The following is a 108,886-nucleotide window of genomic DNA, read 5'->3' as shown; positions in this document are numbered from 1 at the left end:
GCGGCAGAACTCGGAGAAGAACCACATGTGTTCGTTCTCCTCACCGATGAAGTGGTGGAAGAAGTCCGAGGGCACCTCGAAGCCCGGCATGTGGATGCGGCCGACGACCTCGATGAGGAGCTCGCGGATGCCGTGCACGTTGAGGCTGTAGAAGTTGATGGACTCCCACTTCGACAAGCGCTGAAGCGTTTCCTCGTCGAGGGCGTCGTAGTGCCGGGTGCCGTAGACGGTGAGCAGCTCCGGGGTCATCCAGAAGCGGTTCTCCTCCAGCGTCTCGGGCCACTGGAAGGTCTGGTACGGGTTGTAGTAGTCCTCGACGGAGCGCTCGCTGAGCCGCTCCAGGACCTCCATGAAGCGGTCGGTGACGGGCAGGGGGGCGGTGGCGCCCATGGTGGTTCCTCCAGGCTTCGGGTGTTCAGGGCCGGACTTCGTAGACCGCGTTCACCGGGGTCTCGGTGGCACGCCGCCAGCGGGTGAAGCCGGCCTCCTCCGCGATGGCCCGGAAGGCCTTCTCGCCGGAGTGGTTGCCGAGCGCGTGCGGGCCGCGCTGGGCGACCGCGACGGGCAGGCACATGACGGCGGACAGGGCCATGAACATGCGGGCGGCGGGCGTCTGCACGTCGATGTCCTGCGGGGAGACGTTCGACTCGACGAGCATCCATGTGCCGTCCGCGTCCAGGGACTTGTGGACGTGCTGGGCGGCGGCGACGGGGTCGCCCATGTCGTGCAGGGCGTTGAAGAAGCAGACCAGGTCGTAGCCGGAGCCCGGGTAGTCGTCGGCCGAGGCGACCTCGAAGACGACCCGCTCGGAGAGACCGGCCTCCTCGGCGAGCTCCCGGGCGATCGAGATGGCCTCCTCCGAGTAGTCGAAGCCGTGCACGGTGGCGTTCGGGAACGCCTTCGCGATGAGCAGCGTGGTGTGGCCGACGCCGCAGCCCACGTCGGCGACGGTGCCGCCGGCGGCGAGCTTGTCGGTGACCTGGTGGAGGGCGGGCAGCCAGTCGGCGACGAGCTTGTGCTCGTACGTCGGCTGGAAGAAGGAGCCCATGCCGGTGTCGAGGGCCGCGTCGTGCTCGGCCCAGCCGACCCCGTCGCCGGTGCGGTACGCCTCCACGAGCAGGTCCTCGGTGGCGTACAGCGCCTTGAGGGCGGTGAAGAAGCCGGCGGCGTACGTGACGGCCTTCGGGTCCGCGAGCACCTCGACGTGGTCGGCGGGGAGCGTGTACGTGAGGGAGCTGGGGTGCCGCTCGACGTATCCGGCGGAGAGCTGGGCGTGCAGCCACTCCTCGATGTACCGCTCGTTCGTGCCGGTCGCCTCCGCGAGCGCGGCGGCGGTGAGCGGGCCCCGCTCGGCGAGCGCGCGGTAGAGGCCGAGGCGCCGGCCGAGGGAGACGGTCAGGCCGCGGACGGCCGCCCCGGCGTCGGTGATGACCCTCTGGTGGAAGTCGTGGGCGCTCACGCGGCCACCCCCTCGTAGCCGTTCGCGCCCGGCAGGTCGCAGGTGAACAGGAAGGAGCGGGGCACCCGCGGGACCGAGCGGGCCGGCACCGGGTAGGGCCAGCGGCCGAAGTCGGCGCCGTCCTCACCGGGCTGCCTGACCTCGCGTACGGTCCAGCCGCAGTCGGCGAGCAGCGTCTCGGGCTCCTCGGTGCCGAAGAGCCACGGGTTGCCGTCCTCCTCCAGGGCCTTCATGAAGCCGCGGGCGAGCGGGTTCTCCAGGGCGGCCTGGGAGATGACGTCGCCGAGCAGCACGGAGCCGGGGGCGGCGTGCGCGGAGAGCGTCGACATGAGGGTCCGTACGGCCTGCTCGGGCAGGAAGAACAGCAGTCCCTCCACCACCCACAGGACGGGCTCCTCGCTCTTCCAGCCCGCCTCCTTGAGGGGGCCGGTCCAGTCCTGGGTGAGGTCGACGGGGACGGTGATCCGGTCGCGGCCGGCCGGCTTCGGCTCCTTCGCCAGCATCTCGGCCTTGGCCTCCAGGAGGGCCGGGCGGTCGAGCTCGTAGACGGTGACGCCGTCGGGCCAGGGCAGCCGGAAGAAGCGGGTGTCCATGCCGGCGGCGAGGAGGACGACCTGGCGGATGCCCCGCTCCTCCACCGCCCGGACGATGGCGCGGTCGAGGTAGGTGGTGCGGATGGCGAGGAACGGCACGGTGCCGCCGCCCGCGTAGCGCTCGAGCAGTTCGAAGCCGATCTGGTCGGCGACGGTGCGCGCGTAGGGATCGGCGAACAGCCGGTCCTCGCGCTCGGTCTCCAGGGCGCGCGCGGCGGCGGTCCACTGGGCGGTGCGGGATACGGCCTCCACAGGAGGTCCCCCTTCACTTCGGTGGATGTACGGGCATACGGACGGCCGTGTTCAGGGGCCCGACGAAGGACGGTTCGTCAGGCGCTCAGGACCGGGACACAGGTCTTGGCCGGTCGCGCGCAGGCGACGGGGTCCTCGGCCGCGGGCATCGACGACAGATGGTCGGCCTCGGAGTCGGCGGGGCGCCGGCGGAAGATGCTGTGCAGGATCATGCTGAACACGGCCGTCCCGTCGGAGGCCACCAGGGTGCACCGCGGTCTGACGGTGCCGGTGGCGGGATTGAACGGCGACGGGGTGGAGCCGAGGATCTCGACGCGCGCGGTGAGGACGTCGCCCGGGCGGACGGGCCGCAGGTAGCGGACCTCGTCGATGCCGGGCGAGCCCATACAGGCGCTGTAGGCGAGCAGTCCGTCGACGTAGCGGCGCATGAACATCGCCTGGGTGTGGAATCCGCTCGCGATCAGTCCCCGGAACGGCGACTGCTCCGCGCGCGCGGGGTCCGTGTGGAAGGGCTGCGGGTCGAAGCGCCTGCCGAACTCCAGCACCTCCTCCGCCGTGACGGTGACGGCGCCCAGCTCATGGACGTCGCCGGGCCGGAAGTCCTCGAAGTAGCGCATCGTGCGCCCCCCTTGACCTAGGAGTGGTCTTTCCCTGGCACACACCAATCTACGAATCAGTCATTTATTTTGTCAACCCAAAAGAGGTACCCAAGGGGCGCTACCCGAGGGCCTGTTCGACGTCGGACCACAGGTCTTCGACGTCCTCGATGCCGACCGACATCCGTACGAGCCCCGGGGCTATCCCGGCGGCCTCCAGGGCGGCCCCGTCGAGCTCCCGGTGGGACGTGGACGCCGGATGGGTCACGAGGGTCTCCACGCCGCCGAGGGAGAGCGCCAGCCGGGCCAGCCGTACGCGCTCGATGAAGGCCCGGCCGGCCTCCCGGCCCCCCGCGAGCTCGAACGACAGCAGCCCGCCGCCGCCGTCGAGCACCTCGCGGGCGCGCTCGTACGAGGGGTGGCCGGGGAGGCCGGGGTAGTGCACGGCGGAGACGCCGGGGTGGGCGGCGAGCCGCTCGGCGAGGGCGGCGGCGTTGGCACAGTGCGCGCGCATCCGCAGCGGCAGGGTGGGCGTCCCGCGCAGGGTCAGCCAGGCGGCGAACGGGTCGGCGCAGGCGCCGAGTTCGACCGTGCGGGGCCAGATCCGGCGGCGCAGCTCGTCGTCGGCGAAGACGGCGGCGCCGCCGAGGACGTCCGAGTGCCCGGAGAGGTACTTGGTGGTGGAGTGGACGACGATGTCGGCGCCGTGCTCCAGGGGCCGGCACAGGACGGGCGAGGCGAGGGAGTTGTCGACGAGGCCGACGACCCCGAGGGCGCGGGCGGCGGCGAGCAGTCCCGGCAGGTCGGGTACCTGGCCGGTGGGGTTGGCGATGGTCTCCAGGAGGAGCAGCCGGGTGGCGGGGTGCGTGGCGGCGGCCTCGAACTCCGCCGGATCGTCGCCGGATATCCGTACGACCTCGATCCCGTAGCGCTCGGCCAGGTCGGCGAGGACGGCATGGGTCCCGCCGTACAGGCAGCGCTGGGCCACCACGCGGTCGCCGGGCCGCAGGAGGGCGAGCAGGACGCCGCTGACGGCGCCCATCCCGGAGGCGAAGGCGATGGCCCCGGCGCCGCCCTCAAGACCGGCGAGGGTCTGCTCAAGCGCCCGTACGGTCGGGTTGCCGCGGCGGCTGTAGACGTACGCCCCGTCGGGTCCCGCCATGGCGTCGGCGAGCTCGGCGGCGGACTCGAAGGCGAAGGCGGAGGACTGCACGAGGGGCACGGAGAGCGGCCGGCTGCCGGGCGGGAGCGGCTCGTTGACGACGTGGACGGCGCGGGTGCTGAGTTCCACGGGAGGTCCTTTCCGGATGCTGTACGGGATGCGGGCACGGGAGACGAAAAGGGGCCGCCCGACGTCCGGGGGCGGACATCGGGCGGCCCCTGCGGGGCGGGGGTCAGGCGGAGACCTTCTCGCCCTGCGGCGCGGGGGCGGCGGCCTCGGCCGCGACCGCCTTGTCGCTCTTCATGACGAGGAGGGTGATCACACCGCCGACGGCGGCGATGATCGCGGCGCCGATGAAGGCGGACGAGAAGCCGTCCGTCAGCTTCGGCAGGTTGCCGAGCCGGTCGGCGCCCTGGGACATGGCGACGGCGGTCAGCGCGGCGAGACCGAGCGCGGAGCCGACGTTGTAGGTGGTGTTGACGATGCCGGAGGCGAGACCGGCCTGCTCCTGCGGGGCGCCGGACATGGCGGTCATCATCGTCGGGATGTAGGCGAGGGACATGCCGAGCGCGGCGACCAGCGAGGCCGGCAGGACGTCGACGAGGAAGGAGCCGGTGGGCGGGACGGCGGCGAGCCAGACCAGGCCGGCGGCGAGGACCAGCAGACCGCCGGCGATGAGCGGCTTGGCGCCGACCTTCATCATGAGCCGGGCCGTGATGGCGGTCATGAAGATCATGAGGAGCACGGTCATCGGGAGCAGGGCGGCACCGGACTCGAAGGCGCCGAAGCCCAGGACCTGCTGGAGGTACAGGTTGAGGAAGTACCACATCGGGATCCAGGCGGCGCCGAGCAGCGTCATGGCCAGGTTGGCCGAGCCGAGGCGCGGGACGCGCCAGACGCTGAGCGGCATGAGCGGCTCGCTGATGCTCTTCTGGATCACGAAGAAGAGGATCAGGAGGGCGGCGGCGCCGATCAGCTGGAGGATCGTGCCGGTGGAGCCCCAGCCGACCTCGGGGGCGCGGACCACGGCGAAGACGGCGAGCGCGAGACCCGCGGTGACGGCGACGGCGCCGAGGATGTCGACGGAGCCGCGGCGGGACTCGACGTCCGGCAGGAGCTTGGTGGCGGCGAGGGTCGCGAGGCCGATCGGGATGTAGATGATGAAGACCCACTGCCAGCTCATCCACTCGGTGAAGACACCGCCGAGGAAGACGCCCGCGGTGCCGCCGGCCGGGGCGGCGGCACCGTAGAGCGCCATCGCCTTGCCGAGCTCCTTCGGGTCGTGCATGAAGAGGATCATCAGCAGGGTCATGGCGGAGGGCGCGATGAGCGCACCGCCGACGCCCTGGACGGCGCGGCCGGCGATCTCGACCCAGGCGGTCTGCGCGGCGGCGGCCAGGACCGACCCGGCGATCATGACGGCCCAGCCGGCGACGAAGATCTTGCGGGCTCCGACGAGGTCGGAGAGGCGTCCGCCGAGGAGCAGGAGGCCGCCGAAGACGATCACATAGGCGTTGAAGATCCACTGGAGCTCGCTCTGCGAGAAGCCCAGGTCCTTCTGCATCTCCGGGAGCGCGACCCCGATGATCGACGTGTCCATGATGACCATGAACTGCGCGGCGGCGAGCACGACAAGTGCCCACCAGCGCCGGGGATTGACGGTTGACATTGCCCTGACCCTTCACTCGCTGCGGCCCCCGAGCGGTCCGATCGGAACTCGGGGCATACCCCTAGGGGGTACCTGTGCGGTGCACCGTAGCATACCCGTGGGGGGTATGTAAGGGTGAGCGGAAAGCGCTGCCGAGAACGCGGGGGAAGCGAGCCTTCCGGCCCGCGCGCCAGGCAGAATGCCCCCATGACCGCCGAGGAACACCCCGAGCTGCTCCAGCGCTGGAACTCCACCCTGCACGCCGCCCGCGCCGGCCGGGAGGGCCCCGACCCCACCCCGTACGGCCGCAACCTGCTGGCCCGCTGGGCCGAGCCGCAGCGCCGCTACCACACGGTCGACCACCTCCGGGCGGTCCTCGCCCGCATCGACGAACTCACCGACCAGGGCGGGGAGGGCGGGGAGTTGGAGCTCGTACGGCTCGCCGCCTGGTTCCACGACGCGGTCTACCGCCCCGACCGCTCCGAGAACGAGGAACGCTCGGCGGTCCTCGCCGAGAAGGCGCTCACCGAGGCCGGACTCACCCCGCACGAGGTCGCGGAGGTCGCCCGCCTGGTCCGCCTGACGGTCACTCACGACCCGGCCCCGGGCGACCTGAACGGCGAGACCCTCTGCGACGCGGACCTCGCGATCCTGGCGACCGGTCCCGATACGTACAGGGGGTATACGGCGGCGGTCCGCGAGGAGTACGGCTTCGTCCCCGACGACGCCTTCCGCGCAGGCCGCGCGGCGGTCCTCCGCCAACTCCTCGGCCTGCCCCGCCTTTTCCGTACGCCTTACGGGGCGGCGGTCTGGGAGGAGAAGGCGCGGGAGAATCTGGAACGCGAGCTCGCTGAATTGACGGACACGTCCGGTACCGGATGAGGCCGGTGGCCTCGCCCTGTCCCATATGCCGAGATCTCCGGCGATCGAGGAATGACAGGAACGAACGACCGGTTGACCCATGTCATGCCGTCTCCCTCCGCCGAGCCCCCGCAGCCCGCCGCCGCCCGCCCCACGAGCGGCACCGAGCCGACCACGACCGCCACCCGCATGCCGCCGGCCGTCTACATCCTCGGCCTGTCCGTCTTCGCCCTCGGCACGAGCGAGTTCATGCTGTCGGGACTCCTCCCGTCCATCGCGGAGGACATGAACGTCTCCATCCCCCGCGCCGGACTCCTCATATCGGCCTTCGCGATCGGCATGGTCGTCGGCGCCCCCCTCCTCGCGGTGGCCACCCTCCGCCTCCCCCGCAAGACCACCCTCATCGCCCTCATCACCGTCTTCGGCCTCGGCCAGATCGCCGGCGCCCTCGCGCCCAACTACGCGGTCCTGTTCACCTCCCGCGTCGTCAGCGCCCTCGCCTGCGCCGGATTCTGGGCGGTCGGCGCGGCGGTGGCCATCGCGATGGTCCCGGTCGGCTCGCGCGCCCGCGCCATGGCGGTCATGATCGGCGGCCTCTCCATCGCCAACGTCCTCGGCGTCCCGGCCGGCGCGTTCCTCGGCGAGCACCTCGGCTGGCGCTCCGCCTTCTGGGCCGTCGGCCTCGCGTCCGCGATCGCCCTCGTCGGCGTGGTGACCCGCATCCCCCGCATCCCCCTGCCCGAGACGAAGCCCCGCCTCACGAGCGAGGTCGCCATCTACCGCGACCGCCAGGTCCTCCTCTCGGTCGTCGTCACCGCCCTCGCGGCGGGCGGCGTCTTCTGCGCCTTCTCCTACCTGGCCCCGCTGCTCACCGACGTGTCCGGCCTCGACAAGGGCTGGGTCTCGGGCGTCCTCGGGCTCTTCGGCATCGGCGCCGTGATCGGTACGACGATCGGCGGCCGGGTCGCCGACGCCCGCCTGTTCGGCGTGATGCTCACCGGCATCGCCGCCTCCACCGTCTTCCTGGTCGCCCTGGCCCTCTTCGCCTCCAGCCCGGTCGCCACGATCGTCCTGACCTTCCTCCTCGGCGTCTCCGCCTTCTACACGGCCCCCGCCCTCAACGCCCGCATGTTCAACGTCGCCGGCGCCGCCCCCACCCTCGCGGGCGCCACCACCACCGCCGCCTTCAACCTCGGCAACACGGGCGGCCCCTGGCTCGGCGGCACGGTCATCGACGCGGACCTCGGCTTCGCCTCGACGGCCTGGGCGGGCGCGGCGATGACCGCCGTCGGCCTGCTGACCGCCGCACTGGCCCTGAAACTCCACAGGTCCCCGTCCCGCGTGGTGACCTCCGGCACCCCGCAGGCCGAGAAGGCCGTGACGACCGCGTCCCGCTGACGCCCCCGGCGTCGGCCGAAATCCTTTCCGTACGGCGCCCCCACCGCCGTACGGTGGCGCGGTGACCACACGGATGATCATTCTCAACGGCGGTTCCAGTGCGGGGAAGTCCGGCATCGTACGGTGCCTCCAGGCCGTACTCCCCGACCCCTGGCTCGCGCTCGGCGTCGACTCGCTCATCGACGCGATGCCCCTCAGGATGCAGAGCTCCGACGGCGGCATCGCGTTCGACGCCGACGGCGGAGTGGACATCGGCGCCGACTTCCGCGCCCTCGAAGGCGCCTGGGCCCAGGGTGTCGTCACCATGGCCCGCGCCGGCGCCCGCGTCATCATCGACGACGTCTTCCTCGGCGGGGCGGCCGCGCAGGACCGCTGGCGGACCTTCGTCGGCGACCTCGACGTGCTCTGGGTCGGCGTCCGGTGCGACAGCACCGTCGCCGAGGGCCGCGAGACCGCACGCGGCGACCGCGTCGCCGGAATGGCCGCGAAGCAGGCGGACATCGTGCACCGGGGCGTCGTCTACGACGTCGAGGTCGACACCACTCACACCGAGTCGCTGCAGTGCGCCCGGGCCATCGCGGCCCACGTGGTCTGACCCGCGCCGCGGCCCCCCGCCGCCCGGCCCGTACGCCTCACGCCGAGGTCAGATCCTGCACCAGGCGGGTCATCAGCGGCGACGGCTCGACCTCCAACTCCCGCCGCAGCAGCAGCTGGTACTCCTTGTAGCGCTTCACCGCGCACGCCGTATTGCCCTCGGCGATGTGGATCTCGATGAGGATGCGGTGCGCCGTCTCCCGGATCGGGTCGATCTGGGTGGCGGTCAGCGCCGTCTGGAGCGCCGCCAGATACTCGCCGTCCCGCCGCAGCCGCTGCGCCAGACTCTCCAGCGCGTGCAGCCGCACCTGGTCCCAGCGCTCCCGCTCCAGGAGCAGCCACTCGTCCGGGAAGGACGGCAGCAGCTCCTCGCCGAGCTTCGCCACCAGCGGCTCCGGGTCGTCGGGCGGCGGGGCGTCCGCCACCGCGCCCTGCGCCAGGCCCCGTATGGTGTGCAGATCGACCTCGACCACCGGGGCCAGCCGCAGCCGGTGGTCCACACACTCCACCGTGGTCACGGAACCCGCGCGCCGGCCGTGGCACAGCGCGGTCCTGAGGTTCGCCGAAGCTCTGCTGGGGCTGCAGTCGGGCCAGAGTCGCTCGGCTGCCGCACCCCGGTGGACACCTCCCGCCGTGTTCAGGGCGAGAAGCGCCAACAGGCGCTGCGCACCTGCTGGGAGGGGGATGCGGCATCCGGCGTATGAGAGCTCGAAAGTGCCGAGCAGTTCGAGGTATACGCCGTTCGATGACACATCCCTCACTGTGCAACCGGCCGGTGGATCACGCATCCGCGCGTCCGGCTGCGCCGGCCCCCGTCGTACGGGTCCACCGCGCCGTCCCGGCCGTCCGGACGGCGGAAAGGAGCACGGCGGGGACCGCCGCGCCCCCGGCCTGACCGGCGGACAAACGGCCCGCGGGACGCTCCGGCAACGGCCCGGAAACGCTCCGGCGACGCCGCTTGCACATTCCGGGTGACGAACCGCCCACGACGGCACCCCACGGTCGGATCGACAAGCCTTTCCGCACGCGGTGCCCACGGGCACGGAAAGCAGGTCCGAGATGAAGCCTCGGGCAGTCCTGGGAGAGCTCCGTGCTCGGCCCGACGAGCCGTTCGGCGACCCTCGGGTGTGCGTGGCCGTGCTCGACGGCCCCGTGGACCTGTCCCACCCCTGCTTGGCCGGCGCGGATCTTACGCGTCTGGACACCCTGGTGCAGGAGCCCGCGGGCACCGGCCCGATGTCCCTGCACGGCACCCACGTCACCAGCCTGATCTTCGGCACGCCCGGCAGCCCCGTCACCGGGCTCGCCCCGCGCTGCCGCGGCCTGATCCTTCCCGTCTTCCGGGACGGCGGCGACGGCCGGGTGCCCCAGATGGACCTGGCCCGCGCCATCGAGCGCGCGGTCGAGGAAGGTGCGCACGTCATCAACATCAGCGGCGGCGAACGGACCGAGGCCGACCAGGCCGACGCCCTTCTCGCCCGGGCCCTGCGGCTCTGCGAGGACCGGGGAGTCCTGGTCGTCTCCGCCGTCGGCAACGACGGCGCCGACACCCACCAGGTCCCGGCCGCCGTCCCCTCCGTGCTGGCCGTCGGCGCCGCCGCGGCCGACGGCCGGCCGCTCGACATCAGCAACTGGGGCGCCGACTACCGCGGCCACGGCGTCCTCGCCCCCGGCCAGGACATCGAGGGGGCCGCGCCCGGCGGCGGGCTCGCCGCCCTCACCGGGAGCAGCTTCGCCACCCCGCTCGTCGCCGGCACCGCGGCGCTCCTCGTCGCGGCCCAGCTGGCCGCGGGCGGACCGGCGGACCCGGCCGCCGCGGGCCAGGCGGTGCTCACGACCGCCACGGCCCCCGACTGTGCCGACCCGGACGCCCCGGCCTGCCGCCGAGGGCTCGGCGGCAGCCTGGACGCCGTCCGGGCGCACGCCCTCATCACCAGGAACGACAGGACCCACTGGAACGACAGGAACGAGGAGGAAGCCGTGACCACTCCCGCAGCCGCTCCCACGCCGTCCGAGGCCCCGGCGCCGCAGGTCGCCCCGGCCGCGTACGAGACTCCCGCGCCCTACGGGACACCAGCGGCCCCCGCACCCGCACAGCCCATGGCTCCCGCGCCGGCGGCCCCACCCGTAGCGGCCGGCATCACCGCGGACGGCGGGGCGCCGCCCCCGACCCCGCCGGCCCCGCCGACACCGCCCCCGGTCCAGGCCGCCCCTGTCCAGGCCGCCGCCCCTGTCCAGGCCCCTCCGGTCCAGGCCCCTCCGGTCCAGGCCGCCCCTGTCCAGGCCGCCGCCCCTGTCCAGGCCGCTCCGGTCCAGGCCGTCTCGATGCAGGCCGCCACTCCGGTCCAGGCCGCCGCCCCGGTCTCCTCACAGAGTGCTACTGCGCCCCCTGTTCACGCCCCCTCCGTCTCAACAGGTGCCGGAGTGCGCCCCTCGTGCGGCTGCGGCGGCGATCCCGCCGCGTGCAGCTGCGGCGGCAGCGGCGGCTCGTCCCCGCGTCCGTTGATCTACGTCATCGGCACCATCGGCTTCGACTACCCGACCGAGGCCCGCCGGGACAGCTTCCGGCAGCAGATGCCGTTCTTCGTGACAGAGGTCGACGGCAAGCCGGTCGAGCAGTCGCCGGACCCCTACAGCCCCCGCCAGCTCCGCGACTACCTCGCGACCGCCCCCTGGGTCTCCGACAAGCTCACCTGGACCCTCACCATGGACGGCGCCACGGTGTACGCGCTGGAGGCCGAGCCTTCCGCGGGCGTGGACTGGAGCGAGGCGCTCGTCCCTCCGGTGCAGGTCGCGAAGGAGCGGAAGTCGCCGATCCGGATCGCCACCGAGCAGGGCAGGACGGACGCCGATCTGTTCCGCCTGTTCGCCAATCCGCCCGTGTCGACGGTCTACCGGGTGTTCCGCGACGCCATCGCGGGCCAGGCCCTCAACCCGGAGGACGCCGAGGAACGCGACGGGTACATCTCGCGCGTCTCCGTGCCGGGCGTCCTCACCAACCGCACCACGCGCCTCTACTCCGGCCAGATCGTGCCGGTGGTCGAGGTCAAGAGCCGAGGCCTGTACACGTGGAACGAAGCCGCGCTCGTCGACTCCGTCTTCACCGAGGTCACGAAGGACGCCGAGGTCCAGACACCCGAGGACAAGAAGAAGCAGGGCAAGGTACAGGTCCGCGACGAGGCCGAGTTGAAGCTGACCATCCGGGCGTTCCTCGACAAGATCTACTACCAGTTCCGCAACCTCGGCCAGACCTCCGCCGACCGCGCGCTCAACTACATGGGCACCAACGCCTTCCTGTTCGGCGACAAGATCGCGGAAGGCCTGCTGTCCGCGAGCAGGGTGCCCGGCTCCACCAAGAACCTGTACGCGCTCGACACCATCACCGTCACCAAGAGTCCGTACTGCAGGGTCGGTTCGGACTGCCAGGACGTGACCGTGACCTTCTACGACCCGGAGGACGAACGCAGGTCCCGGCTCTCGTACCTGTTCACCATCGACGTGAGCGACGAGCTGCCGGTCACCCTCGCCCCGGTCCACACGTTCCTCGGCTCCTTCTGAAGCCCCCACGGCCCGAGGTCCCGCCGACCATCGAGAGGAGAAACCGTCATGGACACCCGGCGCACTCCACACCACCGGCACACCCCGCGCAACCGCCCAGGAGCCATGCCGCTCCAAGTACGCCCCGTCCACCGCGACGCCCCCGGGAGCGAGGCCCCGGGTACCGGTTCCGGCGTCGAGGCCGCCCTGTCCTCCTGCGCCACCCTGACGGGCCCTGCCCGGCAGATGTGCTACGCGGGCGGCGGCGTCTACGTCTGATCCACGCGGATCCGCGACCGGATCCACGACACCGAGGAGAGGAAACCACCATGTTCGACGAGACCCTCGCTCCGGACACGGACACCGGCGCCCCCCGCCGGTCCGCTCCCGGACAGCTCCGACTGCAGCTGCCCCACCAGTCCGCACCCGTCCACCGCGAACGCCACGTCGAGGGATCCGGTGCCGGCGACGGCGGCGCCGCCGCCAGCGGACTGTTCAACATCATCGGCAACCTCGCCGACGGCATCCTGCCGTTCTGACCCGCACAAGCCTCTGCGGGCACAAGGCCCGCAGACAGAAGAAGCAGGGAAAGGAGTACGTGATGTTCGACGAGACCCACGAGACGAACACCGACACCGGCACCTCCCGCCGGTCCGCTCCCGGACAGCTCCGACTGCAGCTGCCCCACCAGTCCGCACCGGTCCGGCGCGGACGGCACGTCGAGGGATCCGGTGCCACCGAGGGCGGCGCCGCCGCCAGCGGGCTCCTGAGCATGCTGGGCCAGGGCATCGACGACCTGTTCCCGTTCTGACGTACTCGGCCGGGCCGTCGCCGGGCATCCGCCCGGTGCCGGCCCGGCCCCCGATCTGAGGAAACGCCATGCGACTCGATCTGCCGATCCAGGCACCGGCGGTGAACCGGCGGGAGCACTACCAGCCGTACCGCATCGTCGTTCTCTTCCTGGACAAGAAGACCGGGAAATCGGAACCGGTGCACAAGCAGCCGAGAGGCAACTACGGGGCTCTGCCCGCGGACCCCGCGGCACTCGTCCACGGCTACGGCCGCGGCTGGAGCTGCGCTCCCACGGGCTGCCGGTGGACCGGTGTCCTGTGACAAGCGTCCTGTGAGGGAAAGGGAAGGGACGGGTCCTGCTCGGCGGCCCGTCCCCGCAGGAAGGAGCCGAGACCACCATGGCCACACTGAGGTCGGCCGTCTCCTGGCCGAACGACAAGACATACCTCTTCTTCGACGACGACACGTACGACCGGTACGACGCGGTCACCGGTCTCCGCGAGGACTCCGGGCTGCCCGTCTCCAACTGGCCCGGCCTCCCCCGCTCGCCGGACGCCTTCGTCTGGTGGGGCGCGGGCAAGGCGTACGCGTTCCTGGGCAGCACCTACGTCCGCTACGACAACCCGACCGACGAGAGCGCGGACGGCGTGGAGGCCGAGTACCTGCCACCCCACTTCACCCTCGAAGAGGGATGGCCCGGTCTGCCCACCGGAGCCGACGGCGGCCCCGACTGGCGTACCGGCATCGACGCGGCCGTGAACTGGGGAAACGGCAAGCTGTACCTCTTCAAGGGCGACTCCTACGTCCGGTACGACATGACCGCGGACCGGGTCGACCCCGACTACCCCCGCCCCATCGCGGGCAACTGGACGGGCCTCACCCCCGACGGCGTGGACGCCGCCGTGAACCCCGGCGGCCGCTTCGCCTACTTCTTCCGCGGCGGGCAGTTCCAGCGCTTCGACGTGGATGCCGACCGGGTGGACGCGAGCGGTCCTCTGGACGCCTCCTTCCGTCTCGCGCCCACCCCGTCCGGAGCCGTGGCCCCCGCCCGCGTACTGACTCCGGACCAGGCGAACAAGCTCATGGCCGACCTGATCCGGCGGGGCCTCGTGACCCTGAAGAGCCCGGCGTTCGTCGACGGACCGTCCGGGATCGTGGCACCGACGCCCGCCCAGCGGGTCGTGGTGAGCCCGCCGACGTTCGGCGGCGTCCGCTACACGAACCAGATCGCGCCGGCGTCCGCGGTCATCGACAACCTCGACCAGCGGATGCTGATCGCGCTGTACCGCCTGACCCGCTGGATCAACTCCTCGGCGCCGGACGTCGCCGAACTCCTCCACCTCGGCATCGGCCACGGCGGGCCGAACCTGAAGGACTGTCACAACCAGGGCCGCGCGCTCGATCTCTCGGGCATCACGGGGCAGTCGGACGGGACCGCGTTCACCCGGTCGGTGAAGAAGGACTGGGGCAACCTGCCACGCCCGCCCGGCGTCAAGGTCCGCATCGACCCCGCCGTGGACCCGCTCGGGCACGGGCTCTTCACGACCGTCTTCCGGTTCGCCACCTTCGAGTGCGAGGCGACGGCGATCGGCCGGGCCAACAAGTGGCCCATGCCGGAACTCGGCGGCACCGGTTTCGTGATCTACCCGGACTACGCCCCGGACGCCGCCCCCGGCACCGACAACGCCAAGCTCCGCGCCGCCCACCAGGACCACTTCCACATCCAGATCGGTGTCACCCGGCTGCCCTGAGCACCGCCGGGCGCCCTGAAGTCCGTCCGCCGCGCTGAACGTCGCCGCGCTGAAGACCGTCCGCCGCCCTGAACGTCATCGCGCTGGACCGCACACCGTCAGGCGGATGCCGGCCGGCCCTTCGGCCGTCGGAGCCCCGCCGCCGTGAGGCGCCGCAGCAGCTCCTTCGACCCGACCTCGACCGCACCGCCGGCCACGGCGTCCGCGTACCGGTCGGAGGGGATGTCGTAGTGGTCCCGCTCGAAGGCGCGCGGCGGAGCGCCTATCGAGGCGGCGAAGGTGTGCAGCTCCTCGAAGGAGACGTCGCTGACCAGGTGGGACCACATGCGGCCGTGGCCCGGCCAGGTGGGCGGGTCGATGTAGAGGGTCACGCGGTGTCCCCGTTCGTGTCGGCCCCGCCGGTGTTCACTTCAGACCGCCCACCGGCGCGACCACGACACCCTGCTTCCCGCAGACCCAGTGCGGGTCGGGCCCCAGCTCGGGCTCCACGTCCAGGGCGTGCGGGTCGCCGGTGGAGCAGACCGGGCAGAGCGGCCAGCGGCCGTACCGTTCGAGCAGGGCGTCCTGGACGTCCTGGGCGACGAGACCGGCGACGTACGTCAGACCCTCGGGCCACTGCTCGACCCACCAGCGCCGGTGGGTCACCGAATCCTCCACCATCGACACCACCTCGGCGGCGGCGACCTCGCGGGCCACCAGGTCGGCCAGTACCAGGGCGCGAGCGGCGTGCAGCGCCTGCTCCACGGGGTCGATGTCGTCCATGCACCCATTGTCACCCCGGTCGAGCGCACCCAGGGAACGGGCCGAAGGTCCCTCCCCGATCCGGGACCGACGGGGTCTTGTCGCACCACCCCTCCGAAAGTATCTTTCAGACGTGACCAATGAAGTGAAGGAAAGTTTCACGGGCGACGCACCCCCCGCCCCCGCCGCGCTCGCGGCCAAGGTGCGGACCCTCGCGCCGTCCATGACCCGCTCGATGCAGCGGGTCGCCGAAGCCGTCGCCGGAGACCCCGCCGGCTGCGCCGCGCTCACGGTCACCGGCCTCGCCGAGCTCACCGGCACCAGTGAGGCGACCGTCGTCCGCACCGCCCGCCTCCTCGGCTACCCCGGCTACCGCGACCTCCGGCTCGCCCTCGCCGGGCTCGCCGCCCAGCAGCAGTCCGGCCGCGCCCCAGCCGTCACCGCCGACATCGCCGTCGACGACCCGATCGCCGACGTCGTCGCCAAGCTCGCCTACGACGAGCAGCAGACCCTCGCCGACACCGCCGCCGGACTCGACACCGTCCAGCTCGGCGCCGCCGTCGCCGCCCTGGCCACCGCCCGCCGCATCGACATCTACGGCATCGGCGCCTCCGGCCTCGTCGCCCAGGACCTCGGCCAGAAACTCCTCCGCATCGGCCTCATCGCCCACGCCCACAGCGACCCGCACCTCGCCGTCACCAACGCCGTGCAGCTCCGCTCCGGCGACGTCGCCATCGCCATCACCCACTCCGGCTCGACCGGCGACGTCATAGAACCGCTCCGGGTCGCCTTCGACCACGGGGCCACGACGGTAGCGATCACCGGCCGCCCGGACGGGCCGGTCACCCAGTACGCCGACCACGTCCTCACCACCTCCACCGCCCGCGAGAGCGAGCTGCGCCCCGCGGCCATGTCGTCCCGGACCAGCCAACTCCTGGTCGTGGACTGCCTGTTCACCTGTGTCACACAGCGTACGTACGAGACGGCGGCCCCTGCCCTCGCCGCCTCGTACGAAGCCCTGGCCCACCGCCACTCACCCCGCACCCGCTGACGACCACAGCACCGAAAGAGCCGCACGTGTCTGCTACGTACTCCGAACTCCGCGCCCAGCTGGCCACCCTCACCACCGAGGCGTTCCGCCCGGAACTGGCCGAGATCGACCAGCTCCCCACCGCCGAGATCGCCGCGCTCATGAACGGCGAGGACGCCACCGTCCCCACCGCCGTCGCCCGGCAGCTGCCCGCCATCGCCGCCGCCATCGACGCCACCGCCGAGCGCATGGCCCGTGGCGGCCGCCTCATCTACATGGGCGCCGGCACCGCGGGCCGCCTCGGCGTCCTCGACGCCAGCGAGTGCCCGCCCACCTTCAACACCGACCCGAGCGAGGTCGTCGGCCTCATCGCGGGCGGCCCCTCCGCCATGGTCAAGGCCGTCGAAGGCGCCGAGGACTCCAAGGAACTCGCCGCCGAGGACCTCACCGCGCTCGGCGTCACGGAGGACGACACCGTCGTCGGCGTCTCCGCCTCCGGCCGCACCCCGTACGCCATCGGCGCCGTCGAGCACGCCCGCGCACGCGGCGCGCTCACCATCGGCCTCTCCTGCAACGAGGACAGCGCGCTCGCCGCCGCCGCCGAGCACGGCATCGAGGTCGTCCCCGGCCCGGAGCTGCTCACCGGCTCGACCCGGCTCAAGGCGGGCACCGCCCAGAAGCTCGTCCTCAACATGATCTCGACCATCACGATGATCCGGCTCGGCAAGACGTACGGAAACCTGATGGTCGACGTCCGCGCCTCCAACGAGAAGCTCCAGGCCCGCTCGCGGCGGATCGTCGCCCTGGCCACCGGAGCACCGGACGAGCAGATCGAGACCGCCCTCGCCGCCGCCGACGGGGAGGTGAAGAACGCGATCCTCATGATCCTCGCCGACATCGACGCCCCCACGGCCGCCGAGCGGCTGAAGGTCTCCCGGGGCCACCTGCGCGCGGCGCTGCACGCGACCGGACCCACGCCGTAACCCCCAGGGGGCACCATCCGTCGGCCCCCTCCCCCCAGAGGCACCCCTCACAGCAAGGCACCACCGCACCATGAGCACAGACGACAAGAACCGCGCCATCGCCGCCGCGATCCTCCCCCTCGTCGGCGGCGCCGGGAACATCAGCTCCGTGGCCCACTGCATGACCCGCCTCCGGCTGGGTCTGCGGGACCGCTCGCTCGTCCAGGACGAGGCCCTCAAGGCACTGCCCGCCGTGATGGGCGTGGTGGAGGACGACACGTACCAGATCGTCCTCGGCCCGGGCACCGTCGCCCGCGTGACCCCGGAGATCGAGGCCCTGGTGGCCGCCGCCCCGCAGCCGGCGCACTCGGCGGAGGACCTCGCGGCGCAGGGCGCGGCCCTGAAGGCGGCGCGGAAGGCGAAGAACGCCACCCCGTTCAAGCTCTTCCTCCGCCGGATCGCGAACATCTTCGTCCCGCTGATCCCCGCGCTCATCGGCTGCGGCATCATCGCCGGCCTCAACGGCCTGCTGATCAACCTCGGCTGGCTGCCCGGCGTCACCCCGGCGCTCGCGGCGATGGCGAGCGGCTTCATGGCCCTCATCGCGGTCTTCGTCGGATACAACACGGCGAAGGAGTTCGGCGGTACGGCGATCCTCGGCGGCGCGGTCGCGGCGATCATCGTCTTCCCGGGCGTCGCCAAGATCGACGCCTTCGGCCAGACGCTCTCCCCCGGCCAGGGCGGTGTGCTCGGCGCGCTCGGCGCGGCGATCCTCGCGGTGTACGTGGAGAAGTGGTGCCGCCGCTGGGTGCCGGAGTCCCTCGACGTCCTGGTCACCCCGACCCTGACGGTCCTGATCTCGGGCCTGGTCACGATCTTCGGCCTGATGTTCGTCGCCGGTGAGATCTCCACCGCCATCGGCGAGTTCGCCGACTGGCTCCTCGCCCACGCGGGCGCCGGAGCGGGCTTCCTCCTCGGCGGCCTGTTCCTGCCGCTGGTGATGCTGGGCCTGCACCAGGCCCTCATCCCCATCCACACCACGCTCATCGAGCAGCAGGGCTACACGGTCCTCCTGCCCATCCTGGCGATGGCGGGCGCGGGCCAGGTCGGCGCGGCGATGGCCGTCTACCTGAAGCTCCCGCGCAACGGCTCGATCCGCCGCACGATCAGGTCCGCGCTCCCGGCCGGCTTCCTGGGCGTCGGCGAGCCGCTCATCTACGGCGTCTCGCTGCCCCTCGGCCGCCCCTTCGTCACGGCCTGCGTCGGCGGAGCGTTCGGCGGCGGCTTCGTCGGGCTGTTCAGCATGCTGGGCGACACGGTCGGCTCGACGGCGATCGGCCCCTCGGGCTGGGCCCTCTTCCCGCTCCTCGACGGCAACAAGGGCCTGGGCGAGACGATCGCGATCTACGCGGGCGGCCTGATCGTCGGCTACCTGGCGGGCTTCGTGGCGACGTACTTCTGGGGCTTCAGCAAGGAACTCCTGGAGGAGTTCGACGTGGACACGGAGACGGAACAGGCGGAGGCGACCGTGGCGAAGGGCGGCCCGACGCCGGAACGCGAGCCGGAGCCGGCGAAGGTCTGAGCGACGGCGGAAAGGAGCCCGGGCGGAAGGATTCCGACCGGGCTCCCGCGTCTCCGTGGCGTACGGGAGTTGCCTACCGGCAGAGAACGTCACCGTCCGGCCGGACGCCCTCGGTGAGGAACCGGGTCACCGCCCGGTCCCCGCAGGCGTTCCCGTTCCCGAGATAGACCCCGTGGCCGCCGTGGTCGACGGAGACGAGCCGCGCCCGGTCGCCGAGTGCGCGCCGCATCCCCATCCCCTTGGAGTGCGGGGTGGCCGGATCCCGCAGGTTCTGGATCATCAGGATGTTGGACGGCCCCCGGTCGGTGACGCGGACGGGTTTCTCCGCCGCGCCGCCCTTCCAGAAGGAGCAGGGGGTGATGTTCGCCGGCATCCCCGCCGTCAGCGGGAACCGCTCGCGGTCCTTCGCCACGGCCCGTTCGTGCGCGGACACGGACGCGGGCCAGTTCACGTCGTTGCAGATCACACCCACGGTGATGGCCGCGGCGTCGTCCGGCATCGCGCCCGCCAGCTCGCGCGGCAGCACCGGCCGGCCCTCCGGGTCGAGCGCCTCCGTCACCAGCTGCGCGAAGGACGGGAAGAAGCCGTCGGAGTAGAGCGCGAGCTGGAGCGACTGGAGCAGCATCGAGCCCGTGAGCGGAGGGCCCGGCTTCGCGGGCTCGCCCGGCGCACCCGGCAGCACGGAGGCGTGCGGCTCCCGGTCGAGCCGGCCCACCAGTTCCATGACGACCGCCCGTACGTCCTCGGGCCGCTCCGCGAGTCGCACCCCCTCGACCGCCCGGTCCGGATGCGCCGCGTAGGCCGCGAAGTCCGGGAACCGGTCCTCGGCGCCCTGCGCCATGCCCTCCAGCCAGCCCCGGGCGACCCGCTTCGGGTCGGGGTCGTTGCTGCTGTCGAGCACCCAGCGATCGGTCCGTCCGGGGAACTGCTCGGCGTAGGCGGCCGCCACGTACGTCCCGTACGACACGCCCCACGCCGACAGCTTCCGCTCGCCGAGCGCCTTCCTCAGCTGTTCCAGGTCCCGCACCTGGTTGGCGGTGGTCAGCCCGCGCAGCATGGCACCCCCGTTCCGGGCACAGGCCTGGGCGATCCGCTTCGACCGGGCGACGTTCTCGTCGATGCCGCCGTCCGCGTCCGGCCACGACCGCAGCGTCATCATCCACCGGTCGCCCTCGTCGAGCCCGCACCGCGCCTTGGCCGAGCCGCCGATCCCGCGCGGGTCGAACGCCACGAGGTCGTACGCCCCGTCCATCTCCTTCGCCAGCGCGGCACCCTTCTGCGCCAGCCGCTGCACCCCGGAGCTGCCGGGCCCACCGGGAATCACCATGAGCACCCCGCGCCGCGCCTCGGGCCGCGCGCCGGGCAGCCGGGAGACGGCGAGCTGGATCTGCTCCCCGTCGGGACGGGCGTAGTCGAGGGGTACGGAGAGCTTGGCGCACTGCTGCCCGGGAAGCGGCTTGACGGCGGGGTCGCACACCCCCCAGTCGAGCCCGGCGGCGGAGGCGGGCGCGACGCCGCCGGCGGCGAGGCCGAGCCCGGCGACGATGGCGACGGAGAGACCGAGAAGAGAAGCGCTACGTCCTGGATTCGCTGTCATGCCCACAGCCTGTCGAAGCCGGTCCTCCCGCCCCATCCGGCAGGCACGCGGCCCGGAGGTAGGGCCAACCCCCGGAGGTACGGCGGGTGTTCGGGCGGCCGCGAGGAGAGACCCGGAGGACCACCCGACACCCCCGACCCCCGGCCTCGGAACGCGACCGCCGCCGACGCTTCCTAGACTCCACCCCCATGACGCACACGCCGAGCCCCGCCCCCTCCTCCGCCCTGGCCGCCGACCTCGCCCCCACCGGCACCCTCCGGGCCTCCATCAACCTCGGGAACCCGGTGCTCGCCCAGGGCACCCCCGAGGCGCCGTCCGGGATCACCGTCGATCTGGCGCGGGAGATCGGGGCGCGGCTCGGGCTTCCCGTCGAGCTGCTCTGCTTCGACGCGGCACGGAAGTCCTTCGAGGCGATGGCCGACGGCCGGGCCGACCTCTGCTTCCTCGCCGTGGATCCGGCGCGGGAGACGGAGGTCGCGTTCACCGCCCCGTACGCCGTCATCGAGGGCGTGTACGCCGTCCCGCGCGACTCCGGCCTCACCACCGTCGAGGACGTCGACGCGCCCGGCGTCCGGATCGGCGTCAAGCAGGGCTCCGCGTACGACCTCTTCCTCTCCCGGTCCCTCGCGCACGCGACGGTCGTCCGCGGGGCGGAGGGCGTCGACACGTTCCGGGAGGAGGGCCTGGAGGCGGGCGCCGGCATCCGTCAGCCGATGACCTCGTACGTGGCGGAACACCCCGAAGTCCGGCTGATCGAGGGCCGGTTCATGGAGATCCGGCAGGCGGTCGGCACGACGGCCGGCCGCGCGCCCGAGACGGTCGCCTTCCTCCGCTCCACCGTCGAGGAGCTGAAGGCGAACGGCTTCGTGGCGGACTCGCTCCGTCGCGCCGGGCAGGACACGGGGCTGCTCGCCCCGCCCGCCTGACGGATCCGGGGGGCGGGGGTTCAGCCGCCCGTCATGTCCGCGGGCGTCAGCGGCTCCCCCGGGATCAGGATCCGGTCCCGGGGGCCGTACGCGGTCAGCTCGTCCCACCACCTCGCCGCCGGGTCGAAGCGGGCGTACGCCACGGCGCCGGCCAGGGCCGGATCGCGGACCCGGAGCGCGCGGAGGGCGAAGGCCGGGCCCTGCCCGAGCCGAACGACGCCGTCCACGGCGAGCGTGCCCAGCTCCGTGGACATCACCGGGCCGCCGACAGCGGGCGCGAGCCCCCGCGCCCACTGCCGTACCGCCTCCGCGTGAACGTCCACGACCTCGGCGAGCGGCAGACCGAAGCAGCGGCGCCCGCCCGCGCCGCGCTCGACGAGCATGCGGTACGGGACGAGGCCGAGCGCGGTCTGTTCGCGCCACATGCGCGCCCAGACCCCGGCGTCGTCGTTGACGTGCCGGAGGACGGGGGCCTGGGTACGGACCGCCGCTCCCGTCGCGAGGACGCGGGCGACGGCCCGGCGGGTCGGTGCCGGGTCGAGCTCCCGGGGGTGGGTGAGGTGGAGGAGCAGCGAGAGGTGGCGGCCTGCCGCGACGACCCGTTCGAGGACGCGGAGGAGGTCATCGGCGTCGGCGGCGTCGCCGGTCGCGGCGAGGAAGCGCTCCGGGGTGTGGAGCACGGCCCTCGTCCGGATGCGGATCGTCCGCACCTGGGGAGTGGCGAGGAGTGGTGAGAGGTACGCGTCGAGCTCCGCCGCCCGCATGGCGAGCGGGTCCTCGCCGTCGAGGACGACGTCCGTGATCTCCGGGTGCCGGGCCAGGCGGGCCGTCATCGCCTCGGGCCCGCCCCGTGCCCCTCCGAGCGCCGGGTCGCCGGGGTCCGGGGGCCGGCGGAAGCAGGACACGCAGGGGATGGGGCAGGTGCGGCGCCGGTCGGGGAGGACGAGCAGGGTGCCGGGGTAGAGGTCCCGGACGGCCTCGGTGTCCCGGCCGGCCGGGTGCGGGTCGAGCCGTTCGCGCAGACCGTCGACGACGAGCCGCAATCGGTCCCGGTCGCCGTCCCGCAGGGTCTGCTCGACGGCGGCGAAGTCCGCGGGGGCGAGCAGGTCGCGGTGGGGCACGAGGAGCCGGTAGAGGGGGTCGTCGGGGGCGCGCGACCAGTCGATGAGCGCGTCGGCGGCGTGGGAGCCGACCCTGAACGGCAGCACGCGGCCGACGACGTCGGCGTCGTGCGCGAGGGCGGGCTGCCCGGTGCGCTCGGCGATGAGCCGGGCGAGGCGGTGACCGGTGAAGACGGTCACCCGTTCCCCACCGCCGGGACGTCGGTCGTCTGCACGGTCGTCGCCTCCCCGAAGGCCTCACCGATGGCTGGTGCGGCGCACCCCGGACGATGATGGGGAGTGGGTGCCCCGGCCGCCAATGGCCCTAGCGGTGGCCCGGTTCGGGGGCAACGGAGGAGTCCGGCCAATCGTGCGCGGCACGTACCGGACAGCACCCCGCGCCACGAAGGTCCGTTCCATACCGTTACGACCGGGTTCGCACCCGAGGGCTTTCGGCCTGGGGCACGCCCCGGTCATCTGCCAGATTGGCGCCTTTCCTCCGGAAGGCGCGGGCCGGATGAGCGCGGGTGAACCGGGCTGGAATCCCGTACGGAAACCGGTCCGGGCGACGCCCCGGAAGGCCCCTTCCCGAGCCTGGGCGGGCACGTGGGGCCCGCGGGAGGCGGCGCGGCACCCGGCGGGCCGGACCTCGGCCCCGAGCGCCGCACGACCCCCTCCAGGGCATCCACACACCCCCTCTGACCTGGGCTTTTAATCCTTCACCCCCTACCCTGGAGATCGACTCGGAGGGGGATCCCGATGGACTTGGACAACCGTGACATCCGCACGGTCGAGGACGTACTGCGCCTGCTCGACGGACTCTTCGCACCCGGTGCCGACCGGTGGACCGACGGCGGCGCCGACTGGTGGGACGGGTTCTACGCCGACCGGGACAGGCCCGTGCCGTTCTTCGTCGCCAAGCCCGACGAGAACCTCGTCTCGTACGTCGAGCGCGGGCTGCTCCCGGCCGGTGGCGGGCGGGCCCTCGACCTCGGGTGCGGGCCCGGGCGGAACACCCTGTACCTCGCGTCGCTCGGGTACGAGGTGGACGCCGTCGACCTCTCCGCGACCGCGATCCGCTGGGCGGAGGAACGCGCCGCGGAGGCCGGTGCGCAGGGCGTGCGGTTCATGTGCGGCGACGCCTTCGCCGCCCCTCTGGAAGGCCCGTACGACCTCGTCTACGACTCCGGCTGCTTCCACCACCTGCCACCGCACCGTCGCATCAGCCACCTCGCGCTCCTGGACCGCGTCCTCGCGCCCGGCGGGCACTTCGCGCTCACCGCGTTCGCCGCCGGAGAAGGCGGCATGGGCTCCGAACTGCCCGACGCCGACTTCTACCGGAAGGGCGCGCTGGACGGCGGACTCGCCTATACGGACGCCTCGTTGCGCGGCATCTTCGCCGGCCTGACCGACATCGAGGTCCGCCGCATGCGCGACGAGGCCACCGACTCCCCCGCCTTCGGAGAGGCCTTCCTCTGGACGGCGCTCTTCCGACGCCCGTAGCACGGCCGAGGGCGACCGGCCCTCACATCGACCTCAGGTGCTCCGCGAGGCGGTCGTACTGCTCCCGCACCCCCGCCTCCATGCCCGCCGCCAGCGCCTGGTCCCTGACCTCGTTCGACGGCCAGAACGACGTGCTGGTCAGGGCCGTGCCGCCGTCCGGGGTCGCGTCGAAGGTGAGCGTGACCCGGACCGCGTCGGCGTCCGGCATCTGCTCGAAGACCTCCGTGTAGTCGAGCCGCTCGACCGGGACGACGTCCTCGTACGTGCCGGAGAAGACGATCTCCTGGCCGTCCGGGGCGGTCTGGCCCCAGCGCCACGCACCGCCCACCCGCAGATCGATGTCGACGACCGTCGTGGTCAGCGCGGCCGCCCCGTACCACTCCCGGACGTGCCCGGGGACCGTCCACGCCTCCCAGACCCGGGCCGGCGGGGCGTCGAAGGTGCGGGTGATGACCAGCTCACGATCGGCCGGGGTCGTCAGGAGGGTGACCATGGTCCGTTCCCTTCATGAAGGGGCACTTCCAGGATCGCCCCGCCGTCCCCGCCCAGCACGTCCGGCACCACGGACCCGCTGACCGCTCCGCCGGCTGATCCGCCGCCGGGAAACGCCCGAGGGCGGCACCCCCACCAGGGGGGTGCCGCCCTCGTTCGCGTTCAGCGATGAACTGCCGATCCCGGAGGATCAGAAGTCCATGTCACCGCCCGGCATGCCGCCGCCGGCCGGCGCGGACGCCTTCTCCGGCTTGTCGGCGATGACGGCCTCGGTGGTGAGGAACAGCGCGGCGATCGACGCGGCGTTCTGCAGCGCGGAGCGCGTGACCTTCGCCGGGTCGATGATGCCCTCGGCGATGAGGTCGACGTACTCGTTGGTCGCGGCGTTGAGGCCGTGGCCGACGGGCAGGTTGCGGACCTTCTCCGCCACGACGCCGCCCTCGAGACCGGCGTTGACCGCGATCTGCTTCAGCGGGGCCTCAAGGGCCAGCTTCACGATGTTCGCGCCCGTGGCCTCGTCACCCGTGAGGTCGGCCTCGAGCTTCTCGAAGACCGAGGAAGCCTGGAGCAGGGCCACGCCACCGCCGGCGACGATGCCCTCCTCGACGGCCGCCTTCGCGTTGCGAACGGCGTCCTCGATGCGGTGCTTGCGCTCCTTGAGCTCGACCTCGGTCGCGGCACCGGCCTTGATGACCGCGACACCGCCGGCGAGCTTCGCCAGGCGCTCCTGCAGCTTCTCGCGGTCGTAGTCCGAGTCGCTGTTCTCGATCTCGGCGCGGATCTGGTTCACGCGACCGGCGACCTGCTCGCTGTCACCGGCACCGTCGACGATGGTGGTCTCGTCCTTGGTGATGACGACCTTGCGGGCGCGGCCCAGCAGGTCGAGGCCCGCGTTCTCCAGCTTCAGGCCGACCTCCTCGGAGATGACCGTGCCGCCGGTGAGGATGGCGATGTCGTTCAGCATGGCCTTGCGACGGTCGCCGAAGCCCGGGGCCTTGACCGCGACGGACTTGAAGGTGCCGCGGATCTTGTTGACGACCAGGGTCGACAGGGCCTCGCCCTCGACGTCCTCGGCGATGATCAGCAGCGGCTTGCCCGACTGCATGACCTTCTCCAGGAGCGGGAGCAGGTCCTTCACGGAGGAGATCTTGGAGTTGACGATCAGGAGGTACGGGTCGTCGAGCGACGCCTCCATACGCTCCATGTCGGTGGCGAAGTACGCCGAGATGTAGCCCTTGTCGAAGCGCATGCCCTCGGTGAGCTCCAGCTCCAGACCGAAGGTCTGGGACTCCTCGACGGTGATGACGCCTTCCTTGCCGACCTTGTCCATCGCCTCGGCGATGAGCTCGCCGATCTGGGTGTCGGCGGCGGAGATGGAGGCCGTGGAAGCGATCTGCTCCTTGGTCTCGACATCCTTCGCCTGCTCGAGCAGGGCGCCGGAGACGGCCTCGACGGCCTTCTCGATACCGCGCTTGAGGGCCATCGGGTTGGCACCGGCGGCCACGTTGCGCAGGCCCTCGCGGACGAGCGCCTGGGCGAGAACGGTGGCGGTGGTCGTACCGTCGCCGGCGACGTCGTCCGTCTTCTTGGCGACTTCCTTGACCAGCTCGGCGCCGATCTTCTCGTACGGGTCCTCGAGCTCGATCTCCTTGGCGATGGAGACACCATCGTTGGTGATCGTGGGGGCGCCCCACTTCTTCTCGAGGACGACGTTGCGACCCTTGGGGCCGAGGGTGACCTTGACGGCGTCAGCGAGCTGGTTCATGCCGCGCTCGAGACCGCGCCGGGCCTCCTCGTCGAACGCGATGATCTTGGCCATGTGAAGTGGTCCTCCCGGACATGGGGTGGATAACGCTCCAGGACCGCGCCGACGCCCGCGACGGACGGCCTCCGCAGCTCCGCGTGGTTCCTTGCCCCACCCGGCCGGCGGCCTCGTCTGCCCGATCCTCGTAGCACTCTCACCTTCCGAGTGCTAACGCCAATGATTAGCACTCGCCCTATGAGAGTGCAAGCGACTCTCGATGATCGGGATGCGGGGCGGGGGGTCACGGGAGGGGCGCGAGAGGGGCGCGGAACGGGCTCGGGACGCGCATGGAACGGGCGCGGAACCCGCTCGGAAGGCGGCCGGGAACGCGTGAGGGGTCCGCATCCCCTCAGGGATGCGGACCCCTCGACGGCGTTGCGTCGGTGGCCGATCGCGCCGCGCTCAGACGGCGAGCTTGACCATGTCCGCCTGCGGACCCTTCTGGCCCTGCGAGATCTCGAACTCGACTCGCTGTCCCTCTTCGAGGCTGCGGTAGCCATCCATCTGGATCGCGCTGTAGTGGACGAAAACATCCGCACCACCGTCGACCGCGATGAAGCCGTAGCCCTTCTCCGCGTTGAACCACTTGACGGTGCCCTGAGCCATGCCTAACTCCCCTATTACTGGCCCTTGCGCGGGACCCGCACTTCGCGGAACCCGGGTCAGACCCTGCGCCGGAACGCGTCGACCGCGGCTGAATGTATCTGCCCAACTGCCCTCTGCAACAGGTCAATCGACTGAGAATTCTGGGCGCCACGGAAAGGCGAATTGGGGAGATTCCCTTGATTTACCGGGCAATTCGGGCCCGGCAAAGCGTGCAGAAGGTACACAACGCGCACGCACTTTGGCTGCTTCTTGTCGTGCGGGGACGCATTCTCATATGCGCCCGGCATGAGCAGCGGAGGGGACTTCCCCAACTCTACCGCGCCCAACCATGCAGAATTGCCCCTTCCGCTTTATGGCGCGGAAGGGGCAATTCAAGAAAGACGGGACAAGCGGCGAGCCGTGAGGGGCTCAGCAGCCTCCGGCGACGGCCGGGATGATCGAGACGCCGGCGCCGGCCGGGGTGGCCGTCTCCAGGCCCTGCTCGAAGCGCACGTCGTCGTCGTTCACGTAGACGTTGACGAAGCGGCGCAGCTTGCCCTGGTCGTCCAGGACCCGGGCGGCGATGCCCGTGTGGTTCTTCTCCAGGTCCGCAATGACCTCGGCGAGGGTCGCGCCCTCGGCCTGGACCTCGGACTGCCCGCCCGTGTAGGTGCGGAGGATGGTGGGGATGCGGACGTTCACGGCCATGTCTTCGAAACCTTTCAGAGGGCCAGGCCGGCGTCGCGGAACGCGTCCAGGCTCGGGCGGATGGTGACGGTCGCCTGAGAGGTGTCGGCCACCGCGTCCAGGGTCTTGAGTCCGTCGCCGGTGTTGAGGACGACGGTGGTGAGGTTCGGGTCGATCAGCCCGTTCTCGACGAGCTTCCTCGTGACGCCGACGGTCACGCCGCCCGCGGTCTCGGCGAAGATGCCCTCGGTCTGCGCGAGGAGCTTGATCGCGTCCACGACCTGCTCGTCGTTCACGTCCTCCACGGCGCCGCCGGTGCGGCGGGCGATGTCGAGGACGTACGGGCCGTCGGCCGGGTTGCCGATCGCGAGCGACTTGGCGATCGTGTTCGGCTTCTGGGGCCGTACGACGTCGTGGCCGGCCTTGAAGGCCACCGACACCGGGGAGCAGCCCTCGGCCTGGGCGCCGAAGATCTTGTACGGCTTGTCCTCGACGAGGCCGAGCTTGATGAGCTCCTGGAGACCCTTGTCGATCTTCGTGAGCTGGGAGCCGGAGGCGATCGGGATGACGAGCTGGTCGGGGATGACCCAGCCGAGCTGCTCGCAGATCTCGTACGCCAGCGTCTTGGAGCCCTCGCCGTAGTACGGGCGGAGGTTGACGTTGACGAAGCCCCAGCCCTCGCCCAGCGGGTCGCCGATGAGCTCGGAGCAGAAGCGGTTGACGTCGTCGTAGTTGCCCTCGATGGCGACGAGGTCACCGCCGTAGACACCGGCCATGACGACCTTGCCCTGCTCCAGGTCGTGCGGGATGAACACGCAGGAGCGGAAGCCGGCGCGGGCGGCGGCGGCACCGACGGCGCCGGCCAGGTTGCCCGTGGAGGAGCAGGAGAGGGTGGTGAAGCCGAAGGCGCGGGCGGCCTCGATGGCCTGGGCGACGACCCGGTCCTTGAAGGAGTGGGTCGGGTTGCCGGAGTCGTCCTTGACGAAGAGCCTGCCGGGGGCGACGCCGATCTCGCGGGCGAGGTTGTCGGCCTGGACGAGCTTGGTCCAGCCCGGGTTCAGGTTGGGCTTGTCGGCGACGTCGGCGGGGACGGGCAGCAGCGGGGCGTAGCGCCAGATGTTGGCGGGGCCGGCCTCGATCTGCTTGCGCAGCGCCTCGGGGTCACCGGTGGGGAGGTCGTACGCGACTTCGAGCGGTCCGAAACAGAGTTCGCAGGCGAAGATCGGGCCGAGCGGGAAGACTTCACCGCATTCGCGACAGGAGAGTCCGGACGCGGGACCGAGGTCGACCGAAGTGGCGGGGGTAGCAGTCTGTACAGCCATGGAGGCGAGGCCCTTTCTCCTCATCTTTCCCATGACGAATTTTTCGCCATGAGACGGATTTGGCACCTTCCCTAGCCGGGGGCCTCGCTGGAGGACGAGACAAACCGACTGGAGGGTTGCCGGGGCTTCAACGGGCCGTTTCCCTCTGCCCCTCTGGATGAGCGGTATTCGATTGTGAAGCGCGGTGAACTTTCGTTCCTGCGCTCCGGCGCGGGCGGCACCCCGACGTGCATCGGGCATCCGCGTTGTTCAAGACTGTAACCGAAGGCCCGGACGCTTGGACCGGCCGTCCGAACCGCGAGATGGAGATCACGTGCTGGAAGAGGTGGAGCGCTGGCTGGACCGGGGGTCCTGGTCCGTGGCGGACCGGCCGCTGGAGCGGATCCTCGCCGCGAAGCGGAACACGAAGGTCAGCGTCGTCCTGCCGGCGCTGAACGAGGAAGCGACGGTGGGTGACATCGTCGCCGTGATCCGGCGTGAGCTCATGTCGGAGGCGGTGCCGCTCGTCGACGAGCTGGTGGTGATCGACTCGGGCTCCTCGGACCGTACGGCGGAGGTGGCGGCGGCGGCCGGGGCGCGGGTGGTGGCGCGGGACGCGATACTCCCCCGGATACCGGCCGTGCCGGGCAAGGGCGAGGTCCTGTGGCGGTCGCTGATGGTGACCACCGGGGACGTCGTGTGCTTCATCGACGCGGACCTGCGGGACTTCTCGGCGGACTTCGTGTCGGGGATCGTGGGCCCTCTCCTCACCGACCCGGACGTGGACTTCGTGAAGGCGATGTACGACCGCCCGTTCGGAGACACCCCTGGTCAGGGGGGTCGGGTGACGGAGCTCGTGGCCCGTCCTCTGCTCAATCTGCACTGGCCGCGGCTGGCCGGTTTCGTGCAGCCGCTGGGCGGCGAGTACGCGGCGCGCCGGTCCCTCCTCGAACGGCTGCCCTTCCCTGTCGGTTACGGAGTGGAGCTCGGCCTGCTGGTGGACGCCCTGCACACGGTGGGCCTGGACGCGCTCGCGCAGGTGGACGTGGGGGTGCGCAAGCACCGGCACCAGGACGGGCAGGCGCTGGGCCGGATGGCGGCGGCGATCTACCGGACGGCGCAGCTGCGGCTCTCGCGGGGCCATCTGGTGCGCCCCCGGCTGACGCAGTTCGAGCGGGGCGAGGAGGGCTTCGAGCCGCGGACGTACGACGTGGACACGGAGGAGCGGCCACCGATGGCCGAAATCACCGAGTATGCGCACCGCCGCGTGGCGTAACGCCGGATGATGATCCGTTTTGCCTACATTGCCCTTTTATGGGCTTCAGACAACATCACCTGGGCAGGGGGCTCGCGGCCGCCGTGGCCGTCGGACTGACGGCGGGCTCGCTGGCGTTCACGGCGGCGGGGCCGGCCGCGGCGGACGTGGTCGAGCCGTTCGGCAAGCGGTACGACGCGTCGCTGTACGGCGACTTCACGACCGTCGGCAACACGGTCATGGGCTGTCCGGACGCCCCCGCCGACCTGGCCGCCCGTTGTGCGCTCGCGGCGAGCGGCCAGGGCTCGGACAACAACAACACCTTCGCGATGCGGCGGATCGACGCCGGCGCCCTCGGGAGCGAGTACGGCTCCAGCACCGGCCGTGTACGGATCCCGGCGGGCGCGGAGGTGGCGTACGCCCGGCTCTTCTGGGGTGGCAACGACGGCACGTACACGGGGCCGAGCGGGGCGCGGCTGAAGCGCTGCGACATCTCCGGCGCCGATGTCGAGCGCTCGCCCGGCGACCCCACGACGACCGCCCCGGTGATCAAGGTCGGGGCGGGCGCCCTGACCCCGGTCTCGATCGACAGCATGGTCGCCGACCCGGCCGACACCAACGGCCCGCACTACTACACCGGCGAGTCGGACGTGACGGCCGCGTTCGCGGGCACCTCCGGTACGGACGCGCAGGTGACCGTCGGCAACATCTGGGCGCCCGACGGCAAGGGCTGCGTGGCGGGCTGGTCGCTGACCGTCGTCCACAGGTTCCCGGGTCCCGACCCGGTCCGCGCGCCCGAGCGGCGGAACGTGTACGTGTACGGCGGGCACGTCCTCCAGCGCTCGTCCTCCCCCGCGACCACGATCAGCGTGGACGGCTTCCATCGGAGCGGCGGCAAGGCGCGGGCGAGCGTCACCGCGTACGAGGGCGACTGGAACACCCCGGGTGACACCTTCCTCGTCGACGGCAGGAACGTCACCGAGGCCCACACGGGCAACACCAGCAACTTCTTCATCAGCGGGGACGACGGTGCCGTCGCCCCCGACCTGGTCAACAACCTGAGCATCGACGCGAAGGCCTTCGACATCCCCGACGGCGCCGTCCCGCAGGGCGCCACCTCGGCCGATCTGACCTTCACGACGCGCGGCGACACCTACGTGCCCTCCGCGCTGGCCTTCTCCGTTCCGGTCCCCGACCTGGAGATCACCAAGACGGCGAGCCCGCGCACGGTGAAGCCGGGCGACACGCTCACGTACACGATCACCGCGAAGAACGTCAGCGCGCACGACTACCCGAACGCCAGGTTCAGCGACGACCTGAGCGGGAACCTCGACGACGCCGAGTACCGGGGCGACGTGCGGACGGACCTGGGCACGGTGACCTACAAGGCGTCCAGGATCGGATTCGCGGGGACCATCCCGGCCGGGCGGACGGCGACCGTCACCTACTCGGTGAAGATCAAGAGCCCGCCGACCGGAGACGGGAGGCTCCGCAACAGCGTGAAGGTCGAGACCCCCCGCTCCAACTGCGGAGACGGCAGCGAGGACCCCGCCTGCGGAGCGACCCCGGAGCTCAGGAAGCCGAAGCCGACCCCCACGCCGACGCCGGCCCCGGTGGATCCGACCCCGACGCCGGTGGACCCCACGCCCACCCCCACGGACCCGACACCGGCCCCGGTCGAGCCCACGCCCACCCCGACCCCCGCCGATTCCACCCCCGCACCCCCGGCCCCCGGACCGCACGGGATCGGCGGCGGCGGCTCGATGGCCGACACCGGCGCCGACGGCGAGCGGCTGTGGCTGCTGGGCGCCCTGGGCCTGGCCCTCGCCGCCACCGGCCTGGTCGCGAAGGCCGCGATGCGCGGCCGGCGCGAGAACTGACGGCCCTCCGGAGGTCCGGCCACCCTCCGTGGCCGGATCCCCTCGTCTCGTATACGTACGTTTGAGCGTTTACGGGACGGGCTAGGTTCGCCACATGGCATCCGTACTCGTGGCATCCAACCGGGGACCCGTCTCGTACGTGCGCGGCGAGGACGGTGAGCTCGACGCCCGCAGGGGCGGCGGCGGCCTGGTCTCCGGGCTGAGCGCCGTCTCCTCGCAGGACAGCCTGTGGGTGTGCGCGGCGCTCGGCGAGGGCGACCGGGAGGCCGTCCGGCGCGGCATCGGCGAGCCGGGCGTCCGGATGCTGGACATCGACCCGGAGGTGTACGCCGACGCGTACAACGGCATCGCGAACTCGGTTCTGTGGTTCCTCCACCACCACCTGTACGACATCCCCCGCGAGCCCGTCTTCGACGCGGAGTTCCGGCGCCTCTGGGAGTCGTACCGCGCCTACAACCGCGCCTTCGCCGAAGCCCTGGCCGCCGAGGCGGACGACGGCGCGGCGGTCCTGGTGCAGGACTACCACATGGCGCTCGTCCCCGGGATGCTGCGGGAGCTCCGCCCCGACCTGCGGATCGGGCACTTCACCCACACGCCCTGGGTGTCCCCCGAGTACCTGCGCATGGTTCCGGACGACATCGTCGAGGAACTCCTGTGGGGCATGCTCGGCGCCGACGAGCTGGGCTTCCACACCTGGGGATGGGCGTCGGCGTTCATCAGCTGCTGCTCCCAGCGCGACGACCCGACCGGGACGGCCCAGGGCGTCCGGCCGAGCGGCGACCCCTGGCACGGGGTGGAGTGGCGCCGCCACGGCGTCGGGAAGGGCCGCACCCGGGTCCGGGCGTACCCGCTGGGCGTCGACGGCGACGAGCTGCGGGCCCTGGCCCACCGCCCCGAGGTGGACGAGGCCCTCGCCCGTCTCCGCGCCGAGGTGGGCGAGCGCAGGACCATCGTCCGCGTCGACCGCACGGAGCTGTCGAAGAACATCCTGCGCGGCCTCCTCGCCTACCGGGAGCTGCTCACCGTCCACCCGGAGTGGCGCGACCGGGTGGTCCACCTGGCCTCGGCGTACCCCTCCCGGCAGGATCTGGAGTCGTACCGCGCGTACACGGCCTCGGTGGCCGACCTGGCCGCCGAGATCAACGCGGAGTTCGGCACGGCCGACTGGCAGCCGGTGATCGTCTCCGTGGAGGACGACTTCACCCGCTCCCTCGCCGCGTACCGCCTGGCGGACGTGGCCCTGGTCAACCCGGTGCGCGACGGCATGAACCTGGTCGCGAAGGAGATACCGGTGGTCTCGGACGCGGGCTGCGCGCTCGTCCTGTCGACGGGCGCGGGCGCGTACGAGGAGCTGCGCGAGGACGTCCTCGCGGTGAACCCCTTCGACGTCTCGGAGACCGCCGTCGCCCTCCACACCGCCCTGACGATGCCCCTGTCCGAACGCGCCGACCGCACGAAGCGCCTCGCGGCGACGGCCACGGCCCTGCCCCCGCAGCGCTGGTTCCTGAACCAGCTCGACGCGCTGCGGGAGCAGAGCTAGGAGGAGGACCGCTCCGGGGAGGCGGCGGCCGCCCGCTCGCGCCCCCACAGCGCCAGGGGTTCGAGGGCCTCGTTGAGGCGGACGCCGTCCTTCGTGAGGGCGTACTCGACGCGGGGCGGGACCTCCTCGTAGGAGACCCGGTCCACGATGCCGTCCGCCTCCAGCTCCCGCAGATGGGAGGCCAGGACCTTCTCCGTGATGCCCGGGACGAGCCGGCGCAGCTCGCCGAAACGGCAGTGCGGCCGCTGGTGCAGCGCCCACAGGATGAGCACCTTCCACTTGCCGCCGATGACCTCCATCGCCGCGTCGATCCCGCAGACGTGGCCGTCCTCGGTGCCGGGCCGGTTCAGCGTCGCCATGTGCCCCACCCTTCTGACCTGTTCGCTCACCTCAGGGTAACCACCCACTTCCAAGTGGGTACTTGAGCAGGTCAGAGCCCTGGAGCAGCCTTGTGATCATGACAGCGAACACGATCGAAAAGACCCCCGTCACCCTCCTCGGCCTCGGCGCGATGGGCACCGCCCTGGCCCGCACCTGGCTCGCCGCCGGGCACCCGCTCACCGTCTGGAACCGCACCCCGGCCCGCGCGGAGGCGCTGGCCCCCGAGGGCGCGAAGGTCGCGGACACCGCGGCCGAGGCGGTCGCGGCGAGCACCCTCGTCATCGTCTGCCTCCTCGACGACGCCTCGGTGGAGACCGCCCTGGACGGTGTCGACCTGACCGGCAAGGACCTGGTCAACCTGACCACCACGACCCCCGCCCAGGCCCGGACCCGCGCCGCGTGGGCCGAGGAGCGCGGCGCCCGCTACCTGGACGGCGGCATCATGGCCGTCCCGCCGATGGTCGGGATCCCGGAGGCCGGCAGCTACGTCTTCTACAGCGGCTCGCGGGAGCTGTTCGAGCTCCACCGGGAGTCCCTCGCCGTGCCGGTGAACACCACCTACGTCGGCGAGGACGCGGGCTTCGCGGCCCTGCACGACGTGGCCCTGCTGAGCGCCATGTACGGGATGTTCGCGGGGGCCGCGCACGCCTTCGCCCTGATCCGCGAGGAGGACATCGACCCGGTCGCGTTCGCCCCGCTGCTCGGGGACTGGATCCGGGCGATGGTCGGTCCCGGGGTCGACGGGACCGCTCGCCGGCTGGCGAGCGGCGACCACGACGACACGGACTCCAACCTGGCGATGCAGGTGGCCGGCACGCCGACCTTCCTGGCGACCGCCGAGGGCCAGGGCGTCAGCCCGGAGCTGGTCCTGCCCTACTTCGAGCTGATGCGCCGCGGGCTAGAGGCGAACAGCGCCGGGCAGGAGGCGACGAGCCTGGTGGACCTGCTCGTACGGAAGGGCTGACGGGGACGGCCCCGGCTCAGGCCTCCCGCCGTACCGCCTCCGCCAGCGCCCTCAGGAACTCCACCACCCCCGGCGGGCCAGCCACCGCGAGGTCCCCGCGGTCGGCCAGCTCCGGGACCTCCGTGGACCCGGAGCAGACCAGGAGCCCCGGGACGCCGTCGAAGCGGAGCTTCTCGACGGCGGCGAAGGCGGGCAGGTCGCCCAGGTCGTCGCCTGCGTAGAGCACGGACCCGGCGCCCACCTCCCGTACGTACTCCGCGAGCGCGACGCCCTTGTCCATGCCCGGCGGCCGCAGCTCCAGGACCATGCGGCCGGGCTCCAGGACGAGGCCGTGGTGGGTGGCGAGGTCGCTCAGCGGGCCCTTGAGGGCCTCGAAGGCGCCCTCCGGGTCGAGGGCGCGGCGGGTGTGGACGGCGACCGCGCGGCCCTTCTCCTCGATCCAGACGCCCGGCCAGGCGCCGGCCCGGTCGAGGAAGCCGGGGAGCTCGGCGCGGACGGAGGCGACGCCCGGGTGCGGGGCGGCGGCCCGGACGGTACCGGTGACGGCGTCCCAGCGTTCGGCGCCGTAGTGGCCGAGGACGACGAGGTGCTCCAGGCCGGGGACGCCGGCGAAGCCGCCGTACCGGACGGCGACCCCGGCGGGGCGGCCGGTCACGACGGCGACGGAGGCGACCTCGGGCGCGAGCGCGGCGAGCGCCTCGACGGCGCCGGGGTGGGCGCGGGCCCGTTCGGGGTCGGGGACGATCTCGGCGAGGGTGCCGTCGAAGTCGAGGGCGACGACGGCCTTCTCGGGCCGCGCGAGCAGCGCGGCCAGACCGTCGCGGCCGGCGGATGTGGTCGGGTGCGGGAGGCTGACCATACTCCCGACCCTACCCACGCACGCCGCCCACGTCAGGGCCACGGACAAGACGGCACGTGAGGAGCCCGGCGCGGGCACCGGGGGCCCTCGCTTCAGCGCTTGAGTCTCTTCTCGTCCCGCACCCGCCGCAGCCGGTTCACCGTCACCGGGTCGTGGGCGAGGGCCCTGGGGTCGTCCAGGAGGGCGTTGAGAAGCTGGTAGTAGCGGGTCGGGGAGAGTCCGAGGCTCTCGCGGACCGCGCGTTCCTTGGCGCCGGGGCCGGGCCAGGAGCGGCGCTCGACGGCGAGGAGGGCCTGCTCGCGCTCTCTGAGCCCGCCTTCGTCGCCGTTGTCCGCCGCTTCCCGCTCCTCGGTCATACGACCAACCTATTACCCGGCGCTCCTCGACGCCGTGGCCGCCCGGTCGAGCGGCGCTCCTCGACGCCGTGGCCGCCCGGTCGAGCGGCCCCTCCTACTCGGCGTTCTCCGCCGCCGTCGCCGCGCGTCCGATCGCCCCGAGGACCTCGGAGGGGACCCCGGCCGGGGCGACGGCCTTGCCGATGTTCTGCTTGACGTTCTCGCTGACCTTGGCCCAGGACGTCTTGCCGACCGGCGGGAGCTGGCTCTCCGGGAGCGTCTTGAGGAAGACGCGCAGGTTGGCGTGCTCGGGCTCGGTCTCCATGCGGGTGGAGGCGGTGACGGTGACCGGCAGGAGGTCGTTGTCGCCGGCGAACTTCAGGACGTTCTCGTCGCTGAAGACGAAGTTGAGGAAGTCGCCGATCTCCTTGCGGTGACCGTTCTGCTTGAAGCCCATGATCCAGTCGGCCACGCCCATGGCGGCCTCGGCCTGGCCGTCGGCGCCCGGGAGCGGGATCTGCCCGACCTCGACGCCCTTCTTGGCGGCTTCCTTGAGGAGCGAGGGGTGGCCGTTGAGCATGCCGACCTCGCCGTTCGCGAAGGCGGCGAAGGCGGCCTTGCGGTTGAGCTTGCCGGGGGCGACGGGCCCGGTGAGGCCCTTGCCGACCAGGTGGTTCTTGAGCCAGTCGAAGGTCTTGATGTTGGCGTCGGAGTCGACCGCGTAGTGGTCGGTGCCGTCGGTCCAGCCACCGCCGCCGCTGAGCATCCACATCAGGGCCTCGGCCTGGGCCTCCTCGGGGCCGAGGGGCAGCGCGAAGGGGGTGCGGACACCGTCGTCCTTCAGCTTCCCGGCGGCCTCGGCGAGCTCGGCCCAGGTGGTGGGGGGCTTGGCGCCGGCCTTGTCGAAGAGGGCCTTGTTGTAGAACAGCGGCCGGGTGGAGGCGACGAAGGGCAGCCCGTACTGGGTCCGCTTGTGCTCCCCGGCGTCGACGAGCGGCGCGAGGAAGTTGGACTGGACGGGTATGGAGAGGAGCTCGTCGGCGGCGTAGAGCTGGTCGGCTGCCGCGTAGTCGGCGTAGGCGCCGATCTGCGCGATGTCGGGGGCCTTGTCGGCCGCGACCATCTCGGCGACCTTGCGGTCGACGTCGTCCCAGGACTCGACCTGCACCTCGACCTTGACGCCGGGGTGTCCGGCCTCGAAGGCGGCGACGAGGCCGGCCCAGTACTTCTTGGTGGTGTCGCCGCCGGTGAGGTCGTAGTCGGCCGCGACCAGTCTCAGGGTCACGTCGCCGGAGTCACCCCCGAGGGAACCACAGCCGGCGACCGTGGCGGTCAGTCCGAGTGCGGCGACGGCCGCGGTCAATCCAAGAAATCGTCGCCGCTCCACGGCTTCATCCACCTTTTGCTCGTCGTTGAGCTGCATCGAGCCGCACGTTTGCTCTGCGCAGGGCCGTAAGTCTCTCGCGTGCGCGGGTATGAGGTCTACACCACTCGGGTATCACTTCCGCAACGCCACCGGGACGATGGGCCCCATGACGGGACCCGAATTTGTATCCGTACGCAACAATCCTCGGCAGTGGACTAGACCTTTTGGGTCCCCGAGGGCCAAACTGTCACCCGTGAGACACGTCATCGCCCTGGATGTGGGCGGCACCGGCATGAAGGCCGCCCTCGTCGGGGCGGACGGCACCCTGCTCCACGAGGCCCGCCGCGCCACCGGACGCGACCGCGGCCCCGAGGCCGTCGTGGAGACCATCCTCGGCTTCGCCGCCGAGCTCCGCGCCCTCGGCCAGGAGCGGTATGGCGAGCCCGCGGCGGCCGCCGGAGTCGCCGTCCCCGGCATCGTCGACGCGGAGAACGGCATCGCCGTCTACGCCGCCAACCTCGGCTGGCACGACGTTCCCATGCGCGAACTCCTCAGCGGCAGACTCGACGGCATCCCCGTCGCCCTCGGCCACGACGTCCGCACCGGCGGCCTCGCCGAAGGCCGCATCGGCGCGGGCAACGGCGCCGACCGCTTCCTCTTCGTGCCCCTCGGCACCGGCATCGCCGGCGCCATCGGCATCGGCGACCGCATCGAGGCCGGCGCCCACGGCTACGCCGGCGAGATCGGCCACATCGTCGTCCGCCCCGGCGGCACCGTCTGCGGCTGCGGCCAGCGCGGCTGCCTGGAGCGGTACGCCTCCGCCTCCGCCGTCTCCCAGGCCTGGGCCGAGGCGAGCGGCGACCCCAAGGCCGACGCCGCCGACTGCGCCAAGGCCGTCGAGTCCGGCGACGCCGCCGCCCTGCGGATCTGGCAGGACGCCGTCGACGCCCTCGCGGACGGCCTGGTCACGGCCCTCACCCTGCTGGACCCCCGCACGCTCATCATCGGTGGCGGACTCGCCGAGGCCGGGGAAACCTTGTTCACACCACTTCGGGCCGCGGTGGAGGAGCGAGTCACGTTCCAGAAGCTGCCCGCCATCGTCCCGGCGGCCCTCGGGGACACCGCCGGATGCCTGGGCGCGGGCCTCCTCGCCTGGGACCTGCTCGCCGACCAGCGCCCCCAGCGCCCCACCGACTCGGAGGTTTCCGCCTGATGGCCGATCACAAGGTTCTCGCCGGCGCACACGTCGTGCTGCCCACCGGGATCGTCGAGAACGGACGCGTGATCGTCGAAGGCGACCGCATTGTCGGCAGCGCACCGGAGGGCACCCCGGCCGTCGACCTGACCGGACACTGGCTCGTCCCCGGCTTCGTCGACATGCACAACCACGGCGGCGGCGGCGCGTCCTTCACCTCCGGCAGCGTCGACGAGGTCCTCAAGGGCGTCCACACCCACCGGCTGCACGGCACGACCACCGTCGTCGCCTCCTTCGTCACCGGCGAGATGGACTTCCTCACCCAGCGGGCCGGGCTCCTCTCCGAGCTCGCCGAACAGGGCGAGATCGCCGGCCTCCACTTCGAGGGCCCCTTCATCTCCCCCTGCCGCAAGGGCGCCCACGACGAGACGCTGCTCCGCGACCCCGACCCGGCAGACGTCCGCAAGCTGATCGACGCCGCCCGCGGCCAGGCCAAGATGGTCACCCTCGCCACCGAACTGCCCGGCGGCATCGACTCCGTACGCCTGCTCGCCGAGCACGGCGTGATCGCCGCCATCGGCCACACCGACGCCAGCTACGAGCAGACCGTCGAGGCCATCGACGCCGGCGCCACCGTCGCCACCCACCTCTACAACGCGATGCCCGCCCTCGGCCACCGCGCACCCGGCCCGATCGCCGCCCTCCTGGAGGACGAGCGGATCACCGTCGAGCTCATCAACGACGGCACCCACCTCCACCCCGCCGCCCTGGAGCTCGCCTTCCACCACGCGGGACCCGAGCGCGTCGCCCTCATCACCGACGCCATGGACGCCGCCGGCTTCGGCGACGGCCGCTACATGCTGGGCCCCCTGGAGGTCGAGGTGAAGGACAGCGTCGCCCGCCTCGTCGAGGGCGGCTCCATCGCCGGCTCCACCCTCACCCTGGACCGCGCCTTCAAGCGCGCCGCCACCATCGACGGCCTCCCCGTCGAGTCGGTCGTCCAGGCGATCTCCGCCAACCCGGCCCGGCTGCTCGGCGTGTACGACCGCGTCGGCTCCCTGGAACCCGGCAAGGACGCCGACATCGTGGTCCTGGACGCCGAGTTCACCGTCAAGGGCGTCATGCGCAAGGGCGAGTGGATCGTCGACCCGAAGGTCTGAGCACGCCCCGAGGACGCTTCTGATCAGGAGTCACACGGAACGGCGGTGGGCCGAGGGTCTGGGCCAACCGCCTTTCGTTTGGCATGATCAGTGCCCGTCGGAGCACGCGTTCCGCAGGACTTCACACGGAGTACGGGGGTTGGTCAGGTGATTCTCACGGTCACCCTCAACACGGCGGTGGACCTGACCTACCGGGTCCCCGCCCTCACCCCGCACGCCTCCCACCGGGTCACCCAGGTCATCGAGCGCCCCGGCGGCAAGGGCCTCAACGTCGCCCGGGTGCTCGCCGCGCTCGGCCACGAGACCGTCGCCACCGGCTTCGCGGGCGGCGCCACCGGTGCCGTGCTCCGCGAGCGGCTGGCCACGACCCCGGTCCGCGACGAGCTCGTCGAGACCACCGGCCCCACCCGCCGCACCGTCGCGATCGTCGACACCACGACCGGCGACACCACCCAGCTCAACGAACCGGGCCCCACCGTCACCGCCGCCGAGTGGACCGCCTTCCGCACCCGCTTCACCGCGCTCCTCGACGGCGCCGCGGCGGTCGCCCTCTGCGGCAGCCTCCCGCCGGGCATCCACGTGGGGGCGTACGCGGAACTCGTCCGCCTCGCCCGCACGGCCGGAGTCCCCGTCCTCCTCGACACCAGCGGCGAACCCCTCCGGCGCGGCATCGCCGCCCGCCCGGACCTCGTCAAGCCCAACGCGGACGAACTCGCCCAGCTCACCGGCACCCGCGACCCGCTGCGCGCGACCCGCGAGGCGCGGGGCCGCGGCGCCCGCACGGTCGTCTCCTCGCTCGGCCCCGACGGCCTGCTCGCCGCGACCCCGGAGGGCCTGTGGCGCGCGGCCCCGCCGGCGGCCGTCAAGGGCAACCCGACGGGCGCGGGCGACTCGGCCGTCGCCGGCCTGCTGTCGGGCCTGGTCGACGGCACACCGTGGCCCGACCGCCTGTCCCGCGCGGTCGCCCTCTCGGCGGCGACGGTGCTCTCACCGGTGGCCGGCGAGTTCGACCCGACGGCCTACGAGGAGCTGCTGCCCCGCGTGAAGGTCACAGAGGAACCGGACCGGCCGTGACGCACGGCGCCGTCATGCGGTGACTAGGACTGCTTCGGCGGCCCGACTTCCAGCCAGTCGAGCAGCACGTCGCACTGATTGCCCGTCTCGCACGAGATCTTGATCTCGTTCTCGCCCTTCTGGAGGTCGACCGGCGCCCAGGTGGTCTGCCAGTTCTTCTCCAGGTTCGGGTCCGAGGAGTGGATGAAGTTCTTCAGGCCGAGGGGCGAGGTGTTCGGCTTGCCGTTCACCGTCAGGGTGGCGTTGGCGTCCACGGCGGGGATCGCGTAGCGCACGGTCAGGGCGTACTTCCCCTTCGCCGGCATGTTCGCCTTCCAGGTCACCGAGGAACCGACCTGGTTGAAGCCCGCGACGTACGTGCCGTTCGAGCCCTCGGCACCCTTGACGTCCGTGGCGAGTCCCGCGCTGCCACCCAGCTTCAGCGTGGCCGCGTCCTGCTTCGGGAGCTCGGCCGGGGTCTCGTCGGCGCTCGGCTCGGTGCTGGGCTCCTCGGACGGCTTCACCGGCGCGGTCGCGCTGGTGCCACCGGTGCCGGCCTGCTTGTCCTTGTCGTCGTCCTTGCCCGAGTTCGTGATCACCGCGGCCGCGATGCCCACCACGACGACCGCGACGACCGCGACCGCGCCGATGAGGATGCCCCGGGTGTTGGGGCCGCGGCCGGAGCCGCCACCGTGGTGGTGCTGCGGCGGGGGTCCCTGCCGGGTCGGCGGGCCGCCGTAGGTCTCCGGAGCGGCGTACTGCGCCTGCGGCTGGCCGTACGGTGCCTGCTGCTGCGGCGGTACGTAGGGCTGCGCGTGCTGCTGGCCGCCGTGACCGCCGTACTGGCGCTCGCCGACCGTTCTGACCTGGTTGTACGAGGTCCGGGGCACGCCTGGCTGCGCCGCGGCCGGGCCGGGATAGCCGTAGCCGCCCCCACCCGGGGGCTGGGCGCCCGCTGCCTGACCGTCCTCGTACAGGTAGCCGAACGGGTCGTCGTTCTCGGGCTTGTTCGCGCCGTCGTTACCGGCAGCCATCCGGGTTCCTCTCCATGCTCGCCAGCCGTCGCCGACCGGCCGAGCCTACCCCGAACGGACCAGCCCCCGAAGCGGCCCCGGGCGTGTCAGGAGCCTCAGCCGGCGCGGCGGTGGACCTTGGCGCGGGAGCGTTTCTCCACGTACATCCGCTGGTCGGCGGAGTTCAGGACCTCTTCCACGGTCATCCCGCATTCGGCCCATCCGATGCCGAAACTCGCCCCGACCCGGACCGCCCGACCGTCCACCCGGATCGGCGGAATGATCGCGTTGCGCAGGCGTACGGCCAGATCGGCCGCGTCGGCCGCGCCGAGCCCGTCGGCGAGGACGACGAACTCGTCACCGCCGAGCCGGGCGACCGTGTCACCGTCGCGGACCCCGGTGGTGAGACGGCGCGCGACCTCGATGAGCACCGCGTCACCGGTGTGGTGCCCGAAGCGGTCGTTGATCGACTTGAAGCCGTCGAGGTCGCAGAAGAGGACGGCGAGGCCCTTGGTGCCGTCGTCGATGTCACCGCCCGAGGGGGCCACCATGTGGACGTGGTGGTCGTACGGGCCGACGCCCGCCGGCTCGAAACCGAAGCCGTGCTCGTGTTCGTGCTCGTACGGCGACTCGTAGCCGGAGTGACCGGGGCCACCGGAGCCGCCGGAGTCGTATCCGGCGTGGCCGGGCTGATCGGCGTGGGCCTGGTCGTAACCCGTCCCGTAGCCGCCGTCCCGGCCCGACTCGTACCCCCCGCCGTACCCCGCGGCCTGGTCGGCCGACACGTGCGCCGCCGGGCGCTCGCACAGCCGGGCGGAGAGCCGGGAGCGCAGCTCGGCGCTGTTGGGGAGGCCGGTGAGGGCGTCGTGCGAGGCGCGGTGGGCGAGCTGGAGCTCGTGCCGCTTGCGCTCCTCGATGTCCTCGACGTGGGTGAGGAGGAAACGCGGACCGTCGGCCGCGTCGGCGACGACCGAGTTCCGCAGGGACACCCACACGTACGTGCCGTCGCGCCGCCCGAGCCGCAGCTCGGCCCGGCCGCCCTCGGCGGAGGTCCGCAGCAGCGTCCCTATGTCCTCGGGGTGGACGAGGTCGGCGAAGGAGTAGCGCCGCATGGCGGCGGCGGGCCGGCCGAGGAGCCGGCACAGGGCGTCGTTCGTACGCAGCAGCCGGCCGTGCTGGTCGCCGCCCATCTCGGCGATGGCCATGCCGGAGGGGGCGTACTCGAAGGCCTGCCGGAAGGACTCCTCGCTGGCGCGGAGCGCCTGCTGCTCCCGCTCCAGGCGGACGAGGGCACGCTGCATGTTGGAGCGGAGCCGGGCGTTGCTGATGGCGATCGCCGACTGGGAGGCGTACATCTGGAGCGCCTCCTGGCCCCAGGGGCCCGGGTGTCGGCCGTTGCGCGGACGGTCGACGGATATGACCCCGAGGAGCTCACGGCCGGAGCCGGGCGGGGGTCCCCCCGGGCGGGCGGAGCCGAGCCGGGGCGAGTACATGGGGGCGTAGAGACGGTCGTGCGGGTGCCACTCGTCCTCGAAGCGGGGCGCGGGGCCGTCGGTGTGCCATTGGGGGACGTCGTCCTCCATCAGCACCCAGCCCTCGGTGTGCGGGATGAACCGCAGGTCGCCCCAGGCGGTCGCCATCGACAGGCGGCGGTCCCAGGAGGCGCGGGAGCCGACCCGGCCGGTGATCAGGGCCTCGGCGGCGGAGCTGCCGGCGAAGGCGGCGACGACGAGGTCACCGTCGGGGCGTACGAGGTTGACGCAGGCAAGCTCGTAGTTGAGACCGGCGACCACACCGTCGGCGACGGTCTGCAGGGTGTCCGCCAGGCTGCGCGCAGTGTTGAGGTCCGCCACGACCTGATGCAGCTGCCGCAGGGTCGAGAGACGGACGTACGGCTCCGACTCGGTCTCCATCGCTCGCTCTCCCCGAGACCTCGACAGCAACTCCAGGGTTCTCATCGGCTTCGTGTTGCACAGTCACCGTTCGTATTGCACTGTCACTGCCACTGAATCACAGCGAGCTGCACACCCGGTACACAGGGTCAGCAAATACTGGTCGCTGTGACTCAAGTCACAGCAGGTCATGGCGGGTCGCCCCGGTCCGCGCGGGGCCGCGCCCGCCCCGGGCCCCGGGTCCTAGGACCGGCGGGGGTGGCGGCCTGGTCCCCGGGCCCGATGCGGCACCCGAACGGCCGGGACTAGCGTGCGAATGTGCTGCAGAAGACCCCGACCTCGCCTCCCGTGTCCGATCTGGCCATCCCTCATGCTGAGGGGGTGAGCAACGACGAGTTCCGGGCGGCGATGTCCCGCCTCGCGGCCGGTGTGGTCCTGGTGACCGCGCACGACCCCGACGACGGGCCGCGCGGCGAGGACGTCGGCATGACCGCCACGGCCTTCGTGTCGGTCTCCCTCGACCCGCCCCTGGTCCTGGTCAGCCTCCGCAACGGCTCCCGCATGGACGACCTGCTCACCGACGTCCCCGTGTGGGCGGTGTCGATCCTCGGTGAGAACCAGCGCCACATCGCCGGGCGCTTCGCCATGAAGAACCGCGTCAGCGACAGGCTCCTCTTCGCCGACCTGCCGTACACCCGCGGCGAGGAGAGCGGCGCCCCGCTCATGGGCGGCGCGCTGGCGACCCTGGAGTGCCGCACGGAGAGCCGGGTCGTGGCCGGTGACCACACGCTCGTGGTGGGCCGGGTCCTGTCGGTGGACGCCGGCGCGGCGGGCGGCGGGCCGTTGACGTACTACCAGGGGAAGTACCGGAGCCTGTCCTGAGCCCTCAGCGGTGGGGAGCGGCCCTCAGCCCCAGTCGCGGGACTGGCGCGTCCGCTTCGTCTCCGAGCGCTGCTTCTTCTCGCGCAGCCGCCGCTCGTTGATACCGCGGGGGATCTTCGTCGGACGGCGGGGCTTCGGCGGCGGGGCCGTCGCCTCGGCGAGCAGCGCGGCGAGCCGCACCGCCGCCGTCTCGCGGTTGCGCCACTGGGAGCGGTGCTCCGAGGCGCGGACCGTCACGACGCCGCCCACCAGGCGGCCGGCGAGGCGCTCCAGGGCGCGGGCCTTCCACACCTCGGGCAGCGCGTCGGTGGCCGCGAGGTCGAAGCGCAGCTCGACCTGGGAATCGCTGGTGTTCACATGCTGACCGCCCGGGCCCGAGGAACGCGAGAAACGCCACTGGAGCTCGGCCTCGGGGAGCGAGACGGAGCCGCGGATGGGATACGGACCGGACATGCCCTCCATGTTCCCCGCAGGGGGCCATCGGAGTCATCCTGTTTTCGCCGGGAGCGCCCCGGGAACCGTCCGGGGGCACCACGCGTTTCTCCAGGCGAAGACATCACGATGAAAGGGACTTTCCATGGCTGTGAGCCTGTCCAAGGGCGGCAACGTCTCTCTGACCAAGGAGGCCCCGGGCCTCGCCGCTGTCACCGTGGGCCTCGGCTGGGACGTCCGCACCACCACCGGCACCGACTTCGACCTCGACGCCTCGGCGATCGGCGTGGACGCCGCCGGCAAGGTCGCGTCCGACGCGCACTTCGTCTTCTTCAACAACAAGTCGACGCCGGACCAGACCATCGTCCACACCGGTGACAACCGCACCGGCGAGGGCGGCGGCGACGACGAGCAGATCAACGTCAACCTCGCGGCCCTCCCGCCGACCGTCGACAAGATCGTCTTCCCGGTCTCCATCTACGACGCGGTCAACCGCTCGCAGAACTTCGGCCAGGTGCGCAACGCCTACATCCGCATCGTGAACCAGGCCGGCGGCGCCGAGCTCGCCCGCTACGACCTCTCCGAGGACGCCGCCGTCGAGACCGCCATGGTCTTCGGCGAGCTGTACCGCAACGGCGCCGAGTGGAAGTTCCGCGCGGTCGGCCAGGGCTACGCCTCGGGCCTCGAAGGCATCGCCCGCGACTTCGGCGTCAACCTCTGACCGACGCCCCGCGACACCCTTGAGCCCCGGCGGTTCGCCCGCCGGGGCTCTACCCTTGCCGCGTGATCGTCGAAGCCCTCGTGCCCAAGGCCCTGGAGGACGGTGCGGCCCTCCCCGGCCCGCTGCTCACCGAACTCACCGCGCTGTACGCCTCGAACGAGGAGTTCCAGCAGCTGAGCGGCGACTTCCCGGACCCGTCCGACATCCGGCCCGAGCAGGTCGCGGCCGCCCTCGCCGACGAACTCGCGCAGGCCACCGCCGAGGTCCTGCTGGGCCGTTCCGAGGGCCGGCTCGTCGCCGTCGCCATCACCCTCGGCCGCCACCCCGACCCGGCGGAAACCGAACCGTGGCTCGGACTCCTCATGGTCCACGGGGACGAACGGCGCGCGGGCCACGGCCGCCGGCTCGCCGCGTACGTCGAGGACCGCTTCCGCGCCCAGGGCCGTACGGGCCTGCGGCTCGCCGTCCTGGAGAACAACCCGAAGGCCCTCGCCTTCTGGACCTCCCTCGGCTACGAGGAGACCGACCGCCGCCCGGACCTCGCCCACGGCCGCGCGTGCGTGGTCATGCGGAAGGCCCTGGCCTGACCCCCACCAGGGACAGCGCGTCGGCCGCCGCCGGGGAGAGCTCCTCCACCGGCCCGGTCAGCGGCCGCCAGGCGACGGCCTCCGTACTGCCGTCCGTCTCGGTGACGACCAGGGGATCACCGGGGCGGAGCTCCACCGCGTAGAAGACCGCCACCAGGTGCCAGGTCACACCGTTCCGGGTGACCGTGTAGGTACGGGCGTCGACCAGCCGGGCCCCGGTGAGCACCTGGCCCGTCTCCTCGTACAGCTCGCGCGCCAGCGCCTCCACCGGCTGCTCGCCGGGGTCGATCCCGCCTCCCGGGAGATGCCAGAGACCGGGCTCGAAGACCGGCGAGGCCTCCGACAGACGGGTCAGGAGCAACTGCTCGCGCTCGACGACGATCGCGTAGGCCGAGACGCGTTTCCGCACACCTGTGGTCATCGTTTCCCCTCCGGGTTCATCGGTTCCGGGTTCCTCGGTTCCCCTCCGGGTTCGTCGGCGGGACCAGCCCCGCCTCGTGCGCGGTGATGGCGGCCTCCACCCGGTTGCGGGCCCCGAGCTTGGCGAGGACCGCGCTGACGTGCGCCTTCACGGTGCCTTCGACCAGATGGAGCCGGGCACCGATCTCCGCGTTGGAGAGCCCGGCGCCGAGCCCCGCGAGCACGTCCCGCTCCCGTGGCGTCAGATGGTCGAGAGGGCGGTGCGGCCGGGCCGCCCGGTGGGCGCGCAGGCCCGCGATGACCCGGGCGGCCACCCTCGGGGACAGATACGCCCCGCCCGCGCCCACCGCCTGCACGCCGTGGAGGAGCTCCCGGGGGTCGTCCGCCTTCAGCAGGAAGCCGCTGGCCCCCTCTTCGAGCGCGCGCGAGATGAACGCGTCCTCCCCGAAGGTCGTCAGCATGATCACGCCGGTCGCCGGCCGCACGCGGTGGATCCGTACCGCCGCCGCCAGGCCGTCGAGGCCCGGCATCCGGATGTCGAGGAGGACCACGTCGGGGCGGTGCCGGCGGGTCAGCTCGACGGCCTCGTGCCCGTCGGCGGCCTCCGCGACCACCTCCGCCCGCTCGTCCCGGGCCAGGATGGCCCGCACCCCGGCCCGGACCATCGCCTCGTCGTCCGCCACCAGGACACGGACCGGACGACGGGCTGCTGCGCTCTCTTCCACCGGTCGAGCCTACGGCCGGAGGAGGAGGCCGTACCCCTGACGAAGGGAAGGAAGCCGCTGCCGAAGGCCCCATGCGCCGTCCCGGCACCCGCTCCTAGCGTCCACCCCGTGATCGCACTCAGAGAACTCACGAAACGGTACGGCGGCACGACCGCCGTGCACGGCCTCACCCTGGACGTCCGCGAGGGGAAGGTGACCGGCTTCCTCGGCCCCAACGGCGCCGGGAAATCCACCACGATGCGGATGATCCTGGGCCTCGACCACCCCACCCGGGGCTCCGCCCTCATCGATGGCAGGCCCTACGCGGCCCTGCGCCACCCGGTCCGAGAGGTCGGGGCGCTCCTCGACGCCAAAGCCGTGCACCCGACCCGTACGGCCCGCTCCCATCTGGTCGCGCACGCCCGCAGCAACGGCATCCCGGTACGCCGGGTCGACGAGGTCCTGGATCTGGTGGGCCTCGCCAAGGCGGCCCGCCGCCGGGCCGGTTCGTACTCCCTGGGCATGTTCCAGCGTCTCGGAGTGGCCGGGGCGCTGCTCGGCGACCCCCCGACGCTCGTCCTGGACGAACCCGTCAACGGCCTCGACCCCGACGGCGTGCGCTGGATGCGCCGACTCGTGCGGGGGCAGGCCGCCCAGGGCCGCACGGTCTTCCTCTCCAGCCATCTGATGAGCGAGATGCAGCTGACGGCCGACCACCTCGTCGTCATCGGCCGGGGCAGGCTGCTCGCCGACACCCCGATGGCCGACTTCCTCGCGGGCGGCGCCACCGCGTCCGTACGGGCCGAGGTGCCCGATCCCGGAGAACGGTCCGTCCTCGTCCGCCACCTCGCCGCCGAGCCCGGGGTGACGGTGGAGGCGGAGACGTCGCCCTCCCCCGGGTCGGTCGTCGTCCGGGGCCGGACCGCCGCCCAGGTCGGCGACCTCGCCCACCGCCACGGCGTCCGACTGCACCGGCTGAGCGACGTCGGGGCCTCCCTGGAAGAGGCGTACATGGAACTGACGGCACGGAGCGTCGAGTACGTGACGGGAGGCGAGAACGGTGACCACGAGCCGCACGCGTAACGGAACCACGGACGGCCCTCCGCCGGGTGGCGCCCCGACGGGGGACGGTCCGACGGGGGACGGTCCGACGGGGGACGGTCGGGCGGGCAGGGGCCGCACGCACCCGAGCCCGGGACCCGCCGGCCTCGCGGGGGCATTCGGCGCGGAGTGGACCAAGCTGTGGTCCGTCCGCGCCCCGTACGTCTGTCTGCTCGCGGCCCTCGCGGTCACCGGGGTGTTCACCTACTACTACGGCTCGATCGCCCGCATCAACGCCCGCCCCGTCCAGCCCCTCGGCAACGCCCCCGTCTCCTCCGCGGTCCTCGTCCAGTTCGCCGTCGTCGTCCTGGCCATGACCACGGTGACCAGCGAGTACACGACCACCGGCATCCGCGCCTCGCTCCTCTGGGTGCCCGTCCGGCACCGGGTCCTGCTCGCCAAGGCCCTGCTCACCGCCGCGGTCTCGTTCGCCGCCGGCGCCGTGAGCGCGGTCCTGGGCATGGCGGTGGCCTGGGCCCCGTTCTCCGGCCACGCGTCCTTCGACGCCGCGTCAGCCACCCGTCAGACCCTCGCCGTCGGCGGCTACTACGCCCTCGTCGCCGTCCTCACCGTGGGCGTGTCCTTCGCCACCCGGCACGCCGCCGGAGCGCTCGCCGTCCTCGTCACCCTGCTCTGGGCGCTGCCGGCCACCCTTCTGGCGCTAGGCGGCCCCGCCCTGCTCACCGTGCACGACCTGCTCCCGCACAGCCTGGGCAGCCACCTCATGCGCGGCGGCCCCGACACCCCCCATCCCCCGGGCGTGGCGGTCCTGCTCCTGGTGGCCTGGGCCCTGGCCGCCCATCTGACGGGCCGCTGCCTGCTGCTCCGGCGCGACGCGTAGCGTCGGACGGATGACAGCCCCGGCGCACCGGCGCCTCCTCGGCGACCTGGCCCTCTGGGCGGCCCTGTGCGGCGCCCACGTCGTCTGGTTCCGCGGCGACTCGGACCCCTCGGTCACGGGGGACCTGGTGCTCCCGCTCCTCGTGGCGACCGTCGCCGTCCCGCTCGCCCGGCGCCGGCCGACAGCGGCGGTCGCCCTGGCCGGCGCCCTGTGCGCCGCGGGCCTGGCGGACGCCACGAGCCCCGCGCACGTCGCCGTCCTCACCCTGGGCACGACGAGCTGTCTCCTCGGGGTGCGGACCGCCGGCGCGCGCACCCCGCTGCTGGTCCTCGCGGGCTGCCTGGCCGCCGCCCTCGCCGTCTGCGCCGTCCTGCGGGCGGGGCCGGTGTGGTGGTTCTACACGCTGGCGGTGCTGCCGACCGCGCTCCTCCTGCCGTGGCTCGCCGGCCGGTACTGGCGCGGGCGGACCGAGCTGGTCAGCGGCGGCTGGCGGCTCGCGCGCAGCCTGGAGGAGCGGCAGCGGTTCGTGGCGGAGCGGGCCCGGCTGACGGAACGCGCGGACATCGCCGCCGACATGCACGACTCCCTCGGCCACGCCCTCAGCCTGGCCGCGCTGCGGGCCGGGGCCCTCGAACTCTCCCCCACCCTGACCGAGCGGGACCGGGAGGACCTGGCCGAGCTGCGCGGGACGATCGCGGACGCCGTCGACCAGCTACGGGAGACGGTCTCGGTGCTGCGCACGGGGCCGGACGCGCTCCCGCCCTCGGCCGTGGCCCCCGCCGACACCGTCGAGGAGCTCCTCGGCCGGGCGGTCGCCTCCGGCGTCCCCGTCCGGTGGGAGCGCGAGGGACCGGCGCCCGCGCTCTCCCCGCTGATCGAACGCGGGGTGTACCGGGTGGTGCGCGAAGCCCTCACCAACGCCGTCAAGCACGCGCCCGGCGGCACCGTCCGGGTCCGCATCACCCACGACCACGAGCGGGACCACACCCGCGTACGGGTCGTCAACGCCCTGCCGGTGCCGGGCCCGCCGCCCGTCCGGCCGATCGGCGGCCACGGTCTGGCGGGGCTGCGGGAACGGGTCACCGTCCTCGGTGGCACCCTGTGGGCCGGTCCGTACGAGGACGGCTTCCACGTCAGCGCCACCCTGCCGCACCGCGCGACCCCACCGCACGGCGCCGCGAAGGGCGGCGGAGAGCAGCAGAGCCGCCCGAGGAACAGCGGCGGTCCTCGCACCGGCGGCTCCGCGTCCGAAGCCGCCGGTCGGCTCGCCCAGGTGCGGCGCAGCACCCGGCTCAGGCTCGCGGCCGCTTTCGCGATACCCGCCGGAGCGGCGCTCTTCTTCGTGCCGGCCGCCGTGTTCCTCGCGTACCAGCTGGGCACCGGTGTGCTGGCGCCGTCCCGCTACGAGGAGCTGCACGTCGGCGGGACCCGCGCCGAGCTGGCGGAACTGCTCCCGGCGCGCCCCTTCCCGTATCCGCCGGACGACGCGCGTGCCGCGCCCCGGCCGCCCGGCACGGAGTGCGTGTTCTACCGGTCGAACGGCAACCTCCTGGCGGAGGTCGACCTCTACCGCCTGTGCTGGTCCGGCCCGCGCCTGGCCGCCAAGGACGTGCTGGTCCCCTAGCCCCTGGTCCCCGGGCGGCCCCTACGGCTTCGCCGGCCTGCCGTCGCCGTACAGCCACACGTCCCACAGCTCGTCCAGATCGCGGCCCGCGACGCTCTCCGCGTAGGCGGTGAAGTCGTCCGTGGAGGCGTTGGCGTGGCGGTACTTCGCGGGCCAGCCGCGCAGGATCTCGTCGAAGGTCTCGTCCCCGACCGTCTCGCGCAGCTTGTGCAGGACCATCGCGCCCCGCTGGTACACGGGCGGGGCGAAGAGGTTCTCGGCGGCCGGCGGGGCGGCCGGTGGGAAGGCCCAGTTGGACTCCTGGGCGAAGGCCCGCTCGAAGTGCGTCCGCGCGGGGACGTGCTCGTACTCCTCCGAGTACAGCCACTCGGCGTACGTCGCGAAGCCCTCGTTCAGCCACAGGTCCCGCCAGGTCGCGGGCGACACCGAGTTCCCGAACCACTGGTGGGCCAGCTCGTGGACCAGGGTCGTCCGGTCGAACGCGGCAGCCGGGAACACCGGCCGCGTCTGGGTCTCCAGGGCGTAGCCGAGCGTCCCGTCCTCGGTGACGATCGCGCCGGCCGTGGAGAAGGGGTACGGGCCGAAGCGCCGGGCCTGCCGGGCGAGGATCTCGGGGATCTCGTCGCGCAGCGGGGCGGTCGCGGCGGCGATCGGGCGTTCGGCGGCCGTCAGCACGGGGACGGCGCCGGAGCCGGGTGCGGAGGCCACCGTCTCGTACCGGCCGATCGCGACCGTCGCGAGATAGCTCGCCATCGGCTCGGCCGAGTGCCACTCGGTCGTCACCCGGCCGTCCGCCGCCGTCCGGCGAGCCGTCCTGACGCCGTTGGAGATTCCTTCGAGCCCGGCCGGGACGGTGAGCGTCAGCTCGTACGCGGCCTTGTCGGAGGGGTGGTGGTTGCCCGGGAACCAGGTCATCGAGCCCGCCGGTTCGCCGACCGCCACCGCACCGTCTTCGGTGCGCAGCCAGCCCTCCTCGGAGCCGTCCGCGTCCGTGACCGGCTCGGGCACGCCCCCGTACGTGACGGTGGTCCGGAACTCCGCGCCCTCGCGGATCTCCTCGCGCGGCCGGAGCGTCAGCTCGTTCCCGGCCCGGTTGACCGCGGCGGGCGCGTCGTCGACGGACGCCCGGTCGACGGTGAGCCCGGCGAGGTCGAGGTTGAAGGCACTGAGGTCCTGGGTGGCGCGGGCGGTGATCTCGGCGGTGCCGTCGAGCCGCCCGGTCCCGGGGTCGTACGCGAGGGTGAGGGCGTAGTGGCTGACGTCGTAGCCGCCGTTGCCCAGCTTCGGGAAGTACGGGTCGCGCAGCCCGGCCGCCCCGGGGGTCCCCCGGACGCCGCCGGTGGCCTCCGTACAGCCGCCCGCGAGGAGTGCGAGGGCGGTGAGGGCGGCGGCGAGGCCGCCCGCGGCTGCTCCGGTCCGGTGGTGCCGGTCCGTCCGGTGGTCCCGGTCCGTCCGGTTGCGCTGGGTCACGTATCGATCCTAAGCAGGGCCGACACGGAAAAGGCGACGGCGCCCGGCGGGGGATCCGGGCGCCATCGCCGACTGTGGACCGCCGGCGGGGTTACTTGCCGAGGGCGGCGACGCCGGCCTGGGCGAACTTCTCGTCGAGGTCGCCCGAGGGGGCGCCCGCGACACCGATGCCCGCGATGGGCGCGCCCTTGGCGGTCACCGGGGCGCCACCGGCGAGGAACAGGGTGCCGGGGATGTCCTTCAGGGTCGGGGCCTGGGCGAGGCGGCCGGCGAGGACGGAGGTCGGGGCGTTCCAGGAGACGGCGGTGAACGCCTTCTTCTCGGCCGACTCGTAGGACTGCGGGCCCGCGCCGTCGCCGCGGAGGGTGACGATGGTGTTGCCGTTGCGGTCGACGACGGCGACGGAGACGCGCTGGTTCTCCTTCTCTGCGGCGTCGAGCGTCGCCTGCGCGGCCTTCGTCGCGGCCTCGATCGTCAGGTGGGTCGACTGCTGCAGGTTGTCGTTGCCGGCGTCGGCGCGGACCACCGCGGCGGGGGCGGCGGCCGGGGCGGAGGCGTTCGCGGAGACCGCGCCGAAGGTACCGGCGGCGACGACAGCGGCGGCGGTGGCACCGAAGAGGATCTTCTTCATGAGGAACTCCGTGAGGGTGAGAAGGGCGGACTGCGAGGAGAAGCGAGCGAGCCGAGGTGAACCGTGTGAGTGGTCCGTTCCTTCGCTCTGCAACCCATCCTGTGGCCGGAACCCGGGCCGTACGGTCCACGGTCCGGCTGCCCTCCTCACGCACACTGGAGGACGGCCGGGTCAGCCGATCGGCTGATGCCCCCGTGGTCCTCCCGGGCCAGGATGGACAGATATCCCCAGGTCAGGAAGGTGAGAACGTGGCACGGCCGACGAAGACCGAGCAGGACCCCGACGCCACCTGGCTGGCGCGGGTCATGCACATCGCCTTCTTCCTCCTCCTCGGCGCCTCGCTCGCCCGCTTCCTGCTGCGCCACCCCTGGGAGGACCGCAGCCCCTGGATCGTCGCCCTCTCCGGCGCCCTCGCCTCCCTCTACCTCCTCGGCCCCGTCGTCGGCACCCGCGCCGCGCCCCGCCGGATCGCCTGGCTGAGCACCGTCGTCGCCGTCTGGATCCTGCTCGTCGTCCTCGCGCCGAGCTTCGCCTGGTGCGCGGTGCCGCTCTTCTACACGGGCCTGCGCACCCTCCCGGCCCGGGCCGCGCTCGGCCTGGTCGCGCTGCTCACCGCGTTCGTCGTGTTCGCGCAGGTGCAGCTCGCGCACGGCGGCTGGGACCCGAACCTGATCGTCGCCCCGCCGGCCGTCGCCGCCATCGCCACCGGCGTCTTCGTGTACTCGGACCGGCAGGCGGCCCGTCAGCGGGCGCTCATCGACGACCTCATCCGCACCCGGCGCGAACTCGCCGCGATCGAGCGCCGCGAGGGCACCCTCGCCGAGCGCCAGCGGCTGTCGATGGAGATCCACGACACCCTGGCGCAGGGCCTGTCCAGCCAGCAGATGCTGCTGCAGGCCGCCGACCGCACCTGGGACAGCGACCCGGCCACCGCCCGCCGCCATGTCCGTACGGCCGAGTCCATCGCCGAACGCAACCTGGCCGAGGCTCGCCGCTTCGTGCACGACCTGGCGCCCGCCGACCTCGCGGAGGGCGGTGGCCTCGAAGAGGCCCTGCGGGGTCTGGCGGCCCGTGAGTCGACGGCGTTCCGGGTCGACGGGACCGCCGTCCCGCTCCCCGAACGGGTGCAGTCGGCGCTCCTGCGGATCGCTCAGGGCGCCCTCGCCAACATCCGCGAGCACGCCGGCGCCGACTCCGCCGCGCTGACCCTCACATACCTCGACGACCAGGTGGTCCTGGACATCGCCGACGACGGCCGCGGCTTCGACCCGGCCGAGCGGCCCGGCGGGGTCCGGGGCCATGGGCTGCCCGCGATGCGCGTGCGGGCCCAGCAGCTGGGCGGCTCCCTGACGGTCGAGTCGACCCCGGGCGAGGGCACGGTCCTCTCGGCCGCGATCCCGCTCCCGAGCACCCACCCGCACCCGCACCCGGACCCGCACGGGAACCCGCACCCGCGCCCGCACGCGGACCCGTCGCCGAACCCTTCCTCGAACCCGCCCTCCCAGGAGTCGTGATGTCCGTACGGATCCTCCTCTGCGACGACCACGTCGTCGTCCGCGCCGGCCTGCTCGCCCTGCTGGGCAGCACCCCCGACATCGAGGTGGTCGGCGAGGCCGGCAGCGGCGAGGAGGCCGTCGCGATGGCGGCGAAGCTGAAGCCGGACGTCGTCCTGATGGACCTCCAGCTGGGCGCGGGCATCGACGGTGTGGAGGCGACCCGCCTGATCGCGCCCACCGGCGTCCACGTCCTCGTCCTCACCACGTACGACACGGACGCCGACATCACCCGGGCCATCGAGGCCGGCGCCACCGGCTACCTCCTGAAGGCCGAGCGCCCGGAGGAGCTGTTCGCCGCCATCCACGCGGCCGCCCAGGGCCGCACCGCCCTCTCCCCGCCGGTCGCCAGCCGGGTCATGGACCGCATGCGCGGCGCGGCGGGCCCGAGCCTCACGGACCGGGAGCGGGACATCCTGGGGCAGCTGGGGCGAGGCCTCGGCAACCGCGAGATCGCGCGGGCGCTGTTCATCAGCGAGGCGACCGTGAAGACCCACCTCGGCCGCATCTACGCGAAGCTCGGCGTCGACACGCGCGCGGGCGCCGTCGCGGTGGCGAAGGAACGGCGCCTGCTGCCGTAGGCCGCGCTTCGCGCGCACCCGGGGGTCCACCACTGCTACTGTGCGTTGCCGTCCGACAGCACGGTGTCATGCCTCAGGCCCGGTCAGTCCAGTGGGAGCGCACGTGAAGCTCGCGATCGTCGGCGGCGGACCCGCCGGCCTCTACCTCTCGATCCTGCTGAAGCGGCAGGACCCCGCCCACGAGATCACCGTGTACGAGCGGAACCCCGAGGGTTCCACGTACGGCTGGGGTGTGACGTACTGGGCCGGGCTCCTCGACAAGCTGCGCGCGGGCGACCCCGAGTCCGCTGCCGCCGTCGCCGAGGCCTCGGTGACCTGGACCGACGGGGTCGCGATCGTCCGCGACGAGCGGACCGTCCACCGGGGCGACGCGGGCTTCGGCATCGGGCGGCGGCGGATGCTGGCGCTGCTCGCCGACCGGGCCGAAGAGCTCGGCGTGCGCGTCGAGTTCGAGCACGACATCGCGGGCCCGGACGCGCCCGAGCTGGCCGACGCGGACCTGGTGGTCGCCGCCGACGGCGTCCACAGCGTGCTCCGCGAGGCCCACCCCGAGCACTTCGGCAGCGCGGTGACGAGCGGCCGCAACCAGTACATCTGGCTCGGCACCACCAAGGTCTTCGACTCCTTCAGCTTCGCCTTCAAGGAGACCGACCACGGCTGGATCTGGTGCTACGCCTACGGGTTCAGCGGCGAGCGTTCCACCTGCGTCGTCGAGTGCTCCCGTGAGACGTGGACCGGCCTCGGTCTCGACACGCTCGGCGAGGCCGACAGCCTCCACCTCCTGGAGAAGCTGTTCCACGACCTCCTCGACGGGCACGAGCTGATCGGCCGCGACCGGGCCGACGACCCCGCCCAGTGGCTCACCTTCCGCACCCTCACCAACCGGGCCTGGCACCGCGGCAACCTCGTCCTCCTCGGCGACGCCGCCCACACCACCCACTACTCGATCGGCGCGGGCACGACCCTGGCCCTGGAGGACGCGCTGGCCCTGGCGGACGCGCTCCGCGCGCACACCGACCTGGACACGGCCCTCACCACGTACGGGAAGCGCCGCCGCGCCGAACTCGTCTCCGCGCAGAGCGCCGCCCGCTACAGCGCCCAGTGGTACGAGAACCTCCCGCGGTACATGCGCCTGGAGCCGGCCCAGATGTTCGCCCTCCTCGGCCAGCGCCACTCGCCACTGCTCCCCCACATCCCGCCGCAGCTCTACTACCGGATCGACCGGGCCGCCGAACAGCTGGAGCCGCTGCGCCGCCTCAAGCGCTGGCTCGGCCCGCGCGTGGCGCGCGCGGTGCACGGCCGCCGCTGAGCGCCGCTCACACGTCCCGGCGGTGGACCGCGACCAGGGCCACCGCCACCGCGCCCAGCGACCAGACCGCGTACACCGTCCACGCCCCGCCCGCCGTCCACGGGAACTCCACCGGCACCGGCGAGTCCCCCACCTCCGTAAGACGCCGCCACGCGCCCTGCGGCAGGGCGTGCAGGAACGTCGCCGACCAGCGGCCGCGCCCGTCGACGAGCGCGGGCAGCAGGAGCAGGACACGGGTGAGGGTGACGATCGGCCCTGGACGACATCCTCGCGGCGATCCGGGTCGTCGCCGCCGGGGACGCCCTGATCGCGCCGGGCGTCACACGCCGTCTGATCGAGGAGTTCGCGGCCCGCCCGGAGCCCGCCCCCGCCGCCGGGCCCGCCCCCGCAGGCCCACCCCCGCACGCCCTCCCCGGAGTCACCGCCCGGGAGCGCGAGGTGCTCGCCCTCGTCGGCCGGGGGCTGTCCAACGGCGAGATCGCGGAGCGGCTCCACATCAGCGCGGCCACGGCCAAGGCGCACGTGGCGCGCCTCTTCACCAAGCTGGACGCCCGCGACCGGGTGCAGCTGGTGATCCTCGCGTACGAGGTGGGCCTGGCGCCGTGACACCATCGGTTCCGTGCTCGACATCGGCTACTCCCTCTCCCGTCGCTTCCCCGACCCGCCGCAGACCGACTACCGCCACGCGGACGTCCACGCCCTGCGTCACGACCTGTTCTGCGGGGACGTGTACCTCGCCGACACCAAGACGGACCGCGAGGTGTCCACAGCCTGGGGATGGGTGCCGGTCCTCGACTTCGCCTGGGCCCTGTGCGACATCGTCGAGCAGATCGACCAGGACCCGCGCGGCAACCGCGCCTCCCAGCCGCAGTACGCCGAGCTCGACTTCACCGAGTCCTCGGACCGCATGCTCTTCGAGCGCCGCTTCGGCTGGGTCGACGTCGAGGCCGACTGGATGCCGGGCGACGAGCCGCCGCTCACCTTCAACCACAAGGTGCTCCGCCGTGAGGCCCGCGACTTCCTGCACGACCTGATCGCCGACCTCACGGACATGCACGAGGGCCTCGCCGACAACCCGGCCATCTGGTCCCTCCAGGCCCGCTTCCCCCGCCTGCCCTGACCCGGGCGCACAAGCCCCGACCTCCCGAGCCGGGCGCACGCCCCCTACTCCTCCACCCGCACCCCCAGCTGCGCCGCGAGCACCGGCGCCAGGTCGAGGAGCTGGGCCGTAGAGATCACCGCGCCCGCGAGCGACTCGACCCCGCGCGCGATCTCCAACCGCTGCACGCCTCTCAGGTCCACGTCCTTGAGCCGCGCCCCGCTGAAGTCCACGCCCGTGAGCACGCAGTCCACGAACTCCACCCGTTCGAGCAGGGCGCCGCCGAAGTCGGGCTCGCTCAGCACGCAGCCCTCGAAGACGACGTCCTTCAGCTTCGCCGACCGCAGGTTCAGGTAGTCGCTCTTCCCTCCCCGTACGACCACTCTCTCCAGCACCGCCCCGTGCAGCTGCGCCCCGCCGAGCCGCGCGTCCACGAGCTCCACGTCCCGCAGCTGCGCCCCGGCGAGGACCGTCCCCACCCCCCGTACGCCCGTGAGCACCGAGTCGAGGAAGCGGGCCCCCGTCAGCCGCGCCTCGTCGAGCCCGCAGTCGCGCAGCGCGCAGTCCAGGAACCGCGCGCCCTCCCCCGACTGGCCCGTGAGGTCGAGCCCGCTCAGTTCGAGGCCGTCGTAGTCCCCGTCCGGTTCGAGCCCTCCCCCGTACGGCTCCAGGGGAGTCAGCCGCAGCTCAGGGCGCCGCGCCCCCGCGACCGCCTTCTTCTTCTTCCGAGTCGTCGCCATGACCCCATGGTGATGTACGCCACTGACAACGCCCCGATGTCACGAACGCGAGCCCGCCGTCCGTCCCCCTTGCGAGACCGGACACGAGACCGGACACGAGAGCGGACAAGGGGTCGACGAGAGGTCGGCCCGGTCGAGAGGGAGAGCGACATGCGGAAGCTCACGATCATCGGCGGCGGCTTCGCCGGACTGACCGCGGCCATCACCGCCGCCGAGGCGGGCGTCAAGGTGACCGTCCACGAGGCGCACCGGACCCCCGGTGGCCGGGCCCGCACCGCCGAGGGCCCGTACCTCACCAACGAGGGCCCGCACGCGATCTACTCCGGTGGCCCGCACTGGACCTGGCTCAAGCAGCGTGGCCTCCTCGGCGAGCTGGCCCCGCTGCCGGTCTCCGAGGCCCTCAAGCTCCGTTTCCACCGCGGCGGCTCCCTGCGCCGCACCCCGCCGTTCGGCATGCTGCGCCAGTCCCTCCGTGACGCCGGACAGGCCCCCGCGGACGTCGACTTCCGCACCTGGGCCACCGGGCTCGTGGGCGAGCGGGCCGCGCACGCCGCCGCCTCGTACGCGGCCGTCGCGACCTTCCACCACGACCCGGGCGCGCTCTCCGCCCGCTTCGTGCAGGAGCGGCTCCACCGGGCCACGTCCGTGCCGCCGGAGGCGCATTTCGTCCGGGGCGGCTGGGGCAGGCTGATCGAGCGGATGGTCGCGCACGCGTGGGAGACGGGCGTACGGATCGAGACGTCGTCCCGTGTCGACAGCCTCGACGCCCTGCCGTCCGGCGAGGGGCCCGTGATCGTCGCGACCACCCTGCCGGCCGCCGCCCGGCTGCTCGGCGACCCGTCGCTGACGTGGGAGAGCGGCCGTACCGTCCTGTTCGACCTGGCGCTGCGCACCCGGAAGGGCGACCCGTTCGTGATCTCGGACCTGGACGCGCCGGGCTGGATCGAGCGGTTCACGGCCCAGGACCCCACGCTCGCCCCGGCCGGGGTGCAGCTGATCCAGGCCCAGCTGCCGATCGGCCCCGGCGAGGCGAAGGCGGACGGCGTGGCCCACGCCGAACGGCTCCTCGACCTCGGCTTCCCGGGCTGGCGCGAGCGGACGGTGTGGCGGCGGGACGCCCTGTGCCAGGGACGTACGGGAGCGGTCGACCGGCCCGGCACGACCTGGCGCGACCGGCCGGCCGTCGACCGGGGCGACGGGGTGTACCTGGTGGGCGACCAGGTGGCGGCGCCCGGCGTGCTCGCGGAGGTGTCGTTCACGAGCGCGGTGGAGGCGGTGTCGCTGGCGCTGCGCTCGGATCGAGGTGTCCTGCGGAAGGGGCTTGACCTCAAGCATGCTTGAGGTCGGAGGCTGTTCCTCGTCGGACGACGCCCGCCCACGCGACGAACGGGGAACACCATGCACGCCATCCGCCTCCACGCCTTCGGCCCCGCCGAGAACCTCACGTACGAGGAGACCCCCGACCCCGTACCGGGCCCCGGACAGGTCCGTGTCAAGGTCGCGGCGGCCGGGGTGCACCTCCTCGACACCGCGCTCCGGGAGGGGATGCCGGGCCCGTTCCCGGCACCCACCGAACTGCCCACGATCCCGGGGCGCGAGGTCGCCGGCACCGTCGACGCGCTCGGCGAGGGCACCGACCCCACCTGGCTCGGCAAGCGGGTCGTCGTCCACCTCGGCATGAACCCCGGCGGATACGCCGAGCTCGCCGTCACCGACGCCGCCCGCCTCCACGCGCTGCCCGACCACCTCGGCGAGGCGGAGGCCGTCGCCATGATCGGCACCGGCCGCACCACTCTGGGCATCCTGCAGTTCACCGAACTCGGCCCCGACTCGGTGGCGATCGTGCCCGCGGCGGCCGGCGGCATCGGCACCCTGCTCGTCCAGTACGCCAAGAACGCCGGCGCCACCGTCATCGGCCTCGCCGGCGGCCCGGCGAAGGCCGCGCTCGTCGAGGAGAACGGCGCCGACCTGGCCGTCGACTACAAGCGGCCCGACTGGCCCGAGAAGGTCCGCGCGTACCTGGGCGAGCGCACCGCCACCGTCGTCTTCGACTCGGTCGGCGGCGACACGGGCCGCGCGGCCGTCGACCTCCTCGGCAAGGGCGGGCAGCACGTCGTCTTCGGCTGGTCGGGCGCCGGACTCCACGACGGAGAGGCGCTCACCTTCACCCCGGAGGAACTGGCGGCGCGCGGCATCACGTCGGAGTCCGTCCTCGGCCCCGTCATGATCCAGAAGGCGGGCGGCGACGTCCGCAACCTCGAACTCGCCGCCCTGGCCGCGGCGACCACGGGCACCCTCCGCCCCGCGGTCCACCGCTTCCCGCTCGCGGACGCGGCGGGCGCCCACCGCGCGCTGGAGACGCGCGGCACGACGGGCAAGGTGGTCCTGATCCCCTAGGAGCTGCCCGGTCGATCAGGCTCGACCAGGACACCCCCGGTCCCTCAGACGGCCGCCCCGACCACATCCCAGGAGTGCGCCTTGAACTCCTTCTGGAAGTCGGGGTGGTCCTCCCACATCCGGGCGACGGAGCGCAGCACGTCCCAGTTGTGCTCCAACGCCTGGTCCACCACCTGCCGCAGCTCGGGCGCCGACTCCCGCTTCTCCACGAGCCCGTTGACGGCGGACGCGGCCTGCACGGTGTACCGCGCGGCCCGCAGCGCCCGGGAGGTGTCGTCCATCCCGAACCCGTGGTCACTCCCGTTCGCCGGATCGAAGAGCGGCGTCAACCGCGCCTCGATGAACGCCGTGATCCGCTGAAACCGCTGGGCAATATCCGTATCCATGCCCCCCTTCCTACACCCCCGCCCCACCCAGCTCGGCCAGCGCCCCGTCCGTCAGCCGGTACACCGTCCACTCGTCCTGCGGGCGGGCGCCGAGGGACTCGTAGAAGTCGATCGACGGCTTGTTCCAGTTCAGGACGGACCACTCCAGGCGCTCGTACCCGCGCTCCACGCAGATCCGGGCCAGTTCGGTGAGCAGTGCCTTGCCGTGGCCGCCGCCGCGCACCTCCGGGCGGACGTACAGGTCCTCCAGGTAGATGCCGTGGACCCCGCGCCAGGTCGAGAAGTTGAGGAACCAGATCGCGAAGCCGACCACCTCGCCGTCCTCGGTCTCTGCGACGTGCGCGAAGGCGGCGGGGCGCTCGCCGAAGAGGGCCTCCTGGAGCTGTTCGGGGGTCGTACGGACCTCGTCGAGGGCCTTCTCGTACTCCGCGAGGTCACGGACGAGGGCGTGGATGACGGGAACGTCGGCAGGCGTGGCTGTACGGATCATGGGGCAAGCCTGCCTCGGCCGCACCGGTCCTGGCCAGGAGGTTTCACGGGACCCGGCAGACGCCTCACCCCCGCGCCGCCCGCAGGATCCGCGCCACCTCCACACCCGGCAGACGCCTCGCCCCCGCGCCGCCCGCAGGATCCGCGCCACCTCCACACCCGGCAGACGCCTCACCCCCGCGCCGCCCGCAGGATCCGCGCCACCTCCACCTGTTCCGCGTCCAGCCCCGGCTCCCCGTCCTCCACGTCCCACAACCCGTTCTGCAGCACCCGCCCCAGCGTCCACGCCACCGCCCTCCCCCGGTCGCCGACGACCTCGGCGAGGAGGTCGAAGCGCCACAGGACGTCCGCGGGGTCGAAGCGGTCCATCAGCGCCGGCAGCAGGTCGAAGCCCGGGTCGCCCGCGAGCGGCTTGGGGTCGATCGCCAGCCACGGTTCACGCTCGGCCGCGAGGACGTTGTCGAGGTGCAGGTCCCAGTGGAGCAGCCGGTCGCCCGGCTCCCCCGCCACCTCCCGTACGGCCGCCGCGCAGTCCCGCAGCACCGCCGCGTCCTCCGCGCCGAGCCGCCCGGCCGCCTCCGGCACGTCCGCGAGCATCCCGGCCGCGATCTCGCCGAGCCCACGCATCCCCTCCGGCGCCGGCAGCGCCACCAGCCGGGCGAGCAACCCCGCGACGACGCCCATCGCCTCCCGCGTGTCGGCGACGGAGCTCAGCGGCCGGGCCTCGTCGAGCCGCTCCAGGAGCATCGTCCCCGTACCGGCGTCGTGGTCGAGGAGACGCACGACACCGCCGCCGTCCCAGACGCGCAGCCCGACCGGCTCCCCCTCGGTCTCCTCGTCGAGAATCTGCATCTTCAGCGCCGCCGCCGTACCGTCCGCGACCCGCTCGACGGGCAGCACCAGCGACGCCATGCCGTACATGGAGGGCCCCGCGACCCGCAGCCCCCACCGGTCGAGGAACTCCTCGGCCCGCTCTGGCAGCGCGGCAACGAACGCCCGCCCCGCCTCCCCGTTGTACTTCACCTGAGACGCGACAAGTTGGTCCGGTACGTGAATCACCCCACGACCCTAGACACCGGCGTCGCGCAGCGCCTCCGAGAATCGGGCCGCGTCGTACAGGGCGTCCCCGCCCGGCAGCCCCGCCCCGTCCACCAGGACGGTCGGCGTGCCGCCGACGCCCGAGTCCTCGAAGGCCTTCTCGGAGTCCGCCACCCACCGCTGGTACGCGTTCTCCCGTACGGCCCGGTCGAAGGCCGTACTCCGCAGCCCCTCCACCCCGTCCGCGATCCGCAGCAGGTGCCCGACCGAGAAACCGTCCCCGGCCCCGTCCCCGGAGCCCGGCTGCGAGGCGAAGAGCGCCGCCTGGAACGCGGCGAACTTCCCCGGCCCCGCCTCCACCGCCGCCCGCAACGCGTTCGCGGCCCGCGCCGAGGCCGTACCGCCGGTCCGGTCGTCGAGGAAGGACGCGACGACGTACTCGACCTTCACCGTGCCCGCCGCGGCCTCCTCCGCGAGGACCGTCCCGCCGCTCGCCTCGAACTTCGCGCAGTAGCCGCACCGGGGATCGACGTACACCGTGACCGTGTGCGGAGCCTTCGCGTCACCCACGACGATCCTCGTACCGTCCACCGCCGCGGGAGCCTTCGCGAGCACGTCCGCGTGCCCCTCCGGAACCACCGTCACCGCCGCGGCCGCCGGCGCCCCGCCCGCCGAACACCCCACCGCCGCAAGGCCGATGAGACCTGCTGAGACAGCCGCGGCGAACAGGCGCCGGGTCCTGCGTACGGGCATGGGAGAGTCCTTCCGGAGCGACGGAATCCGTGGCGGCCGCGCGTGCGCCGTCCACCCTCGAAGCTAGGCCGGGCCCCGTCCGGGAATCGCCGCCGAAGGACCCGTATCCACAGGACCAAGGCCCCCGGTAACCTCCCGCCCACGCACCCGGAAGAGGGATACACATGAGTACGGTCAACGGCGGCATCTCGTTCTGGTACGCGCAGGACGGCGCCCCCGATCCCCGCGAACCGCTCCCCGGCGACACCACCGCCGACGTCTGCATCGTCGGCGGCGGTTACACGGGCCTGTGGACCGCCTACTACCTCAAGAAGGCCGTCCCCTTCCTCAACATCACCGTCCTCGAGGCGAAGTTCTGCGGCTACGGCGCCTCCGGCCGCAACGGAGGCTGGCTCTACAACGGCATCGCCGGCCGCGACCGCTACGCCAAGCTCCACGGCCACGACGCCGCCGTCCGCCTCCAGCAGGCCATGAACGCCACCGTCACCGAGGTCCTCGACGTCTGCGAGACCGAGAAGATCGAGGCCGACCAGCACCGCGGCGGCGTCCTGGAGGTCGCCCTCTCCCCCGCCCAGCTGGCCCGCCTCAAGGACTTCCACGCGGTCGAGATCGCCTTCGGCGAGACGGACCGCGAGATGTACGGCGCCCGCGAGACCTCCGACCGCATCCGCGTCACCGGCGCCGTCGGCTCCTCCTGGACCCCGCACGGCGCCCGCCTGCACCCGGTGAAACTCGTGAAGGGCCTCGCGGCGGCCGTCGAGGCGCTCGGCGTCACCCTCCACGAGTCCACCCCGGTCACCGAGATCAAGCCGAAGCACGCGGTCACCCCGTACGGCACGGTCCGCGCCCCGTACATCCTGCGCTGCACCGAGGGCTTCACGGCCTCCCTCGCCGGCCAGCGCCGCACCTGGCTGCCGATGAACTCCTCGATGATCGCCACCGAGCCGCTCACCGACGCGCAGTGGGAGTCGATCGGCTGGAACGGCCGCGAGACCCTCGGCGACATGGCGCACGCCTACATGTACGCCCAGCGCACCGCCGACGGCCGCATCGCCCTGGGCGGCCGCGGAGTCCCGTACCGCTTCGGCTCGAAGACCGACAACGACGGCCGCACCCAGCCCCAGACGATCGAGGCGCTCCGCGACATCCTGGTCCGCTTCTTCCCCCAGCTGGCGGGGGTACGGGTGGACCACGCCTGGTCCGGCGTCCTCGGCGTCCCGCGCGACTGGTGCGCCACGGTCACCCTGGACCGCTCGACGGGCCTGGGCTGGGCGGGCGGCTACGTCGGCTCGGGCGTCGCGACGGCGAACCTCGCGGCCCGCACCCTGCGCGACCTCATCCAGCAGGACTCGGGCCAGTCGGGCCCGACCGACCTCACCGCCCTCCCCTGGGTGAACCACAAGGTCCGCAAGTGGGAACCCGAGCCGCTGCGCTGGCTGGGGGTGCAGACGATGTACGCGGCGTTCCGGGGCGCGGACCGCCGCGAGGCGACGGGCCACGCGGCGACGACGGACAGGGTGGCGATCCTGGCGAACCGGCTGAGCGGCCGCTGAGGGCGGGGGGGAGGGGTCCCCCAAGGGGGTTTCCCAAGGGGGTCCCCCTCCCCCCATCCCCCCTCTTCACTCCTCTTCGCTCCACTTCACTCCACGTCGATACCGAAGTCTCCGACGAGCTCCTCAAGGCCGCCCCGGTACCCCTTCCCGCCGAGGACGAAGTCCCAGTCGCCGCCGGCGCGCCGCCGGAAGGAGCCGAGGACGAGCGCGGTCTCACCGGGACGGCCGTCGGAGACGACGAGCCGGTCGAGCTCGGCACCGGAGTCGTCGCGCAGCCGGATGGCGGCGTCGGTGAACCCGGCGAGGTCGGCATCCGGATTGACCTCGGGGTCGACGGCGGCGACGAGCACGAGCCGGTCGGCGGCGGACGGCAGGGCGTCGAATCCGACCCGGACGGCGGCCCGGTCGCCGACCGGGGCGGCGGCCATGGCGACGGAACCGTCGGGCGTGGAGGGGTTGTTGAAGAAGACGAACCACTCGTCGCCGAGTACCCGCCGGCCGGAGCAGACGAGCGCGCAGACGTCGAGGGCGGCGGACCCGGCCCAGTCCATCCCGAGCAGGTTGAAGTCGGCGTCGGCCTCGGCGGTGGGGGCGGCGACGGGCGCGGCGGAAGCGCCCGGTGACGCGAGCGGCGCGGACGACCCGGACGCGCCGGACGCTGCGGACGACCCGGGCGACCCGGACGCCGCGGACGACCCGGGCGACCCGGACGCCGCGGATATCGCGGACGACGCGGGTGTCGTCCTGGACCCCAGCCGCCCGCGAAGTCCGTGCTGATGCAGCAGATCGACGAGCTCGACCCCGGAGATCAGGGTCAGCGGCTTGCCGTTGGCGAAGGTGTAGGAGCCGGGCCCGAACCCTGAAGTGGTCACGAGGACACCCTTGTTGGCGCCGGCGCTCTGCACGGTCCCGAAGAGGTCGCGTACGGCGGAGGGCGGGACGGTGTTCCGGTACCGCTTCACCTGGACGAGGATGGACCCGCCGCTGATGGGGTCGGGGTCGAGGGCCTCGACGTCGACGCCGCCGTCGTTGGACCGCTGGGTGGTGACGGCCTGCAGGCCCCGGGCGCGGAAGAGCTGGGCGACGAGCCCCTCGAAGGCGATCGGGTCCATGGCGAGCAGATCGGGCTCGTCACCGTCCCCCTGTACGACGACCTCGACCCCGACCTGCTCGGGGGTCCACAGGGGGGCTACGGCCACGCGTTCGTCGGGCTTGGCGGAGAGCCGTCCGGCGAGCGCGCCGGTCACGCACTCCACGGCCCCGACGAACTCCAGGTTGAGCCGCTCGAAGACGTCCCGCCCGACGGCGACGGAGGCGACGCACACGCGCCCGGCAAGCCCGGTGGCGGGGTCGACGCCACCGACGTACCCATTGAGGGTGACGGCGTCCAGGGCGCCGGAGCGATCGGCGCGGAAGAGCTCGTGCAGGGCGAGGAGAACGCTCTGGGCGAGCACGTCGCGATAGAGCGCGCGCCGCTGGGTGACGGGCCGGGGAACGTCCTTCTCCTGGTCGGTGCTGGGAAGGTACTTGACGCCCTTGGCCTCGGGAACGAGGTCGTACCCGGGCAGGTCCCAGTCCAGCACGAGCCGGCGCCGGCCGGGCTCGTAGGCGGCGGACACCTCGCGGGGGAAGCCCTCGGGCCAGGCGGTGGAGGCGAAGAGCACGGCGGAGAAGAACTCGACGACGGTCTCGGGGTCCCCGCCGCCGAGGGCGACCTCGGTCCCGGCGACCCCACGGTTGTGCGCACGTATCTCGTCGAGCCGGGCGGCGGCCCATTCGTCGTACGCCCTCCGGTAGGCGGCGAGTTGCTCGACGCGCCGCGCCTCGGCGGCCTGGGCGGCGTACCAGTCCCGCTCGAACCGGGCGCGCGCGTCCCGCTCGGCCTGGGCCCGCCCGGAGGCGGTCCAGGCGGCCTCGGGCTGATAGAACCGCTGATCGGGCATGGGTACGGGCTCCCCGAGGGGCCCGGGCGAGAACGGCTCGACCGTCTCGGCCCTCCGCAGCCCGTCGACACTGAAGGCGGGCGTCCGGCACCCGGAGGCCAGCAGGCCCTCAAGGACCTGCACGCGCGCGTCCAGCTCCTGGGTCCGCCGCAGGGCATCGGCCTCGCGCCGCTGCCGGTAGGCGGCCTTCTGCTCCCGCTGCATCCGGGCGACGTCCCGCTCGTACGCCCGCTGCACCCGCTCGGCGTCCCGCTGCTGCCGCAGCACGGCCTGGTGCTGCCCCTCCCGCTGCCGCTGCGCCACCCGCTGCTGCTCGGCCCACACCCCGATCAGCCCCCCGGAACGCCGCCCCATCAGCCCCACCCCTCCCGCAGAACACCCCAGACACCAGTACGCCCCCGTAACGGCCAAGTGTCCCGGACCAGGACGGTCCGGGACACAGGAACGACGGCCCGGGTGCGATCCGAGGCCGGGGTGCGATCCGAGGCCCGGGTGCGATCCGAAGTGGGGGTGCGATCCGAGGCCCGGGTGCGATCCGAGGAGACCTTGCGCCCACGGCTCAGGGCTGCGCCGCCTGTTTCAGCAGCCCCTTGACGGACACCTCCGAGTTGACGGAGACCGAGCCGAGGCCGTATCTCTCGGCCTCTGTCGCCGTCTCGTCGACGTCCAACTCTTCGTACATCTCCATGGCCGACGGGCTTTTCTCGCGCCCCGTGAGGTCGATCGAGGTGATGAAGCCGTCCATGTTCTCCTCCGGCGACCAGAACGCCACCACATAGCGCGGCTTGCGCGTCACGTTGATCAAGTTGGTGTTGTAGCGCACTCTGCCGTGGTAAATGACGTACTCGCCACAGTCGTCGGGCGCGCAGCGCCCACCGTCCGCCTCGACCCAGGAGAGCTCCGTGTAGAAGTCGTCGTCGAGTTTTCCGCGATCCTGCCTCAGGAAGGTGAACGAGAGAAGGGCGTTCAGCGTCTCGAATTTCGTGTCCTTGGGGAGAGTGATCACCCGCTCCATCTTGAACTCCTCCCCGATGTCCAACGTCGAACCAGGCCCCTGGAACTGCCCTGACGCGATGATCTCAGGGGATTCTCCCCTCACGAAGGCCTGCGCATCGGCGTTCCAGGAGACGTCCCCCTCGTCGGTCTTCCACTCGGCCATCCCCAGCCCGTCCCGGGCGAATTCCGCGGTGGATCCGGTGACCGTGTAGTCGTCGACGATGAGGTACACCGGAATCCCGCCCGCGTTCTTCGCGTAGAGCTTCAGGGGGACGTGCATGTAGGGCGAATCGGCGTCTGTCTGCGGCGTCCCGAATTCTGCCTTGAGGACGAAGTGCAGGGGAGCGGCGATGGGTTGGTAAAGAATCGAGTATCCCAGGCTGACGGCTGTCAGTGTTGCCGTGATGGTGACACCTGCCGCGAACTTCTTGGGGTGCGGAATCCCGCGCCACACCTTTTCGCGGATGAGGACGTTGAGGGCCCACAGCGACCAGAGCCACAGGGCGAGAAACACCACGACCGTGCGGATGAACTCTCGTTCCTGCAGCCACAGGAACAGGAGAAGGGTCGTGGTGGCCAGCGCCATGAGCACGCCGAGCAGGACCAGCGCTCCGGACAGCTTGACCTGTCGACGGCCCCAGTGGTCGACGACCGCGGGCAACGCGGCCCCCTGAACCACGCCGGCCAACAGGAACAGAACGCCGACCAGCCGTTGCGCGAAGGTCAGCGCGCCCAGGGCATCGGCCCAGCCGATGACGAAATGGAGCCCCATCGATCCGAGCAGCCCGACGAGCATGAGGCCGACGACGAGATGCCGTCTCCAGCCCCGGTCGTCGGGCCAGAAGCTGCTGTCGCCGCCACGCCAGTGAACGCGCGAACGGTCGTCGAGGTCCATGTCGTCCGGGTAGCCGAGCCGGCTGAGCACCTTCCGCAACTCACGAAGCGACCAGGCGCTGCCCACAGTCTTGCCATGAATGGTGATCCGGCGAAGACCGCGCCGGTCAGGTGGCTCGACGACCACCCAAGGTCGTATGCCCATGCCCCCAGCCTCGGCGCCCCACCCGCCATGTGCACGCCGAACTGCTGCGTTGGACTGAATCGGAAACCACGAGGCCGGACGCCACAAGGCCGGACACCGCTCGCCAGGGAGCGGAGACCACGAACACCACGCACACCTCCCCCACCACCACCCACGACCCACACCCTCCAACCCCACGCACCGCCACTCTATGGAGTCACCCGATTACCACGCGCTAGGATCACGGACGTTGCCGCGGCCACGCGGCGGACCGAGAGAGGGGCATCTGAATGGCCATCATCGTCACCTTCGACCTCCCTGGCGCCGGACAGGACCTGTACGACGCGGTCATCGATCGTGTGACCGACGGGCGAGGCTTCACACAGTTCGCCGACCTGCCGAACACAGGGCTCGTCTCCCACGCGGCGGGGCCGGTCGAGGGAGGGTTCCGCGTGACCGAGGTCTGGGAGAGCGCGGAGGCCCTCGAAACCCACGCGAAGACCTTCGGCCCGATCCTGGCCGACCTCGGCCACGCCGACCTCCAGCCCACGATCATTCCGGCACACAACGTCGTCGTCCGATAAGGCCGGCCGGGGCCTTCACGACCCGGTAGTGCGCGGGCTCTCACGCGGCAGGTCGGCACCCGTCGGGTGGTCCAGCCGAGGGTCGGGCGGCCCGCACCCAGGATGGCGTCCACGGCCGGCCACACCTCGACCGGAACCGAGCAACAGAGCAGCATCCAGGGATTGTCGGCGTCCGGCCTGATCAGGTGCCGACGTTCGGTTCCGAGGAAGACATCCGCCGATCACAGGACGCGCCGCCCCTCGCCATGCCTTGGGATGGGAATCACCGCACCGCCTTCGCCAAGCCGATCAGGGGGCGGCGAGCTGTCGTAGGTGCCTGACAGGATCCCGAACGTGATCCCCATCGAAGATCTCGTTCCCCGCGTGGCGGCGAAGGCCAGGGCCACCTCGTCGACGTTGCCGTCCGCCGCCGGTGCCGAGGAGGTGGCCGCGGCAGAGGCAGTTCTCGGCTTCGCGCTCCCGCCCCTGTTGGCGAGCCTGTACCGGAGGTGGCCAACGGTGGTTACGGCCCCGATCACCAGCTTCTTCCACTGGTCGGGCCAGGGCGTACGGCGCTGATCGAGTACCGGTCCGAACGATCCGCCTCGGCCGAGGGCGGGACACCGTACTGGCCGGCGGGCGTGCTGCCGATCCTCGACTGGGGCTGCGGCATGTACGCCGCCGTGGACTGCCTCAGCGAGACCGCTGCGGTCCTCCTCTTCGAGCCGAACGCCATGGCGGACGACGGAGCCGCCGCCTGGTTCGTCGACGCCGGGAGTCTGGCCGAGTGGCTCGAAACCTGGCTCACCGGAACGGGGTGGTACCGGGAAGACGCCGACGAGGACGAGGACGTGGCAGAACCGACCCCGTGGGAGATGGCCGCCTCCCGGATCGCGGAGTGAACGAACCCCGGAACGACCGCTGAGCTCACTCGGCGGACCAACTCCTCACCCCACAGCGCCGAACGCTCCGACCGTCTTGCAAGACCGGTCGAGCGATCCCGCCCGTGACCTGCGGCACGGCCATGATCAACTCATGGACAGCACGATCGAGATCCGGCAGGATCGGCGGATGTCGACGTGGGAACGACCGGTGGTGGTCGCGGTATGCGGGTCCCCGGGCGCCGGGAAGACCACCGTCGCCCGCGCGACGGCGCGCCGCCTCGGTGTGCCGTTCCTGACCCGGGATGAGATCAAGCTCGGTCTCGGCCTGTCCTCCGCTTCCCTCACGCAGGACGGCGGTGTTCAGCTCAACCCGGACTTCCACGTGGCCGGCGGCCCTTTGAGTCTCCGCGCCGAGACCGTGATGGTCGACACGGCCCGGCTGCTCGCCTCCTCGGGAACGAGCTTCGTCGTGGAGTCCTCCGTGCTGTCGCACACGCTGCTGGACGCGCTCCGCGCCCATGACGCCCGCGTGCTCGCGGTCCACGTCGTCGCCCGTGAACCGGTCATCGCCGACCGCCTCCGCGCCCGGGTGGCCGAAGGCAGTGCCGTCGACCGACAGCTGGCATCCCAGCTCCAGCGGGGCGACATGAAGCGGTCGATCTTCCATCCGCCGAGCGGAGTCGACGCCGTGGTCGAAGTCGACACCTCGGACGACGCCGATCCGAACCTGGCACCCATCGAGGCAGCAGTCGTCACTCTGATGCGATGACTGAGCGCGCATCGGCTTCCGGGGGTTCCAGCCCTGAAGGGAACCATCCGGCCCTTCGGCACGGCTGCCGTACGAGGGCACTCGTGTGCGCCCCTGTACGGCGTCTTCGCTGTCAGCCGTGGACGGTTACCAGGGGTGCGGTACCTGGCTGCTGCACCGCCCGATCCAGACGGGGGTGACCATGGAACGGCACGTGCTGGAATCGCTGTTGAGCGATTGGGGCTGTCCCTGGCATGGCGGAGGATGGTGCTCATGTGCGCTTTCTTCGACCCCCCTGAGCCTCGCCGTGTCTCGCCGGGCGAGTACCCAGTGTGGGACCAGGCTCTCGCCCTTCTGCACCGGGACCTGGCGGTGACGCTTCCTCAGCTGGAACCCCTGCAGCTGCTGGCCCTTCCGTCCTACGACGCGGATGAGCCGGAGAACGTCTACGTCGCCATGGCCAACGGCGAGTGGCACGGTAATTACTTGGACCCGGACTCACAGGACAGCCTTGCCTCTGCACTGGCGAGCGTCGCCGATGCCGCGCAGGAGACCGTCATGGAGCTTCTGTGGCAGGCGTGGCCCCTGTGCCCCGAGCATGGCCTGGGCATGCATCCAAGGGAGGACACGGAAGAGCGACTGTCCTGGTGGTGCGCGGGAGAACGGTTGCGTCGCGGCCCGGCTCATATCCACGCGGCCGTGGGCGCACTCGACGCTTTGGGAGCGCCGATCCGTACACGGTCTTGAAAACCGTCGTGGCAGCGATGTCACCGTGGGTTCACATCCCACACCCACCGCAGACGAACGGCCCCTGACCAGCATCGACGGTCAGGGGTCGTCGGCCTGTCCGGTCGCTGAAATCGCCCGGTGTTCCCCGTTGTTCCCTGTCCGATCGGGCACGGAAGGGGCACGTAGAAACGCGTAAACTGCGCGGCCCGCGAGCCGTCGTGGGCGTACGGTCGGCCTGATCGCATGGCCGTGTCTGTGGGTCCACAAGGGCTACCCATCAACCCGAGCCGCCAGGTGTGCGGACGGCGCCCGGGCTGGAGCGGGGCGGCAGACCGGAGCGCAGGCCCGGGCGACGGGCCACGCGCGGCGGGTTCCTCGATGAGGTAGAGAAATCTGTAGCAGCGGCCTTCGGCTGCGCCTCTCGCTGGTGGGCTGGAGCATCTCGCCTCGGCTGTCCCGAAGCAGGCGGCTCGTGAACCCGTTCGACCCGGGCCGCGCTGATCCACCAGCACATGACGAGCGACCGGGATCAGCACATCGCGGGGAAGCTCGGCGAGATGATCCGCCAGGCCCGCCAAGCCTGCCCAGAAGGGCCATCTGGCACGTAGGTGGCACGGCCGTGATCATGCGAAAAGGCCGGCGCCGGGGAAACATGCCCCTGCGCCGGCCCTTCGCCTGGAGCCCCCTGTCGGGTTCGAACCGACGACCCCCGCTTTACAAGAGCGGTGCTCTGGCCAGCTGAGCTAAGGAGGCAGCGAGTGCAGTGTAACCAACCTCGTCCCGGCGACGGTCGGAAATCTCACCCCGGGTGGAGTGCTGACAGATGCCGCGGCGCCAGGTAGCGTCACGTGCAGTTCATCCAGGTGGACTAGACCTCAATCCTTCCTTTACTCGGATCGTCCGGCACGTTCCTGCCGGTGAAGGGACACATCACCATGGCTTCCGTCACTTTCGACAAGGCGACCCGGGTGTACCCCGGTGCCACCAAGCCCTCCGTCGACCAGCTCGACATCGAGATCGCCGACGGCGAGTTCCTCGTCCTCGTCGGGCCCTCCGGCTGTGGCAAGTCGACCTCCCTGCGCATGCTCGCGGGTCTCGAGGACGTCAACGCCGGCTCCATCCGCATCGGTGACCGCGACGTCACGCACCTGCCGCCCAAGGACCGGGACATCGCCATGGTGTTCCAGAACTACGCGCTGTACCCGCACATGAGCGTCGCCGACAACATGGGCTTCGCGCTCAAGATCGCCGGTGTCAACAAGTCCGAGATCCGCACCAAGGTCGAAGAGGCCGCGAAGATCCTGGACCTCACCGAGTACCTCGACCGCAAGCCGAAGGCGCTCTCCGGCGGTCAGCGTCAGCGTGTCGCCATGGGTCGCGCCATCGTGCGTGAGCCGCAGGTCTTCCTCATGGACGAGCCGCTGTCGAACCTCGACGCCAAGCTCCGCGTCTCGACCCGTACGCAGATCGCCGGCCTCCAGCGCCGCCTCGGCATCACCACGGTCTACGTCACCCACGACCAGACCGAGGCCCTCACCATGGGCGACCGCGTCGCCGTCCTCAAGGACGGTCTGCTCCAGCAGGTCGACTCGCCGCGCAACATGTACGACAAGCCGGCCAACCTCTTCGTCGCCGGCTTCATCGGCTCCCCCGCCATGAACCTGGTCGAGGTCCCGATCACCGACGGCGGCGTCAAGTTCGGCAACAGCGTCGTCCCGGTCTCCCGTGACGCCATCGCCGCCGCCTCCGCCAACGGCGACACCACCGTCACCGTCGGCGTCCGCCCCGAGCACTTCGACGTGCAGGGCCCCACCGGCAAGGACGGCCTGGCCGTCACCGTCAACGTCGTCGAGGAGCTCGGCTCCGACGGCTTCGTGTACGGCTCCACCCGCGTCGGCGGCGAGGACAAGGACCTGGTCGTCCGCGTCGGCGGCCGTGACGTCCCCGCCAAGGGCACCACGCTGCACGTCGTCCCGCGCGCCGCCGAGCTCCACGTCTTCTCGACGTCGACCGGCGCCCGCCTCAGCGACTGACCCTCGCCGGACACCGGCACCACGCCGTGGCGGAACGGCCCCGTATCTCTTGCAGATGCGGGGTCGTTCGTCTTGATGGAGGACCCGAGGACACGGGCCGGGGTTTACCGGGGAAAACCCCGGCATTCCCGGCCCACCCCCGCCCGGCGCGTCAACACGGAATTCGAAAAGCCGCCTCGAACCATCCCCCGCGAGAGTGACTAAATGTCGCCATATCACTACCGGCCGCTACGCTCGCCTGCGTGACGCCTACTGCCCGCCGAATCGGCCGCTCTCTCGCCCTCGTCCTGCCCGTCGTCCTGGTGCTCTCGGGAACGCTCGCGGTGTCCGCCGTGCCGTGGGCCGGCGAGGACGCCGGGACCCAGCTGACAGCGTCCTCCTCCGAGGTCTCCGTCCGGGCCAAGTCCCGTGCCCCGCAGGACGTTCTGCGCGACCAGCTCCTCGCCGAGCTCCAGGAGAAGGACCCCGGGGTCGCCCTCACCCACCTCCAGCGCGAGGTGGAGAACCGGCCCTCCCTCGCCAAGCACTGCATGTCCATCGCCCGCTCCCTCGGCCGCGCCGCCGTCGAGCAGTACGGCCCCTCCCGCGCCCAGAGCTTCTCGCGGCCGGTCTGCGACACCTCGTACGCGACCGGCGTGATGCGCGCGAGCTGAGCGACGACGCTGAGCCACGACGCGCGTCCGGCCGTCGGGTGTCCGACCGCCGGACGTACGGGGCGCCTATCGTTCCCCGTATGCACACCACTCCGACGCAGGCCGTGGTCCTGGCGGGCGGCCAGGGCTCACGGCTCCGCCCGTACACCGACGACCGCCCCAAGCCGATGGTCGAGATCCCGGGCACCGGGACCCCGATCATCGGCCATCAGCTTTCCTGGCTTGCCGCCGAGGGCGTGACCGACGCCGTCGTCTCCTGCGGCCACCTCGCCGAAGTGCTCCAGGAGTGGCTGGAGGGTGCCGACCTCCCCCTCAAGGTGACCACGGTCGTCGAGACCGAGCCCCTGGGCCGCGGCGGAGGCCTCAAGTACGCCGCCGCGCATCTGCCCGCGCCGGACCAGCCCTGGTACGCCACCAACGGCGACATCTGGACCCGCTTCTCGCTGCGCGAGATGGCCGCCTTCCACGACGAGCGCGACGCCCTCGCCACCCTCGCCCTGGCCCGCCCCCGCATCCCGTGGGGCGCCGTCGAGACGGACACCTTCGGCCACATCACCGACTTCATCGAGGCGCCGCCGTCGCCGTTCCTCATCAACGCGGGCGTGTACGTCTTCTCCGCGGCCTTCACGGAGCTCCTCCCGGACCTGGGCGACCACGAGCGCACCACGTTCCCCCGGCTCGCCCGTGAGCGGCGGCTGGCCGGCTTCCCGCTGCCCCAGGGGGCCTACTGGCGGGCCATCGACACCGCCAAGGACCTCACCGAGGCCGCCAAGGAGCTTGCCGCACAGCGGGGATGACAGCCCCGCGCGTACGGAAAGGGCGGCACCGCCTTCTCGCGGTGCCGCCCTTTCCGTGTCCGTAGCCGTGGACCCTGGCCGGAGGTTCCGACGCCGACGCCGGAGGTCCGTACGTCCGGACCTCCGGCCGTACGGAGTCCTCAGCCCAGCAGGCCGCCGATCGGGTTCCTCGCCCCGCCCGACGTCGAGCTGCTCTCCGACGGCGTGCCCGTCGAGCCGGTCGAGCCGCCGCCGGAGCCGCCGCCCGACGTGCCGCCGCCCGTGCTGCTCGGGGTGTCGCTGGTGGACGGCGGGGGCTCCGGGTCGGATCGCGTGGGCGTACGGCTGCTGCCGCCGCCCCCGGTGCCCGTGCCCCGCGTGGCCGTCGGGCGCTGCTCCTGCGTCCGGGTGGCCTCCCGGGTGGTCTCGGTGGGCCGGGCCGCCTCCCGCGTCTCCTCGCGCTCGGCCGGCGCCTCGCTGGTCGCGGCGGGCGCGGGCACGGTGGACGCGGCCTTGGAGGGGGCGCGGTGCTTCGGCTCGGTGGGGAGCGGCCGGCCCGGGAGGTGGTTGATCGGGTCGTCGTTGGGGCCCGGGACGGTGACCATCTCGGTGGAGCGGACGGCGCCGCCGAGGACGGAGCCGATGAGGAGGGTGAGGCCGACGACGACCGCGGCGACGAGGGTGCTGCGGCGCATGACGCGGCGGCGCAGGTCCCACAGGTCGGCGCGCGGGCCGAGGGTGCGCCAGGCCTCTCCGGCGAGGCGGCCGTCGATCGAGTAGACAGGGGCGCCGGCGATGATCAGCGGGGACCAGGCGGCCAGGAAGATGATGTCCGCGGAGTCGTAGACCGGGACGGTCCTCCAGCTGACCGTGAGGAGCAGCGCGGCGGAGAGCAGGGCTCCGACGACGGCGGCGACGCGCTGCCAGAGGCCGAGGACGGTGAGGACGCCGACGACGACCTGGAGGAAGGCGACGGTGAGTCCGGCGCCGACCGGGTGCTGGAGGGCGAAGTCGCGGAGGGGTTCGGCGAGCGGCCAGGGGTGCAGGGAGTTGAGCCACTTCACCATGGAGCCGCGCTCGCCGCCGTCGAAGTAGACGGGGTCGCAGAGCTTGCCCATGCCCGCGTAGATGGAGATGAAGCCGAGGAAGACGCGGAGCGGGAGGAGGACGACGCCGAGGTTCATCCGGCGGCCCGGGTAGTAGGCGTGCCGGACGGTGTCCTGCCCGTGGCGCTGCGCGGGCCGGGCCTCCGCCGGCTCGTCCTCGTGCGCCGCCGCGCCGGGGCCCTCGGCCTCGGGGCGGAGCTCGTACAGGTCGTCGTACGCGCCCTCGGCGCGACGCATCGGCGGCAGCAGGGGGCCGGAGTCGGCGGGCACCACGGGGGTGGGCATGGTGTCGTCGATGCGCGGGATGGCCTGGGTGGAGCCCGCGTCCATCCCCGCGTGGCCGCCGCGGCCGAGGCCACCGCCACGACCGCCGTGGCCGACCGCCGGCTCCAGCGTGGAGACGGAGGACTCCCGCACGGCCTGGAGGAGGCCGGTCGCGCCCGGCGAGGACTTTCCGGTCCATACGACGGGACGACGGCGCGGTCCGCCCGCTCCTGCCCCGGCCCCGGACAGGGCTGCGGTGCGGGCGCCGGCGCCGATCTTCGGCTGCGGAGCCGGCGCGAGCCGCACACGGAAGCTGGCGTGGTTCACGATCACCTGGGCGGGATCGGAATCCACCTTGACCATGCTCAACGCGGGCTGATCGTCGAACCCCGGCCGGGGCGTTCTGGTGTCCACACTCATCTAACCGAGTGATCTGGGTTTAGGACACTGCCTTGACGGCTCGCAAATGTCCGAGACCCGTCAAGATCACGCCACGGCCGGGGCCGGAAGTACTACTGGCCCGGTGTCAGCGGGCCATCCGGCGGCGGGCCGCCTCGTAGAGCACGACACCGGCCGCGACACCGGCGTTCAGCGACTCGGCGCCGCCCGGCATCGGGATGCGGACGAGGAAGTCGCAGGTCTCGCCGACGAGGCGGGACAGGCCCTTGCCCTCGGAGCCGACGACGATGACGACCGGACCGCCCAGCTCCTCCAGCTCGTGCACCTCGCGGTCACCGTCGGCGGCGAGGCCGACGACCGTGACACCGGCCTTCTGGTACTGCTCCAGGCAGCGCGTCAGGTTGGTGGCGCGGGCGACCGGGGTACGGGCGGCGGTGCCGGCCGAGGTCTTCCACGCACCGGCGGTCATGCCGGCGGCGCGGCGCTCGGGGACGACGACACCGTGGCCGCCGAAGGCGGAGACGGAGCGGACGACGGCGCCGAGGTTGCGCGGGTCGGTGACGCCGTCGAGGGCGACGATCAGCGGGTCGTCGTGGTCGTCGAACGCGGCCGTGACGAGGTCCTCGGGGTGCGCGTACTCGTACGGCGGGACCTGGAGGACGAGACCCTGGTGGTTCAGGCCGTTCGTCATCCGGTCGAGCTCGGGGCGCGGCGCCTCCATGATGTTGATGTTGCCGCGGCCGGTGGCGAGGTTCAGGGCCTCGCGCACGCGCTCGTCGTTGTCGATGAACTGCTGCACGTACAGCGTCGAGGCGGGCACGCCGTCGCGCAGGGCCTCGAAGACCGGGTTGCGGCCGACGACCATCTCGGACTGGCCCTTGCCGCCGCGGCGGACGACCGGCTTGCGCTTGGCCGCGTTCCGGGCCATCGCGTTGTTGACGCGGAATGCCTTGTGGCCCTTTCGGGCCTCGGCCTTGGGCGTCGGGCCCTTGCCTTCGAGGCCCTTGCGCCGCTGGCCACCGCTGCCGATCGTCGCACCCTTCTTGTTGGACGTGCGACGGTTCCTGCGCTGGCTGTTCCCGGCCATGACTACCTAATCCTCGGTGTTGCGTACGGAGGCGTACTCGCCCTCGTACAAGGTCTGTAACTGAAGTGTGCCGCCCGGAGGCCCGAGCGGCACGTCTTCTAACGGTTGCCCAGCGTCCAGCGGGGGCCGTCGGGGCTGTCCTCGATGGCGAGGCCGGACTGGTTGAGCTGGTCGCGGATCGCGTCCGCGGTCGCCCAGTCCTTGCGCTCGCGGGCCGACTCGCGCTGCTGCAGCACGAGCCGTACGAGGGTGTCGACGGCGCCGTGGAGCTCGTCGCCGCCACCGCTCTCCTCGGCCCAGTGCGGGTCGAGCGGGTCCAGGCCGAGGACGCCGAGCATGGCCCGGACCTCGGCGAGGCGGGCGATGGCCTCGTCCTTGTCGTCCGCGGCGAGGGCGCTGTTGCCCTGCCGGACGGTGGTGTGGATGATCGCGAGCGCGTGCGGCACGCCCAGGTCGTCGTCCATGGCCTCGGCGAAGGCCGGCGGCACCTCGGCGGCGGGGGCGACGTCCTTCCCGGCCTTCTCGGTGGCGCGCTGGACGAAGCCCTCGATCCGGGCGAACGCCGACTCGGCCTCGCGCAGGGACTCCTCGCTGTACTCGATCATCGAGCGGTAGTGCGGGGTGCCCAGGTAGTAGCGGAGGACGATGGGGCGCCAGTTCTTCACCATCTCGGACACCAGCACGCTGTTGCCGAGCGACTTCGACATCTTCTCGCCGCTCATGGTGACCCAGGCGTTGTGCACCCAGTACTGGGCGAAGGAGTCGCCGAAGGCCTTGGCCTGGGCGATCTCGTTCTCGTGGTGCGGGAAGATCAGGTCGAGGCCGCCGCCGTGGATGTCGAAGGCGGAGCCCAGGTACTTGTGGGCCATCGCCGAGCACTCCAGGTGCCAGCCGGGGCGGCCGCGGCCCCACGGGGTCTCCCAGTCGGGCTCGCCCGGCTTGGTCGCCTTCCACATGGCGAAGTCGCGCGGGTCGCGCTTGCCGGAGACGCCCTCGTCGGGCTGGCGGAGGTCGTCGATGTCCTGGTTGGACAGCTCCAGGTAGCCCGGGAAGGAGCGCACGTCGAAGTAGACGCTGCCGTCCGCCTCGTACGCGTGACCGCGCTCGATGAGGCCGCGCATCATCTCGATCATCTCGGGGACGTGCCCGGTGGCGCGGGGCTCGTAGCTGGGCGGCAGGCAACCGAGCGCGTCGTAACCGGAGTTGAACGCGCGCTCGTTCTCGTAGCCGATGGACCACCAGGGGCGGCCCTGCTCGACGCCCTTCCTGATGATCTTGTCGTCGATGTCGGTGACGTTGCGGATGAACGTGACGTCGTAGCCGCGGTACGCGAACCAGCGGCGCATGATGTCGAAGTTCAGCCCCGAACGGATGTGGCCGATGTGCGGGGCCGCCTGGACGGTGGCACCACAGAGGTAGATCGAGACCTGGCCCGGCGTGAGCGGGGTGAAGTCACGGATCTGCCGGGCGCTGGTGTCGTACAGGCGAATAGTCACCACTCCAGGGTAGTGGGCGTGTGGTAGTGCCCCGATACCTGTTCGCCGTCTCCGATGACGTTTTTCACCGGTACCGGTGGATGCCGGTACCGGTGAACGTGATGACGGACGCTCCGGAAGGTGACGGCGGACGCCCTGGAACGTGGTTACGCGCGTGCCACCGGGTACACGAGGGCCGTCGCCAGCGCCGCGAGGCCCTCCGCCCGGCCGGTCAGACCGAGGCCGTCCGTCGTGGTGCCGGAGACGGAGACCGGTGCGCCGGCCGCCTCGCTCAGCGCCTTCTGCGCCTCGTCGCGCCGCTTGCCGACCTTGGGGCGGACGCCGATGACCTGGACGGCGATGTTGCCGATCTCGTATCCCTCGGCGCGGACGATCCGGGCGGCCTCGGCGAGCAGGGTGACGCCGGAGGCGCCGGAGTACTCGGGGCGGGAGGTGCCGAAGTGGGCGCCGAGGTCGCCGACGCCGGCGGCGGAGAAGAGCGCGTCGCAGGCGGCGTGGGCGGCGACGTCGCCGTCGGAGTGCCCGGCGAGGCCGTATCCGTCGTTCTCGTCGGCGTCCCAGAGGAGGCCCGCGCACCAGAGTTCGCGGCCCTTCTCGAAGGCGTGGACGTCGGTACCGATGCCGGTACGCGGCAGCACGGGGAGATCAGAAGCCATCGTTGGCCCTCCTGCGGGCGAGTACGGCCTCGGCGAGGACGAGGTCGAGGGGGCGGGTCACCTTGAAGGCCTCCTCGTGGCCGGGCACGACGACGACGGGCGCGCCGAGCCGCTCGACCATACCGGCGTCGTCGGTGGCGCCCTCACCGGTGAGGGCGATGGTGGCGTGGGCGTTGACCAGGGTGTCGCGGTCGAAGCCCTGGGGGGTCTGGACGGCGCGGAGCCGGGCCCTGACCGGGGTGGCGACGACCTGCTCGGGGTCGCCCGGCTTCTCGGCCGGCTCGACCTCCTTGACGGTGTCGGCGACGGGCATCGCGGGGACGACGGCGACGGCCCCGTCCCGTACGGCCTCGATGACCGCGTCCACGGTGTCGACGGGGACGAGCGGGCGGGCCGCGTCGTGGACGAGGACGATGTCGACGCCCTCGGGGAGCGCGTCGAGTCCGAGGCGTACGGACTCCTGGCGGGTGTCACCGCCGGGTACGACGAGGTAGTCGGTGCGTTCGGGGAGGGCGTGGGCGTCGAGGAGGTTCTTGACCTCGGCGGCGCCGTCGGGGGGTGCGACCACGACGACGAGCGAGACCGCGCGGGAGGCGGCCATCGCGCGGACGGCGTGGATGAGCATGGGGGTGCCGTTCAGCGCGCGCAGCGCCTTGGGGGCGCCCGGACCGAGGCGTACGCCCCGTCCGGCCGCCGGGATCACCACGGCGGTACGAGGAGGACGCGCTTCGTCTGACATCGGTTGCACTCCGGCAGGTTTGTTTCCGCGGCCGACATGGGTATGGCCTCACCGTGCCGGACGCTCCGCCTTGACCGGGCCCTTTCCGTGACGACGGTCGAGGCGTTGACGCCCGCGCACAGGGGTTCGGACGTAACAGGGGGAACGAGAGCATACGTACATGAACACGCGTACGCGAACGTGCGTACAGGAACATGCGTGCTGTCGCGGTCGTGCGCTGTCTCGGTGGTGAGAAGCCGCACGTGTGAAGCGCTGGACTCATGAAGCGCCGCACTCGTGTGGCGCCCCGCTCGTGAAGCGCCGCACTCGTGAAGCGCCGCACTCGTGAAATGCCGCACTCGTGAAATGCCGCAGTGCCCGGCGGCAGCACTGTGTGGATCACAGCACGCCAGCGGGCACCGCGGCATCGCTTCACTTGGTAGCGCGCTCGGATTCTTCAGAGCACGCTCAGGACGCGAGGACCTCGTCGAGGAGAGCCTCGGCCTTGTCCTCGTTCGTGTTCTCCGCGAGGGCCAGCTCGCTGACCAGGATCTGCCGAGCCTTGGCGAGCATGCGCTTCTCACCGGCGGAGAGACCGCGCTCGCGCTCACGCCGCCACAGGTCGCGGACTACTTCGGCGACCTTGATGACATCGCCGGAGGCGAGCTTCTCGAGATTTGCCTTGTAGCGACGGGACCAGTTCGTCGGCTCTTCGGCGTACGGCGCGCGCAGCACCTCGAAGACCCGGTCCAGCCCGTCCTGACCGACTACGTCGCGAACACCGACGAACTCCGCATTGTCCGCCGGCACACGAACCGTCAGGTCGCCCTGCGCGACCTTGAGCACCAAGTAGGTCTTGTCCACGCCTTTGATCTGGCGAGTTTCGATGGCCTCGATCAGCGCGGCCCCGTGATGGGGATAGACCACGGTGTCGCCAACCTTGAACGTCATGTGACAGGTACCCCTTCCGTGGCTATCCAGGGTAACACGGATACGGCTTCTTCTGAATGGCGTTTTCGCAGGTCAGGGCATATCTCAGGGCTTGACAACAGCGACACGAACGTGCTGCGGAGGGCTTCCGGAAGGCGGTATTCGCAGGTCGGAGCGGCTGCGCGGACGGAGAGAAACGCGCACGTTACACCTACTCGAAGCCCCTCCAGGGGGGCTCGATGCCCCGTTTTGTCGGGTTCGGCGTGGCCTTCCCAACGTACTCCGTTCGAGGATCGTCCACCCGTACGGATGCATCACGGGGTGATTCCGTAATTGATCAGCGGACGCCGGTCCCGGCTTTTCCGGAGGTACGGCTCCGGAGAATGCGGGGCGGCCCTCGAATTGATCAAGGCAGTTATGTGAACAACAGGTCAATGGGTCGTGATCCAGCCACGACGGCCGGTGCGTGGCGAGAACGGCGGAGGGCGTGAGGGGCCGCCACGGGATCACCCACGGATCCCCCCGCGGATCGCCCGTGGGATCGCCCACGGAGACCCCGTGGCCGGTAAGGGGCGGGTCGGGTGCGGGACGGAGAGTGCGGCTCGGTAACCTGAGCGCGCTGACACACCCTTAGTTGGCCTTTAGTTCCGAAGCCTGTCCGTAGCCTGTCCGTACGTCCTAGGAGATGCCGCCGCCGTGAGCCGCAGCCTTCGACGCGGCGCCCTCGCCGCCACCGCCATCGTTCTCTCCATCGCCGCGCTGTCCGCCTGTGGGGCGGGCAACGACGCGCAGACGCTCGAAATCAAGCCGGACAACGCCGCGGTCACCGTGGACGACGTCAAGATCCAGAACGCCCTGGTGATCACCCAGCCCCTGGACGTGGCCAAGGGCCCGGCCGTCGTCTCGGCCACCGTCTTCAACAACGGTCGGCTGCCCCAGACGATCCAGTCCATCACCCTGCCGGGCAGCAACGCCACCGTGGCGCTGAAGCCGGCCTCGGGTGCCGGCCCGGTCGTCGTCCCGGCCAACGGCTCCGTCGTCATCGGCGGCGACGGCAACGCGTCCGCCGTCATCGAGAACGGCAGCGAGGCCACCCGCGACGGTGACGCGCAGAAGCTCGTCTTCAAGCTCAGCCGCACCGGCGACGTGAGCCTGAGCGCCTTCGTGGTCCCGGCGACGAGCTACTTCAAGGACTTCGGCCCGACGATCATCCCGGCGCCCCCGGGCACCCAGCCGACCGCCACCGCGACGCCCTCGGGCGCTGCCGAGGGCGAGCACGGCGGCGAGGCCACCGGCGAGCCGTCGGGCGAGGCGAGCCACGCGGCCGGTCACTGACCGTAGGCACATGAAGGGCGCCCTCCCCGCTGGGGAGGGCGCCCTTCACATGTATCCGGCTGCCGGCGCTGCGCCGGACTCCGTACCGGGCAGCCGCCGCGGCGACCGTCCGGCCTCGTGGGGCGAGGGCCGGTCCACGGCTCGAACTTGTAGCCCAGGCCCCGGACCGTGACCAGGTAGCGCGGCGCGCCCGGGTCGGGCTCGAGCCCCATCCCGCGTGCGCCCCTCGCACCGATCGGCCCAGAGGGCCTCACGGGCTTCGGAGCGCTGCGCCGGACTCCGTCCGGCCTCGTGGGCCGAGGGCCGGTCTACGGCTCGAACTTGTAGCCCAGGCCCCGGACCGTGACCAGGTAGCGCGGCGCGCCCGGGTCGGGCTCGATCTTGGCGCGGAGGCGCTTCACGTGGACGTCGAGGGTCTTGGTGTCGCCGACGTAGTCCGCGCCCCAGACCCGGTCGATGAGCTGCATACGGGTCAGCACACGGCCCGCGTTGCGCAGCAGCATCTCCAGGAGGTCGAACTCCTTCAGGGGCAGGTCGACCTTGCCGCCCGCGACCGTCACCACGTGGCGGTCGACGTCCATCCGGACCGGGCCGGCCTCCAGGGCCGCGGGGGTGACCTCCTCCGGCTCACCGCGGCGGCGCAGGACCGCGCGGATGCGGGCGACAAGCTCCCGCGAGGAGAAGGGCTTCGTCACGTAGTCGTCGGCTCCTATCTCCAGCCCGACGACCTTGTCGATCTCGCTGTCCTTGGCCGTCACCATGATGACGGGGACGTTCGAGCGGCCGCGCAGCTGACGGCACACCTCGGTACCGGGGAGCCCCGGAAGCATCAGGTCGAGGAGGACGAGGTCGGCCCCGTTGCGCTCGAACTCGTCGAGACCGTCGGGCCCGGTCGCCGCTACTGCGACCTCGAAGCCCTCCTTGCGAAGCATGTAGGACAGGGCGTCGCTGAAGGATTCCTCATCCTCGACGACAAGCACTCGGGTCACGGAAGGACCTCCGGGGCAGGAAGCGGTTCGGTCATGAGATCAGGGGTGAGGGACGAGGCGGGTCGGCGGTCCCGTACGGCGCCCGCCTCGGGCAGCCGCAGGGTGAAGGTGGAGCCCTGACCCTCGGTGCTCCAGACGGTGACCTCTCCACCGTGGGAGGCGGCCACGTGCTTGACGATGGCCAGGCCGAGTCCCGTACCGCCGGTGGCACGGGAGCGGGCCGGGTCGACGCGGTAGAAGCGCTCGAAGATGCGCTCGCGGTCCCTCTCGGAGATGCCGATGCCCTGGTCGGTCACGGCTATCTCGATCAGGTCCCCGCCCGGCGCCGCGATGTGGCGGGCTGCGATGCCCACCCTCGTACGGGCCGGTGAGTAGTTGACGGCGTTCTCCACGAGGTTGCCCAGGGCGGCGGCGAGCTGGCCGCGGCTGCCCCAGACGTAGAGGTCGGCCGCACCCCCCGACACCATGGTGATCTGCTTGGTGGAGGCGGGCTGCCGGGAGCGGTCGATCGCCTCGGCGACGAGTTCGTCCACGGACACGGGCTCGGAGTCTTCCAGCGGGTCGTCGTTCTGCACGCGGGAGAGGTCGATGAGCTCCTGTACGAGGTTGGTCAGGCGGGTCGCCTCGATCTGCATGCGGCCGGCGAAGCGGGTGACCGCCTCGGGGTCGTCCGAGGCGTCCATGACCGCCTCGGAGAGCAGGGAGAGCGCGCCCGTCGGGGTCTTGAGCTCATGGCTCACGTTGGCGACGAAGTCGCGCCGTACCGCTTCGATACGACGGGCCTCGGTGAGGTCCTCGACCAGCAGCAGCACGAGGCGCGAGCCCAGCGGGGCGACCCGGGCGGAGACGGCAAGGGCCTCGCCGCGTCCGGTGCCGCGCCGGGCCAGGTCCAGCTCGACCTGCCGTATCTCTCCGTCTCGGCGGGTGTCACGGGCCATGTTGAGCATGGGCTCGACGGCCAGTTTCCCGCCACGGACCAGGCCGAGCGCGTACGCCGCCGAGCTGGCCTTCACCACGGAGTCGCTCTCGTCGAGGACGACCGCGGAGGAGCGCAGCACGGACAGCACGGTGTCGACACCGGGCGGGAGCACGGCGTCGGTGTGCAGAGAAGTACGGGTGGGTCTCGCCTGGTCGCGCTCGCTCCAGCGGAACGCCAGCATGGCGATCACGCCGGTGCACACGCCGGCGATCGCGGCCAATGCGGCGACCGCCGCGTTCACGTCCATGCCTCCCAGGTTATGCGGGTGCGAGGACTCTCTCCCAGCCGTCCGAGTGGCTCCTCGAACACTCGTCGCTCAGAGTTCACCCCGAGGACCGGGCTGGTTCACATGTACCGGGAGGGGCGGCGGCTTACGTCGCCCAGAGTTCACCTTGGGGAAAGTATTGATTCATGTGTGCGGGTGGAGCCGGACGCGTGAGGGGCCGAAGGTGGGAGCGTGGGGATCCGAGGCCCCCGATCCGGACCCCGGAGCTTTGCCGAGCTTTGCGTAGAGAGGGACATCCATGCGGGACGCGTACCACGAGGAACTGGACTCGATCGGCGAGAGCCTGGTCGAGATGGCACGGCTCGTCGGGTCGGCGGTCGGGCGCGCCACCACGGCGATGCTCGACGCGGATCTCAAGCTCGCGGAGAGCGTGATCGCCGCCGACCAGAAGGTCGACGATCTCCAGCACGAGCTGGAGGCCCGGGCGATAGCGCTGCTCGCGCGGCAGCAGCCGGTGGCGACGGACCTGCGCATCGTGGTGACCTCGCTGCGCATGAGCGCCGACCTGGAGCGCTCGGGTGACCTGGCGCAGCACGTGGCGAAGCTCGCCCGTCTGCGGTTCCCCGAGTCCGCGGTGCCGCGGGACCTGCACGCGACCATCCTGGAGATGGGGCAGCTGGCGCAGCGCCTGATGGCGAAGGCGGCGGAGGTCATCATCACGAAGGACGTCGACCTGGCGCTCCAGCTGGAGCAGGACGACGACGAGATGGACCTGCTGCACCGGACGCTGTTCCAGCACCTGATCGACGACCGCTGGAAGCACGGCATCGAGACGGCGGTCGACGTGACGCTGCTCGGCCGCTACTACGAGCGGTTCGCCGACCACGCGGTGTCGGTGGCGAAGCGCGTCGTGTACCTGGTGACGGGCGAGCACGCGGACGAGCTCCAGGCGGCGGACGCGCCGGTCGAGGGCGCGTAGCGCACGGGCGCCGATGCGCCGTTGATGCGCCGGTCCGGGTGGGCATGCAATGGGGGGAGGCGATGTGCGCCTCGAAAGGGAGGGACCCTCATGGCCGAATCCCCCGACACGACCCTGACCGACTCCGGGGCGGAGGCACCGCGCGAGGCGGTGCACCTGCCCCTCCTGGGCGCCTGCGGGTGCGGCTCGGGCTGCGGCTGCGGCTGCCAGTCGGGCGGCCCGTGCCAGTGCGGCGGCTGCTCGGGCTGATCGGGTGTGCGGAGGGGGTGGGGTGCGACATCGGCACCCCACCCCCTCCGCTCCTTCTCTCTCCCGCCCTATATGTCCAGCACGCCGACGATCTGGTCGCCGCTGGTCTCCCCCGTCGTACGGAAACCGAGCCGGTCGTAGAAGACGCCCGGCCCGTCGTCGCCGGGTTCCCAGGTGACGTACAGCTGCGATGCGCCGCGCCGGCGCAGCTCGTCGCGGACGGCCTCGACGGCGAAGCGGCCGTACCCCTTGCCCTGCTTCTCGGCGGCGATGTTGAGCCGCCAGAGACCGCTGCGCCGGTCGTCGGGGTCCTTCTTGGCGTTCCACTGGAGGTCGAGGAAGGCCATCAGGAAGCCGACGAGCTCGTCCCCGTCGAAGATCAGCCTCGGCCAGGCGGCCTCCCCGAAGGCGTAGGCCTCGGCGAGGGAGGTCGCGACGGGAGCGACGTTCCGCTCCTGGTGAGGGTGGACGCGCAGGGCGAGGGCGGCGTCGATGGTGGCGGGGGTGACTGTCTCCAGGCGGAGCGACGTACTCATGGCACGGACGCTAGCGAGAGCGTGCGAATTCGGCGCGCGAATATGTGTGCGCACGCCAGAATGCGGCATGCCCACCTTGCGCCGCCTGCGCGGCCCGCTGCTCCTCACCGCCCTCACGGCCGTGACCGCGACCGCCCTCTCCGGCTGCACCGTGCCGCCCGCCGGCCTGGCCGGCGTGACGGTGGCGGCGGACGGCTCGCCGGTCGGGGTGATCGTGATGTGCCACGACCACGTCGACGGGGCGACGCTCCACCCCGACGACGGTGACGCCACCGGCACCCCGGAGAGCGGGGGGGAGTGGCGGCACGACACCCCGGTCACCGGCTTCACGAGCTGGTCCCTGACCTCGCCCGCCGACGGCTGGACGGCGGAGAAGGCCCCCGGCCGACTGGTCCCCGGGCAGCGGTACGGGCTGTACGGCTGGACCGAGGACAGTTCCTGGTCCGCGGCGCACGTCTACTTCACGACGGCGGACCTGGAGGCACTCGCACCGGGGCAGGTGCGGTACGCGAGGGGGGACGAGGTCAGGACGGTCTCGACGGACGAGTTCCGCGAGAAGGCGTGCGAGGGCTTCTGACCCCGCCGTCCTCTTGCCCCTGACATGCGAACCCCGGCGAACCGGTGGCCCGATCGGGGCCCCCGAGGCGCCCGCCTCAGCGGGTCGGCGGAGCCGTCGGATCCGGAGTCGGAGTCGGAGTCGGATTCGGCGAAGCCGGAGTCGGGTTCGGCGGAGTCGAACGGGCATAGCGCGACCCGAGCCGGCGGAGGTGGGTGACCAGTTCCTCCGGCTCGGTGACGTCGAAGTCGAAGTCGAGCATGCCCAGATGGACGGCGAGGGTCTGCACCGTGTCGGCCCCGGTGGTCAGGACGCAGGTGTCGGAGTCGACGGCCTCGACGGTGCCGACCGCGGGGTTGATCCGCTCGATCACCGCCGCCGCCGGCGCATGGACGGTCACGCGCGCGTGGTGGCGCCAGGCCGCGCCCGACACCCGTCGGGAGACGTACGCGGCGACGTCGCCGCCGGGCGGTTCCCGCGGGGCGAAGCGCGGTCCGGTCGGGGTGCGGGGCTGGATCCGGTCGATCCTGAACGTACGCCAGTCCTCGCGCTCGACGTCCCAGGCGACCAGATACCACCGCCGTCCCCAGTTCACCGCCCGGTACGGCTCCACCACGCGACGGGTGGACGAGCCGCCGTGGTCCAGGTAGTCGAAGCGCAGTCGTTCCCGGTCGCGGCAGGCGGACACCAGAGTGGTGAGCACCTCCGCGGAGACGGTCGGCGCCGGACGGTCGGCGGGCACGGCCACGGTGTAGGCCTGGAGTGCCCGCACCCGTCGGCGCAGCCGCGAGGGCAGCACCTGCTCCAGCTTGACCAGCGCCCTCAGCGCGTTCTCCTCGGTGCCCGGGACAGCGCCCTGCGCGGCGGTGCGCAGCGCGATCGTCACCGCGACGGCCTCCTCGTCGTCGAGGAGCAGCGGGGGCATCGCCGCCCCGGCGCCCAGCCGGTAGCCGCCGGTGGATCCGCGTTCGGCGTCGACGGGATAGCCGAGCTCGCGCAGTCGGTCGATGTCGTTGCGGATGGTGCGGCCGCTCACCCCCAGGCGCTCGGCCAGTACGGATCCTGGCCAGGCCCGTGGGGTCTGCAGGAGGGAGAGCAGGCGCAGCAGCCGTGCGGAGGTGTCGAGCATGAGACCCAGCCTGTTGTGTCATTAGGAACGCAACGTGCCTATATCGAGAATACTGTTTCATCCATGGAGATCAGCAGCAGCACCGACGCCCGGATCCACCCGTACCGCATCGACGTCCCGCAGGCCGAGCTCGACGATCTGCGCGACAGGCTGGCCCGTAGCCGCTGGGGCAGCGAGATCCCCGGCGCCGGCTGGAGCCGGGGGGTCCCCACCGACTACCTCAAGGCTCTGGCCGCGTACTGGGCCGACGGTTTCGACTGGCGCAAGGCGGAGGCGGAGCTCAACGAGTTCCCCCAGTTCACCACCGAGATCGACGGCCAGAACATCCACTTCCTGCACGTCCGTTCGCAGAATCCGGCGGCCGTCCCGCTGCTCCTGATGCACGACTGGCCCTGCTCGTTCGTGCAGTTCGTCGAGGTGATCCGACCGCTGGCGGAGGACTTCCACGTCATCGTGACCTCGACGCCGGGCACCGGCTTCTCCGGTCCGCTCGGCGAGGCCGGGTGGACCACCGGACGCATCGCGGGTGCGTTCGTCGAGCTGATGGGCCGGCTCGGCTACGACTCCTACGGCGTCCAGGGAACGGGTGGCGGCGCCTGGATCGCCACCGAGATGGGGCGCCAGGCGCCCGATCGGGTCATCGGCGTCCACGTCAACGGCCTGATCACCTTCCCCTCGGGGGACCCCGCCGAATTCGAGGGGCTCACCGGATCCGAGCAGGAGCGCCTGGCCCGTCTGGAGGACTTCCAGCAGGACAAGATGGGCTTCAACGCCATCCAGTCCACCCGCCCGCAGACCCTGGCCCATGGACTGCACGACTCGCCGGTGGGCCAGCTCGCCTGGATCGCGGAGAAGTTCAAGGAGTGGACGGACCCCGCCGCCGAACTTCCCGAGGACGCCGTGGGCCGGGACCGGCTCCTGACGAACGTCAGCGTCTACTGGTTCAGCGGCACGGCCGGCTCCTCGGCGAACCTCTACTACGAGTCGGGCCACGACGCGAGCGCGTGGGCCCCGAAGGCTCGCGGCACCGTCCCGACGGGTGTCGCCGTGGCCCTGGGCACCGACGTCGCCATCCGCCGCTTCGCCGAGCGGGACCACCACGTCACCCACTGGACCGAGCTGGAGCGCGGCGGCAATTTCCTCTCGCTGGAGCAGCCCGAGGCGTTCGTCACCGACGTCCGCGCCTTCTTCGGCACACTCGCCGGCTGAGCCCGGCTGAGCTGGGCTGAGCCCGGCTTGGCCCGGGGCGCCCGGTGATCTCGGCCCCAGCCATGAACAAGGCCCCCACCCGCGGAGAAACCGCAGGCGGGGGCCTTGATCGCGCGTCGTGTTACTTCTTGCCCTGGTTCTTGACCGCCTCGATGGCCGCCGCAGCGGCCTCCGGGTCGAGGTAGGTGCCGCCCGGGTTGAGGGGCTTGAAGTTCTCGTCCAGCTCGTAGGCCAGCGGGATGCCCGTCGGGATGTTGAGGCCCGCGATGGCCTCGTCCGAGATGCCGTCGAGGTGCTTCACCAGCGCGCGGAGGCTGTTGCCGTGGGCCGCGACCAGGACCGTGCGGCCCGACAGCAGGTCCGGGACGATCGCGTCGTACCAGTACGGGAGCATCCGCTCCACGACGTCCTTCAGGCACTCGGTGTCCGGGCGCAGCTCCGGCGGGATCGTCGCGTAGCGCGCGTCGTGCGCCTGCGAGAACTCGCTGTCGTCCGAGAGCGGCGGCGGCGGGGTGTCGTACGAGCGGCGCCACAGCATGAACTGCTCCTCGCCGAACTCGGCGAGGGTCTGGGCCTTGTCCTTGCCCTGGAGGGCGCCGTAGTGGCGCTCGTTCAGACGCCAGGAGCGGTTCACCGGGATCCAGTGGCGGTCCGCGGACTCCAGCGCGAGCTGGGCGGTGCGGATGGCGCGCTTCTGGAGGGAGGTGTGCAGCACGTCGGGGAGCAGGCCGGCGTCCTTGAGCAGCTCGCCGCCGCGCGTCGCCTCCTTCTCACCCTTCGCGGTGAGGTTCACGTCCACCCAACCGGTGAACAGATTCTTCTCGTTCCACTCGCTCTCGCCATGGCGGAGGAGGATCAACTTGTACGGTGCGTCGGCCATGCGTACGAGCCTAATGGACCGCTGACGATTGACGCGCGTCGTCAATTCGCTGGCGTCCGGCACATGAGATGCGTAAGTTACGAGAGCCGTAAGAGGGACTTACAGATAGCAGGGGGCCGGCCACACATGTCCATCGACTCGCTCAGACGATCAGCCAGTGCGACCGTCTCCGGCCTCCCCCAGGGCTTCTGGTGGCTGTGGCTGTCGACCCTGGTCAACCGGACCGGGGCTTTCGTCCTGACGTTCCTCTCCCTCTATCTGACGGTGGAGCTCGGGCACTCGGCGTGGTTCGCCGGACTCGTCGTCGCCCTCCACGGCCTCGGCGGCGTCGCCGGCTCCCCGCTCGGCGGCGCGCTCACCGACCGCTGGGGCCGCCGCCCCACCATGGTCACCATGCACCTCGCGGCCGCCGCGTCCGCCGCCGCCCTCGCCTTCGTCACCAGCGCCTGGGGCATCGCGACGGTCGTCCTCCTCATGGGCGTCGCCATGCAGGCCGTCCGCCCGTCCATCAACGCCACCATCGCCGACATGGTCCCCGCCCAGGACGTGCGCCGGGCCTACGCCCTCAACTACTGGGCCCTGAACCTCGGCTTCGCCATCGCCTCCATCGGAGGCGGCGCCGCGATCTTCCTCGGCTACCGGACGCTGTTCGTCGTCGACGCCGTCGCCACCACCCTGTGCGCCCTCATCGTCTTCCTCCGCCTTCCCGAGACCCGCCCCGAGGCCCGGACCGACAAGGCCGGCAAGCCGGTCGTCGAGGCCAAGGTCAGCATGCTGACCGTGCTGCGCGACGCGCCCTTCCGCACCCTGGTCCTCCTCAACCTCTTCGTCTGCCTCGTCTTCACCGCCCCCTGGATCGGCCTCCCCCTCACCATGGCGGACAAGGGCCTCTCCCCCTCGTCCTACGGCGTCGTCATCGCCGTGAACGGCATCGTGATCGTCGGCTTCCAGCTGCTGGTCAACAAGCTGACCGACAAGCGCTCCCCCGTCCTCCTGCTCACCCTCTCCTCCCTCCTCTTCGCCGTCGGCACCGGCGCCACGGCCCTCGCGGGCTCCTCCGTGGTGGCCTTCGCCGCGACCGTCGTCGTGTGGACCGTCGGCGAGATGATCCACGTGCCGACGAACGCCGCCGCCACCGCCCTCCTCGCCCCCGAGCACGCCCGCGGCCGCTACCAGGGCGTCATGGGCATGTCCTGGGCCGTCGCCGGTTTCGTCGCCCCGATCGGCGCCGGCGCCATCGTCGGCGGCCCCGGCCCGAACGTCCTCTGGGCGGCGACCTTCGCCATCGGCGTCCTCGCCGCCGTCGGCTACACGGTGCGGCTCCGCAAGGCCCTCGACGACGACACCGACATCGACCGTGACGCCGACAGCGGCAGCAGCACCGACGGCGGCAGCGCCGTCGACGCGGTCATCGATGCCGCCGTCGAGCCCGGCCTCGCCGTCGAGCCCGGCAAGGGCCTCGGCGACGTCGACCCCGCCGGGAAGTCCCCCGTCACCGCCTGACCCCGGGCTCCCTCCCGACGAGCCCGAACCCGCTCCCCTCCCCGCGCACTTCGGCGATGCCCGATCCGCCGAAGTGCGCGGGCACGACCAGCTCCCGCTCGTCGGCGGCCCGTTCGAGGATGCGACGGCGGCTCGCCGACGCCCCTCTCGGGTCCAGGCAGAAGCAGCTGTTGTGCGCGGGGTCGAGGATCTGTACGGGACTGTGCAGCAGGTCCCCGACGAAGACCGCCCGCTCCCCCGCCGACGCGAGCCTCAGCACGGCCGATCCGGGTGTGTGGCCGGGCGCGGACTCCAGGGTGAGGTGCTCGTCGAGGCGGTGGACGCCGTCCCAGAGGACGATCCGCCCCTCGCGGTGGAGGGGCGCGACGCTGTCCTCGTAGACGAACCGGTCGCTCCGGCTCCGGCCGCCGCCGTAGGCGTTGTCCGGCCCGAAGTGGGCGTCGTCCGCCGCCGGTACGAGGTACTCGGCGCGCGGGAAGGTCGGCACCCACTCCCCGCCGGTGCCGCCGCCACCCCCGCTGCCGCCGTCGGAACCGTCGGCGGCTCGGGTGTTCCAGCCGACGTGGTCGGCGTGGAGGTGGGTGTTGACGACGACGTCCACGTCCTCGGGGCGCACCCCGGCCCGCTCCAGGGCGCCGAGGAAGTCCCCCTGCCAGTGGTGGAACTGCGGCGCGCCGGGCCGCTCGCGCCCGTTGCCCACCCCGGTGTCGACCAGGATCGTCCGTCCCCCGCTGCGCAGCACCCACGTCTGCAGCGCCATCACCGCCCGGTCGCTCTCCGGGTCCCAGTGGTCCGGTGCCAGCCAGTCCTCGTTGTCCTTCCAGGTCTCCTCGCCGGCCGAGGGAACGAGCTCGCCGGCGGCCACGAACGGCCCCTGCCACTCGACGACCCGGATGACCTCGACGTCCCCCACCACCATGCGCTGTGCGCTCTCCTGTGTCATGCCGTCGACGTTAGGGAGCGCCGATGAGCCTCTCAATGCCCGTACGGCTCCACCGGATACGCGTACGTCTCACCGTGGGGCCCTCGGCCGCTCGGGCAGGGCTACGCTGGCGCGATGGACGTGGTGAGCGACGCGATCTCGGCCGTACGGGTCGGGCGGCCCTCCTCCCAGCGGGTGCGGGTCGCCGGGAGCTGGTGCACCCGCCTCGCCCCATACGACGGCGCGGGCTTCCACGTCGTCCTGGAGGGGCACTGCTGGCTGCTGCCCGACGGCGGCGACCCGGTCGAACTCGGCCCGGGCGACGCGGTCCTGCTGCCGCACGGGACCGGGCACGTGATCGCCGACAGGCCCGCCGACGCGGCGCGGCTCGCCCGCGCCGTGCCCTTCGAGCGGTGGCAGGCCTGGACCGGGGCGGGGCCGCGGAGGCCGGAGCCGCCCGCCGCCCCCGAGGACGGCGCGGCGGTCGAGATGCTGTGCGGCAAGTACCGGCTCGACCGCAGCCACGTCCACCCGCTCCTCGCGGAGCTCCCCCCGCTCGTCCATCTGCCCCACCGGGGCGACAGGGACGACCGGGCCGACGGCAGCGACGCCGGCGGCGGTCCCGGCGGCGCCGATCCCGGCCTCCGCTCCGCCATCGCCCTGCTCGGCCACGAGGTGGGCGAGCGGCTTCCCGGCTCCGGTGTCGCCCTGCCGAGCCTGCTCGACCTGCTCCTCGTCTACATGATCCGTTCCTGGACGGCCGAGAACGCCGCCCCTGAAAGCCGGGACGGCACGGCCGGCCCGCCCGGCACGGCCGGAACCTGGCCGGCCGCCCTCGGCGATCCGGTGACCGCCGCCGCCCTGCGGGCCCTGCACACCGACCCGGCCGCCCCCTGGACGATCGAACTCCTCGCGGCCGAGGCCGGGGTCTCCCGGCCCACCCTGGCCCGCCGTTTCACCGCCCTCGTCGGCCGGCCCCCGATGGCGTACCTCACCTGGTGGCGGCTCACCCGCGCCGCCGCCCTGCTCCGGGACACCCCCGACCCGTTGGCCGCCGTCGCCCGACGCGTCGGCTACAGCACGCCGTACGCCCTCTCGCACGCCTTCCGCCGGGAGTTCGGCACGACCCCGGGGCAGTACCGGGCGGGCCTGGCCGCGGCTACCGCCGACTGAGCGCGCGCTGCGCCTCGTACAGGTTCGCCGGTCGCACCGCGCCCGGGCTGCCGTACGCCTCCGCGCGCGCGTGGAGCTCGCCCGTGAAGTCCGGTACGTCGATCTGGTCGAACTCGCGGACCTCGCTGATGCCGACGGTCGCGCTGTACGGGGCGATGGTGTCGATCTTCACCAGGCCGGCCCGGCCGTTCGTCACCGTCACGTTCCAGTGGGCGAACCGGGCCCCGTAGAGGGGTCCGGCGGAGGCGTCCCCGCCGTGCCGGCCGTCGTTCTCGACCGTGATCTCGGTCCGTACGTTCGCGAAGGGCATGCCCCGGTGGGTGTCGAAGGTGCCCATCTCCATCACCCCGCGCGACCAGACGTTGTGGCTGGACAGGCCCTCGACGTTGATGCCGTGGAGCTGGGTGCCGGCCGGCGCCGGGACCGTGCGGGCCGTGATGCGGAAGTCCTCGACCAGGTTGTCGTGCGCGCCCTCCCGGCAGAAGTACGGGTGGTGGGAGCCGCGGCCCTCCACCCGGGTGCGGCGCAGGGTGCAGGCGGAAGCGGCGACGAGCCCGAAGCCGTTGTCGACGTGCCGGACCACCACGTCCTCCGCCCAGCAGTCGTACGCGCACTGGAAGGCGACGCCGTTGTAGCCCTTGTCCAGGAGGTGCGGGGACTGCGGGGTCTCCACCGCCTCCAGGGTCAGACCCACCACCCCGGAGTTCGTGAGCGCCTCCGCCCCCGCGATGAGCCGGGGGTCCCACTCCGGGCGCGCGTCGAGCGGGAGCGGGCGCTCCAGGGTGACCGTCCGGCCGCGGACGGCGGTGATCCGCACGGGCCACTCGTAGGGGACGTAGCTGGTCAGCTTGGTCTTGTCGGCCCAGACGTACGCCTGCGGGCCCGCGCCGTCGCCCGCCATGTGCTCCAGGAGCGTGTGGTCGGCGTCGTCGGCGAGGCGGAGGACGACGAGTTGCCCGCGCCGGAGGACGGAGGGGTCGTCGACCGTGACCGTGCGGTCGCCCCGGCGGCCCGGGCGGACGGTCGTCAGGGTGCTCCACTCGTCGCGCCGGTTGCCGGTCCAGCCCTCGAAGGGCCAGGCCCGGTCCCGTATCGCGGCGACGAGGGAGGCGTGCCGGGCCTGCGGGGAGAGCCAGATCAGGCCGCCGGCCCAGGACCAGGAGGACTTGTCGCCGCCGTAGCGGGAACCGTAGGGGCCGATCAGTTCGGTGAGGTGCCGGGTGGCGAGCAGTCTCGTACGGCCGGAGCCGGCGCCGCGCAGGACGACGCCGCTGTGGCCGATCCGCAGGTAGTCGTCGATCCGGTACGTGCCCGGCGGCAGGAGGACCGTGCCGCCGCCGCGCTCCCCCGCCTCCGCGAGGGCGCGGTTGATGGCGGGCGCCGAGTCGGTCGAGCCGTCGGGGGCGGCCCCGTGGGCGAGGACGTCGGCGACGACGCGGGGGCGGGGTGCGCGGCGGGCGCCGCCGTGGGCGCCGGCCCGGCCCACGTACGGGATCTGGGGGTGGGTGTAAGGAGCGGCCTCGAACTCCCGCCAGAGCACCGCGGGGCGGCTGGGGGAAGCGAAGCCGGTGGTGCCCAGTGCCGCGGTCGTGGCTCCCGCGACGGCCACCGCGCCGCCGACGAACTGCCTTCTGCTCAGTGCCATGCCCCTGAACCTTTCATGTATATGAACGGCGTTCAGATCTGCGTCGGGCGTGAGCATGGCACTGGAAGCCTCTTGCGGGAAGAGGTCAGTTGGAGGGTTTCTGGGTCAGGTTCTTGAACGCGTCGAGGTTCCGGGTCGACTCGCCGCGCGAGACCCGCCACTCGTACTCACGCCGGATCGCCGACGCGAAACCCAGCTCCAGGAGCGTGTTGAAGTCGCCGTCCGCCGCCTCCAGGACCGAGCCGAGGAGCCGGTCCAGCTCCTCGGGGGTCACGGCGGAGAGCGGCAGCTTGCCGGCCAGGTAGATGTCGCCGAGGCCGTCGACCGCGTAACTCACCCCGTACAGCCTGAGGTTGCGTTCGAGGAGCCAGCGGTGGACACCGGCCTCGTTCTCGTCGGGGTGGCGGATGACGAAGGCGTTGAGGGAGAGCGAGTGGCGTCCGACGCGCAGCGAAAGCGTGGTGAAGAGCTTGCGCGTGCCGGGGAGCTTGACCACGTAGGAGCCCGGTTCGGGCGACTCCCACTCCAGTTCCGCGTCCTTGAACGTGTCCTCGACGGTCCGCCGGACGTCCTCAAGATCAGACATGGTGGGAGCGTACGCGACGGCGGTTCTCGCGCAGCCGATGGTCGTGCACGGCGGCCGTGTACACATCCGCCGTGCCCGAGGCCGCCGTGTCCCAGCCGAACGACCCGGCGTGCAGCGCCGCGGCCGCGCCCATCCGCTCCGAGAGCGACGGGTCCGCGACGAAGCGGCCGAGCGCCCGGGCGTAGTCCACCGGGTCGTGCCCCTGGACGAGGAAGCCGGTCACGTCGTCCCGTACGGCCACGGGCAGACCGCCCACCGCCGCCGCGACGACCGGGGTGCCGGCCGCCTGCGCCTCGATCGCGACCAGTCCGAAGGACTCGCTGTACGACGGCATGACGAGGACGCTGGCCGCGCGGAACCAGTCGGCGAGCCGGTCCTGGCCCACCGGCGGGTGGAAGCGCACGATGTCCGCTATGCCCAGCCGGGCGGCCAGCTTCTGCAGCCCCTCCGGCTTCGCCAGGCCGCTACCGCTCGGGCCGCCGACCACAGGAACGATCATGCGCGAGCGCAGCGAGGGGTCCCGGTCGAGGAGCTCGGCGGCGGCCCGCAGCAGGATGTCCGGGGCCTTCAGCGGCTGGATGCGGCCGGCGAAGACGGGGATGAAGGCGTCCCGCGGCAGCCCGAGCCGGGCGCGCGCGGCGGCCCGGCCGTCGGCCGGGCGGAAGTGGTCGAGATTGACGCCCGGGTGGACGACCGCGATCTTGCCGGGGTCCGCGTCGTAGAAACGGGCGAGCTCGTCGGCCTCCTCGGCCGTGTTCGCGATCAGCCGGTCGGCGGCGTCGACGATCTGCGTCTCGCCGATCACCCGGGCCGCGGGCTCGGGGGTGTCGCCCTCGGCGAGCGCCGCGTTCTTGACCTTCGCCATGGTGTGCATGGCGTGGACGAGCGGGACGCCCCAGCGCTGGGCGGCCAGCCAGCCGACGTGGCCGGAGAGCCAGTAGTGGGAGTGGACCAGGTCGTAGTGGCCGGGCCGGTGCCCCGCCCAGGCCTGCATCACGCCGTGCGTGAAGGCACAGAGCTGGGCCGGCAGCTCCTCCTTGGCCAGGCCCTCGTACGGGCCGGCGTCGACGTGCCGGACGAGGACGCCGGGGGTGAGCTCGACGACCGGCGGGAGGCCACCGGTGGTGGCCCGGGTGAAGATCTCGACCTCGATGTCGATGGCGGCGAGACGTTTCGCCAGCTCGACGATGTAGACGTTCATGCCGCCCGCGTCGCCCGTGCCGGGCTGGTGCAGCGGAGAGGTGTGGACGCTGAGCATGGCCACGCGGCGCGGGGTGCGGCTCCGGCCGGGGAGCCGGAGCCGGGCCGGAGCCGGGTGCCGGTGCCGGGTACCGGCGAACCGGGACACGTACTGGCTCACGTCGGCGGTCCTTCCGCTCGGGGGCGAACGCATCGGGTCCGACACGTCCGGGCTGAGCACGTCGGGCTGAACAAGTCGAACAGGTCGGGCCGGGCAGGTCGACCCGGACGGGTCGGCCGAGCTCGGCGCCGTGGGCATGACGGCGGGAGGGCGTGGTGCGCCCTCCGGCCGGGACAACACCGGAACGGACCCTTTCATTTCCATCGCCGACACCGCTTTGCCAATTCATTACCGGGGCGCGTCACCCCCCACCCCCACCCCGTAACCTTTCGGCATGGCCCCGCGCACCACCCGACCCGTCGGCACACCGACCCGCGGGACCACCAACCCCAACCGTCTGCGCCGCATGGACCGCTGGATCGCCGCCGTCCACGGGCCCGCCCTGCGCCGCTCCCCCGAGCCGCCGCTCGCCGTGGACCTCGGATACGGGGCCGCCCCCTGGACCGCCGTCGAGCTCCTCGCCCGGCTGCGCACCGCCGAACCCCGCACCCGGCTCTACGGCATCGAGATCGAGCCCGCCCGCGTCGAGGCCGCGAAGCCGTACGAGCACGAGGGCCTCTCCTTCCTGCACGGCGGCTTCGAGGTGCCCGTCCCCGGCCGGGTCGCGCTGATCCGGGCGGCGAACGTGCTGCGCCAGTACGACGAGGAGCGGGTCGCGGCCGTCTGGGAGCGGCTGTGCGGGCGGCTCGCCCCGGGCGGACTGCTCGTGGAGGGCACCTGCGACGAGATCGGGCGTCGGCACGTCTGGGTCGCGCTCGACGGGAGCGGGCCGCGGACGGTGACCTTCGCGACCCGGCTCGGCTCGCTGGACCGGCCGTCGGACCTGGCGGAGCGGCTGCCGAAGGCGCTGATCCACCGCAATGTGCCGGGTGAGCCGGTGTACGCGTTCCTGCGGGACTTCGACCGGGCGTGGGCGGCGGCGGCCCCGTACGCCTCGCTCGGCGCGCGGCAGCGGTGGATCCGCTCGGCCCGCGACCTGGCGGCGGACTGGCCGCTGACGGACGGTCCCCGGCGGTGGCGCCAGGGCGAGGTGACGGTGCGGTGGGAGGCGCTGGCGCCTCGGGGGTGAGAGGGCGGCGACCCGGGGGTGGGGCTCCGGTGGGGGCGGCGGCGCCTCGGGGGGCGGGGCTCCGGTGGGGGCGGCGGCGCCTCGGGAGTGACTGAACGAGACCTCGCTTTTCCCAACGGCCGCTGAATTTCCCGTACGTCGGGAACGCCACGCACGTATCCCTCGTCCCCCCTGGGGGGAGCGGGCCCGACAGGCCCCGGTTTCCCCTGTTGCTTTACGGTTTCGCATGGCACTATCGCCAAGGTCACCACAAGTTACTGACGGTAAATCAGATTTGGTCACTCGAGGGGGAGCTCGTGAACCGACGCCGCCACGCCACCGCCGCGATCACCATGATCTGCGCCTTGACCGTGCTGGCCTCGCCCGCGCTGACCCTGCAGGCCTCCGCCGCGCCGCTCCCGCCGCCTCCTCCGAAGAAGAGCCTGGAGGAGGTGCGCGTGGAGATAGACACCCTGTACCGGCAGGCCGCCGTCGCCACCGACGCGTACAACCTCGCGGAGGAGAAGACGAAGGAGCAGTCCGCCGAGATCGTCCGGGTCGCCCTGATGATCGTGGAGGGCCGCGAGAAGATCGAGGCCCTCAAGGCCAAGGCCGGCGCCACCGCCCGCGCCCAGTACCGCAACGGCGGGCTCCCCGACGGCGCGCAGCTCGTCCTCACGAACGACCCCCAGCTCTTCCTCGACAACGCGGGACGCCTCAAGGCCGGGGCGAAGGCCACCACGGACCTGCTCGGTGAAATGACTCGCACCCAGGCCCAGTTGGACGTCTACGCCAAGGACGCGGGCGTGAACTGGACGAAGCTGGAGGCCAACCGCGTGCGGCAGGCCCAGGCGAAGAAGGAGATCGACGGCAAGATCACCGCCGCGAAGAAGCTGGAGTCCGAACTCGCCGCCGAGGAGCGGGAGCGGCTGCGCCGGCTCGAGGAGCTGGCACTGTCCAGGGCCCAGACGACCTGGCTCGGCACCGGTGTCCTCGCCGGGCTCAAGGGGGACACGACGCCGGCGGCGAAGAAGGCGATCGAGTTCGCGACCGCGCAGATCGGCAAGCCGTACGTGTGGGGAGCGGAGGGACCGGACTCGTACGACTGCTCGGGACTGACCCAGCTCGCCTGGGGCACGGCGGGCCGGCCGATCCCGCGCACCTCGCAGGAGCAATGGCGCCTGCTGCCGCGCGTGGACATCAAGGACATGCGGCCCGGCGACCTGATCGTCTACTTCAAGGACGCGAGCCACATCGGGATGTACGTCGGAGACGGCACGATCGTCCACGCGCCGCGCCCCGGCCGGGACGTGACGCTCGCGGGGGCGGGCTCGATGGAGATCCTGGGCGTCGTCCGCCCGACGTGACGGGTCGCCGTGCGCGGAGTGACGGGGGACAGCGCGTCGCCCTCCCCCTCCCTCCTCCAGGTTCTCCCGACGTGACGGAGTCCACGCGCGGCGGCGGAACCGCGGGCGCCGCCCCGGCGTGACCTTTCTCATTGCCTCGGGGGCACCCTGTCGGCCGTACGAGGGCAAGTACCTCCCCTTCCGCGGCATATGCCAATCGAGACGCGGACGCCGACCCACTGATCGCCATTCCGCTGCGCACCGCCCTACCGCTAGGGTCCGGGACGGGCGGGACGCCACCCGGCGCCCTGCGCACCCTCGGGGGGAGGGAAGGAAACCCGGACCGATGCCCGTATCCGTACCGCGTCAGAGAAACGTCTCTGCCGTTGCGGGACCCGGCGACGTCGCCACTACGGACGCCACCGCCATGGACGCCACCGCTATGACAGGCACAGTCACAGGCACCGATCGCACCGATCTCACTCTCCTGGTCGTCGAGGACGACCCGGCGGGTGCCCTCGCCGTACCCGAACTGCTCGACGCGGCCGACGCCGCCGGCACCCGGGTCCGCATCCGTACCGCCCGCAATCTCACCGAGGCCGAGCGGCTCCTCACCGACGACGTCCACTGCATCCTCGTCGACCTGTCCCTGCCCGGCCCCCGCGCCGCCGCGGGCGACGACCCGCTCGCCCCGCTGCGGCACATCCTGCGGCTCGCCCCGCGCCACGCCGTCCTCGCGCTCGCGGCCTCCGCCGATGCCGAGCTGGCGGCCGAGGCCGTACGCGTCGGAGCCCAGGACCACCTCTTCCGGGAGGAGCTCGACGGGCGGCTGCTCAGCCGGGCCATCCGGTACGCGGTCGAGCGCAAGCGCGCCGACGCCGTCCAGGTGAAGCTCGCCGAGTCCCGGCTGCGCGCCCAGGAGAACGCCCGCCTGGAGCGCGGACTGCTCCCCACGCCGCTCCTGGAGGGCTCCGACCTCCGGTTCGCCGCCCACTACCGGCCCGGCCGCTCGCGCGCCCTGCTCGGCGGCGACTTCTACGACGTGGTCCGTACGCCCGACGGCACCGTCCACGCCATGATCGGCGACGTCTGCGGCCACGGCCCCGACGAGGCCGCGCTCGGCGTCGAGCTGCGGATCGCCTGGCGGGCCCTGACCTTCGCGGGGCTGTGCGGGGACGAGCTGCTCTCCACGATGCAGCAGGTCCTGGAGCACGAGCGGGAGAGCGAGGAGATCTTCGCGACCCTCTGCACCGTCGACATCGCGCCCGACGGCCGCCGCGCGGGCCTGTGCCTGGCCGGGCACCCGTCGCCGCTGATCGCCCGGCAGGGGCGGGCGGCACGGCTGCTGCCGTACGAGGACGGCGGCCCGGCTCTCGGACTGCTGCCGCGCGCCCGCTGGCCGCGCCGGCAGGTGGAGCTCGGCGGGGCGTGGAGCCTGCTCATGTACACGGACGGACTGATCGAGGGCCGCTCGGCCGGGCCCGGCTCGCCCCGGCTCGGCCAGGACGGGATGGTCGACATGATCAACCGGCAGCTGGCCTCGGGCCTGCGGGGCGACGAGCTCCTGGAGGCCGCGGTGACGGAGGTCCGGTCCCTGAACGGCGGCGAGCTGACGGACGACGTCGCGGTCCTGGCCCTGGAAAGGGACAGGGCCCGGGGATGACCCGGGCCCTGCTGTCGCGCTCGTGCTGTCGCCGCTCGCGGCGAGCGCCTAGCGGCCGCCGTTGTAGGGGCCGTACGGCCCGTCGCTGCTGGAGCCGCCGCCCCGTCGGCCGCCTCCGCCACCCGACACCTGCTGGAGCGCCGGGCGGACGTCGACCATGAAGACGATGGCCGCGATCACGCCCGCGATCTGCAGGAACAGCATCGGGAACAGCAGATTCAGGGCGAGGTTGATGCCCAGGACGATCAGCCAGAACTTCTTCGTCTGCTTCTCGGCGGCGCGGTAGGCGTCCTCGCGCGCCATGGCGGCGAAGACGAGCGCGGCGACGGCGAAGCCGGTGAAGACCAGGAACATCACCAGGGAGAGGAGGGAGTCGAATCCCGCGCGCAACATGCTGAGCACCGCCTAGGAAAGAGGGAAAGAGCGCCTCGCGGTCAAGGTACCCGGTTCAACGCACCAGGTACCCGTATTGGTGCCCGGTACTACTCCTTCTCGGCGGCGACGGCCGCCTTCTTCGCGGGAGCCTTGCGGGCGGTGGTCTTCCGGGCGGGCGCCTTCTTGGCCTCGGCGGGCTCGGCGGAGGCCTCCACGGGCTCCTCGGCCTTGTTCTCCTCGGCCTTGCTCTCCTCCGGCTCGACGACGACGGCGATCTCGACGATCTCCTCGGCGACCTCCCCGCGCCAGGCCTTGACGGCCTCCTCGCCGTGGGCGGCGACCTCCTCGTACTTCTCGCGCGCCTTCACGGCGTACTCGGCGGCGACGCCGACGCCGCGCAGGGCGAGGTCCTGGGCGGTCTCGCCGAGCTTCTTGAGGTCCGTGTCGAGACCGCCGACGACATCGGCGAGCTTCGACTGCACGGTGGCCTGGGCCTCCTTGGCCTGCGCGGTCACCTTCTCCTGCACGGCCTTGGGGTCGGTGTTCCGCACGGCCTCGATGCGGGCGGGCGCCTCGGCGGCGATCTGCTCGATCAGGCCGGGAACCTTCTTGGCCTGCTGCACGGCGAGGTCCGCGGTGCCGGCGGCGAAGTAGAGAGGGGTACGCAGTTCGTCGATGATGGCCATGCTGGTGGTCCTCCCGGTGGTGACGTACGAGCGAGCGCTGGGCTCAGGGCGGTCAGGCATCGGGCGCGTCGGCGGGCCGCTCGGCGGCCGCGGCGGGGGCGCCCGCGGGGGTCTCGGTGGTTCTGGCGGCCTGGTCGGCCTCGGCGGTTCGGGCGGCCTGGGCGGCCGCCGCGGCCGCCTCGGCGGCGTTCTCCTTGCGGAACGAGTCGTAGATCTGGAGCAGCACCTGCTTCTGCCGCTCGTTGATCGAGGGATCGGCGAGGATGACGGCGCGCGTCTCCAGCTCCTCCCGCTCCTTCTCGTCGAGGATCCCGGCCCGTACGTAGAGCGTCTCGGCGGAGATCCGCAGCGCCTTCGCGACCTGCTGCAACACCTCGGCGCTGGGCTTCCGCAGCCCCCGCTCGATCTGGCTCAGGTACGGGTTCGACACACCGGCGGCGTCGGCGAGCTGCCGCAGGGAGAGCTGCGCGGTCCGCCGCTGTTCGCGGAGGTACTCACCGAGATTGCCGACGTTGAGCGATGCCATGCTCCGACCATGCCAGCCTTTGCTAACTATTGCAAGCATCCGCTTGCAAGAGTCGCCCCCGCTCGGCGACCGCACCGGTCCACACCGGTCCGCCCTCCCCGCACCCGCACGGAGGCCCCGTAATCCCCGTGATCTTCGCGGTCGCTGCTGCGAGACTGGGCCGCATGGAGACGACGACGGGGCGCTTCCGGGTGGCGGTCAGGGAGTGGGCGGCCGATGGCGCGGAGGCGTCGGCGGCCGCCGCGGTCGCGCGCGAACTCGCGGCCGGCACCGGGCTGCGTACGGCCGTGCTCGTGGAGGGGGTCAGCGACCACGTCGCGCTCGACGCGCTCGCGGCCCGTCACGGCCGCTCCCTCGACGCCGAGGGCATCGCCGTCGTTCCGCTCGGCGGCGCGACCAACATCGGCAGATTCGTGCATCTGCTCGGACCCCAGGGGCTCGGCGTCCCGCTGGCGGGCCTCTGCGACGCCGGCGAGGAGGGCCACTTCTCGCGCGCGCTCGAACGCGAGGGACTCGGCCACGACCTCGCGCGCGCCGACATGGAGCCGCTCGGCTTCTACGTGTGCGTCGCCGACCTCGAGGAGGAGCTGATCCGCTCCCTCGGCGCCGAGTCGGTGCAGCGGGTCGTCGACGCTCAGGGCGACCTGCGGGCCTTCCGCATCTTCCAGAAGCAGCCCGCCCAGCGGGAGCGCGAGGTCGAGCGGCAGCTGCGGCGCTTCATGGGCACCATCAGCGGCCGCAAGAGCCAGTACGCCCGCTCGCTCGTCGACGCCCTCGACCTCGCCGAGGTGCCCCGACCGCTGGACCGCCTGCTCGCACACGTGTCCGCGTCCACGTCCACGTCCACGAGCTGAGGCATCCGCGCCCCGCCGCCCCCTCAGGCCGTCGGGGTGTCGAAGCGGCGGCGGGCCGTCTCGATGGCGCCGAGGTACTGGTGGGTCCAGTCGCACATGCCGCCGATCGTCGCCTGGAGCGCCCGGCCCGGCGCCGTGAGGGTGTACTCGACGCGGGGCGGGATCTCGGGGTGCACGGTCCGGTCGATCAGGCCGTAGCGCTCCAGCATGCGCAGGTTCTGGCTGAGCATCTTGTGGCTGATGCCCTCGATCTCGTTCCGCAGCTCGCTGAAGCGCAGGGTGCGCTCACCGAGCCGTTCGACGATCAGGAACGCCCACTTGTTGGCGAGGTCGGAGAAGATCTCCCGCGCGAGGGAGTCCGCGCGCCGCAGGTCCGCGTCTTCGGGCGAGCCGCTGTACTGCTTGGTCACCATCAGGTTCCCCAGTCACCGAAAAGTGCGTTCTTCCATGTCAGCGGCCACTCTCCTACGGTTCCCGAGTCACCACAAGAGACCGCGTTCGCGTCCGCTCTCCCCCGGAGGAACCCCATGGCCATCACCCTCGTGAACCCCGACGGACTGCCCGCCGTCGACGTCTACCGCCAGGTGTCGGTCGCGACCGGCTCGAAGCTGGTCTTCCTCGCCGGCCAGGTCGCCTGGGACGCGGACGGCGGCACCGTCGGCGTCGGCGACCTCGCCGCCCAGGTCGAGCGGTGCTACCTCAACGTCGGCACCGCCCTCGCCGGCGTCGGCGCCTCCTTCGACGACGTCGCCAAGCTGACCGTGTACGCCGTCGACTGGACCCCCGACAAGATGCCCCTGCTCATGGAGGGGATCGCCCGGGCGGCCGCCCGGCTCGGCGTCACCCCCGTGCCGCCCGCCACCCTGATCGGCGTCGCCGCGCTCGACGTGCCCGAGCACCTCGTCGAGGTCGAGGCCACGGCCGTCGTCGACTGAGACCGCCGGACGCGCCGGACGCGCCCCGCGCCCCTCCTGTCCCGCCGTGCCATGCTGGTGGGCGTGGAGCTGGAGGACCTGGTACGGCTGCGCCGGGCGCGGGACGTGATGGATCGCGACTACGCGCTGCCGCTCGACGTACCCGCGCTCGCCTCCGTCGCCCTCATGTCGACCGGGCACTTCGCCCGCAGCTTCCGCGCCGCCTACGGCGAGTCCCCGTACAGCTATCTCATGACCCGCCGCGTCGAACGGGCCAAGGCACTGCTCCGGCGGGGTGACATGAGCGTCACGGACGTCTGCTTCGCCGTCGGGTGCACCTCGCTCGGGTCCTTCAGCTCCCGCTTCACCGAACTCGTCGGCGAGACGCCGTCGGCCTACCGGGCCCGCCGCCACGAGGACGGGGCCGCGATCCCGGCGTGCGTCGCGAAGGTCCGTACGCGGCCGGTCCGCAGGACCTGAGCCGCCGAGCCACGGCCCTGCGGCCCTGCGGCCCATCGATCAGTTCCGGAGAAGCGGAATCCTGCGGTCCGCCGTAGCTTCGAAGGCATGAACGTCAAGCTCTCGCAGTGCTTCATCGCAGTCGACGACCACGACAAGGCCCTCGCCTTCTACCGCGACGCCCTCGGCCTCGAAGTGCGGAACGACGTCGGTTTCGAGGGGATGCGCTGGGTGACCGTCGGGTCCCCCGCGCAGCCGGACGTGGAGATCGTCCTCGAACCGCCGCTGGCCGACCCCAACGCCTCCCCCGCCGACCGGCAGGCGGTGGCCGAGCTGCTCGCCAAGGGCATGCTGCGCGGCGTGATCTTCTCCACCGAGGACGTCGACGCCACCTTCGAACACGTCCGGGCGGCCGGCGGCGAGGTCCTCCAGGAGCCGGTCGACCAGCCGTACGGCGTCCGCGACTGCGCCTTCCGCGACCCGGCGGGCAACATGCTGCGCTTCACCCAGCCCCGCGCCTCGTAGCACCCCGAACGTCCCCGAACCCCCTGCCGGCCTCCGCCGCCCGTGCCACGACGGGCCGGGGCACCCGGGGCGGGCGAGAGCGCCCGCCCCCGGCCCGACTCCCGCTCAGGCGTGGCAGCGCAGCATCACCAGCGGCGGGTGGGCGAGGAGGTCCGCCCAGAAGTCCTCGCCGAACTCCTTGACGCCCTCGTCCGACACCTCCAGCGGCACCCACTCCACGTCCCGGAACCCGGCAGCCCGCAGGCACTCCTCGTAGACCTCGCGGCGCGGGACCGTGCCGATGATGCTGATCGGCTCCGGGTCGAGGAGCGCCGTGACCCGGACGCGCGGACCCGCCTCGGCCTCCTCGCCCGTCGGCTCGCAGCGGAAGCCGTACGTGGGCAGGGACGCGCAGTCGAAGCGGTAGTCGGGCCGCTGGGCGAGCACGAAGAACTCGCCGCCCGGCAGCAGGTTCCGGTGGATGCGGCGGCACATCCGCTCCATCCCCGCGATGTCCTCGGCGTAGTTGAGACACTGAACGCCGAGCGCGATGTCGAACTTCCGGTCCAACAAGGGAAGTTCGGCCACGTCGCCGACCTCGTAGCGCATGCCGCCCAGCGGGTCGCGCTGCTCGAACTCCCGCGCAGCGGCGATCATCTCGACGGAGATGTCGACGCCGAAGACCTCCGTGGCGCCGCGCCGCCTGAACTCCCGGCTGTAGAAGCCGGTTCCGCACGCCAGGTCGAGGACCGACCTTCCGCTGACGTCCCCGACCATGCCCAGGAAGCTGGGCACCTCCCCGTACCGCATCAGGGGGAGGGACTTGAAGCCCTCGAACGCCTCGCCGATTCCGTCGTACTGCTGCCGCACGCCCATATGGCGCCCCCTCGTGTCCTTCGTCGTGTGGTTCCGAAGTCCTGCGCGCCCGTCGAGTCTGCGCCGCCGCACCCCGTCCGCCGTACTGGCGGAAGACACGAGAGGTCGGCGGGGTGATCCTCGTATCACCCAACACCCTTCGACAGAAGGGTGGTTGGATCGCAGGTCACCCCACCCAGCCGGCGAGCGTCCGGAAGTCCGCGGCCGTGAGCCCCTGCCGGGGATCCACCCGGTGGAGCAGCGCGCGGCCGGGGTGGTGGGCGGCCACCCAGTCACGGTCGGCCGCGCCGATCTCGTCGTCGACCCAGGCGAACGGCCGCCCGCCGGCCCAGGCCACGAGGCCGGGCACCTTCCAATGCACTCCCGGCGTGGGCTCGGGCCCGTCCTCGGGCCACCGAACCAGCGGCAGCGCCGCCAGCCCGAGCCGCGACGCGACCCAGGCGTTCGCGTCGTCCTCCCAGGTCGTCGCCCAGACGAGTGCGTACGGGAGTGCCTCGAGCCGCGGCCCCTGCGCGGGATCGAGCCGTGCGAGGAGCGGGCTCACGGACGGGGGCGGCGGCGGTGCGTACGTCGGGTACTCCCGCCCGCTCGCCCCGAAGGGGATCAGCGGACCGTCGACGTCCAGGAAGAGCAGGGGGGTCGTCATGGGTCCATCCTGGCCCGGCGGCCGCCCCCGTCCGTCCTGGCCCGGCGCGCCCACCCCCGCCCATCCTGGCCCAGCGCCCACCCCCGTCCGTCCCGGCTCGGCGGCCACGCCCCCCATTCGTCCACTTCGCGATAATCCGCGACGGATCGATCCTCGTTACCCTTGCAGGCATGACAGCCATGGCACCCACCCGCACCGAGCCCGACCTCTCCTACCTCCTCGATCACACCAGCCACGTCCTGCGGACCCGGATGACCGCCGCGCTCGACGCGATCGGGCTCACCCCCCGGATGCACTGCGTTCTCGTCCACGCCCTGGAGGAGGAGCGCACCCAGGCGCAGCTCGCGGAGATCGGGGACATGGACAAGACGACCATGGTCGTCACCGTCGACGCCCTGGAGAAGGCGGGGCTCGCCGAGCGGCGGCCATCGAGCACCGACCGGCGCGCGCGGATCATCGCCGTGACCGAGGCGGGGGTCGAGGTCGCCGCGGAGAGCCAGAAGATCGTCGACGGCGTCCACGAGAGCGCCCTCGCCTCCCTCCCCGACGACACGCGCACCGCCCTCCTGAGGGCCCT

At 72.2% G+C, this 108,886-nt stretch carries 111 protein-coding genes, 1 tRNA gene, 1 pseudogene and 1 riboswitch (2 of these 114 running past the window's edge); of the genes and pseudogenes, 57 read left to right on the top strand and 56 right to left on the bottom strand.

Annotated features, from left to right (window positions below; translation table 11 throughout):
- From ACIP8Z_RS17490 to ACIP8Z_RS17465, 6 genes are all read right to left on the bottom strand, one after another.
- Positions 1-390, bottom strand: the start of a protein-coding gene (locus ACIP8Z_RS17490; RefSeq protein ID WP_402084193.1) for a diiron oxygenase. The gene continues 504 nt to the left of window position 1, outside the view; 390 of the gene's 894 nt are visible here — the first part of the coding sequence; its start codon is at positions 388-390; its stop codon lies beyond the left edge, outside the window.
- Between the two features lie 25 nt (positions 391-415).
- Positions 416-1,459, bottom strand: a complete 1,044-nt coding sequence (locus ACIP8Z_RS17485) for a class I SAM-dependent methyltransferase (RefSeq protein ID WP_402084190.1) — start codon at positions 1,457-1,459, stop codon at positions 416-418.
- Positions 1,456-2,304 (bottom strand): class I SAM-dependent methyltransferase, encoded by an 849-nt coding sequence (locus ACIP8Z_RS17480; protein WP_402084188.1) that lies wholly within the window; start codon positions 2,302-2,304, stop codon positions 1,456-1,458. The genes ACIP8Z_RS17485 and ACIP8Z_RS17480 overlap by 4 nt, the downstream gene beginning before the upstream one ends.
- 77 nt (positions 2,305-2,381) lie before the next feature.
- Positions 2,382-2,921 carry a MaoC family dehydratase gene (locus ACIP8Z_RS17475; RefSeq protein WP_402084185.1) on the bottom strand — a complete coding sequence of 180 codons (540 nt, stop codon included), beginning with the start codon at positions 2,919-2,921 and terminating at the stop codon, positions 2,382-2,384.
- Positions 2,922-3,021: 100 nt separating this feature from the next.
- Positions 3,022-4,191: a trans-sulfuration enzyme family protein gene (locus tag ACIP8Z_RS17470; RefSeq protein ID WP_402084183.1), complete on the bottom strand. Its 1,170-nt coding sequence runs from the start codon at positions 4,189-4,191 to the stop codon at positions 3,022-3,024.
- A gap of 103 nt (positions 4,192-4,294) precedes the next feature.
- Complete coding sequence (locus ACIP8Z_RS17465) at positions 4,295-5,731, bottom strand: MFS transporter (RefSeq protein ID WP_402084180.1); 1,437 nt, start codon at positions 5,729-5,731, stop codon at positions 4,295-4,297.
- A gap of 186 nt (positions 5,732-5,917) precedes the next feature.
- Between ACIP8Z_RS17465 and ACIP8Z_RS17460 the strand changes: the two genes are divergently transcribed.
- From ACIP8Z_RS17460 to cpt, 3 genes are all read left to right on the top strand, one after another.
- Complete coding sequence (locus ACIP8Z_RS17460) at positions 5,918-6,592, top strand: hypothetical protein (RefSeq protein WP_402084177.1); 675 nt, start codon at positions 5,918-5,920, stop codon at positions 6,590-6,592.
- 168 nt (positions 6,593-6,760) lie between these two features.
- Positions 6,761-7,969: a Cmx/CmrA family chloramphenicol efflux MFS transporter gene (locus ACIP8Z_RS17455; RefSeq protein WP_402085280.1), complete on the top strand. Its 1,209-nt coding sequence runs from the start codon at positions 6,761-6,763 to the stop codon at positions 7,967-7,969.
- A 73-nt stretch (positions 7,970-8,042) separates the two neighbouring features.
- Positions 8,043-8,564, top strand: coding sequence for a chloramphenicol phosphotransferase CPT (gene cpt, locus ACIP8Z_RS17450; protein ID WP_402085278.1), 522 nt, complete (start codon positions 8,043-8,045; stop codon positions 8,562-8,564).
- 37 nt (positions 8,565-8,601) lie between these two features.
- Here cpt and ACIP8Z_RS17445 read toward each other — a convergent pair whose 3' ends face one another.
- The gene (locus tag ACIP8Z_RS17445; RefSeq protein ID WP_402084175.1) at positions 8,602-9,063 is read right to left on the bottom strand and encodes a BTAD domain-containing putative transcriptional regulator; all 462 of its coding nucleotides are present in this window, start codon (positions 9,061-9,063) and stop codon (positions 8,602-8,604) included.
- Between the two features lie 559 nt (positions 9,064-9,622).
- Here ACIP8Z_RS17445 and ACIP8Z_RS17440 point away from each other — a divergent pair.
- The 6 genes from ACIP8Z_RS17440 to ACIP8Z_RS17415 all read left to right on the top strand — a co-directional run bounded on the left by ACIP8Z_RS17440 (position 9,623) and on the right by ACIP8Z_RS17415 (position 14,643).
- Positions 9,623-12,121 (top strand): S8 family serine peptidase, encoded by a 2,499-nt coding sequence (locus ACIP8Z_RS17440; protein WP_402084173.1) that lies wholly within the window; start codon positions 9,623-9,625, stop codon positions 12,119-12,121.
- Between the two features lie 105 nt (positions 12,122-12,226).
- Positions 12,227-12,379 (top strand): hypothetical protein, encoded by a 153-nt coding sequence (locus ACIP8Z_RS17435; protein ID WP_402084171.1) that lies wholly within the window; start codon positions 12,227-12,229, stop codon positions 12,377-12,379.
- Between the two features lie 50 nt (positions 12,380-12,429).
- Positions 12,430-12,639: a hypothetical protein gene (locus tag ACIP8Z_RS17430; protein ID WP_402084168.1), complete on the top strand. Its 210-nt coding sequence runs from the start codon at positions 12,430-12,432 to the stop codon at positions 12,637-12,639.
- 62 nt (positions 12,640-12,701) lie between these two features.
- Positions 12,702-12,911 carry a hypothetical protein gene (locus ACIP8Z_RS17425; protein WP_383861805.1) on the top strand — a complete coding sequence of 70 codons (210 nt, stop codon included), beginning with the start codon at positions 12,702-12,704 and terminating at the stop codon, positions 12,909-12,911.
- Positions 12,912-12,979: 68 nt separating this feature from the next.
- Complete coding sequence (locus ACIP8Z_RS17420) at positions 12,980-13,213, top strand: hypothetical protein (protein WP_402084166.1); 234 nt, start codon at positions 12,980-12,982, stop codon at positions 13,211-13,213.
- Positions 13,214-13,290: 77 nt separating this feature from the next.
- The gene (locus ACIP8Z_RS17415) at positions 13,291-14,643 is read left to right on the top strand and encodes a hemopexin repeat-containing protein (protein ID WP_402084163.1); all 1,353 of its coding nucleotides are present in this window, start codon (positions 13,291-13,293) and stop codon (positions 14,641-14,643) included.
- Between the two features lie 98 nt (positions 14,644-14,741).
- Here ACIP8Z_RS17415 and ACIP8Z_RS17410 read toward each other — a convergent pair whose 3' ends face one another.
- Positions 14,742-15,014, bottom strand: a complete 273-nt coding sequence (locus ACIP8Z_RS17410; protein WP_402084161.1) for a DUF4031 domain-containing protein — start codon at positions 15,012-15,014, stop codon at positions 14,742-14,744.
- Positions 15,015-15,048: 34 nt separating this feature from the next.
- A complete protein-coding gene (locus ACIP8Z_RS17405; protein ID WP_402084159.1) occupies positions 15,049-15,405 on the bottom strand; it encodes a hypothetical protein in 357 nt (118 codons plus the stop codon).
- Between the two features lie 112 nt (positions 15,406-15,517).
- On the opposite strand from ACIP8Z_RS17405, the gene ACIP8Z_RS17400 reads away from it, so the two are divergent.
- The 3 genes from ACIP8Z_RS17400 (at position 15,518) to ACIP8Z_RS17390 (ending at position 18,958) form a co-directional block, all read left to right on the top strand.
- Positions 15,518-16,435 (top strand): MurR/RpiR family transcriptional regulator, encoded by a 918-nt coding sequence (locus ACIP8Z_RS17400; RefSeq protein WP_030321987.1) that lies wholly within the window; start codon positions 15,518-15,520, stop codon positions 16,433-16,435.
- Between the two features lie 26 nt (positions 16,436-16,461).
- Positions 16,462-17,397, top strand: a complete 936-nt coding sequence (gene murQ / locus ACIP8Z_RS17395) for an N-acetylmuramic acid 6-phosphate etherase (protein WP_402084156.1) — start codon at positions 16,462-16,464, stop codon at positions 17,395-17,397.
- A 70-nt stretch (positions 17,398-17,467) separates the two neighbouring features.
- Positions 17,468-18,958: a PTS transporter subunit EIIC gene (locus ACIP8Z_RS17390; protein ID WP_402084154.1), complete on the top strand. Its 1,491-nt coding sequence runs from the start codon at positions 17,468-17,470 to the stop codon at positions 18,956-18,958.
- Between the two features lie 73 nt (positions 18,959-19,031).
- Here the strand turns inward: ACIP8Z_RS17390 and ACIP8Z_RS17385 are convergent, their stop codons facing one another.
- Complete coding sequence (locus ACIP8Z_RS17385; protein ID WP_402084153.1) at positions 19,032-20,555, bottom strand: alpha/beta hydrolase; 1,524 nt, start codon at positions 20,553-20,555, stop codon at positions 19,032-19,034.
- Between the two features lie 188 nt (positions 20,556-20,743).
- On the opposite strand from ACIP8Z_RS17385, the gene ACIP8Z_RS17380 reads away from it, so the two are divergent.
- Positions 20,744-21,481, top strand: a complete 738-nt coding sequence (locus ACIP8Z_RS17380; protein WP_402084150.1) for a transporter substrate-binding domain-containing protein — start codon at positions 20,744-20,746, stop codon at positions 21,479-21,481.
- 20 nt (positions 21,482-21,501) lie between these two features.
- Here the strand turns inward: ACIP8Z_RS17380 and ACIP8Z_RS17375 are convergent, their stop codons facing one another.
- Positions 21,502-22,782 carry a lysine 2,3-aminomutase gene (locus tag ACIP8Z_RS17375; RefSeq protein WP_402084148.1) on the bottom strand — a complete coding sequence of 427 codons (1,281 nt, stop codon included), beginning with the start codon at positions 22,780-22,782 and terminating at the stop codon, positions 21,502-21,504.
- 558 nt (positions 22,783-23,340) lie between these two features.
- Between ACIP8Z_RS17375 and ACIP8Z_RS17370 the strand changes: the two genes are divergently transcribed.
- Positions 23,341-24,084 carry a class I SAM-dependent methyltransferase gene (locus ACIP8Z_RS17370; protein WP_402084145.1) on the top strand — a complete coding sequence of 248 codons (744 nt, stop codon included), beginning with the start codon at positions 23,341-23,343 and terminating at the stop codon, positions 24,082-24,084.
- Positions 24,085-24,106: 22 nt separating this feature from the next.
- Here ACIP8Z_RS17370 and ACIP8Z_RS17365 read toward each other — a convergent pair whose 3' ends face one another.
- The 5 genes from ACIP8Z_RS17365 to thrC all read right to left on the bottom strand — a co-directional run bounded on the left by ACIP8Z_RS17365 (position 24,107) and on the right by thrC (position 28,998).
- Entirely contained in the window at positions 24,107-24,577 is a 471-nt protein-coding gene (locus tag ACIP8Z_RS17365; protein ID WP_402084142.1) for an SRPBCC domain-containing protein, read from the bottom strand.
- Between the two features lie 189 nt (positions 24,578-24,766).
- Positions 24,767-26,395, bottom strand: a complete 1,629-nt coding sequence (groL, locus tag ACIP8Z_RS17360; RefSeq protein ID WP_055598877.1) for a chaperonin GroEL — start codon at positions 26,393-26,395, stop codon at positions 24,767-24,769.
- 387 nt (positions 26,396-26,782) lie between these two features.
- On the bottom strand, positions 26,783-26,986 hold the full coding sequence (locus ACIP8Z_RS17355; protein ID WP_015035246.1) for a cold-shock protein: 204 nt from the start codon (positions 26,984-26,986) through the stop codon (positions 26,783-26,785).
- 408 nt (positions 26,987-27,394) lie between these two features.
- Positions 27,395-27,673, bottom strand: a complete 279-nt coding sequence (locus tag ACIP8Z_RS17350; RefSeq protein WP_017238235.1) for a MoaD/ThiS family protein — start codon at positions 27,671-27,673, stop codon at positions 27,395-27,397.
- Between the two features lie 14 nt (positions 27,674-27,687).
- Positions 27,688-28,998 carry a threonine synthase gene (gene thrC / locus ACIP8Z_RS17345; protein ID WP_402085275.1) on the bottom strand — a complete coding sequence of 437 codons (1,311 nt, stop codon included), beginning with the start codon at positions 28,996-28,998 and terminating at the stop codon, positions 27,688-27,690.
- A riboswitch (SAM riboswitch) is annotated at positions 28,992-29,138 on the bottom strand. It overlaps the preceding gene by 7 nt.
- Positions 29,139-29,287: 149 nt before the next feature.
- Here thrC and ACIP8Z_RS17340 point away from each other — a divergent pair.
- The 3 genes from ACIP8Z_RS17340 (at position 29,288) to ACIP8Z_RS17330 (ending at position 33,628) form a co-directional block, all read left to right on the top strand.
- A complete protein-coding gene (locus ACIP8Z_RS17340) occupies positions 29,288-30,229 on the top strand; it encodes a glucosyl-3-phosphoglycerate synthase (RefSeq protein WP_402084139.1) in 942 nt (313 codons plus the stop codon).
- Between the two features lie 38 nt (positions 30,230-30,267).
- Complete coding sequence (locus tag ACIP8Z_RS17335) at positions 30,268-32,088, top strand: hypothetical protein (protein ID WP_402084137.1); 1,821 nt, start codon at positions 30,268-30,270, stop codon at positions 32,086-32,088.
- Between the two features lie 94 nt (positions 32,089-32,182).
- Entirely contained in the window at positions 32,183-33,628 is a 1,446-nt protein-coding gene (locus ACIP8Z_RS17330; RefSeq protein WP_402084135.1) for a trehalose-6-phosphate synthase, read from the top strand.
- Here the strand turns inward: ACIP8Z_RS17330 and ACIP8Z_RS17325 are convergent.
- A complete protein-coding gene (locus ACIP8Z_RS17325; protein ID WP_402084133.1) occupies positions 33,625-33,987 on the bottom strand; it encodes a winged helix-turn-helix transcriptional regulator in 363 nt (120 codons plus the stop codon). The genes ACIP8Z_RS17330 and ACIP8Z_RS17325 overlap by 4 nt on opposite strands.
- 98 nt (positions 33,988-34,085) lie before the next feature.
- Here ACIP8Z_RS17325 and ACIP8Z_RS17320 point away from each other — a divergent pair, with 98 nt between their 5' ends.
- Entirely contained in the window at positions 34,086-34,973 is an 888-nt protein-coding gene (locus ACIP8Z_RS17320) for an NAD(P)-dependent oxidoreductase (protein ID WP_402084130.1), read from the top strand.
- A gap of 16 nt (positions 34,974-34,989) precedes the next feature.
- Here ACIP8Z_RS17320 and otsB read toward each other — a convergent pair whose 3' ends face one another.
- The 3 genes from otsB to ACIP8Z_RS17305 form a co-directional block, all read right to left on the bottom strand.
- Positions 34,990-35,832 carry a trehalose-phosphatase gene (gene otsB, locus ACIP8Z_RS17315; RefSeq protein ID WP_402084127.1) on the bottom strand — a complete coding sequence of 281 codons (843 nt, stop codon included), beginning with the start codon at positions 35,830-35,832 and terminating at the stop codon, positions 34,990-34,992.
- Between the two features lie 92 nt (positions 35,833-35,924).
- Positions 35,925-36,188 (bottom strand): DUF3263 domain-containing protein, encoded by a 264-nt coding sequence (locus ACIP8Z_RS17310; RefSeq protein WP_402084124.1) that lies wholly within the window; start codon positions 36,186-36,188, stop codon positions 35,925-35,927.
- Between the two features lie 94 nt (positions 36,189-36,282).
- Positions 36,283-37,590 (bottom strand): ABC transporter substrate-binding protein, encoded by a 1,308-nt coding sequence (locus ACIP8Z_RS17305; RefSeq protein WP_402084122.1) that lies wholly within the window; start codon positions 37,588-37,590, stop codon positions 36,283-36,285.
- A 196-nt stretch (positions 37,591-37,786) separates the two neighbouring features.
- On the opposite strand from ACIP8Z_RS17305, the gene ACIP8Z_RS17300 reads away from it, so the two are divergent.
- The 3 genes from ACIP8Z_RS17300 to ACIP8Z_RS17290 all read left to right on the top strand — a co-directional run bounded on the left by ACIP8Z_RS17300 (position 37,787) and on the right by ACIP8Z_RS17290 (position 40,962).
- Positions 37,787-38,746 carry an ROK family protein gene (locus ACIP8Z_RS17300; protein WP_402084120.1) on the top strand — a complete coding sequence of 320 codons (960 nt, stop codon included), beginning with the start codon at positions 37,787-37,789 and terminating at the stop codon, positions 38,744-38,746.
- Complete coding sequence (gene nagA / locus ACIP8Z_RS17295; protein WP_402084118.1) at positions 38,746-39,888, top strand: N-acetylglucosamine-6-phosphate deacetylase; 1,143 nt, start codon at positions 38,746-38,748, stop codon at positions 39,886-39,888. The genes ACIP8Z_RS17300 and nagA overlap by 1 nt, the downstream gene beginning before the upstream one ends.
- 147 nt (positions 39,889-40,035) lie before the next feature.
- A complete protein-coding gene (locus tag ACIP8Z_RS17290) occupies positions 40,036-40,962 on the top strand; it encodes a 1-phosphofructokinase family hexose kinase (protein ID WP_402084116.1) in 927 nt (308 codons plus the stop codon).
- Positions 40,963-40,985: 23 nt separating this feature from the next.
- Here ACIP8Z_RS17290 and ACIP8Z_RS17285 read toward each other — a convergent pair whose 3' ends face one another.
- Together ACIP8Z_RS17285 and cdgB are read right to left on the bottom strand one after the other, a co-directional pair.
- Positions 40,986-41,975 (bottom strand): CBM35 domain-containing protein, encoded by a 990-nt coding sequence (locus tag ACIP8Z_RS17285; RefSeq protein WP_402084113.1) that lies wholly within the window; start codon positions 41,973-41,975, stop codon positions 40,986-40,988.
- A 95-nt stretch (positions 41,976-42,070) separates the two neighbouring features.
- Positions 42,071-43,867: a diguanylate cyclase CdgB gene (gene cdgB / locus ACIP8Z_RS17280; protein ID WP_402084111.1), complete on the bottom strand. Its 1,797-nt coding sequence runs from the start codon at positions 43,865-43,867 to the stop codon at positions 42,071-42,073.
- 297 nt (positions 43,868-44,164) lie between these two features.
- On the opposite strand from cdgB, the gene ACIP8Z_RS17275 reads away from it, so the two are divergent.
- The gene (locus tag ACIP8Z_RS17275) at positions 44,165-44,728 is read left to right on the top strand and encodes a flavin reductase family protein (protein ID WP_319311135.1); all 564 of its coding nucleotides are present in this window, start codon (positions 44,165-44,167) and stop codon (positions 44,726-44,728) included.
- 24 nt (positions 44,729-44,752) lie between these two features.
- Here ACIP8Z_RS17275 and arfB read toward each other — a convergent pair whose 3' ends face one another.
- On the bottom strand, positions 44,753-45,181 hold the full coding sequence (gene arfB, locus ACIP8Z_RS17270; RefSeq protein WP_383861912.1) for an alternative ribosome rescue aminoacyl-tRNA hydrolase ArfB: 429 nt from the start codon (positions 45,179-45,181) through the stop codon (positions 44,753-44,755).
- Positions 45,182-45,305: 124 nt separating this feature from the next.
- Here arfB and ACIP8Z_RS17265 point away from each other — a divergent pair, with 124 nt between their 5' ends.
- Complete coding sequence (locus ACIP8Z_RS17265; RefSeq protein WP_030321928.1) at positions 45,306-45,881, top strand: TerD family protein; 576 nt, start codon at positions 45,306-45,308, stop codon at positions 45,879-45,881.
- Between the two features lie 62 nt (positions 45,882-45,943).
- On the top strand, positions 45,944-46,468 hold the full coding sequence (locus tag ACIP8Z_RS17260) for a GNAT family N-acetyltransferase (protein ID WP_402084107.1): 525 nt from the start codon (positions 45,944-45,946) through the stop codon (positions 46,466-46,468).
- On the opposite strand, the gene ACIP8Z_RS17255 is transcribed toward ACIP8Z_RS17260, so the two are convergent.
- Both ACIP8Z_RS17255 and ACIP8Z_RS17250 read right to left on the bottom strand, forming a co-directional pair.
- Positions 46,446-46,889, bottom strand: coding sequence for an NUDIX hydrolase (locus ACIP8Z_RS17255; protein ID WP_402084104.1), 444 nt, complete (start codon positions 46,887-46,889; stop codon positions 46,446-46,448). The two genes, ACIP8Z_RS17260 and ACIP8Z_RS17255, sit on opposite strands and share 23 nt — an antisense overlap.
- Positions 46,890-46,905: 16 nt before the next feature.
- Positions 46,906-47,613, bottom strand: a complete 708-nt coding sequence (locus tag ACIP8Z_RS17250) for a response regulator (protein WP_402084101.1) — start codon at positions 47,611-47,613, stop codon at positions 46,906-46,908.
- A gap of 108 nt (positions 47,614-47,721) precedes the next feature.
- On the opposite strand from ACIP8Z_RS17250, the gene ACIP8Z_RS17245 reads away from it, so the two are divergent.
- Genes ACIP8Z_RS17245 through ACIP8Z_RS17235 form a run of 3 tightly spaced genes read left to right on the top strand, consistent with a single transcriptional unit; the run spans position 47,722 to position 51,158 of the window.
- Complete coding sequence (locus tag ACIP8Z_RS17245) at positions 47,722-48,675, top strand: ABC transporter ATP-binding protein (protein ID WP_402084098.1); 954 nt, start codon at positions 47,722-47,724, stop codon at positions 48,673-48,675.
- On the top strand, positions 48,653-49,534 hold the full coding sequence (locus ACIP8Z_RS17240; RefSeq protein WP_402084095.1) for an ABC transporter permease: 882 nt from the start codon (positions 48,653-48,655) through the stop codon (positions 49,532-49,534). The genes ACIP8Z_RS17245 and ACIP8Z_RS17240 overlap by 23 nt, the downstream gene beginning before the upstream one ends.
- A 10-nt stretch (positions 49,535-49,544) precedes the next feature.
- On the top strand, positions 49,545-51,158 hold the full coding sequence (locus tag ACIP8Z_RS17235; RefSeq protein WP_402084092.1) for a sensor histidine kinase: 1,614 nt from the start codon (positions 49,545-49,547) through the stop codon (positions 51,156-51,158).
- Positions 51,159-51,179: 21 nt separating this feature from the next.
- Here ACIP8Z_RS17235 and ACIP8Z_RS17230 read toward each other — a convergent pair whose 3' ends face one another.
- Entirely contained in the window at positions 51,180-52,628 is a 1,449-nt protein-coding gene (locus tag ACIP8Z_RS17230; RefSeq protein ID WP_402084090.1) for a M1 family metallopeptidase, read from the bottom strand.
- A gap of 91 nt (positions 52,629-52,719) precedes the next feature.
- On the bottom strand, positions 52,720-53,259 hold the full coding sequence (locus ACIP8Z_RS17225; protein ID WP_402084087.1) for a heme-binding protein: 540 nt from the start codon (positions 53,257-53,259) through the stop codon (positions 52,720-52,722).
- A gap of 248 nt (positions 53,260-53,507) precedes the next feature.
- Here ACIP8Z_RS17225 and ACIP8Z_RS17220 point away from each other — a divergent pair, with 248 nt between their 5' ends.
- The 5 genes and pseudogenes from ACIP8Z_RS17220 (at position 53,508) to ACIP8Z_RS17200 (ending at position 57,822) form a co-directional block, all read left to right on the top strand.
- Positions 53,508-54,773 carry a histidine kinase gene (locus ACIP8Z_RS17220; protein ID WP_402084085.1) on the top strand — a complete coding sequence of 422 codons (1,266 nt, stop codon included), beginning with the start codon at positions 53,508-53,510 and terminating at the stop codon, positions 54,771-54,773.
- The gene (locus ACIP8Z_RS17215; RefSeq protein WP_030323137.1) at positions 54,773-55,393 is read left to right on the top strand and encodes a response regulator transcription factor; all 621 of its coding nucleotides are present in this window, start codon (positions 54,773-54,775) and stop codon (positions 55,391-55,393) included. Before ACIP8Z_RS17220 ends, ACIP8Z_RS17215 begins: the two co-directional genes overlap by 1 nt.
- A 103-nt stretch (positions 55,394-55,496) precedes the next feature.
- Positions 55,497-56,702, top strand: a complete 1,206-nt coding sequence (locus ACIP8Z_RS17210; RefSeq protein WP_402084082.1) for an FAD-dependent monooxygenase — start codon at positions 55,497-55,499, stop codon at positions 56,700-56,702.
- A 252-nt stretch (positions 56,703-56,954) separates the two neighbouring features.
- A pseudogene (locus ACIP8Z_RS17205) lies at positions 56,955-57,308 on the top strand (response regulator transcription factor); the annotation flags it as partial.
- A 13-nt stretch (positions 57,309-57,321) separates the two neighbouring features.
- The gene (locus ACIP8Z_RS17200) at positions 57,322-57,822 is read left to right on the top strand and encodes a hypothetical protein (protein WP_318208550.1); all 501 of its coding nucleotides are present in this window, start codon (positions 57,322-57,324) and stop codon (positions 57,820-57,822) included.
- A 44-nt stretch (positions 57,823-57,866) separates the two neighbouring features.
- Here the strand turns inward: ACIP8Z_RS17200 and ACIP8Z_RS17195 are convergent, their stop codons facing one another.
- Complete coding sequence (locus tag ACIP8Z_RS17195; RefSeq protein WP_402084080.1) at positions 57,867-58,541, bottom strand: pentapeptide repeat-containing protein; 675 nt, start codon at positions 58,539-58,541, stop codon at positions 57,867-57,869.
- A gap of 150 nt (positions 58,542-58,691) precedes the next feature.
- Between ACIP8Z_RS17195 and ACIP8Z_RS17190 the strand changes: the two genes are divergently transcribed.
- A complete protein-coding gene (locus tag ACIP8Z_RS17190) occupies positions 58,692-59,882 on the top strand; it encodes an FAD-dependent oxidoreductase (RefSeq protein ID WP_402084077.1) in 1,191 nt (396 codons plus the stop codon).
- A gap of 57 nt (positions 59,883-59,939) precedes the next feature.
- A complete protein-coding gene (locus tag ACIP8Z_RS17185; RefSeq protein ID WP_402084075.1) occupies positions 59,940-60,938 on the top strand; it encodes a zinc-binding dehydrogenase in 999 nt (332 codons plus the stop codon).
- 44 nt (positions 60,939-60,982) lie between these two features.
- On the opposite strand, the gene ACIP8Z_RS17180 is transcribed toward ACIP8Z_RS17185, so the two are convergent.
- The 4 genes from ACIP8Z_RS17180 to ACIP8Z_RS17165 all read right to left on the bottom strand — a co-directional run bounded on the left by ACIP8Z_RS17180 (position 60,983) and on the right by ACIP8Z_RS17165 (position 63,604).
- Positions 60,983-61,324, bottom strand: coding sequence for a hypothetical protein (locus tag ACIP8Z_RS17180; protein WP_319311151.1), 342 nt, complete (start codon positions 61,322-61,324; stop codon positions 60,983-60,985).
- Between the two features lie 10 nt (positions 61,325-61,334).
- The gene (locus tag ACIP8Z_RS17175) at positions 61,335-61,814 is read right to left on the bottom strand and encodes a GNAT family N-acetyltransferase (protein ID WP_389033770.1); all 480 of its coding nucleotides are present in this window, start codon (positions 61,812-61,814) and stop codon (positions 61,335-61,337) included.
- 170 nt (positions 61,815-61,984) lie between these two features.
- Positions 61,985-62,872, bottom strand: a complete 888-nt coding sequence (locus ACIP8Z_RS17170) for an aminoglycoside phosphotransferase family protein (RefSeq protein ID WP_402084070.1) — start codon at positions 62,870-62,872, stop codon at positions 61,985-61,987.
- A gap of 9 nt (positions 62,873-62,881) precedes the next feature.
- On the bottom strand, positions 62,882-63,604 hold the full coding sequence (locus tag ACIP8Z_RS17165; RefSeq protein WP_402084068.1) for a DsbA family protein: 723 nt from the start codon (positions 63,602-63,604) through the stop codon (positions 62,882-62,884).
- Positions 63,605-63,768: 164 nt separating this feature from the next.
- On the opposite strand from ACIP8Z_RS17165, the gene ACIP8Z_RS17160 reads away from it, so the two are divergent.
- Positions 63,769-65,157: an NAD(P)/FAD-dependent oxidoreductase gene (locus ACIP8Z_RS17160; protein ID WP_402084065.1), complete on the top strand. Its 1,389-nt coding sequence runs from the start codon at positions 63,769-63,771 to the stop codon at positions 65,155-65,157.
- A gap of 86 nt (positions 65,158-65,243) precedes the next feature.
- On the opposite strand, the gene ACIP8Z_RS17155 is transcribed toward ACIP8Z_RS17160, so the two are convergent.
- Together ACIP8Z_RS17155 and ACIP8Z_RS17150 are read right to left on the bottom strand one after the other, a co-directional pair.
- Positions 65,244-67,454 carry a restriction endonuclease gene (locus ACIP8Z_RS17155; protein WP_402084063.1) on the bottom strand — a complete coding sequence of 737 codons (2,211 nt, stop codon included), beginning with the start codon at positions 67,452-67,454 and terminating at the stop codon, positions 65,244-65,246.
- Between the two features lie 205 nt (positions 67,455-67,659).
- Positions 67,660-69,117, bottom strand: a complete 1,458-nt coding sequence (locus ACIP8Z_RS17150; RefSeq protein WP_402084060.1) for a hypothetical protein — start codon at positions 69,115-69,117, stop codon at positions 67,660-67,662.
- A gap of 287 nt (positions 69,118-69,404) precedes the next feature.
- Between ACIP8Z_RS17150 and ACIP8Z_RS17145 the strand changes: the two genes are divergently transcribed.
- The 4 genes from ACIP8Z_RS17145 (at position 69,405) to ACIP8Z_RS17130 (ending at position 72,056) form a co-directional block, all read left to right on the top strand.
- Positions 69,405-69,698: a hypothetical protein gene (locus ACIP8Z_RS17145; protein WP_319311159.1), complete on the top strand. Its 294-nt coding sequence runs from the start codon at positions 69,405-69,407 to the stop codon at positions 69,696-69,698.
- A gap of 488 nt (positions 69,699-70,186) precedes the next feature.
- Positions 70,187-70,579 (top strand): hypothetical protein, encoded by a 393-nt coding sequence (locus ACIP8Z_RS17140; protein WP_402084058.1) that lies wholly within the window; start codon positions 70,187-70,189, stop codon positions 70,577-70,579.
- Positions 70,580-70,712: 133 nt separating this feature from the next.
- Positions 70,713-71,330, top strand: a complete 618-nt coding sequence (locus ACIP8Z_RS17135) for an AAA family ATPase (protein ID WP_402084056.1) — start codon at positions 70,713-70,715, stop codon at positions 71,328-71,330.
- 252 nt (positions 71,331-71,582) lie between these two features.
- On the top strand, positions 71,583-72,056 hold the full coding sequence (locus tag ACIP8Z_RS17130) for a hypothetical protein (RefSeq protein WP_402084053.1): 474 nt from the start codon (positions 71,583-71,585) through the stop codon (positions 72,054-72,056).
- A gap of 658 nt (positions 72,057-72,714) precedes the next feature.
- Here ACIP8Z_RS17130 and ACIP8Z_RS17125 read toward each other — a convergent pair.
- Positions 72,715-72,791: transfer RNA gene (locus ACIP8Z_RS17125), tRNA-Thr, on the bottom strand.
- Between the two features lie 182 nt (positions 72,792-72,973).
- Here ACIP8Z_RS17125 and ACIP8Z_RS17120 point away from each other — a divergent pair.
- The 3 genes from ACIP8Z_RS17120 to ACIP8Z_RS17110 all read left to right on the top strand — a co-directional run bounded on the left by ACIP8Z_RS17120 (position 72,974) and on the right by ACIP8Z_RS17110 (position 75,521).
- The gene (locus ACIP8Z_RS17120) at positions 72,974-74,071 is read left to right on the top strand and encodes an ABC transporter ATP-binding protein (protein ID WP_030323200.1); all 1,098 of its coding nucleotides are present in this window, start codon (positions 72,974-72,976) and stop codon (positions 74,069-74,071) included.
- A 242-nt stretch (positions 74,072-74,313) separates the two neighbouring features.
- On the top strand, positions 74,314-74,724 hold the full coding sequence (locus tag ACIP8Z_RS17115) for a hypothetical protein (protein WP_402084050.1): 411 nt from the start codon (positions 74,314-74,316) through the stop codon (positions 74,722-74,724).
- Positions 74,725-74,804: 80 nt separating this feature from the next.
- On the top strand, positions 74,805-75,521 hold the full coding sequence (locus ACIP8Z_RS17110; RefSeq protein WP_402084047.1) for an NDP-sugar synthase: 717 nt from the start codon (positions 74,805-74,807) through the stop codon (positions 75,519-75,521).
- Positions 75,522-75,661: 140 nt separating this feature from the next.
- On the opposite strand, the gene ACIP8Z_RS17105 is transcribed toward ACIP8Z_RS17110, so the two are convergent.
- The 6 genes from ACIP8Z_RS17105 to ACIP8Z_RS17080 form a co-directional block, all read right to left on the bottom strand.
- Positions 75,662-77,290: a DoxX family membrane protein gene (locus tag ACIP8Z_RS17105; protein WP_402084045.1), complete on the bottom strand. Its 1,629-nt coding sequence runs from the start codon at positions 77,288-77,290 to the stop codon at positions 75,662-75,664.
- 106 nt (positions 77,291-77,396) lie between these two features.
- Positions 77,397-78,356, bottom strand: coding sequence for a 23S rRNA (guanosine(2251)-2'-O)-methyltransferase RlmB (gene rlmB, locus ACIP8Z_RS17100; protein ID WP_319311170.1), 960 nt, complete (start codon positions 78,354-78,356; stop codon positions 77,397-77,399).
- 98 nt (positions 78,357-78,454) lie between these two features.
- The gene (cysS, locus tag ACIP8Z_RS17095) at positions 78,455-79,852 is read right to left on the bottom strand and encodes a cysteine--tRNA ligase (protein WP_319311172.1); all 1,398 of its coding nucleotides are present in this window, start codon (positions 79,850-79,852) and stop codon (positions 78,455-78,457) included.
- 146 nt (positions 79,853-79,998) lie between these two features.
- Entirely contained in the window at positions 79,999-80,508 is a 510-nt protein-coding gene (gene ispF, locus ACIP8Z_RS17090) for a 2-C-methyl-D-erythritol 2,4-cyclodiphosphate synthase (RefSeq protein WP_402084043.1), read from the bottom strand.
- Positions 80,498-81,247 carry a 2-C-methyl-D-erythritol 4-phosphate cytidylyltransferase gene (gene ispD, locus ACIP8Z_RS17085; RefSeq protein WP_402084040.1) on the bottom strand — a complete coding sequence of 250 codons (750 nt, stop codon included), beginning with the start codon at positions 81,245-81,247 and terminating at the stop codon, positions 80,498-80,500. The genes ispF and ispD overlap by 11 nt, the downstream gene beginning before the upstream one ends.
- 447 nt (positions 81,248-81,694) lie before the next feature.
- The gene (locus ACIP8Z_RS17080; RefSeq protein WP_003953493.1) at positions 81,695-82,177 is read right to left on the bottom strand and encodes a CarD family transcriptional regulator; all 483 of its coding nucleotides are present in this window, start codon (positions 82,175-82,177) and stop codon (positions 81,695-81,697) included.
- Positions 82,178-82,852: 675 nt separating this feature from the next.
- On the opposite strand from ACIP8Z_RS17080, the gene ACIP8Z_RS17075 reads away from it, so the two are divergent.
- Positions 82,853-83,491, top strand: a complete 639-nt coding sequence (locus tag ACIP8Z_RS17075; protein WP_402084037.1) for a DUF461 domain-containing protein — start codon at positions 82,853-82,855, stop codon at positions 83,489-83,491.
- A 308-nt stretch (positions 83,492-83,799) separates the two neighbouring features.
- Here ACIP8Z_RS17075 and ACIP8Z_RS17070 read toward each other — a convergent pair whose 3' ends face one another.
- On the bottom strand, positions 83,800-84,480 hold the full coding sequence (locus ACIP8Z_RS17070; RefSeq protein ID WP_015035162.1) for a response regulator transcription factor: 681 nt from the start codon (positions 84,478-84,480) through the stop codon (positions 83,800-83,802).
- Positions 84,477-85,706, bottom strand: a complete 1,230-nt coding sequence (locus tag ACIP8Z_RS17065; RefSeq protein ID WP_402084035.1) for a sensor histidine kinase — start codon at positions 85,704-85,706, stop codon at positions 84,477-84,479. The genes ACIP8Z_RS17070 and ACIP8Z_RS17065 overlap by 4 nt, the downstream gene beginning before the upstream one ends.
- 277 nt (positions 85,707-85,983) lie before the next feature.
- On the opposite strand from ACIP8Z_RS17065, the gene phoU reads away from it, so the two are divergent.
- Positions 85,984-86,664, top strand: coding sequence for a phosphate signaling complex protein PhoU (gene phoU / locus ACIP8Z_RS17060; RefSeq protein ID WP_030323218.1), 681 nt, complete (start codon positions 85,984-85,986; stop codon positions 86,662-86,664).
- Between the two features lie 90 nt (positions 86,665-86,754).
- On the top strand, positions 86,755-86,913 hold the full coding sequence (locus tag ACIP8Z_RS17055; protein ID WP_319311184.1) for a hypothetical protein: 159 nt from the start codon (positions 86,755-86,757) through the stop codon (positions 86,911-86,913).
- 68 nt (positions 86,914-86,981) lie between these two features.
- Here ACIP8Z_RS17055 and ACIP8Z_RS17050 read toward each other — a convergent pair whose 3' ends face one another.
- Positions 86,982-87,449 (bottom strand): GNAT family N-acetyltransferase, encoded by a 468-nt coding sequence (locus ACIP8Z_RS17050; RefSeq protein WP_402084033.1) that lies wholly within the window; start codon positions 87,447-87,449, stop codon positions 86,982-86,984.
- Between the two features lie 67 nt (positions 87,450-87,516).
- On the opposite strand from ACIP8Z_RS17050, the gene ACIP8Z_RS17045 reads away from it, so the two are divergent.
- On the top strand, positions 87,517-88,026 hold the full coding sequence (locus ACIP8Z_RS17045) for a hypothetical protein (protein WP_402084030.1): 510 nt from the start codon (positions 87,517-87,519) through the stop codon (positions 88,024-88,026).
- A 76-nt stretch (positions 88,027-88,102) separates the two neighbouring features.
- Here ACIP8Z_RS17045 and ACIP8Z_RS17040 read toward each other — a convergent pair whose 3' ends face one another.
- Positions 88,103-89,134, bottom strand: a complete 1,032-nt coding sequence (locus tag ACIP8Z_RS17040; protein WP_402084028.1) for a helix-turn-helix transcriptional regulator — start codon at positions 89,132-89,134, stop codon at positions 88,103-88,105.
- Positions 89,135-89,197: 63 nt separating this feature from the next.
- Between ACIP8Z_RS17040 and ACIP8Z_RS17035 the strand changes: the two genes are divergently transcribed.
- Positions 89,198-90,343, top strand: coding sequence for an epoxide hydrolase family protein (locus ACIP8Z_RS17035; RefSeq protein WP_402084026.1), 1,146 nt, complete (start codon positions 89,198-89,200; stop codon positions 90,341-90,343).
- 121 nt (positions 90,344-90,464) lie between these two features.
- Here the strand turns inward: ACIP8Z_RS17035 and ACIP8Z_RS17030 are convergent, their stop codons facing one another.
- Entirely contained in the window at positions 90,465-91,223 is a 759-nt protein-coding gene (locus ACIP8Z_RS17030; protein WP_055601085.1) for a phosphoglyceromutase, read from the bottom strand.
- Between the two features lie 126 nt (positions 91,224-91,349).
- Between ACIP8Z_RS17030 and ACIP8Z_RS17025 the strand changes: the two genes are divergently transcribed.
- Positions 91,350-92,726 (top strand): MDR family MFS transporter, encoded by a 1,377-nt coding sequence (locus tag ACIP8Z_RS17025; protein WP_402084024.1) that lies wholly within the window; start codon positions 91,350-91,352, stop codon positions 92,724-92,726.
- Here the strand turns inward: ACIP8Z_RS17025 and ACIP8Z_RS17020 are convergent.
- Positions 92,716-93,669: an MBL fold metallo-hydrolase gene (locus ACIP8Z_RS17020; RefSeq protein WP_402084022.1), complete on the bottom strand. Its 954-nt coding sequence runs from the start codon at positions 93,667-93,669 to the stop codon at positions 92,716-92,718. The two genes, ACIP8Z_RS17025 and ACIP8Z_RS17020, sit on opposite strands and share 11 nt — an antisense overlap.
- A gap of 114 nt (positions 93,670-93,783) precedes the next feature.
- Here ACIP8Z_RS17020 and ACIP8Z_RS17015 point away from each other — a divergent pair, with 114 nt between their 5' ends.
- Entirely contained in the window at positions 93,784-94,821 is a 1,038-nt protein-coding gene (locus tag ACIP8Z_RS17015) for an AraC family transcriptional regulator (protein WP_402084020.1), read from the top strand.
- Here the strand turns inward: ACIP8Z_RS17015 and ACIP8Z_RS17010 are convergent.
- The 3 genes from ACIP8Z_RS17010 to mshA form a co-directional block, all read right to left on the bottom strand.
- Positions 94,808-96,466 (bottom strand): glycosyl hydrolase family 28-related protein, encoded by a 1,659-nt coding sequence (locus ACIP8Z_RS17010; RefSeq protein WP_402084017.1) that lies wholly within the window; start codon positions 96,464-96,466, stop codon positions 94,808-94,810. The genes ACIP8Z_RS17015 and ACIP8Z_RS17010 overlap by 14 nt on opposite strands.
- Before the next feature lie 85 nt (positions 96,467-96,551).
- Positions 96,552-97,052 (bottom strand): YbjN domain-containing protein, encoded by a 501-nt coding sequence (locus tag ACIP8Z_RS17005; RefSeq protein ID WP_319311200.1) that lies wholly within the window; start codon positions 97,050-97,052, stop codon positions 96,552-96,554.
- Positions 97,045-98,412, bottom strand: coding sequence for a D-inositol-3-phosphate glycosyltransferase (gene mshA, locus ACIP8Z_RS17000; protein ID WP_319311202.1), 1,368 nt, complete (start codon positions 98,410-98,412; stop codon positions 97,045-97,047). Before mshA ends, ACIP8Z_RS17005 begins: the two co-directional genes overlap by 8 nt.
- 274 nt (positions 98,413-98,686) lie before the next feature.
- Between mshA and ACIP8Z_RS16995 the strand changes: the two genes are divergently transcribed.
- The 3 genes from ACIP8Z_RS16995 (at position 98,687) to ACIP8Z_RS16985 (ending at position 102,469) form a co-directional block, all read left to right on the top strand.
- Positions 98,687-99,481, top strand: coding sequence for a class I SAM-dependent methyltransferase (locus ACIP8Z_RS16995; protein ID WP_402084014.1), 795 nt, complete (start codon positions 98,687-98,689; stop codon positions 99,479-99,481).
- Positions 99,482-99,777: 296 nt separating this feature from the next.
- On the top strand, positions 99,778-100,827 hold the full coding sequence (locus ACIP8Z_RS16990) for an NlpC/P60 family protein (protein ID WP_402084011.1): 1,050 nt from the start codon (positions 99,778-99,780) through the stop codon (positions 100,825-100,827).
- 406 nt (positions 100,828-101,233) lie between these two features.
- Entirely contained in the window at positions 101,234-102,469 is a 1,236-nt protein-coding gene (locus ACIP8Z_RS16985) for a PP2C family protein-serine/threonine phosphatase (RefSeq protein WP_055600519.1), read from the top strand.
- Positions 102,470-102,517: 48 nt separating this feature from the next.
- Here ACIP8Z_RS16985 and ACIP8Z_RS16980 read toward each other — a convergent pair whose 3' ends face one another.
- The 3 genes from ACIP8Z_RS16980 to ACIP8Z_RS16970 all read right to left on the bottom strand — a co-directional run bounded on the left by ACIP8Z_RS16980 (position 102,518) and on the right by ACIP8Z_RS16970 (position 104,056).
- A complete protein-coding gene (locus ACIP8Z_RS16980; RefSeq protein ID WP_319311209.1) occupies positions 102,518-102,862 on the bottom strand; it encodes a DUF2516 family protein in 345 nt (114 codons plus the stop codon).
- An 89-nt stretch (positions 102,863-102,951) separates the two neighbouring features.
- Positions 102,952-103,530 carry a hypothetical protein gene (locus tag ACIP8Z_RS16975; RefSeq protein ID WP_402084008.1) on the bottom strand — a complete coding sequence of 193 codons (579 nt, stop codon included), beginning with the start codon at positions 103,528-103,530 and terminating at the stop codon, positions 102,952-102,954.
- A gap of 52 nt (positions 103,531-103,582) precedes the next feature.
- The gene (locus tag ACIP8Z_RS16970) at positions 103,583-104,056 is read right to left on the bottom strand and encodes a helix-turn-helix domain-containing protein (protein ID WP_402084005.1); all 474 of its coding nucleotides are present in this window, start codon (positions 104,054-104,056) and stop codon (positions 103,583-103,585) included.
- Positions 104,057-104,220: 164 nt separating this feature from the next.
- On the opposite strand from ACIP8Z_RS16970, the gene ACIP8Z_RS16965 reads away from it, so the two are divergent.
- Positions 104,221-104,910: a TOPRIM nucleotidyl transferase/hydrolase domain-containing protein gene (locus ACIP8Z_RS16965; protein ID WP_402084003.1), complete on the top strand. Its 690-nt coding sequence runs from the start codon at positions 104,221-104,223 to the stop codon at positions 104,908-104,910.
- 23 nt (positions 104,911-104,933) lie between these two features.
- On the opposite strand, the gene ACIP8Z_RS16960 is transcribed toward ACIP8Z_RS16965, so the two are convergent.
- Positions 104,934-105,323: a winged helix-turn-helix transcriptional regulator gene (locus ACIP8Z_RS16960; RefSeq protein WP_402084001.1), complete on the bottom strand. Its 390-nt coding sequence runs from the start codon at positions 105,321-105,323 to the stop codon at positions 104,934-104,936.
- Between the two features lie 114 nt (positions 105,324-105,437).
- On the opposite strand from ACIP8Z_RS16960, the gene ACIP8Z_RS16955 reads away from it, so the two are divergent.
- The 3 genes from ACIP8Z_RS16955 to ACIP8Z_RS16945 all read left to right on the top strand — a co-directional run bounded on the left by ACIP8Z_RS16955 (position 105,438) and on the right by ACIP8Z_RS16945 (position 106,808).
- The gene (locus ACIP8Z_RS16955; protein WP_402083998.1) at positions 105,438-105,845 is read left to right on the top strand and encodes a RidA family protein; all 408 of its coding nucleotides are present in this window, start codon (positions 105,438-105,440) and stop codon (positions 105,843-105,845) included.
- Positions 105,846-105,908: 63 nt separating this feature from the next.
- On the top strand, positions 105,909-106,304 hold the full coding sequence (locus ACIP8Z_RS16950; RefSeq protein WP_319311220.1) for a helix-turn-helix transcriptional regulator: 396 nt from the start codon (positions 105,909-105,911) through the stop codon (positions 106,302-106,304).
- 87 nt (positions 106,305-106,391) lie between these two features.
- Positions 106,392-106,808: a VOC family protein gene (locus ACIP8Z_RS16945; RefSeq protein WP_319311222.1), complete on the top strand. Its 417-nt coding sequence runs from the start codon at positions 106,392-106,394 to the stop codon at positions 106,806-106,808.
- A 105-nt stretch (positions 106,809-106,913) separates the two neighbouring features.
- Here the strand turns inward: ACIP8Z_RS16945 and ACIP8Z_RS16940 are convergent, their stop codons facing one another.
- Together ACIP8Z_RS16940 and ACIP8Z_RS16935 are read right to left on the bottom strand one after the other, a co-directional pair.
- The gene (locus ACIP8Z_RS16940) at positions 106,914-107,663 is read right to left on the bottom strand and encodes a class I SAM-dependent methyltransferase (protein WP_402083994.1); all 750 of its coding nucleotides are present in this window, start codon (positions 107,661-107,663) and stop codon (positions 106,914-106,916) included.
- Between the two features lie 166 nt (positions 107,664-107,829).
- The gene (locus tag ACIP8Z_RS16935; protein ID WP_402083992.1) at positions 107,830-108,309 is read right to left on the bottom strand and encodes a hypothetical protein; all 480 of its coding nucleotides are present in this window, start codon (positions 108,307-108,309) and stop codon (positions 107,830-107,832) included.
- Between the two features lie 170 nt (positions 108,310-108,479).
- On the opposite strand from ACIP8Z_RS16935, the gene ACIP8Z_RS16930 reads away from it, so the two are divergent.
- Positions 108,480-108,886: the 5' portion of a MarR family winged helix-turn-helix transcriptional regulator gene (locus ACIP8Z_RS16930; RefSeq protein WP_402083990.1), read on the top strand. 79 nt of this gene lie beyond the right edge of the window; the window shows 407 of its 486 coding nt (coding positions 1-407); the start codon lies at positions 108,480-108,482; its stop codon lies beyond the right edge, outside the window.

The sequence above is a fragment of the Streptomyces sp. NPDC088553 genome, from assembly GCF_044752965.1.
Taxonomy (GTDB): Bacteria; Actinomycetota; Actinomycetes; order Streptomycetales; family Streptomycetaceae; genus Streptomyces.
This window is presented reverse-complemented; position numbering and strand designations above follow the sequence as displayed.

What these genes read in the sequence shown, in the direction of transcription:
- phoU (WP_030323218.1), top strand. Translation starts at nt 85,984, where the DNA reads ATGCGGGACGCGTACCACGAGGAACTGGACTCGATCGGCGAGAGCCTG.
- ACIP8Z_RS17020 (WP_402084022.1), bottom strand. Translation starts at nt 93,669, where the DNA reads ATGACACAGGAGAGCGCACAGCGCATGGTGGTGGGGGACGTCGAGGTC.
- ACIP8Z_RS17330 (WP_402084135.1), top strand. Translation starts at nt 32,183, where the DNA reads ATGGCATCCGTACTCGTGGCATCCAACCGGGGACCCGTCTCGTACGTG.
- ACIP8Z_RS16945 (WP_319311222.1), top strand. Translation starts at nt 106,392, where the DNA reads ATGAACGTCAAGCTCTCGCAGTGCTTCATCGCAGTCGACGACCACGAC.
- ispD (WP_402084040.1), bottom strand. Translation starts at nt 81,247, where the DNA reads ATGTCAGACGAAGCGCGTCCTCCTCGTACCGCCGTGGTGATCCCGGCG.
- ACIP8Z_RS16985 (WP_055600519.1), top strand. Translation starts at nt 101,234, where the DNA reads ATGGACGCCACCGCTATGACAGGCACAGTCACAGGCACCGATCGCACC.
- ACIP8Z_RS16960 (WP_402084001.1), bottom strand. Translation starts at nt 105,323, where the DNA reads ATGGTGACCAAGCAGTACAGCGGCTCGCCCGAAGACGCGGACCTGCGG.
- ACIP8Z_RS17080 (WP_003953493.1), bottom strand. Translation starts at nt 82,177, where the DNA reads ATGACGTTCAAGGTTGGCGACACCGTGGTCTATCCCCATCACGGGGCC.
- otsB (WP_402084127.1), bottom strand. Translation starts at nt 35,832, where the DNA reads ATGGTCAGCCTCCCGCACCCGACCACATCCGCCGGCCGCGACGGTCTG.
- ACIP8Z_RS17110 (WP_402084047.1), top strand. Translation starts at nt 74,805, where the DNA reads ATGCACACCACTCCGACGCAGGCCGTGGTCCTGGCGGGCGGCCAGGGC.
- ACIP8Z_RS17005 (WP_319311200.1), bottom strand. Translation starts at nt 97,052, where the DNA reads ATGTCTGATCTTGAGGACGTCCGGCGGACCGTCGAGGACACGTTCAAG.
- ACIP8Z_RS17440 (WP_402084173.1), top strand. Translation starts at nt 9,623, where the DNA reads ATGAAGCCTCGGGCAGTCCTGGGAGAGCTCCGTGCTCGGCCCGACGAG.
- ACIP8Z_RS17065 (WP_402084035.1), bottom strand. Translation starts at nt 85,706, where the DNA reads ATGGACGTGAACGCGGCGGTCGCCGCATTGGCCGCGATCGCCGGCGTG.
- ACIP8Z_RS17135 (WP_402084056.1), top strand. Translation starts at nt 70,713, where the DNA reads ATGGACAGCACGATCGAGATCCGGCAGGATCGGCGGATGTCGACGTGG.
- ACIP8Z_RS17435 (WP_402084171.1), top strand. Translation starts at nt 12,227, where the DNA reads ATGCCGCTCCAAGTACGCCCCGTCCACCGCGACGCCCCCGGGAGCGAG.
- ACIP8Z_RS17175 (WP_389033770.1), bottom strand. Translation starts at nt 61,814, where the DNA reads ATGATCCGTACAGCCACGCCTGCCGACGTTCCCGTCATCCACGCCCTC.
- ACIP8Z_RS17025 (WP_402084024.1), top strand. Translation starts at nt 91,350, where the DNA reads ATGTCCATCGACTCGCTCAGACGATCAGCCAGTGCGACCGTCTCCGGC.
- ACIP8Z_RS16970 (WP_402084005.1), bottom strand. Translation starts at nt 104,056, where the DNA reads ATGGCATCGCTCAACGTCGGCAATCTCGGTGAGTACCTCCGCGAACAG.
- ACIP8Z_RS17215 (WP_030323137.1), top strand. Translation starts at nt 54,773, where the DNA reads ATGTCCGTACGGATCCTCCTCTGCGACGACCACGTCGTCGTCCGCGCC.
- ACIP8Z_RS17475 (WP_402084185.1), bottom strand. Translation starts at nt 2,921, where the DNA reads ATGCGCTACTTCGAGGACTTCCGGCCCGGCGACGTCCATGAGCTGGGC.
- cdgB (WP_402084111.1), bottom strand. Translation starts at nt 43,867, where the DNA reads ATGGAGACCGAGTCGGAGCCGTACGTCCGTCTCTCGACCCTGCGGCAG.
- ACIP8Z_RS16965 (WP_402084003.1), top strand. Translation starts at nt 104,221, where the DNA reads ATGGAGACGACGACGGGGCGCTTCCGGGTGGCGGTCAGGGAGTGGGCG.
- ACIP8Z_RS17285 (WP_402084113.1), bottom strand. Translation starts at nt 41,975, where the DNA reads ATGGCTGCCGGTAACGACGGCGCGAACAAGCCCGAGAACGACGACCCG.
- ACIP8Z_RS17305 (WP_402084122.1), bottom strand. Translation starts at nt 37,590, where the DNA reads ATGCAGCTCAACGACGAGCAAAAGGTGGATGAAGCCGTGGAGCGGCGA.
- ACIP8Z_RS16955 (WP_402083998.1), top strand. Translation starts at nt 105,438, where the DNA reads ATGGCCATCACCCTCGTGAACCCCGACGGACTGCCCGCCGTCGACGTC.
- ACIP8Z_RS17325 (WP_402084133.1), bottom strand. Translation starts at nt 33,987, where the DNA reads ATGGCGACGCTGAACCGGCCCGGCACCGAGGACGGCCACGTCTGCGGG.
- ACIP8Z_RS17355 (WP_015035246.1), bottom strand. Translation starts at nt 26,986, where the DNA reads ATGGCTCAGGGCACCGTCAAGTGGTTCAACGCGGAGAAGGGCTACGGC.
- ACIP8Z_RS17455 (WP_402085280.1), top strand. Translation starts at nt 6,761, where the DNA reads ATGCCGCCGGCCGTCTACATCCTCGGCCTGTCCGTCTTCGCCCTCGGC.
- ACIP8Z_RS17030 (WP_055601085.1), bottom strand. Translation starts at nt 91,223, where the DNA reads ATGGCCGACGCACCGTACAAGTTGATCCTCCTCCGCCATGGCGAGAGC.
- ACIP8Z_RS17370 (WP_402084145.1), top strand. Translation starts at nt 23,341, where the DNA reads ATGGACTTGGACAACCGTGACATCCGCACGGTCGAGGACGTACTGCGC.
- cpt (WP_402085278.1), top strand. Translation starts at nt 8,043, where the DNA reads ATGATCATTCTCAACGGCGGTTCCAGTGCGGGGAAGTCCGGCATCGTA.
- ACIP8Z_RS17155 (WP_402084063.1), bottom strand. Translation starts at nt 67,454, where the DNA reads ATGGGGCGGCGTTCCGGGGGGCTGATCGGGGTGTGGGCCGAGCAGCAG.
- ACIP8Z_RS17225 (WP_402084087.1), bottom strand. Translation starts at nt 53,259, where the DNA reads ATGAAGAAGATCCTCTTCGGTGCCACCGCCGCCGCTGTCGTCGCCGCC.
- ACIP8Z_RS17195 (WP_402084080.1), bottom strand. Translation starts at nt 58,541, where the DNA reads ATGGCGACGACTCGGAAGAAGAAGAAGGCGGTCGCGGGGGCGCGGCGC.
- ACIP8Z_RS17265 (WP_030321928.1), top strand. Translation starts at nt 45,306, where the DNA reads ATGGCTGTGAGCCTGTCCAAGGGCGGCAACGTCTCTCTGACCAAGGAG.
- ACIP8Z_RS17310 (WP_402084124.1), bottom strand. Translation starts at nt 36,188, where the DNA reads ATGACCGAGGAGCGGGAAGCGGCGGACAACGGCGACGAAGGCGGGCTC.
- ACIP8Z_RS17185 (WP_402084075.1), top strand. Translation starts at nt 59,940, where the DNA reads ATGCACGCCATCCGCCTCCACGCCTTCGGCCCCGCCGAGAACCTCACG.
- ACIP8Z_RS16995 (WP_402084014.1), top strand. Translation starts at nt 98,687, where the DNA reads ATGGCCCCGCGCACCACCCGACCCGTCGGCACACCGACCCGCGGGACC.
- ACIP8Z_RS17320 (WP_402084130.1), top strand. Translation starts at nt 34,086, where the DNA reads ATGACAGCGAACACGATCGAAAAGACCCCCGTCACCCTCCTCGGCCTC.
- ACIP8Z_RS17055 (WP_319311184.1), top strand. Translation starts at nt 86,755, where the DNA reads ATGGCCGAATCCCCCGACACGACCCTGACCGACTCCGGGGCGGAGGCA.
- ACIP8Z_RS17415 (WP_402084163.1), top strand. Translation starts at nt 13,291, where the DNA reads ATGGCCACACTGAGGTCGGCCGTCTCCTGGCCGAACGACAAGACATAC.
- ispF (WP_402084043.1), bottom strand. Translation starts at nt 80,508, where the DNA reads ATGGCTTCTGATCTCCCCGTGCTGCCGCGTACCGGCATCGGTACCGAC.
- ACIP8Z_RS17235 (WP_402084092.1), top strand. Translation starts at nt 49,545, where the DNA reads ATGACAGCCCCGGCGCACCGGCGCCTCCTCGGCGACCTGGCCCTCTGG.
- ACIP8Z_RS16935 (WP_402083992.1), bottom strand. Translation starts at nt 108,309, where the DNA reads ATGACGACCCCCCTGCTCTTCCTGGACGTCGACGGTCCGCTGATCCCC.
- ACIP8Z_RS17390 (WP_402084154.1), top strand. Translation starts at nt 17,468, where the DNA reads ATGAGCACAGACGACAAGAACCGCGCCATCGCCGCCGCGATCCTCCCC.
- groL (WP_055598877.1), bottom strand. Translation starts at nt 26,395, where the DNA reads ATGGCCAAGATCATCGCGTTCGACGAGGAGGCCCGGCGCGGTCTCGAG.
- ACIP8Z_RS17145 (WP_319311159.1), top strand. Translation starts at nt 69,405, where the DNA reads ATGGCCATCATCGTCACCTTCGACCTCCCTGGCGCCGGACAGGACCTG.
- ACIP8Z_RS17335 (WP_402084137.1), top strand. Translation starts at nt 30,268, where the DNA reads ATGGGCTTCAGACAACATCACCTGGGCAGGGGGCTCGCGGCCGCCGTG.
- ACIP8Z_RS17010 (WP_402084017.1), bottom strand. Translation starts at nt 96,466, where the DNA reads ATGGCACTGAGCAGAAGGCAGTTCGTCGGCGGCGCGGTGGCCGTCGCG.
- ACIP8Z_RS17380 (WP_402084150.1), top strand. Translation starts at nt 20,744, where the DNA reads ATGACGCACACGCCGAGCCCCGCCCCCTCCTCCGCCCTGGCCGCCGAC.
- ACIP8Z_RS17420 (WP_402084166.1), top strand. Translation starts at nt 12,980, where the DNA reads ATGCGACTCGATCTGCCGATCCAGGCACCGGCGGTGAACCGGCGGGAG.
- ACIP8Z_RS17460 (WP_402084177.1), top strand. Translation starts at nt 5,918, where the DNA reads ATGACCGCCGAGGAACACCCCGAGCTGCTCCAGCGCTGGAACTCCACC.
- ACIP8Z_RS17120 (WP_030323200.1), top strand. Translation starts at nt 72,974, where the DNA reads ATGGCTTCCGTCACTTTCGACAAGGCGACCCGGGTGTACCCCGGTGCC.
- ACIP8Z_RS17105 (WP_402084045.1), bottom strand. Translation starts at nt 77,290, where the DNA reads ATGAGTGTGGACACCAGAACGCCCCGGCCGGGGTTCGACGATCAGCCC.
- ACIP8Z_RS17405 (WP_402084159.1), bottom strand. Translation starts at nt 15,405, where the DNA reads ATGGACGACATCGACCCCGTGGAGCAGGCGCTGCACGCCGCTCGCGCC.
- ACIP8Z_RS17160 (WP_402084065.1), top strand. Translation starts at nt 63,769, where the DNA reads ATGAGTACGGTCAACGGCGGCATCTCGTTCTGGTACGCGCAGGACGGC.
- ACIP8Z_RS17040 (WP_402084028.1), bottom strand. Translation starts at nt 89,134, where the DNA reads ATGCTCGACACCTCCGCACGGCTGCTGCGCCTGCTCTCCCTCCTGCAG.
- ACIP8Z_RS17050 (WP_402084033.1), bottom strand. Translation starts at nt 87,449, where the DNA reads ATGAGTACGTCGCTCCGCCTGGAGACAGTCACCCCCGCCACCATCGAC.
- ACIP8Z_RS17035 (WP_402084026.1), top strand. Translation starts at nt 89,198, where the DNA reads ATGGAGATCAGCAGCAGCACCGACGCCCGGATCCACCCGTACCGCATC.
- ACIP8Z_RS17045 (WP_402084030.1), top strand. Translation starts at nt 87,517, where the DNA reads ATGCCCACCTTGCGCCGCCTGCGCGGCCCGCTGCTCCTCACCGCCCTC.
- ACIP8Z_RS17430 (WP_402084168.1), top strand. Translation starts at nt 12,430, where the DNA reads ATGTTCGACGAGACCCTCGCTCCGGACACGGACACCGGCGCCCCCCGC.
- rlmB (WP_319311170.1), bottom strand. Translation starts at nt 78,356, where the DNA reads ATGGCCGGGAACAGCCAGCGCAGGAACCGTCGCACGTCCAACAAGAAG.
- nagA (WP_402084118.1), top strand. Translation starts at nt 38,746, where the DNA reads ATGGCCGATCACAAGGTTCTCGCCGGCGCACACGTCGTGCTGCCCACC.
- ACIP8Z_RS17385 (WP_402084153.1), bottom strand. Translation starts at nt 20,555, where the DNA reads ATGACAGCGAATCCAGGACGTAGCGCTTCTCTTCTCGGTCTCTCCGTC.
- ACIP8Z_RS16980 (WP_319311209.1), bottom strand. Translation starts at nt 102,862, where the DNA reads ATGTTGCGCGCGGGATTCGACTCCCTCCTCTCCCTGGTGATGTTCCTG.
- ACIP8Z_RS17015 (WP_402084020.1), top strand. Translation starts at nt 93,784, where the DNA reads ATGGACGTGGTGAGCGACGCGATCTCGGCCGTACGGGTCGGGCGGCCC.
- ACIP8Z_RS17190 (WP_402084077.1), top strand. Translation starts at nt 58,692, where the DNA reads ATGCGGAAGCTCACGATCATCGGCGGCGGCTTCGCCGGACTGACCGCG.
- ACIP8Z_RS17365 (WP_402084142.1), bottom strand. Translation starts at nt 24,577, where the DNA reads ATGGTCACCCTCCTGACGACCCCGGCCGATCGTGAGCTGGTCATCACC.
- arfB (WP_383861912.1), bottom strand. Translation starts at nt 45,181, where the DNA reads ATGTCCGGTCCGTATCCCATCCGCGGCTCCGTCTCGCTCCCCGAGGCC.
- ACIP8Z_RS17465 (WP_402084180.1), bottom strand. Translation starts at nt 5,731, where the DNA reads ATGTCAACCGTCAATCCCCGGCGCTGGTGGGCACTTGTCGTGCTCGCC.
- ACIP8Z_RS16940 (WP_402083994.1), bottom strand. Translation starts at nt 107,663, where the DNA reads ATGGGCGTGCGGCAGCAGTACGACGGAATCGGCGAGGCGTTCGAGGGC.
- ACIP8Z_RS16975 (WP_402084008.1), bottom strand. Translation starts at nt 103,530, where the DNA reads ATGGCCATCATCGACGAACTGCGTACCCCTCTCTACTTCGCCGCCGGC.
- ACIP8Z_RS17130 (WP_402084053.1), top strand. Translation starts at nt 71,583, where the DNA reads ATGTGCGCTTTCTTCGACCCCCCTGAGCCTCGCCGTGTCTCGCCGGGC.
- thrC (WP_402085275.1), bottom strand. Translation starts at nt 28,998, where the DNA reads ATGAGGAGAAAGGGCCTCGCCTCCATGGCTGTACAGACTGCTACCCCC.
- ACIP8Z_RS17425 (WP_383861805.1), top strand. Translation starts at nt 12,702, where the DNA reads ATGTTCGACGAGACCCACGAGACGAACACCGACACCGGCACCTCCCGC.
- ACIP8Z_RS17165 (WP_402084068.1), bottom strand. Translation starts at nt 63,604, where the DNA reads ATGCCCGTACGCAGGACCCGGCGCCTGTTCGCCGCGGCTGTCTCAGCA.
- ACIP8Z_RS17180 (WP_319311151.1), bottom strand. Translation starts at nt 61,324, where the DNA reads ATGGATACGGATATTGCCCAGCGGTTTCAGCGGATCACGGCGTTCATC.
- ACIP8Z_RS17255 (WP_402084104.1), bottom strand. Translation starts at nt 46,889, where the DNA reads ATGACCACAGGTGTGCGGAAACGCGTCTCGGCCTACGCGATCGTCGTC.
- ACIP8Z_RS17350 (WP_017238235.1), bottom strand. Translation starts at nt 27,673, where the DNA reads ATGGCCGTGAACGTCCGCATCCCCACCATCCTCCGCACCTACACGGGC.